Below are 110,871 nucleotides of genomic sequence, written 5' to 3'. Positions count from 1 at the left end.
GACGGTCCTCCACAGTGACCGCGCTACGTGCGCCGGTCACCGCGACGACAGTGTCCACCAACGCCGTGAGCTCCAGCCCGCCGATGTTCTCCAGCACCGCCGCGCCGGAGGGGTTGCCCACCGCAGCGTTGGCCGCGCGCGCGGACGCGCGGTCCGCGGCCCCCGATTCGGTGACCCCCAGGTTGCCGTGGCCCGGACGGCCCAGGTCCTGGACGAGGGTGAGCAATCCGGGATCGGCCACCTGCAGAACGGGGCGCGCCGGGGCGGAAAAGTCCGCAGCTGCGGACTCCGCACGGGAAAGCGTGACGTGCTCGCGCACCGCCCGGTAGTGCACGCTGTCCCCCGGAGCGATGAGCGCGGGCGGCTGCGCGGAGGAATCCCACATCGGGGTCACCGTGGTGCCGATGAGCTGCCAACCCCCCGGCGACTGCCGCGGGTACACCGCCGAAAAGTCACCGGCCAGACCCACCGCCCCCGCCGGCACCTCGGTGCGCGGGGACTCCCGACGCGGAATGTCCAGCGCCCGGGCCGGATCAGCGGGCACGCAATAAGTGAAGCCCGGGGCGAAACCGCCGAAGGCGCCCCGCCACTGCTGGGAGGTGTGCCAGTCGATGAGGGCCGCGGGCGACATCCCGGCGAGTTCGGCGGCGACGTGGAGATCCGCGCCGTCGTAGACCACGTCAATGGAGACCTCGTCGGCGGCCTGCTTATCGACGCCCGGCGGACTGAACGTCCGCAGCTCCTGCGCAGCACGCGCGGCGGCGCGCGGGGAATTCGTGGTGACCAGGATGGTCCGGGCGGCGGCGATGACATCCACCTGTCCCTGGAGCGGGGCCGTTGTCAGGGCGGCGTGCCACGCCATGACCGTGCCCAGGTCCGGCAGGTCGACGAGGACCGCCCGGGAGCCGACGCGGTGAATCACAGGGCACTCCGGATCTCGATACCTGCGGCCCGGAGCCTGTCGACGATCGACTGGGTCATCGCCACCGAGCCGGGGGAATCACCATGGACGCACACCGAGGTGGCCGGGACGTTGAGCACCGTGCCGTCGACAGCGGTGATGGTGCCGGTATCGGCCAGCTGCAGGACCCGGGCGGCGACGACCTCGGGATCCGAGATCACCGCATCGGGCCTGCTGCGGGGGACGAGGGTGCCGTCGGGAAGGTAGTTGCGGTCGGCGAAAGCCTCGGAGATCACCCGCAGACCTGCCTTCTCCGCGTGGTGCACCGCGATGCCACCCGGCAGCAGCATGACCGCCAGATCCCCGCCGAAGGCCTTGATGCCGTCGATCACGGCCTGCGACTGCTCGGCATGATGGACAATCGCGTTGTAGAGGGCGCCGTGCGGTTTGACGTAGCGGATGGTGGTGCCGTGCTTGCGGGCCAGGGCCTCGAGGGCGCCGATCTGATAGAGGACTTCATCGGCGAGCTCGTTCGGGGCGTACTCGATGAAGCGCCGACCGAACCCGGCGGCATCCCGATATCCGACGTGCGCGCCGACGGTCACTCCCCGCTGGGCCGCCGCCTCCACCGTGCGGGCGATGTCGTGGGGATCACCGGCGTGAAACCCACACGCGACGTTCGCGCTGGAGACCAGCTGAATCATCGCGGCGTCATCGGCCACCGGGTTCCCGGCGGTGGTTTCACCGAGGTCTGCGTTGAGGTCGATCTCTGCCATTGCTGTCCGCCTCCTCTAGATTGTTGAACAATCTTGAGTGTAGCGGGGAGGGGCGGAAAAGTGAAGTGGGTCATATCCCCTCCTACCCCGGGGGTCGGCTCACTCCACCTTCTGGAGCTGCACTCCCCGCCCACCCTCGAGGGTCTCACGACCGAAAGCCCACACGACGGCCGCCGCGAGCCCGATGACTCCGCAGATGAGGAACCCGGCCTCGAAGCCGTAGGACTGCGCGACCGCGCCGATGAGGATGGGGCCGATGATGGCGCCGAGGTCCTGGGACATCTGGAAGTTCGCCAGCACCTTGCCGCCCGAGCGCTGATTGCCGATGACATCCGCCAGCACCGCCTGCTGCGCCGGATTGAGCAGACCGGCACCCGCACCGGAGAGCGCGGAGACGATGAGGAGCGGCCAGAAGCTGTCCGCGAAACCGATGGCGCCGGTGAAGACCGCGTTGATGACCAGCCCCCAGATCACCAGCGGCTTCCGTCCGATACTGTCCGCCAGGCGCCCGGAGACCTGGAGGACCAGGGCGTTGCCGAAGGCGAAGGCAGCCATCGCCAGGCCGGCAATGGCCCCGCCGTGCTCGAAGATCGCGGCCGCGAACAGGGGAAGCGTGGCCACCCGGACACCGAAGTTCACCCAGCCGAAGGCGAAACCGGAGAAGAGCGCCGAGCGGTAGGCGCTGTCGCGCACGGCTTCACCGAACTCCATGGGCGGCTGCGCGCCCTTCTTCTGCCCGGCATCGTCGCCGATGCGGCGCGGCATGCGCCACCAGACCACGAAGGCGGCGAGCGCCACGGTGGCTCCGTAGATGACGAAGGGGGCCCGCATACCGATCATGGCCAAGGCCGCCCCGACCACCGGGCCGATGACGTTACCGACCAGGAAGGCCGTGCCGTAGACAGCCGAGGCCCGCCCGCGGATCTCCGGCGGGGCGAGGCGCACGATGAGACCCATCGCGGAGACGGTGAACATCGTCGATCCAATGCCGGCGATGCCGCGCAGCAGCAGGATGTGCCAGTACTCCTGCGCCGCGGCGACGAGCGCGGTCGTCACCGCCACCGTCATGAGCCCGGTGAGATAGACCTTGCGGGACCCGATGGCGTCGATAAGCCGGCCGGACAGCGGAGCGAAGAACAGTCGGGATGCCGCGAACACCGACACGACGGCGCTGGCGGCGGCCATGGAGACGTCGAAGCTGACGGCGAACTGCGGGAGGATCGGCGCGATGAGTCCGTAACCGAGGGCGATGATGAATGCGGCGGCCACGAGAACCCAGATCTCCCGGGGGATCCTGGGGCGCACTTGTTGATCTGTCATATCAGGAATGAGACTACCCCCTTGCGCCGCCGACGAGGGGTGTCGTACAGTTGTTCGAGAGTCGAACATACGTGTTGTCCCCTGCCTCTAGAGTGCGAGCCATGACGATCAACCACCTCCCCCAGACCCCCTCCTCCATCTCCGTCGACCTGCGCCGCCACCGCGCGGACACCCTCCACGACCTGCAGTCGATCCTCCACCATCCCCGTTCCCTCGCCCGCCCGCAGGCCGCCTGGCGTCCCCCGAGCCGCGCCCTGCCGGACGGCCTCACCATGACGCTCACCCGCCACCGGGTCAGCGAGCGCGTCAAGGCGCGCGTCCTCGGCTTCGGAGAGGACCGCGAACCGGCCTACCTCATCACCATCCGCATCACCGAGCCGCACGGCGCGGTCGACCCCGTCCGTGCCGAGGGGTGGGTCCGCGCGCTCGTGGAGAACTCCCTCGTCGACGCGGTCCATGAGGTCCCCTCCGGTCGGGCCGCCACCTTCGTCTGGTTGGTCGACTCGACCTTCCACCCCGTCCACTCCCCCGCCTCACTGTTCGCGGGGTTCAGCGCGGCCGCCTAGGAGGGCCGGATCAGACCGCGTCGAGGTAGCGGTAGATCACCTCGAAAGGAGGCGTTTCAATCGAGTTGATGGATCCGGCAATGTACACCGAACGCGCGGGGCAGTAGAAAGCGAAGGCGCCGTGCACACCGGTGTGCCCCAGGATGAGCGGAGCCGGCACCAGCGGTGAGAGCACCTTCGGCAGCCCCATCGCCAGCATGCCATTGCCGTAGCGCAGCGGACGATGCTGAATCCGGCGCAGGGTCGGGTTCTGGATGTGCCCGAGATCGAAGAGCTTGCCCGTATGGAAAGCGCGGATGAAGGTGAGCAGATCCAGCGACGTCGACAGAATGCCCGCCGAACCGAGAGAACTGGACAGGTAGCGCGAGGACCACACCGGGTGCTTCGAGGTGTGCACCTCCGCATAGTCGTGCACCCCTGGGCGCACGAAGGTCGTGTGCTCCAGCTCAAGGGGGGTGATCACGTACTGGAAAGCCAGCTCCTGGAACGTCTTGCCCGTGGTGTGCTGCGCCACCTGGCTGAGCAGCTCCGCATTGAGATCCGAGAAGTGCGCCCGATTGCCGTGGCCGGGGGCGAACTTCGCCCCGCTGTCTGCCGCGGTCTCCATCTGCTCGTCCACGCTGACCACGCGATCCCAGTCGACGATCTGGTCGATGACATCGCGTCCCCCCGGATCACGGGTATCCTCCCAGCTCGCCAGGCCGGAGGTCTGGTCGAGGAGGTGGCGCACCGTGATCTCGGAACCGTAGTCCTCACCCCGGATGACATGCAGCCCGTCGAGAGAGCCGGCGGGCACGCGGGAGGCGATGGCGGTGTCATAGCTGATCTTCCGCTCATCGATGAGCCGGAAGATGATGGCGTGGGTGAACAGCTTCGTCACCGATCCGGAGGCGAAACGCGAATCGGGATCCAGCGCCCCGGTGACGAACACGTGCCGGAAGGAGGAGTCCGCCCGCTCCAGAGCCAGGGAGACGTCGCCGAGCTTCGGCATCTGCTCGACCTTGCGGTCGACCGCAGCAAGACGCTCCTCCAGCGGCGGGCGCTGGCGGGCGCGAGCGATCTGCTCACGGATGAGGGACACCGGAAACTTCGAGGTCAATGCCACGAGTCATCACTCTCAGTTCACTTCGACAACAGGACTCTCACAAGGTCCGCGCACGCCACGTACCCAGGGGCATCTTAACTGCCCCGGGGACTCCGTACCGGGCGGGATCAGGCCTCGTCATGGTCATCGTCGAAATCCTCGTCGAAGTCTTCGTCATCGTCCTCATCTTCCTCGTCGTCCTCGTCGGCGCCGAAGATGTCGTAGACGTCGGGCTCATCGAACTCGTCCTCATCGAAGGGGACGAGCTGCTCCTCCCAGTCCTCGGCCTGGTCGGCGGCGAGGGAGATGACGTCGAAAAGCCGGTCGAAGTCGGTGAATACGCCGAGGTCAAGCACCTCGTCGGTGGCCAGTTCGACCTCGGCGGTGAGGTCGGCGAACATCCGCTGGCGGTCCTCCTCGGTGAGCTGGGCATCACCGTCGGACTCCCAGAGTTCATCGATGGCCTGGTCGATGAGGTCCTCGAAGGACTCCCCGATGGCCACGAACTGGACCAGTGCCGAGGGCACACCCTCGACCACCTCGACGAGCACCTGCAGCTCGGAGTTGTTGCCCACCTCGGCGCGGACCAGGTTCGCGTTGATGGCGTCCTGGTAGAACTCCAGGTCGCCGATGCGCTCATCCGTGCCCTCGAGCAGGTCACGCAGCACGGTGACCACCTGGTCGGTGGCCACGTGGCGGGCGACGGTGGCGACAGCGTCCTCCACCGAGAAGACGACGGAGACCAGCACGGCCTCGAAATCTTCGTCATCCTCGTCGACATCGGCGGCGGCGATGTAGACGTTGGCGGCAGGCATGTGGGGATCGATCTCCACGAACTGGATCTCCAGGTCCGAGGTGATCGGCACGAACATGGTGTCGTCGTGCACCCGGGACTCGATGCCCTCATTGTCCAGTGCGGCGGCAATGTCCTCGAAGAAGCTCATGGTGGTGGTTCCCTTCCCGGTTGTTCTCTCGGTGACGCGGTGACCGCCAACGGCAATCCGGAACCAGCCTAGCCGCGTGGGCGGAGTCCTGCCCAGCAATTCGGGTGAACGTGTGCGGGTGGCCGAAGTCCCTCCCCGATCGCCGACTCGACCTGCCGAAACCACCCGTTTCCGGCCGAAAGCACTCCGCCGGGGAACCTTCCTGGCCCGGCGGCAATCCAATAACACTGACGGCACGTACACCAGACGAAGGGGACCATGAAGTACCAGGGAGACAGAATCGATGAACTCATCGCCGGAGGACTCGGTCGCCTTCCGGCCCAGGACGGGATGCAGCTCAACACTGCCCCGTTTCCACTTCCCGTCCCGCTGGGCCCGGCGCGCCTGGTTCCGGTGAGTGCTCGGCACGGCATCACCCCCGACCAGGCCCGCCCCCGTGGCCTAGTTGCCCACGACGCCGCCAGCCATCCGCGGACCATGCAGTACCGGGCTGACGCGCGCACCCGCATCATCGCCCACCTGCGGGAACACCCGACGTGGATCGCCTCCCACTTCAGCGCCGCCGCCCTGCTGGGGATCACAGATTTCGCCGACGGCGCCGATGCCTTTGTTCTCAACCGGAACAAGCTGCATCTCACCGACGACCTCCGCGTCCCCTCCCAGCATCAGGTCCGCAGTTGCTTATCGACGTGGAGTATCGGCCTCGCCGAGCACACCCTCCTGGTCACCCCACCGATGCTCACCCTGGCCCACTGTCTCCGCGCCGTTTTCGGGGAGGAGCACCGCTGGCACACGCCCCCGGGCCTGGCTGTGGATGCCCCCATGGTGCGTGCGGTGCAGATCATCGATCGTTTTCGCCGGGAATTCCACCTCACCCCCGAACATCTCCGGGAAGGACTGCGCGGACTGGTCAACGGGCGGACCGTGGAACGTCTTGTGCGGCTGTCCGACGACGGTGCCGATTCCCCGCCTGAGACCCTCATCCGCCTCATCGCTCGGGACTGTGCGCCGGAGTACCAGTGGCAGTCGCAGGTGCCGGTGTACACGGACGGCACCGTGGGTGAGCCCGGGGTCGATGACACCAGCCGCACACTCCTCACCGTCCTCGATCTCGCCGATGTCGCTGCGCGCCGCTACCTCTACTACGACGGGGATCACCACCTGCTGCGCGAGCGTCGGGACCAGGATTCCACCATCACGGCGCACCTGACCTCGTGGAGTTGGACCGGGCTGCGCATCACCGCCGGGATGGTTGCCGATCCCGCTTCGCTCGCCTCCCACATCAGAGCACTGGCCTCGGCCCCGGCGCGGGCCGCCTGATTCCCTGACATAGCACCAATGCCCACCTGGGGATTTGGCCTCACCCCCACCCGGCCATGTCAGCTTTTCAGGTTCACCCCGGCGCCACCCCACCCCACCAACCCAGCCCGCCTGATTCCCTGACATAGCACCATTGCCCACCTGGGGTTTTGACCTCGCCCTCACCCGGCCATGTCAGCTTTTCAGGTTCACCCCGGCGCCACCCCACCAACCTCAAACCCCCTCACACCGGCGGCGTCCCCACCAACAACCCCAGCTGCTGGAGCAGGTCGGGGACGCCGTTGCCCCACTCGGTCATGTCGAAGTCGGCCCAGGCGCGGCGCTGGGCGGCCTTGGGGTCGTATTCCACGCGGGTCGGGTCGTCGAAGACCATGGTGGCGCGGGCCGGGGAGTCGTCGGTCGGGGGTCCGTAGGGGGGCCACTCGGAGCCGGGGCGCCCGTGGTGGATGAACTGGCCCCAGTGGTACTGCATGCGGTCGGTGAGTTCGGCCATGCCCTCCATGCCGCCGAAGCGGGTGACGCCGGAGGTGCGGGAGGCTCCCGGGTCGCCGAAGATGGCGGAGAGTTCGAGGGAGTGCATGGCTCCCAGGCCGAGCCAGCGCAGGGCGGCGGGGGCGTAATCGAAGCGGTACATCCAGGTCGGGGCGAGTGGGTTGTGGCCGGTGGCGAGGCGAACGGAGGGGGCCCAGAAGAGGGCGTCGGCAAGCAGCTCGGCGAACTCCCCGCGTTCGGAGGCGCCGGAGTAGGCCTCGAGGACACGGTGGGCTTCGACAGAGTCGAAGGCGCTGAGCAGGCGTAACGCCGCCCGGGAGCGGGCGGAGGTGCGCATGTAGAAGAGCTTGGAGAAGCTCGCCTCGTCCGAGTTCGTCCCCAGCAGCAGCGGGACCTGCGCCTGTTCCCCCGCCGCGAAGGCGGTCAGGGGGTGGGAGGGCAGGAGGGTGCCGTCGACGGTCGGGGCGTAGGTGGAGTTGAGGTGCATGAACCCCTGGCCGCGCCACATCATGGACTGCCCGGCGCGGACCAGGTCGTGGGGATGCTCGGCGCGCAGGTCCCGGAGTGTGGCCTGGCGGGGCAGGGCCATGCGGTAGACGAGTTCGCGGGCCCACAGCTCGGACTGCGCGCGGGAATGCACCATGGCCAGGGGCGGGGACTGGGCGATGGCGCGGTGGAACAGTCCGCGGGCGGAGGGGGCGGCCATGAGGGTGGCCACGGCGGAGCCGCCGGCGGATTCGCCCATGAGGGTCACGGACGTCGGGTCGCCGCCGAACTGGGCGATGTTGGACTGCACCCACTGCAGGGCCAGGAGCTGGTCGCGGAGGGCGGGGTTAGCCACACAGTCGTCGCCGATGGAGCGCAGGTCGAGGTAGCCGAGCGCGCCGAGTCGGAAGTTGACGGAGACGTAGACACAGTTGACGGCGCGGGCAAACTGGTGGCCGCGCAGCATCGGCTCGTGGGAGGAGCCCATGATGAAGGAACCGCCGTGCAGGTAGACGACGACGGGCAGCTGCTCGTCGGTATCGGGGCGGACGATGTCGAGGTGGAGGCAGTTCTCGGCACCGACGACGCGGTCGGTCCACGAGTAGGTGGGTTGCGGGGCGACGGGCCCGAAGCGGGTGGCGTCGCGCACTCCGCGCCAGGGCCGGGGGCGGCGGGGGGCGCGGAAGCGGTTGTCCCCGCCGGTGGAGGCGCCGAAGGGCACGCCGCGCCAGGTGCGGATTCCGGGGAATTCATCGACGAGCCCGCGGACCACTCCGGCGGTGGTGCGCACCTGCGGCCCCGCGGAGTGCGGGGTGTCAATGGAGGCCATGACCACTACGGTAGTGAGCATGGTGAACTACGTCGACCGCGAAACCGCGCTGTGCATTTCCCTGGCCGCCCGTCCCAGCAACCACGGGGTGCGCTTCCACAATTGGCTGTACGCGGAGCTGGGGCTCAATTACCTGTACAAGGCGGTGGCGCCGACGGACATCACGGCCGCGGTGGCCGGTATCCGGGGACTGGGGATCCGCGGGGCGGGTGTGTCGATGCCCTACAAGCAGGACGTCATCCCGCTCATCGACGCCCTCGACCCCTCCGCGGAGCGCATCAACGCGGTCAACACGATCGTCAACACCGACGGTGAACTGGTCGGGTACAACACCGACTATGTCGCGGTCGCGTCCCTGCTCAAATCCCACGGCGTCGATCCGGCGCTCACGGTGGCGGTGCGCGGTTCCGGCGGGATGGCCAACGCGGTCGTCGCGGCGCTGGCGGATCACGGGCACGCCGGCACCATCGTGGCCCGCAACGCGGACACCGGCCCGGCGCTGGCCGAGCTCTACGGCTGGGAGCACTCCACGGAGGTCCCCGCCGGTGCGCAGCTGCTGGTCAACGTCACACCCCTGGGCATGCACGGCGACGCCGCCGAGGAACAGGCCTTCTCCGACGCCGAGATCGCGGCCGCCTCCCTCGTCTTCGACGTCGTGGCGTACCCGGTGCACACCCCGCTCATCCGGGCCGCCGAGCGACTCGGGGTGCCCACCATCAACGGCGGGGAGGTCATCGCCCTGCAGGCCGCGGAGCAGTTCGCGCTCTACACGGGCGTGCGTCCCACCCCGGAACAGGTGGCGGCGGCGGAGGATTTCGCCAACACCGATTAGGGAACAAACCACCGGGAAACGCCGTTAAAGTATGTGATATTGATGCGAAACGGACAATAACAACCTAAGGAGCGTCCATGGCCCTCATGAAGTCCCGCCCCACCCACACCGAGACTCCGGAGCAGACCATCACCGACGGCCTCAGCTCGGATCCGCACACCCTCGAGGCCGGTGCCGGACCCACCGGTCGCGCGCTCATCCGGGCCCTCGACAAGGCCGTGTCCTTCCAGTCCTCCGCCATCACGGCCTACGTCGATCGCCTGCGTCGCAAGAACCCGGACGCCTCGCCGGCGGAAATCCAGGAGCTCATCGACAAGCACTTCCTGCGCATCGCCACCGGCACCGGCGCCGGGGCGGGCGCCGCCGCCGCGATCCCGGGTATCGGGTTCTTCACCGGGGCGGCCGCCATCGCCGGGGAATCCGTCGTCTTCCTCGACGCCGCCGCCTGGTACACCATCGCCAGCGCCCACCTGCGCGGGGTGGATGTGGGCAACCGGGACCGCCGCAAGGCGCTCATCCTGGTCTCCCTGCTCGGCGCCAAGGGTTCCGCCGTGGTGGATGCGTTCGTCGGGGACGTCGGCATGTCCAAGGGGCTGCCGACCCTGTCGACGGTCGCCCGTTTCTCCGCCCCGCGCCTCACCGAGGTGAACAACCGCCTCATCCGCCTGGCGCTGAAGAACTTCTCCAAGCGCCTGCGCCGCGTGTGGCTGGGCAAGCTCATGCCGCTGGGCATCGGCGCGATCGCGGGCACCATCGCCAACCGCAAGCTCACACGCGCGGTCATCGCGAACACCCGCGAATCACTCGGCATGGTCCCGGCCTCCTTCGCCTCCCCGGTCGCGGGTGATTAATTGCGGCGGCACTCCGGCATAGCGGAGCTTCTCGACGCCCTGCGGGCCCGCCGCGGCATCGTCGCCGTCACCCTCGTGGCGACGATCGCCGCCGTCCTCTTCGAGATCACCATTCCCCTGCTCACCGGCTCCGCCGTCGACGTCGCACTCGGGGCCGGTGAGTCCGCCGCGGCGGACACCTCCCTGCGGGTGATCATCCTCAGCCTCATCGGGGTGGCCCTGGCGCGCTACCTCAGCCAGTTCCTGCGCCGCTACACCGCGGGCAGGTTGTCGATAGACACCCAGCACACCCTGCGCGTGCGCATCCTCGACCGCCTGCAGCGTCTCGACGGCCCCGGGCAGGACCAACTGGTCACCGGCCAGATCGTCTCCCGCTCCATCTCGGACCTCAACGCCACGCAGGGCCTGGTCGCGATGGGTCCGATGGCCCTCGGCAACGTGGTGCAGCTGGTCATCACCGCCGGCGTCATGCTGTGGGTCTCTCCCCTGCTCACCGTCATCGCGCTGGCGTTCATGCCGCTCATCGTCGGCGTGGCGGTGCTGGCGCGGCGTTCCATGTATGCCGCGACGTGGGTCGCCCAGCAGTCCGCCGCGGACCTGGCCACCCACGTCGAGCAGACCGTCACCGGCGTGCGCGTGGTCAAGGCCTTCGCCCAGGAGGAGCGCGAGGTGGACCGCCTCGACGAACTCGGCCGCACCCTCTTCGCCGCCAAGATGCGGGCCGCGAAGCTCATGGCCCGTTTCCAGCCGCTGCTGCAGAACCTCCCGCAGCTGGCCCTGGTGGTCAACATCCTCCTCGGCGGCTGGCTGGTCATGGAGGGCCGCATCACGGTGGGCACCTTCTTCGCCTTCTCCGTCTACCTCACCACCATGACGCACCTGGTGGGGATGCTCTCCGGCATGCTCGTCACCTTCCAGATGGGCCTGGCCTCCCTCGACCGCATCGCCGAGATCCTCGACATGTCCCCCGCGCACACCGACCCGGCTGATCCGACGCCGCTGCCCGACGGCCCGCTGGGCCTGCGTTTCGACGCCGTCACCTTCGACACCGCCGGCCACCGCGTCCTCGACGACCTCTCCCTCGACGTCGCCCCCGGCGAGACCCTCGCGCTCATCGGGCCCGCCGGTTCCGGCAAGTCGATGGCCGTGCAGCTGGCCGGCGGCTTCTACCGCCCGGACGCCGGTTCCCTGGCCCTGACCTCCGGGGACCGCACCCTGCCGTATGACACCCTCGCCCGCGCGGATCTCCGCGGCGCCGTCACCGTCGTCTTCGACGAGGCCTTCCTCTATTCCTCCACCATCCGCGACAACATCGCCATGGGCGCCCCGGCCACCGACGCCGAGATCCGGCGGGCCGCGGACCTCGCGCAGGCCACCGAGTTCATCGACCGCCTCCCCGCGGGCCTGGGCACCGTCGTCGGCGAGCGCGGGCTCACGCTCTCCGGCGGCCAGCGCCAGCGCATCGCCCTGGCCCGGGCGCTGTTCGCCCGCCCGCGGATCCTCATCCTCGACGACGCCACCTCCGCCATCGACGCCGCCACCGAGGCCCGCATCCTCGCCGGCCTGCGCGCGGAGCTCCGGGATGTCACGGTGCTCGCCGTCGCCCACCGCCAGTCCACCCTCGATCTGGCGGAGCGGGTCGCCATCATCGACGCCGGTCATCTCACCGTCGCCGATTCCCTCGCCGCGCTTATCGACGACCCCCGCTACCTCCGCATCATGGACCCCACCCCGCCTCCCCTGCCGGACCGCTCCGCCGTCCCCGAGCCCACCCACGCCCAGCTGTGGCCGGCGGGCGTCACCCGGGAGCGCACCGAGCACATCTCCACCCAGGGCGGCATGGGCCGGGGAGCAGGCGTCGGCGGCCGTGGTATGGGCAACATCTCGGCGACGCCGGAGCTGCTGGCGCGCGTCGATAAGCTGCCTCCGGCCACGGAGGAGCCGCGCCTGGACGCCGGGCACCTGCGCGCCGACCGCGCGACCTTCAAGGTGCGCGAGCTCTTCGCCGCGGTCCGCGGGCTGCTCATCGGCGTCATCGCGCTGCTGGTGGTGGGCGTGGTGACCGACCTCGCCTTCCCCACCCTCATGCGCTGGGCCGTCGACCACGGCGTGGCCACCGGCGACATGGGCACGCTGTGGCGCATCGCCCTCGGCGGCCTCGGCGTGGTCGTGCTCAGCTGGGCGGCGGCGAGCCTGCTCGTCGTGCTCACCGCGCGGACCGGCGAGCGCCTGCTCTACGGGCTGCGGCTGCGCTCCTTCGCGCATCTGCAGCGGCTGAGCATGAGTTTCTACGAGTCGAACGTGTCGGGGCGGATCATGACGCGCATGACCACCGACATCGACACCCTCAGTTCCTTCCTGCAGACCGGCCTGGCGCAGGCGATCGTGTCGGTGGGCACGCTGTTCGGCATCATCGCCATGCTGGCGTGGACCGACGCCGGGCTCTCGTTGGTGGCTGTCGCCGCCATCCCGCTCATCCTCGCCGCCACCCTGGTGTTCCGGCGCATCTCCTCCCGTCTGTACACGCGGGCGCGGGAGCAGATCTCCACCGTCAACGCCTCCTTCCAGGAGAACATCAACGGCCTGCGCACCGCGCAGATGCACGGCCGAACCCCGCTGGCACTGGCCGAGTTCACGGCTGAATCGGAGCGTTACCGGCGCTTGCGCACCCGCGCGCAGACGGCCGTGGCGATCTACTTCCCGGGCGTCAACGCGATCTCGCAGATCACCACCGCCCTCGTCCTCGGCGTCGGGGCCACGCGCGTGGCCGCAGGCGATCTCAGCGCGGGCGTCCTCGTCGCCTTCGTCATGTACCTCGCCCAGCTCTACGGGCCGATCCAGCAGCTGGGGCAGATCTTCGACTCCTGGCAGCAGGCGAGCGTCGGCTTCCGCCGCATCACCGAGCTGCTCGCCGAACGCCCCTCCGTCCCCGACACCGGCACCCGACGAGACGCCGCCGGCGCCGCCCGCGGGCCCCTGGCCCTCGAGGACGTCGACTTCGCCTACTCCCCGGACGGACCGCTTGTCGCCGAGGGAATAGACCTCCACCTCACGCCCGGCACCACCGTCGCCCTCGTGGGTCCGACCGGGGCCGGCAAATCGACCGTGGTGAAACTCCTCGCCCGCTTCTACGACCCGGCCAGCGGCGAGGTACGCGCCAGCGGCACCGACATCCGCGAGTTCCCGCTGCCGCTGTGGCGGCGCGCCGTCGCGCAGGTGCCGCAGGAGGCCCACCTGTTCATCGGCACCGTGGCGGAGAACATCGCCTACGGGCGGCCGTCGGCAAGCGACGCAGAGGTCGAGGAGGCGGTCCGCCGCATCGGTGCGCTCGATATCATTGCGGGCATCCCGGGTGGCTTCCGTCACCCCATCGGCGAGCGCGGGCGCGGCCTGTCCTCCGGCCAGCGACAGCTCATCGCCCTGGCCCGCGCCGAGCTTCTGCAGCCTGACGTCATGCTTCTCGACGAAGCCACCGCCACCCTCGACCCCGCCACCGAGGCCGCCGTCCTCGACGCCTCCGACAGGGTCACCCGCGGGCGCACCTCCGTCGTCGTGGCGCACCGTCTGGCGACGGCCGCGCGGGCCGACAGAATCCTCGTCGTCGATAAGGGACGTATCATCGAGGACGGATCACACAACCACCTGTTGGACCGTGAGGGTGTGTACGCCGGACTGTGGCGGGCGCACCGATAACGGGGGTGAAGAAACGCCCCCTGCAGTGCTGGTTGAAGGGTATGCTCACGCTACCCTGTAGTGGACAATTATTGTTGGCAAGACGACTGCAACATAAAGCAATGAAATGAGGCGAGCACCTGCCGTGAGCAGCGCAAGTACTTTCGGCCCGAACGAGTGGCTGGTAGACGAGATGTTCCAGCAGTTCCAGAAGGACCCCCAGTCCGTGGACGACGAATGGCGGGAGCTGTTCGAGAAGAACGGCGCCCCGGCGACCGTTGATGCTGCAGCCCCGCAGAAGCCCACCCAGACCCGGGAGCCGATCTCCGTGCCGGACGCCGGCCCCATCGGTTCCGACAAGACCGAGGAGCGCACGACCGTCGTGACGGAACAGGCGAAGGCCGCCCAGGCCACCACCAAGAAGGAAGCGCCGGCCGCCGGCCGCCCCGCCCGGAAGAAGCCGGTCTCCCCGATCGACCGCGCCGCCAACACCCCGGCCCCCGAGGCCGGCGTCAAGCCGCTGCGCGGCCTGTTCAAGGCCATCGCCAAGAACATGGACGAGTCCCTCGAGGTCCCCACCGCGACCTCCGTGCGCGACATGCCGGTCAAGCTCATGTTCGAGAACCGCGCCATGGTCAACGACCACCTGGCCCGTACCCGCGGCGGCAAGATCTCCTTCACCCACATCATCGGCTACGCCATGGTGAAGGCGATCATGGCCCACCCGGACATGAACGTCTCCTACGAGGTCAAGGACGGCAAGCCCTCCGTCGTCACCCCGGAGCACATCAACATCGGTCTCGCCATCGACCTCCCGCAGCGGGACGGCTCCCGCGCCCTCGTCGTCGCCGCCATCAAGGAGACCGAGTCGATGGCGTTCGATGAGTTCATCGCCGCCTACGAGGACATCGTCGACCGCTCCCGCGTCGGCAAGCTCACCCTCGACGACTACCAGGGTGTCACCGTCTCGCTGACCAACCCGGGTGGCATCGGCACCCGCCACTCCGTGCCCCGCCTGACCAAGGGCCAGGGCACCATCATCGGCGTCGGCTCCATGGACTACCCGGCCGAGTTCGCCGGCGCCTCCGAGGATCGCCTCGCCGAGCTGGGCGTGGGCAAGCTGGTCACCATCACCTCCACCTACGATCACCGTGTCATCCAGGGCGCCGAGTCCGGCGAGTTCCTGCGCACCATGTCGCAGCTGCTTGTCGACGACAAGTTCTGGGACCACATCTTCGAGCGGATGAACATCCCCTACTCCCCGATGCGCTGGGGACAGGATCTGCCGGACCGCGGCATCGACAAGAACACCCGCGTCATGGCGCTCATCGAGGCCTACCGCTCCCGCGGCCACCTCATCGCCGACACCAACCCGCTCAACTGGATCCAGCCGGGCATGCCCGTGCCGGACCACCGCGACCTGGAGATCGAGACCCACGGCCTGACCATCTGGGACCTCGACCGCACCTTCCACGTCGGCGGCTTCGGCGGCAAGGAGTCCATGACCCTGCGCGAGGTGCTCTCCCGCCTGCGCGCCGCCTACACCCTCAAGGTCGGCTCCGAGTACACCCACATCCTCGACCGCGACGAGCGCGAGTGGCTGCAGGACCGCCTCGAGGCCGGCATGCCCAAGCCGACCGGCGCCGAGCAGAAGTACATCCTGCAGAAGCTCAACGCCGCCGAGGCCTTCGAGAACTTCCTGCAGACCAAGTACGTCGGCCAGAAGCGCTTCTCCCTCGAGGGCGCCGAGTCCCTCATCCCGCTCATGGACGCCGCGATCGACACCGCCGCCGGCCAGGGCCTCGACGAGGTCGTCATCGGCATGCCGCACCGTGGCCGCCTCAACGTGCTGTTCAACATCGTGGGCAAGTCGCTCGCCACGATCTTCAACGAGTTCGAGGGCAACATCACCCAGGGCCAGATCGGCGGCTCCGGTGACGTGAAGTACCACCTCGGCTCCGAGGGCACCCACCTGCAGATGTTCGGCGACGGCGAGATCAAGGTCTCCCTCACCGCCAACCCCTCCCACCTCGAGGCCGTCGACCCGGTCATGGTGGGCATCGCCCGCGCCAAGCAGGATCTGCTGGACAAGGGCGAGGACGGCTTCACCGTCATGCCGCTCATGCTGCACGGCGACGCCTCCTTCGCCGGCCTGGGCATCGTCCAGGAGACGATCAACCTCTACGGCCTGCGCGGCTACACCGTCGGCGGCACCGTCCACATCGTGGTGAACAACCAGATCGGCTTCACCACCACCCCGGACTCCTCCCGCTCCACCCACTACGCCACCGACGTGGCCAAGGGCTTCGACTGCCCCGTCTTCCACGTCAACGGCGACGACCCGGAGGCTGTCGTCTGGGTCGGCCAGCTGGCCACCGAGTACCGCCGTCGCTTCGGCAAGGACGTCTTCATCGACCTCATCTGCTACCGCCGCCGCGGCCACAACGAGGCCGACGACCCGTCGATGACCCAGCCGCTCATGTACGACCTCATCTCCGACCGCAAGTCGGTCCGTGCCCGCTACACCGACGACCTCGTCGGCCGTGGTGACCTCTCCGCCGAGGACGCCGAGATCGCGGCACGCGACTTCCACGACCAGATGGAGTCCGTCTTCAACGAGGTCAAGGAGGCCGAGAAGGCCGGCCCGCAGGAGCAGACCGGCATCACCGGCTCCCAGGAGCTCACCCGCGGCCTCAACACCTCCATCACCCGGGAGGAGCTCGTCGAGATCGGCCAGGCCTACGCCAACCCGCCGGAGGGCTTCGAGTTCCACCCGCGTGTCGCACCGGTGGCCAAGCGTCGCGCCGAGTCCGTCCTCGAAGGCGGCATCGACTGGGGCTGGGGCGAGCTCATCGCCTTCTCCTCCCTGGCCAACTCCGGTCGCCTCGTGCGCCTGGCCGGTGAGGACTCCCGCCGCGGTACCTTCACCCAGCGCCACGCCATCCCGATCGACCCGCGCAACGGCAACGAGTACAACCCGCTCAACGACCTCGCCCAGGCAGAGGGCAACGGCGGCCGCTTCCTCGTGTACAACTCCGCGCTGACCGAGTACGCCGGCATGGGCTTCGAGTACGGCTACACCGTGGGCAACCAGGACGCCGTCGTCGCGTGGGAGGCACAGTTCGGTGACTTCGCCAACGGCGCCCAGACCATCATCGACGAGTACGTCTCCTCCGGCGAGGCCAAGTGGGGCCAGACCTCCGGCCTCATCCTCCTCCTGCCGCACGGCTACGAGGGCCAGGGCCCGGACCACTCCTCCGCCCGCATCGAGCGTTTCCTGCAGCTGTGCGCCGAGGGTTCCATGACCGTCGCGCAGCCGTCGACCCCGGCGAACCACTTCCACCTGCTGCGTCGTCACGCTCTCGGAGCGATGCGCCGCCCGCTGGTCGTGTTCACCCCGAAGTCGATGCTGCGCCTCAAGGACGCCGCGTCCTCCACCGAGGACTTCACCGAGGTGACCTCCTTCGCGTCCGTCATCGACGACCCGCGTCTGGTCGACCGTGACAACAACGTCATCGGCGACGCCGACAAGGTGACCACCATCCTGCTGTGCTCCGGCAAGGTCTACTACGAGCTGGAGAAGCGCCGCAAGAAGGACAAGCGCGAGGACATCGCGATCGTGCGCATCGAGATGCTGCACCCGATCCCGTTCAACCGCCTCTCCGACGCCTTCGACAACTACCCGAACGTCGAGGAGATCCGCTTCGTCCAGGACGAGCCGGCCAACCAGGGTCCGTGGCCGTTCTACAACGAGCACCTGCGCAACCTCATCCCGGGCATGCCCCCGATGCGTCGCATCTCGCGTCGTGCGCAGTCCTCCACCTCGACCGGTGTGGCCAAGGTCCACCAGCTCGAGCAGGCCCAGCTGATCGACGAGGCTTTCGCCCAGTAAGTCAGCTCCCGGCCGAACAACGGGCCTGCCCCCATTGCGGGGGCAGGCCCGTGGTGTTTTTCCGGGTGTGCTTCCTAGATCGGCATCCACGCCTCCACCACGGAGGAGGCCGAGGACTTCTCCCGCGCCTCCTTCACGAGGGTGGCGATCTCGTCCGTGGTGAGGAAACGGGTGACATCGGTGAGAGCCTTGAGCTCGTCCCGGTCGAAGAGGTCCCGGCTGTAGGTGGGCACGATGCTCTGCGGGAGATCGGGCATGTTCTCCCGCGCCACGATCTCCGCGCAGCCCTGCGCCGAGGAGGGGTCCGGGGAGGTGAAGCCGCCGGACAGGGCACCGAGGTACTCGCGGTAGGTCTCGTCGGCGGGGTCCTCGACCTCGTCGGCCTCGATATCCGCCGCCAGCTCGGCGGCGCGGCCGGGGTCAAGGTCGGTGAGGTACATGCCGGTGCAGCCGATGACGAGGTCCGCCTGCCCCTCCTGGAGGCGTTCCAGGCGGGTGCGCTGCTCACTGTCCGCCTCGATGTCGAGGCTGACCTCCCGGTGCTGCTTCTGCAGGGTCTGCAGGTAGATCTCGCCGAGGATGAGCTGTTCCGCGGAGTTCGCGCTCACGGAGATGACCACCGGACGCGTGTGGTCCGGGTTGGCGCGGCGGGCGGGTTCGGCGTCGGCGCACCCGGCGAGGGTGACCACCCCGGCCAGGGCGAGGGCGAGGGGGCGGAGGGGAAAGCTCATGGCCCCGGATTCTACCCCTCCGGCGAGGGACGTCGGGCCAGGCCGGAGCGGGCGATGATGTCGCGGGCCTCAGTCGCCCGGGCCGGGTCGCAGAGAATGTCGTAGCGCCCGGCGACGATCTCGGTGCGGGAGGTGAAGTCGCGGCGCCCGGCGGACAGCGCATAAGGTACGGCCGCGGAGACCACACCGAAGACCAGACCCATGATGAGGCCGAGGGTGAGCGGCGCGGCGATCCCCTCCCCCAGGAAGGTGAACAGCAGGCCGAAGAAGAGGCCGATCCAGGCCCCGGACACCGCTCCCCCGGCGAGCACGCGCGGCCAGGTGAGGCGCCCGCTGACGCGCTCGACCTCCATGAGGTCGACGCCGACGATGGTCAGTTCCTTGACGGGGAACGCCAGGTCCGAGAGCTTGTCCACCGCCGCCTGCGCGTCCGCGTAGGAATCGAAACTACCGACCGGCCAGCCGGTGGGGCGGGAACGCAACTCAGGGCTCATATCCGGACAACGTCGCAGGGGCCCGTTTGGTTCCGGTCTAGAATTGGACGCATGAGTGCTGTCACCCGTGTGTACGCGGGCCGTTTGATCGGCCTGCAGGTCCGAGGCCCCGACCTCGACCCCATCGGCCGTGTCCGCGATGTGGTGGTCACCATCCGCTCCGCCGGTACCTCCCGTGCCCTGGGCGTGGTCGTCGAGCTGGTCAACCGCCGCCGCATCTTCGTGCCCATGCTGCGCATCGCCGCCATCGAGCCCGGGGACATCACCCTGGCGACCGGGTCGGTGTCGATGCGTGCCTTCCAGGTCCGTTCCGGCGAGCTCACCGTCTCCGGTGACCTCATTGGCGCGAAGGTGCACACGGACGACCCGGAGCTGCCCCACCTGCACGGCCGGGCGGTGGAGATCGCCGATGTCGAGCTGGAGCGCACCCGTTCCCGCGACTGGATCATCTCCAAGGTGGCGGTGTTCGGGGCCCGCCCGAAGTTCGGTCGCGCCCCCAGCCTGTACACCCCGTTGTTCTCCCACATCCACGGCCTGTCCGCGGGCGGGACCGGGGTGGCCGACCAGATGGCGGAGCGGCTGGCCGGTTTCGATCAGATGCGCCCGGCGGACGTGGCGAACATCCTCCACGAGATGCCCAGCGCCGAGCGCCACCAGCTGGCCAACGAGCTCGACGACGAGCGCCTCGCCGACATCCTCCAGGAGATGCCGGAGGATCACCAGGCGGAGCTGCTGGAGACCCTCGACATCGAGCGTGCCGCGGACGTCCTCGAGGAGATGGACCCGGACGACGCCGCCGACATCCTCCAGGAGCTTCCCGACGACAAGGCCGAGGTCCTCCTCGAACTCATGGACCCGGAGGAGTCCGCCCCGGTGCGCCGCCTCATGAGCTTCTCCCCCGACACGGTCGGCGCGCTCATGACCCCGGAGCCGCTCATCCTCACCCCCCAGACCACGGTGGCCGAGGCGTTGGCCCTGGCGCGCGACCCCGATCTGCCGACGTCCCTGGCGTCGATGGTGTTCGTCGTCCGCCCGCCGACCGCCACGCCGACCGGCCACTACCTGGGCTGCGTGCACCTGCAGAAACTGCTCCGCGAGCCCCCGTCCACGCTCGTGTCGGGCATCCTCGACCCGGACCTCCCGCCGCTCTACGCCGACGACGACCAGGAGACCGCCGCCCGTTACTTCGCCACCTACAACCTCGTGTGCGGGCCCGTCCTCGACGAGGCCAACCACCTCCTCGGGGCGGTCGCGGTGGATGACCTGCTCGACCATCTCCTTCCCGAGGACTGGCGTTCGGAGGGCCTGCGTCCGGGCGTCGCCAAGAAAGGCGCGGTGACCCGTGGCTGATTACCTGGACACCCCCGTCGCCGGCCGGCGCCGGACCCTGCTGCGTTTCGACGACGACGCGGTCGGCGCCGGAGCCGAGAAGGTCGCCCGTTTCTTCGGCACGGGCCAGTACCTCATGTGGCAGACGGTCATCGTCATCGTGTGGATCGCCCTCAACGCCGGCGGCTGGTTCATCTGGAAGTGGGACCCCTACCCCTTCATCCTGCTCAACCTCGCCTTCTCGACGCAGGCCGCCTACGCCGCCCCCCTCATCCTCCTGGCGCAGAACCGGCAGGAGGACCGCGACAAGGTGACCGTCTCCGCCGACCGCCGCCGCGCCGAGCAGACGAAGGCGGACACCGAGTTCCTCGCCCGCGAGCTCGCCGGCGTGCGCCTGGCTGTCGGTGACATGGTCTCCCGCGACTACCTGCGCCACGAACTCGAGGATCTCCGTGCCCTCCTCGAGCGCCTCGAGGCGAAGCTCGACGACGTCTCCGCCGATGTCGCCGACTCCCACGAGGACCTCAGCGAGCCCACCCAGGGCGACCTGGCGGCCGACCCCGAGCACTGAATCACTACGATGGACGCTGTCATGTCTGCTATCACCGAATCCGCTGTCCGCAGCGCGCTGTCCCGCGTAGAGGATCCTGAAATCGGCAAGCCCCTCACCGAGCTGGGGATGGTCAAGTCGATCGCCATCAACGACGATGCGGTCGACGTCGTCCTGTACCTCACCATCGCCGGGTGCCCGATGAAATCCACGATCACCTCCAACGCGCAGGCCGCGGTCGAGGAGATCACCGGCGTCGGCCCCGTCACCGTCACCACCGACGTCATGAGCGATGAGCAGCGCCGTGAACTGCGCATGTCGCTGCGCGGCGGCGTCGAGGAACCGACGATCCCCTTCGCCCAGCCCGATTCCACCACCCGCGTCTACGCCGTCGCCTCCGGCAAGGGCGGGGTGGGCAAGTCCTCGATGACCGTCAACCTGGCCGTGGCGCTGGCCGCGCGCGGCTTCAAGGTCGGGGTGCTCGACGCCGACATCTACGGCCATTCCGTGCCCGGACTGCTCGGCTCCGAGCAGCGCCCCACCGCCGTCGACGACATGATCATGCCGCCGATCGCCCACGGCGTGAAGCTCATCTCCATCGGCCACTTCGTCGACGGCAACGCCCCCGTCGTGTGGCGCGGGCCCATGCTGCACCGCGCGATCCAGCAGTTCCTCGCCGACGTCTTCTGGGGCGACCTGGACTTCCTCTTCCTCGACCTGCCCCCGGGCACCGGTGACGTGGCCATCTCCGTGGCGCAGCTGGTGCCCAACGCCGAGCTGCTCATCATCACCACCCCGCAGGCGGCGGCCGCCGAGGTCGCCGAGCGCGCCGGCTCCATCACGCAGCAGACCCGCCAGCGCGTCGCCGGGGTCATCGAGAACATGGCCGCCATGGTGCTTCCCGACGGCTCGACCCTCGACGTCTTCGGCTCCGGCGGCGGCCAGCACGTGGCAGAGCGCCTCTCCGTGCTCACCGGCGGCGCGGTGCCGCTGCTGGGCCAGATCCCGCTGGATCCCGCCCTCCGCGCCCACGGCGACGCCGGCACCCCCATCGCCATCTCGGACCCGGACTCCCCCGCCGCGCAGGCCATCGGGGAGATCGCCGAGAAGTTGCTCACCCGCCGCGATTCCCTCGCCGGGAAGTCCCTCGGGCTGGGTGTCACCCGCGCCTAAGGGAAGAACGCACCGCAACCGCCTCTCATCTGCACGGTGAGAGGCGGTTGCGGTGTCTTTGTCCCGCCGGACCTAGGTGATGTCCGCCCAGGAGAAGCCCCCGCCCCCAGTCGGCTCCGCCGGCGGCTCCCGGCGAGCCTGCTGCTGCGAGGGCTGCGGCTGCGGGGTGCGCTGGCGCGCGTCGGGAGTGTCGCGCGGGTCGTCCTGCATGATCTTCTTCGGGTCGAAGGCGTCGAGGGTGGAGCTGTCGCCGTCGAAAAGCGCCTTCGTGATGGCCCCCCGGGGGCCGAGGCGCGTGTACTCGGCGACCTGCTCGAGGGGTTTGCGCAGTTCGTCGAACTCGGCGCCGAAGTCGCCGTTGAGTTCCTGCTTGGCGTTGTTGATCGCGCGGCGGGCGGCGAAGATCGCGGCCCGCACATCCTCGATCAGCCCGGGCAGACGCTCCGGGCCGACGACGATGAGCGCCACGATGAGCAGCGTGCCGATCTCGAGCCAACCGATACTGGAAAACACATGTCCACCTTAGCCATAGCGCGCCCGGCTGGCGCGGCTACTGCCCCTGATTGCGCTTCACGGCGCGCAGCAGCATCTCCATCTTGTCCATGATCCCCTCCGGCTGGCACGTCGGGGTGGATTCGGCGTCCGGGCCCGAGCGCTGGGGGCCACTGGCGATGCCCGCGAGGCGGGTGAGCAGGTCACGGGGGGCGCGGACCTCTTCGCCGATGTTGGAGCCGCGGAGCCATTCGGAGGCGCCGCGCTGCCGCTCGATCTCCGCTCGGCACTCGGCGCAGTGCACGAGGTGGACGCGGGCGCGGTGGCAGGCGGTGTCGGAGAGTTCGCCGTCGACGAAAGCGGCCACGGCCTCGAGGCTGAGGTGTTCGACCGACGCGAATTCCCGCCGCCGCCGGGGACGGCGCTGCGGGATACGCGGCAAGTTGGGGCGGATCATGGGTGCGGACGTCCTCCTCTCGCGATGCCTGCCGCCAGAATACCTGCGACGGGGCTAGCGGGTCCGCAGGAGAAGCTGCGCGCCCTCGTCCTTCTGTGCGGCGGCCTCGAGGCTCGCGCGCAGCTGGGTGCGGCCGCGGTGGATGCGGGAGCGGACGGTGCCCATCTTCACGCCGAGGGTGTCGGCGATCTCGTCGTAGGACATGCCGACGACGTCACAGAGGACGACGGCGACACGGAAGTCGGGGCCCAGCTGGTCGAGGGCGTCCTGCAGGGCCGGGTCGAGGTTGGCCACGCTGTATGCCTGCTCCGGGGTCATGTCGGTGCCGGGGACCCGCTCGTAGTCCTCGGGCAGCGCCTCCATGCGGATCTTGTTGCGGTGGCGGACCATGTCGAGGAAGAGGTTGGTGGTGATGCGGTGCAGCCAGCCCTCGAAGGTGCCCGGCTGGTAGTGCCGGAGGGAGCGGAACACGCGCATGAAGGTCTCCTGGGTGAGATCCTCGGCGTCGTGCGGGTTGCCGGAGAGGCGGAAGGCCAGGCGGTACACACTGTCGGCGTGTTCGGCCACGAGTTCCCCCCAGCTGGGCATGTCGCCCTGGCCGGCGTCGAAGGCGGCGGTACCGGTGAGGTCCTCCGGCGCGGGGTGGGCGGCGTCCTGGGTGTGGGCGTCGTCGTGTGTGCGCGTCATGCAGACAATTGTGCCGTATCCCACTGTTCATCTCTACACAGAGGTCTGGCAAATTTCTGTGAAGACCTCCCGCGCGCACCATCGGCCACATCAGTCACAAGGTGGGCGTGCCCGGCCACGACCCCGCCGCGCCGTCCTAGACTGGGCCTTGTGACTGACACGGCTTATGACGCTCTGCGTTCCTACATCGAATCCACCACGGACATCCCCGAGGCGCTCACCCACGCCCGCCGTGACGCCGAGGAGTTCGGCCTCACCGTGCCCGACGAGATGACCGGCCAGCTGCTGGCCACCCTCGCCGCCGGTTCCGGGTCGGACAAGTCCACCGGGGCGGTCGCCGTGACCCCGGCCGCCGGCGTCGTCGGCCTCTACATCCTCCAGGGTCTCGGCGACAAGGGCACGCTGACCTGCGTCGACCCCGAGGTCGAGCACCAGACCCAGGCCCGGGCCACCTTCCGCGCCGCCGGTTACGCCCCCTCCCGCGTGCGCTTTTTGCCCTCCCGTCCCCTCGACGTCATGGGCCGCCTCGCCGCCGGTTCCTACCAGCTCGTCTACGCCGAGGTCCCCCCGGTGGAGCTGCCCGCGGTCGTGGAGGCCGGATGGCCGCTGCTCACCTCCGGCGGCACGTTGGTGCTCGCCGATGCGCTTCTCGACGCCACCCTCGCCGACGAGTCCCGCCGCGACCGCGCCACACTCGCCGCCCGGGAGGCCGATGAGCTGGCCCGTTCCCTGGAGGGAGCGCTGGTCACCCGCCTGCCGTTGGGCGCGGGGCTCACCCTCATCACCCGACGCTGACGATACTGAAGCCGCGGGCAGTCACTCAGCTGACTGCCCGCGGCCCCGGCGAAGGGTTAGACGACCTCGTTCTTGCCCACCACGACGACGCCGCCCGCGGAGATCTTGAAGCGTGCCTCGTCGCGGGCCCGGTCGACGCCGATGATCTCGCCCTCGCGGACGTAGACGTTCTTGTCCAGGATCGCGTGGCGCACGACGGCGCCGCGGCCGATGCGGACACCCGGCATGAGCACGGAACCCTCGACGGTCGCACCCTCCGCCACGTGCACGTCACCGGAGAGCACGGAGTTGCGCACCGTGCCGCCGGAGATGATCGAACCCGGGGCCACCATGGAGGACTGGGCGATGCCGCCCTGGGTGAACTTCGCCGGCGGGAAGTTCGCGTCCTCGGTGGAGTGGATCGGCCACAGCATGTTGTACAGGTTGAACACCGGGTGGACGGAGATGAGGTCCATGTGGGCCTCGTAGAAGGCGTCGACGGTACCGACGTCACGCCAGTAGCCCTTGTCGCGCTCAGTGGCACCCGGGACGGCATTGCCCATGAAGTCGTAGACGTGGGCGTCACCGCGCTCGACGAAGTAGGGGATGATGTCTCCGCCCATGTCGTGCTCGGAATCCTCGTTCTTCTCGTCGTCGAGAAGCGCCTTGATGAGGGCGTCCGTGGTGAACACGTAGTTGCCCATGGAGGCGTAGGTGACGTCCGGGTCGTCCGGGGTGGACGGCGGGTCGGCCGGCTTCTCCAGGAACTCGGTGATGTTGCCCTCTTCGTCGGACTGGATGCAGCCGAAGGCGGTGGCCTCGTGGCGGGGCACGCGGATGCCGGCGACGGAGCAGCCCTTGCCGGAGGCGATGTGCTCCTCGACCATCTGCGAGGGGTCCATACGGTAGACGTGGTCGGCGCCGAAGACGATGACGTAGTCGGGCTTCTCGTCGTAAATGAGGTTGATCGACTGGACAATCGCATCGGCGGATCCGGTGAACCAGCGCTTACCGCGGCGCTGCTGCGCGGGCACGGAGGCGATGTACTGGGAGACCGGTCCGTGCAGCGACCAGGCCTGGGAGATGTGCCGGTCGAGGGAGTGCGACTTGTACTGGGTCAGTACCGCGATCTTGAGGTACCCGGCGTTGACCAGGTTCGACAGGACGAAGTCGATGAGACGGTAGCTGCCGCCGAAGGGCACCGCGGGCTTGGCGCGGTCTTCGGTGAGCGGGAAAAGGCGCTTGCCTTCACCGCCGGCAAGGACAATGGCGAGAACGTTCGGCTGAGTCTTCACAACCCCCAATCTAGGTGCTCGAGAACAGTTTCGCCGGGGAAGATGACATTCACTCCCCATTCACTCCCCCCTGTGGGTCTGACTACCCCCGATGCCCCCTGCACGGGCAGCGGGGCGTCGCTACGCTGGGGACGTATGAGAGTCGGAATGATGACCAGAGAGTATCCGCCGGAGATCTACGGCGGCGCCGGAGTCCATGTCACGGAGCTGACCCGGTTCATGCGCGAGATCACCGAGGTGGACGTCCACTGCATGGGCGCCCCCCGCGACCTGCCCGGCGTCTACGTCCACGGCGTCGATCCGGCCCTCGAGGACGCCAACGCCGCGATCCGGACGCTGTCCACGGGACTGCGGATGGCCGAGGCCGCGAACAACGTCGACGTCGTCCACTCCCACACCTGGTACGCCGGCCTCGGCGGCCACCTCGCAGGCAAGTTGCACGGCATCCCGCACGTCGCCACCGCGCACTCCCTCGAGCCGCACCGCCCGTGGAAGCGCGAGCAGCTGGCCGGCGGCTACGAGGTCTCCTCCTGGTCGGAGAAGAACGCCATGGAGTACGCCGACGCCGTCATCGCCGTCTCCGCCCGCATGAAGGACTCCATCCTCGAGGCCTACCCGCGCATCGCCCCCGAGCGGGTGCACGTGGTGCTCAACGGCATCGACACCGAACTGTGGGCCCCGCGCCCGACCTTCGCCGAGGCGGAGGACTCCATCCTCACCGAGCTGGGCATCGACCCGGATCGCCCGATCGTCGCCTTCGTCGGTCGCATCACGCGGCAGAAGGGTGTGGAGCACCTCATCAAGGCCGCCGCCCACTTCGATGAGGGTGTGCAGCTGGTGCTGTGCGCCGGCGCCCCGGACACCCCGGAGATCGCCGCCCGCACCACCGCGCTCGTCGAGGAGCTGCAGGCGCAGCGCGAGGGGATCCACTGGGTGCAGAACATGCTCGAGCGGGACAAGATCCAGGAGATCCTCACCGCCGCCGACACCTTCGTGTGCCCGTCGATCTACGAGCCGCTGGGTATCGTCAACCTCGAGGCCATGGCGTGCGGCACCGCCGTCGTCGCCTCCGATGTGGGCGGTATCCCCGAGGTGGTCGTCGACGGTGTGACCGGCACGCTGGTCCACTACGACGAGGACGATGTCGAGACCTTTGAGCGCGAGATCGCCGCGCAGGTCAACGCCATGGTCGCCGACAAGGCGCGGGCCGCGGCCTTCGGCGCCGCCGGCCGCGAGCGCGCCGTCAACGATTTCTCCTGGGCCACCATCGCCCAGCAGACCGTCGACATCTACGAGTCTCTCCGTTAGGAATCCTGTGAGTTCATACCGACCCGAACTGCACGTCGCGCCGGAGTCGGGGGTTCTGGACGCCCCCGCGGGAGTGCTTCTCGACGGCGACACGTGGCACCTCTTCCACCAGTACCGCCCCGCGCCGTCCGACCCGGCCCGGTGGGCGCACGCCGTCTCCCGCAGCGGCCCCTTCGACTGGGAGATCTGCGATGATCCGCTCGTCCCCGCCGGCGGGGAGACCGCCCTCCGCGCCGGCGCCGTCGTCGCCGCCGGGCGGGGGCTGGACATGTACTTCACCTCCGTCACCGCGGCCGGCACCTCGATCCAGGTCGCACACCTCGACGAGCTGGGCGAGGACTGCCCCGTCTCCGACGACGAGTTCGCCGTGGACGAGCGCGTCCGCCGCACCGGGGATGTCGTCAGCGACCGCGACGGGCACGTCCGTTTCCGCTCCCCCTGCGTCGTCCCGGACTGGGAGTCCGCCGACGACCGCCACGCCGGCCACGAGGGCTGGCTCATGCTGTGCGTCACCGGCAGCGGCGAGGCCCCGGTCCCGGTGGTGCTCACCAGCCCGGACGGCCGCTCCTGGGACTTCATCGGCGAGCTCAGCTACGCCGGCGACCCGGGATTCGACGCCTCCGCCATCGTCGTCGGCCCGCGCATCATCCGCCTGCGCGACGAGGTCGACGGCAACATCTACGACGTCCTCCTCATCACCCTGGAGGACGCCGGGGTGGACATCTCCGGCTACCTCGTGGGCACCCTCCGCGACGCCGAGTTCACCGTCCGCACCCCCTTCACCCGCCTCGATCACGGCCACGACTTCACCCGCCCGCGCAACACCAACGTCACCCCGGGGACGGTCAAGCCGGCGAAGCGCTACCTGCAGTCGGTCATCTTCGGCCTGCTCAACGGCATCGGCCGCCAGGATGACCCGGTCGAGCACCTCTCGCTGACCACCGAGGGATGGGCCAACTGCCTCTCCCTGCCGCGGGTGGTCACCCTCCAGGGGGCCCGTGTGTTCCAGACCCCGCCGGCCGGGCTGCCCGACGCCATCAGCCAGTCCGCCGCCGCGCGTTCGTGGACCGGGCTGTGCGAGATCCCGGCCGGGTCCTCCCTCACCGCGACGCTTCTCGACGCCGCGGGCCACCCCGCCGCCACCGTCACCCACACCGGCACGCAGCTGATCATCGACCGTTCGATGAACCCCCACCACCGGGGCGATCCGGTGGCTGCCGCCGACCTGGCGGAGGGCGAGTCGGATTCGCTGTCCCTCTTCGTCGACGGCTCGACGGTGGAGGTCTTCGCCGACGGCGGGGCCGTCACCATGGCCAGCCGGGTCTACATCGACGGCGGCTGCTCGGAGATCCGCGTCGAGGTCAGCGGCGCGGCCGAGGTGGGACAGTACTGGAGCCGCGGCCCGGGCTCCATGTAGGGCTTAGGCCCGGCTCATCCGCGTGAGGTGGGCCCGGGCCGTGACCTGCATGGTCTCCGGCAGCTCCGCGATGCGGCGGGCCAGCTCCTCCGGCTCGAGATGACGCGCGGAGGGGCTCATGCCGATCTGCGCGGCGATGGACTCCTTGTCCAGGGTCATGGGGAACTCGATGAGCTCCGGCTCCGCCACGGGGCGCAGGTGGCCGCTCGCCTGAGAGATGAGGCGGTCGATCTTGTTCTCCTCCACGTCGAGGATGCCCAGGGGCCCGCGCAGTTCCGCGAGGTGACCCCGGTCGGCGGTGAGGAAGATCGCCTGCCCGTCCTCGGTGAGCACGCGGGCGAACTCTGCGGCGTTGCGGGGGGCGAAGACGACCGTGACGGCGTCGATGGAGCGGTCGCGCATGGGCAGGCGCTCCCACACGTCCGCCACGACGGACCCGACGCGGGGGTGGCAGCGGGCCAGGTGCTTGGCGGCGTGGACGGAGATGTCCAGGCCCACACCGCGGGCGCCGTCGACGTCGTCGAGGGTGTGGGAGAGGTAGTAGCCCGTGCCCGCGCCGATCTCGGCGATGACGGGGCGGGCGGTGTCGGGCACCGCGGCGTCCTCGAGGGCGTCGTGCACCCCGGCGGTGACGGCCTCGACGAAGGGCGCGAAATGCCCGCGGGACAGGAATGTCTCGCGGGCGAGGACCATCTCCATGCTGTCGCCCTGGTGGCGGAGCCCGGCGCCGGCGGCGAGGGTCACGTATCCCTGCCGGGCCACGTCGAAGGAGTGGCCGGACTCGGAGACCAGGCGGGTGTAGTCGTCCGCGCCGGACAGCGGGGTGCCGTCGGCGGGGTCGGCGAGCACGTCGATGATGTCGGAGAGCATGCCCTTCAGCATACCCCCGGCGAATATCTAGCTTTCAGCCGCTGCGGTCAGCAGGGCGCCGAGCTCGGCGGCCTCCTCCTTGCTCATCTCCACGACGAGGCGTCCGCCACCGTCGGAGGGGATGCGCATCACGATCTTGCGGCTCTCCTCCACTGCCTCCATGGGTCCGTTGCCGGTACGCGGCTTCATAGCTGCCATAGTCGGTTGGCTCCTTTTCTGGATTCGTCTACCCCGACCAGTTTAGTCTTTTTTCGACTCGGGCAGGCGGGCGACGAGTGCCGCGATGACCTCGTCGACCTGTTCCGGACGGTATCCGCGGGGCACGATCTCGAACTGGACGGCGTCGATGTCCCCCTCCGCCACCGCCCGCAGGTTCGCCTCCCGGGTGTCCGCCGGGTCGAGGGGGGCGAGCAGTTCGCCGCGTCCGAAGACAGAGCCCCAGAACCACGTCCCCAGCACCGTCAACGCGAGCAGCAGGATGATGAGCAGCAGCCAGGAGATCATGGCTGCAGGATATCCGACAGGGGCGGTCGCTTCTCGACGCCCCTCCCCAGCACCGTCGCCACGACGACGTCGGCCATGGGGGCCAGCTCCTCCAGGGGGCGGTTGCGGTGGCGTCGTACGCCGAGGTCGACCTGGGTAACGGAGGCGGGTCCGTGGAGGCGGGCGACGTCGAGAAGCAGGCCGGCCTCGACGCCGTACCCGGCCGCAAACGGCAGCTGCAGGGCGGTGCTGCGGCGGATCGCGTACTCCCCGGCCAGCGGCTGACGGATATGCGCGAGCTCGGGGTGCAGTGCGCGGAGCAGCGGTTTGGCGGTGAGTTCCGTGACGCGGCCGCCGCCGGTGGGCTGGCCGCGGAAGGTGCGTCGGTAGTCGGCCTTGACCAGGTGGATCCCCGGATCGGCGAAGGGGGCGGCGAGCGCGGTGACCATGCCGGTGGCGGGCTGTTCGAGGTCGGCGTCGAGGAAGACTACGATGTCGCCGGCCGCCGCGGCCACTCCCCGCCACAGGGATTCGCCCTTGCCGGGGCGGGGGGCGAGGGCGGGGAGGATGTCGCGCCAGTTGTACACGGTGGCTCCGGCGGCGGTCGCCGCGGCGGCGGTCTCGTCGGTGGAGTCGGCGTCGATGACGAGGACCTCGAGGGGGGCGTCGGCACGCGCGGCCTGCACGACCGCGGCGACCGTGGCCTCCTCGTTGAGCGCCGGGATGACCACCGAGACCCTCACGCCAGACCCCGGATCGTGTCGATGGGCGCCGCAGTGCCCGCGATGGCGGCGGTCATGCGGATGACGTCGACGGTCTCGGCGACCTCGTGGGCGCGGAAGGCCGCGACCCCGCGGGCGGCGGCCCAGGCGGTGGCGGCGAGGGTGCCGGCGACGCGCTCCCCGACCGGGCGGCCGCAGGTCTCACCGACGAAGTCCTTGTTGCTCAGCGCCATGAGGACAGGCCAGCCGGTGGCGACGATCTCGTCGACGCGGCGCAGCAGCTCGAGGCCGTGGAAGGTGTTCTTCCCGAAGTCGTGCGTCGGGTCGAGGAAGATGCGCTCCTCGGGGACACCCAGGCTGACGGCATTCTCCGCCAGGCGGGTGGTTTCGGCGATGACGTCGGCGACGACGTCGTCGAAACGCACCCGGTGCGGGCGGGTGCGCGGCGGCACTCCCCCGGTGTGGGAGCAGACGTAGCCCACGCGGTGCTGGCCGGCGACCTCGACGAGCTCCGGGTCGTAGCCCGCCCACGTGTCGTTGACCAGCCCGGCGCCGGCCCGGATGGCGGCGTCGGCAACCTCGGCCCGCCACGTGTCCACGGAGATGAGCACGCCCGGGTGGCGGCGCGCGACGGCCGCGATGACCGGGACGACGCGGTCGATCTCCTCGGCGGCGTCGACCCGGGTCCCGGGCCCGGCCTTGACCCCGCCGATGTCGACGATGCTGGCCCCCTGGGCGATGACGTCATCGCAACGCTGCAGCGCGGCCTCGTCGGCGAAGGTCGCGCCCCGGTCGTAGAACGAGTCCGGGGTGCGGTTGACGATCGCCATGACCGCCGGAAGGTGAGTGTCCACGTGGCTCAGCGGCGCTCGGACTTCTCCATGACCTCGGAGACCGGGGTGTACTGGTCCCGGATCTCCGGCTCGGCGAGGCGCTGATCCGACATGACGCGGTGGGTCTCCACGATGTGCGCGACCGCCTCCTCCACGGAATCGGTGACCAGGAAGAGATCCATGTCGTCCGGGGAGATGAGGCCCTCCGCCAGCACGCGCTCGCGGATCCAGTCGATGAGACCTGCCCAGAACTCGGTGCCCAGCAGCACGATCGGGAAGTGGGTGACCTTGCCCGTCTGCACCATGCACAGCACCTCGAAGAGCTCGTCGAGGGTGCCGAAACCACCCGGCAGACAGACGAAGGCCTGCGAGTACTTGAGGAACATCGTCTTGCGGGCGAAGAAGTAGCGGAAGTTGAGTCCCAGGTCGACCCAGTTGTTCAGGTGCTGCTCGTGCGGGAGCTCGATGCCGAGGCCCACGGACAGGCCGTCCGCCTCGTGTGCGCCGCGGTTGGGCGCCTCCATGAGGCCGGGGCCTCCGCCGGTGACCACCGCGTAGTCGGCGGCGACCAGAGCCTTGCCCAGGTCACAGCCCTGCTGGTACCAGGGGTGGCCCTCCGGGATGCGGGCGGAGCCGAAGACGGTGACGGCCTTGGGCATGGAGGCCAGGGCGTCGAAACCGGCGACGAACTCCCCCTGGATGCGCAGGATGCGCCACGGGTCGGCGTGCAGCCAGTCATGGTCGGACCCCAGTTCCAGCAGGCGCTGGTCATAGGTCGAGGTCTTCTCCCCGTCGGTGCGCAGCAGCATGGGGCCGCGCAGCATCCGGGCCTTGTTGGGATCGGGAGTGATGTTCGGAGCCATAGTTATAGAACCTATCTGTTTCTCCCGGTCCGTGCCGGAGCGGGCGGATCAGCGGGTGAGAAAACTGCGCAGCTGGGCGGCCACCCGGGTGATGTCCCCCACCGGCACCTGCTCCTCCTGCCGGTGGGCGTAGGACGGGTCGCCGGGGCCGAAGTTGACGGCGGGGATGCCCAGCGCCGCGAAACGCGCCACGTCGGTCCAGCCGTACTTCGCCCGCACCTCCCCCACCTGCGCGATGAGCGCGGCCGCGGCCGGCTGCTCCAGCCCGGGCAGGGCCCCGTCGACCGAGTCCTCGAGGGTGACCTCGTAGCCCGCGAGATGCTCCCGCACGCGTGCCAGCGCCTCCTCCCCCGTGATGTCCGGCGCGAAACGGTAGTTCACCAGCGCGTGGGCCTCATCGGGGATGATGTTGGTGGCCAGGTAGCTCTCCAGCTTCACCACGTTGAGGCCCTCGCGGTAGACGCATCCGTCGATGTCGACCTCCCGCGGCTGCCACTCCGCGATCCGCTGGATGACCGGCCCCAGGCGGTGGGCGGCGTTGTCGCCGAGCCAGCCCCGGGCGGAATGGGCGCGCCGGCCGCGGGTGGTCACCCGCACCCGGAGCGTGCCCTGGCAGCCGGCCTCGACGATGGCGCCGGAGGGCTCCCCGAGCAGGGCCAGATCGCCGCGGAGCCACTCCGGGTCGCTCTCAGCGAGGTGGCGGAGGCCGTTGTAGATGCTGTCGACCTCCTCGCATTCATAGGCGATGAGCGTGAGGTCGAAGGCGAGCTCCGGGGCGGCGGCCAGGGTGGCGAAGAGGTGCAGGTACACCGCGAGCCCTGACTTCATGTCGACGGCGCCGCAGCCGTAAAGGCGGTCGTCGATAAGCTGGTGCGGGACGTTGTCGGCGATGGGCACCGTGTCCAGGTGACCGGCCAGAATGACGCGCTCCGGCAGACCGCGGGCGGTGCGCGCGGCGAGGGTGTTGCCCCGCCGGATGACCTCCACGCCGGGAATGTCGAGCAGCGCCTGCTCGACCAGATCCGCAAGGTGTTTCTCCTGGTGGGAGGGGCTGGGGATGTCCACCAGCGCGGCGGTGAGAGCGACAGGGTCCGAGGTCAGGTGGAGGGGATGCACCGCACCCAGGGTACCCGCCCGCGCTCAAGGTGTATCGCCGTGGAGGGCACCGTAGACTCTGCAGATATGACACCTCAGGGAGCAACCGCGGTCGGAATCGCCAACATCGCCATGGATGGCACCATTCTGGACACCTGGTACCCCGAACCCGAACTCGTCGACGGCCAGGGCCTGGTCTCCGGCACGGAGCGGCTCGGCGCCGCCGACATCCCCGACAGCATGCTCAAGCTCGTGCTTCTCGACGAAGACCGGATGGTCGAACAGGTCGCCGTCCGCACCACCATCGCCGACCTGCAGGCCCTGCCCATCGACGCGCACGACGTCTACCTGCGCCTCCACCTGCTCTCCCACCGGCTGGTGCGCCCCCTCGAGCTCAACATGGACGGCTCCCTGCGCCGCCTGTCCACCGTCGTGTGGACCAACAAGGGCCCCTGCACCCCCGACAACTTCGAGTTCGTCCGCACCGCGCTGCGCTCTAGGGGCCTCATCCACGTCTACGGCATCGAGAAGCTGCCGCGGATGGTCGACTACGTCGTTCCCTCCGGGGTGAACATCGCCGAGGCCGAGCGCGTCCGCCTGGGCGCCTACCTTGCGCCGGGCACCCGCGTACTCCGCGAGGGCTACGTCTCCTTCAATTCCGGCTCCCTCGGCGCCGCCCGCATCGAGGGCCGGCTCTCCTCCTCCACCGTCATCGGCGAGGGCACCGACGTCGGGCTGTCCTCGACGATCATGGCGCGCCGCCGCTCCGACGGCCTACGCGACCCCATCACCATCGGCGCGAACTGCGTGTTCGGGGTGTCCTCCGGCATCATCGGCCTCACCATCGGGGACAACTGCACCCTCGGCTCGAACATCGTCCTCGAGGCCGACACCCAGGTGTGGGACGCCGACGGCAATCACCATGTCTCCGCCTCCTCCCTCAACGGCCAGTCGAACTGGTCCGTGCGCCGCGAGGTCGGCCACGCCGAGCCGGTTCTGCGCCGCGTGTGGCAGTAGTCCGGGGCTGAAGGCCGGGCGCCGGGGGCCCGGGATTATCCTCGGTAAATATGACCACAAGTCAGCACACCCCGACGGCGGACCGGACCCAGCTGGGTACCGGGTTGAAAACCCGCCACCTCACCATGATGGGCCTCGGCTCGGCGATCGGCGCCGGGCTCTTCCTGGGCACCGGCGTCGGCATCCGGGCCGCCGGTCCCGCGGTCCTGCTCGCCTACCTGGCGGCCGGCCTCATCGTGGTGCTCGTCATGGAGATGCTCGGCGAGATGGCGGCCGCCCGCCCCTCCTCCGGATCCTTCTCCACCTACAGCAAGCAGGCCTTCGGCCACTGGGCGGGGTTCACGCTCGGCTGGCTGTACTGGTTCATGCTCATCATGGTGATGGGCGCGGAGATGACCGGCGCGGCCGCGATCATGAGCACCTGGTTCGGGGTCGACCCGTGGATCCCGGCGCTCGTGTGCGTGGTGTTCTTCGCGGTGGTGAACTTCGCGCAGGTGCGTGGTTTCGGTGAATTCGAGTTCTGGTTCGCGTTCATCAAGGTGGCCGTCATCATCGGCTTCCTGGCCATCGGCGTCGCGCTCGTCTTCGGCTGGCTGCCGGGTGTCGAGCCCGCCGGACTCTCCACCATGCTCGGCCCCGACGGCTTCCTGCCCAACGGCTGGCCGGGCCTGGCCGCGGGCCTGCTGGCGGTGGCCTTTGCCTTCGGCGGCATCGAGCTCGTGACCATCGCCGCCGCCGAATCCGAGAATCCCTCCGCCGCCATCGCCGTGGCCGTGCGCTCCGTCATCTGGCGCATCGCGCTGTTCTACATCGGTTCCGTGCTGGTGATCACCCTGCTGCTGCCCTACGACCAGCTCGGCGCGGCCCAGACCGCCGCGGAATCCCCCTTCACCGCGGTCCTCGGGATGGCGCACATCCCGGGTGTGGTCGGCTTCATGGAGGCCGTCATCGTCCTCGCGCTGCTCTCGGCGTTCAACGCCCAGATCTACGGCACCTCCCGCCTCGTGCACTCCCTGGCTCTCGACCGTGATGCTCCTCGCATTTTCGCGGTGACCAACCGGGAGTCCGTCCCCGTCAACGCCGTGGTCCTGTCGATGGTCTTCGCCTTCGCCTCGGTGGGGCTGCAGTACTGGAACCCGGAGGGGCTGCTCACCTTCCTGCTCAACGCGGTCGGCGGCTGCCTCATCGTCATCTGGATCATGATCACCGCCTCCTATCTGCGCCTGCACCCCGTCCTCGAGCGCGGGGGCGAGATCTCCACGGTCCGCATGTGGGGCTGGCCGTGGCTCGGATGGGCGACCATGGCCGCCCTGTGGGGGCTCGTCGTCCTCATGCTTTTCGACGCCGCCGCCCGCTCCCAGGTCCTCGCCGTCGTCATCGTCGTGGCGGTGCTCGTCGGCCTCGCCAATCTCACGAGATGGGCGCGCGGTCGGGTATCGTCTCGCCCATGACTTCAGCCACCGCGCGCGGACTTGCGACCATCACGCACGACGGAACCGTTCTCGACGTCTGGTTCCCTGCCCCCCGGTTGACGGATGACCCCCTCGAGGCCGGCACCCAGCGCCTCGAGGAGACCCCGCAGCAGTTCTCCGCCCTCGTCGGACCCGACGAGGACCGCGGCGTGGCCCGCGTCCCGGTGCTCACCTCCCTCGCCTCCCTCGACGACGCCCCCGTCGACGCCTATGACGTCTACCTCCGGCTGCACCTCCTCTCCCACCGCCTGGTCGAGCCGAACCAGCTCAACCTCCAGGGGGTGTACGAGCTGCTGGCCAACGTCGTGTGGACCAACTACGGCCCCTGCGCCGTCGCCGATTTCCAGATGGTCCGCGGCCGCCTCACCGCACGCGGCCCCGTGACCGTCTTCTCCGTGGACAAGTTCCCGCGCATGGTCGACTACGTCGTCCCCTCCGGCGTCCGCATCGCCGACGCCGACCGCGTCCGCCTGGGCGCCCACCTCGCGGAGGGCACCACGGTCATGCACGAGGGCTTCGTCAACTTCAACGCCGGCACCCTCGGCACCTCCATGGTCGAGGGTCGCCTCTCCGCAGGGGTCGTCATCGGCGACGGCACCGACATCGGCGGCGGCGCCTCCGTCATGGGCACCCTCTCCGGCGGCGGCAAGGAGGTCATCTCCGTCGGCGAGCGCTGCCTGCTGGGCGCGAACTCCGGCATTGGCATCTCACTGGGCGACGACTGCGTCGTCGAGGCCGGCCTCTACGTCACCTCGGGCACGAAGGTCACCGTCTGGGGCGAGGTCGCCCGCCGCGCCGGCACCGACAACGGCCACCGCATCAAGGCCTCCGAGCTCTCCGGCCACAGCGGTGTGCTCTACCGCCGCAACTCCCTGTCCGGCGCCGTCGAAGCCACCCCGAGCGACTCGCGCCCGGTGGACCTCAACACGGCGCTGCACGAGAACTGATCCGACGCCTGCCGATCGCGGGGAGTTGTCCACGGACGGCGGTCGATGCTTATCGACGTCGCGGGTGGTGCGTGGCGGTAATTCCCGCCCTGGCGAGCGAACCTAGGCAGGCGGCATTTCCGCGACGATGCGGGTCCCCTGGCGCGGCTTCCGGAAGGCCCAGAGCTTGTTTACCAGGAAGTTGACGGGCATGGCGACGATGATGGAGATCGCGGTCGCCCAGTAGAACTTGGTCCGCAGCCCCGTGGAGTCGTCGAAGATCTCCGGCGAGAGGGCGAGGGGGGAGGTGGGGTTCATGAGCAGCGTCGCCACGATCTGGCTGACGAGGAAGGCTCCGATCCCGGTGAGCAGGAAGGGGAAGAAGCCCCGCCACCAGGTCCGCTGCGGCAGTCCCCGGAAAGTCCAGCTGCGGTTGAGCTGGTAGTTCCAGGTGTTGGCGACGAGGAAGGCGATGGTCATGAAGATGTTGAACCAGCGGATGTTGAAGTCCGTGCCCAGGAGCGGGAGGAAGACGTCGTGCTCGGAGATGCCGGCGGTCCACCCGGCGATCTTCTTCGACGCCACGCTCACGATGAGATTGACGATCGTGCCCGACCCGCCGACCAGGCCGAACATGAGGAACTGCCGGGCGGTGTTCTGGATCCGGGCGAGTGATCGCGCCCTCTCCGACGAGCTGCCCCGTGTGCCTTCGGAACTCACGGAACCTCTTTCTCCGATAACCATGACTGTCGTCCCAGTTTAGCCCCACCCCGGGTCGGCGACGTGAAAGGCCCGTCGTCGTCGGCTGTGAGGATCTGCAAAGGATACGGCCACCGCGCGCAGGTGCAGCGGTGTGGAGTAGTCGTGGAGCCGGAGCCCGCGGTCGAGAGGGTAGGTGTCATCGCCCTCAACGGGCATGCCCAGGTGGTTGAGCAGGGCGCGGATCTGGTGGGTGTGGCCGGTGACGGGGCGCGCCTCCACCTCGCGGTCCCCTATCCGGCGCAGCCACGTCAGCGTCGGGCGACCGCCCTCCCCCACGCTCACCTGCCGCACGCCCGGGGTCTTGAGCATCGTCACGTCGTACGCCTCCCACTCCTCCGACACCCCGACAGTGCCGACCACCCGCGCCCGGTAGAGCTTGTCCACCGCGCGCTCCTGGAAGAGGCGCTGGTAGGCGCCGCGCGTCGCCGCCCGGCGCGAGCAGACCACCAGACCGGAGGTGAGCCGGTCGAGGCGGTGCAGGGGGACGATCTCGTCCTCGCCGAACTCCACCCGCAGGCGGGTCTGCACCGTCTCTCGGACGAGGCGGCCGTTGCTCGTCGTCGGCAGGAAGCCCGGCTTGTCCACGACGATGAGGTCGGCGTCGGCGAAGACCACCGAGTAGTCGAAGGGGATCGGTTCCTCCGCCGGCACCTCGGGGTGGAACCACGCCGGCTGCGGACGGTCCAGGACCGCCCCGGGAGGCAGGAGGGTCCCCCGCGCGAAGGGGGCGTCCCCGGCCTCCCCCGCCCAGTACGCGCGGTCGGCGGGGACCACCCCGCGGAGGATGACCCGGCGGGGGGAGATTCCCTCGCGGGCCGGGAGGGGGGCGTCAGGCACGGGTGGTGAGGCGGGCGGCGGCGGCGTCGATACGCTCGTCGGTGCCGGTGAGCGCCATGCGGATGTACTGCGTGCCGCGGGGGCCGTAGAAGTCCCCGGGGGCGACGAGGATGCCGCGGGCGGCCAGCCAGTCGACCGTGTCGCGGCCGTTCTCGCCGCGGGTGGCCCAGAGGTAGAGGCCGGCCTCGGAGTCGTCGACGGTGAACCCGGCGTCGATAAGCGCGCGGAGGAGGACGGCCCGACGGCGGGCGTAGACGAGTCGTTGCGCGGCCTCCTGCCCGTCATCCTCCAGGGCGGCGATCATGGCCTGCTGGATGGGACCGGGCACCATGAGGCCGAGGTGCTTGCGCACCTCGAGGAGCTCGGCGATGAGCGCCGGGTCACCCGCAAAGAAGCCCGCCCGGTAGGAGGCGAGGTTGGAGGTCTTCGACAGGGAGTGGATGGCGATGAGGCCGGTGTGGTCGCCGTCGCACACGCGCGGGTCGAGGATGGACACCGGCGGCTGTGCATCGTCCCAGCCCAGCCCGAGATAGCACTCGTCGGAGGCGACGATGACCCCGCGCGAGCGCGCCCAGTCGACGACCTTGCGCAGGTGCTCGACGCCGAGCACCTTGCCCGTCGGGTTGGACGGCGAGTTGAGGAAGAGCAGGTCCGGGGTCTCGGGGCCGATCTTGAGCAGGGAATCCGCCCGCAGGATGCGGCTCTCGCTGAGCAGGCCCGCGACCTCGTAGGTGGGGTAGGCGACCTCGGGGATGACGACGAATCCGCCGCGGATACCCAGCAGCGTGGGCAGCAGCGCGATGGCCTCCTTCGTGCCCACGACGGGCAGCACGGCGTCGGGGCGCACGCCCTCCATGGAGTAGCGGCGCACCAGGGCGGCCGCGATCGCCTCCCGCAGTTCCGGCGTCCCGGCGGTCAGCGGGTAGCCGGGGGCGGCGGCCGCCTCGGCGAGCGCCAGCTGGATGCCGGGGGCCACCGGGTCAACCGGGGTGCCCACGGAGAGATCGACGATGCCGTCGGGGTGGGCCGCGGCGCTCGCCTTCGCGGCGGCCAGCGTGTCCCACGGAAACTCCGGCAGCCGGGCGCCCCACGGCGTGCGGACCACGGACTACTCCTGGTTCTGCGGGGGCAGCGCGGCGACGAAGGGGTGGTCCTTGTCCACGGGACCCGTCTTGGCGGCGCCGCCCGGGGAACCCAGGTCGTCGAAGAAGGCGACGTTGGCGTTGTAGTACTGGTCCCACTCCTCGGGGACGTCATCCTCGTAGAAGATGGCCTCCACGGGGCAGGCGGGTTCGCAGGCACCGCAGTCGACGCACTCGTCGGGGTGGATGTAGAGCATCCGCTTGCCCTCGTAGATGCAGTCGACCGGGCACTCCTCGACGCAGGAGCGGTCGAGGACGTCCACACACGGCTGGGCGATGATGTAGGTCATGGGTGTCGGGCACTCCTAGTAGAACCACAATGAGAACTGGTTGATCGGAAACAGTATGTCACTTACCCCGCACGAGCGGCCAGACGCCTCCGGCGACACCTGCGAAAAGCAGCAGCACGGCACGAATATTACTGCCCAGCAGTTGATCCCCGGTCACCACGACCCCCATCATGAGCGCCCCGTAGCCCGCCAGCCACACGTAGAGCGGGATCGCCGCGACGAGCGGCTCCGGGTTCCACAGGCGGGCGGTGCGGGTGAGCACCATGTTGAACAGGAAGGCCAGGGGGATGGTGTAGGGCACGGCCAGGCGCGCCCCGCCGGGCAGCGTGACCCACGTCCCCAGGTACACCACCTGCAGGAGCACGGCGATGAGGGCGGCCACCGACAACCAGACCAGCCCGCCGACGGCCTCGCCGCGGCTGAAATCCGTGCGCACGAACCCCCCGCTCACGCCAGGAACTCCGGGAGGGATCCGGCGCCGAGCTGGTAGTACTCGGCCGCCAGCAGCGGCTGGGCATGGAGGTTGGACAGCGCCCACACGGGGTCCGCGCCCTGCCCCCATGCCGCCCGCGGGTTGGTGGCCGAGACGGAGCCGTCGGCGAACCAGATCTGCGTGGCATGGGCGCGCATGGCCTCCCGCTTGGCCGCCAGTGCGGCCGCGTCGAGCGGCACCACCACATCGTGCTTATCGACGCCCTGGTTCTCCAGGTACTCCTCCGAGGGCAGGGTCCAACCCTCCGGCACCCGGGAGATCGCCGCGACGCCGGCCCGCATCTCGGCCAGCGGCGAGACGGTCCACAGGATGGTCCCCGGCGCGGCGGCGTGGGTGATCTCGTGGGCGCGGATGTGGTCGGGGTGCCCGTAACCGCCGTCGGGGCCGTAGGTGATGACGAGGTCCGGGCGCTCTGCCGCGAACAGCTCCGCCAGCAGCTCGACGGCCGCCTCCCCGGAGTTGACGAAGGCCCGCGGGTTGGTGTGGGCGGGGCTGCCCGCCATGCCGGAATCCCGGAAGCGGCCGGCCCCGCCGAGGAAGGTGCCGCGCACCCCGAGGATGTCCAGGGCGCGGGCGAGTTCACCGATGCGGAAGCCGCCGAGCTGATCGGCGTGGTCGTTGCTCAGGTGCGCGTAGGGCTCCCCGATGACCTCCCCCTCCTCCCCGAGGGTGCAGGTGACCACGAGGACGTCGGCGCCGCGGCGGGCCAGGTCGTAGAGGGTGCCGCCGGTGGTGATGGCCTCGTCGTCGGGGTGGGCGTGGACGGCCACCACGCGGCGGCCGACGAGATCACGGGTGGTCATTGCTTCCTCCAGCTCGCGACCGTCGACAAGCCGGCGGTCCAGTTCTCCAGATTCGGATCCGGTCCCACGATACCTTCGCCCAGCACGAGCATCCGCCGTTCCCCGAGCAGGGGCACGCTCACGTGCTCGCGGGCGGTGGTCTCCGCGAAGTAGGCCTCCCCCTCGTCGAGGGGGACGGACCCGGCGATGAGGCCCTCGGCCATGCCCTGGGTGTCGGCGGCGCAGTAACCGGAGAGGTTGCCGGCGCGCGGGGCGTCGGGGGTGGCCGGGCACAGCCACCGGCCGGCCAGCTCCAGCGGCCCGCTCTCGGCGCGCTGCCACGCGATGACCGCGTCCACTTCGCCGCCGGGCAGCTGCGCCCCGGTGAGGTCGGCGAGATCGGAGGTGACCATCTCCGCGGCGACCTCGAAGTGGGAGAGCCGGTCGACGATGGTGCGGGCCGCGGCCAGGGAGGTCTCGTCGGCGGGGTCGACGCCGATGCGCAGCGGGCGTTCCAGGCCGGGCAGCAGCTCCGGCGGGCCCTGCTCGAGGGCGCGGGCGGGCAGGTGGGCGGGGACGGCGAGGTCGGCGCTCCGGCCGGCGGCGAGGCGGGCGGTGAGGGGGACGTCGATAAGCGAGTGCAGTTCGGCGCGCACCGCATGCTCCGCGAGCAGCGGCGAGGACACGGACATGGTGAGCGTGAGCTCTCGCGGTTGGTCGATGAGGCGGACCTGGGTGTCGCGCATGAGGCGGTAGGAGTCGACACTGGTCTCCCCGGGGATGGTGTCCAGGAAGTGGAGCTGGCCGCTGCGCAGCTGCTCGACGCCCTGCGTGACGGTGCGCACCTCCTGGAAGGTGACGCGGTCGGTGGCGGCGGGGTCCGCCCCCCAGAAGCGGTCGTTGCGGTTGAGGGTGACCATGCCGCGGGAACGGTCCACCCGCTCGATGGAGTAGCGCCCGCCGGAGGCCGGCACGCCCTCGGCGAAGCCGCTGCCGAAGCGCGCGCGGTCGCCCTGCATCACGTGGCTGGGCAGGAGGTAATCGAACATCTCCCGCCAGTCGGCCACCGGGGTGGCGAAGTCCACGTCGACGGTGCGGCCGTCGGCGCTGGTACGGATGGCGTCGATGGCGCGGTACCCGGCGGGGTCGATGACCCCGGGGGTCTCCGTCATGCCCTGCCACAGGTAGCGGAAGTCCGCCCCGGTGATGGGGGTGCCGTCCGACCACTGCGCCGCCGGGGAGATGACGTAGCGCACGGTCTGCGCGACGGTGCCCGGCAGCGGCTCTACCTCCCCGGCGGAGGTGAGCAGGTTGGTGTCCATGACGTCCTCCCGGAAGGTGCTCGGCAGGACGAGCGCCGCCAAAGACCGGGTGAAGGTGGAGTCGTGGGACTGCAGGTGCGGGTTGAAACCGGCCGGCAGCGGATCGATGCCCACGGAGATGACCTGGTCGCGGCGGGAGGGCGCCTGCGTGCTGGTGGGTGCCGCCGAAGAGGTGACCGGGGTGGGCTCCGCTTCCTCGACCGGGGGCGGGCCGGGGTTCGCGGCGCAGGCGCCCAACGTGGCGGCGAACAGGAGGACGGGGAGCAGGCGGGCTTTCACACTGTCGATTATGTACCAGCGTTCTCGCGCAGCGCGGACGCCAGGGCGAGGACCACCGCACCGGACAGGACGAGCAGGCCGAGGGCCCAGCGCAGATCGGTGGCCGTCGACAGCGCCCCCAGCACGGGGCTGGTGGCGAGGAATCCGACGCGCATGAGCCAGCCGACGGCCGTGACCCCGGCCCCCTCGGAGATCCCGGGCAGGCGGGCGGCGGCGGCGAAGGCGCTGGGGACGATGGTGGCGCAGCCGAAACCGGCCAGGGCGAAGCCGACGTAGAGCAGCGGGGGCGCGGTGGCGGCCATGACGAGCGCGCCGCCGACCGCGATGCACAGCCCCCCGACCCGGGCGACGGCCGCGCGCCCGAAGGCGTCGATGAACCGGTCGCCGGTGAAACGGCCGACGGTCTGGGCGGCGAGGACGACGGTGAAGGCCACTCCCGCTTGTCCGAGCTCGACCCCGGCCAGTTCCACGGAGGCGAGTCCGGCCCAGTTGTTGGCGATGTCCTCGGTCATGATGCCGGCGGTGGCCACCACGGAGACCGGCAGGGTGATCCACATGATGCGGCCCATGCCGACCCGCCTTCCGGCACCCCCGGACGCCGTCTGCGGCGTTGCCGCCGGCACCCGGCCCGTCAGCCACACGCCGAGCGCGACGGCGAGGATGAGTACCGCCGCCACGGCCGTGAGGTGCACCCGGATGTCGAGTCCGCGGCTGGCGGCCAGGGTGCCGCCGAGGCCGCCGGCCACCGCCCCCAGGGACCAGCAGGCGTGCATGGAGGAGAGAATGGAGCGGCCGAAGGCCGATTCGACGCGCACGCCGGCGACGTTCTGGGAGACGTCGATGACGGCGTCGAGAAGCCCGATACCGCCGATGAGCAGCGCCAGCACCACGGCGGAGGGCGCCCACCCGACGGCGGCGAGGAGCAGGGCGACGGCTACGGTGCCCCAGAAGACGACCGGCCGGGGGCCGAAGCGGGTGACCGCCAGGGAGGGCAGCACCGTCGACGCCAGGGAACCGACCGCGACGGCGGCCACCATGAGGCCGAAGCTGAAGTCATCGAGCCCCCACTGCGCCTTGATGGTCGGGTACCAGGGCAGGACGGACGCCAACGCAGCCCCGTTGGTGGCGAACATGAGCGCGACACCCGCGGGGCTGCGGAAAGAGGTAGAACGAGCCAATTACTTGTTGAGGGCCTTCTCACGGGAGCGGGCGCGGGCGCGCTCCGTGGCGTTGAGGACGACCTTGCGCACGCGCAGGATGTCCGGGGTGACCTCGACGCACTCGTCCTGGCCACAGAACTCCATGGCCTCGTCGAGGGAGAGGACATGCGCCTTGGCGAGGGTGACGGTGGTGTCCGCGGAGGCGGCACGCATGTTCGTCAGCTTCTTCTCGCGGGTGATGTTGATGTCCATGTCCTCGTCGCGGTTGTTCGCGCCGACGACCATGCCCTCGTAAGCCTCGGTGCCCGGCTCGACGAAGAAGTTGCCGCGGTCCGCCAGCTGCTGCAGGGCGTAGGAGGTGATCTGGCCGGAACGGTCGGCGACGAGGGAACCGGTCGCGCGGTCCTTGATCTCGCCAGCCCACGGGCGCTGCTCGATGGCGTAGGAGTTGGCGATACCGGTACCGCGGGTCTCGGTCATGAAGGTGGTGCGGAAACCGATGAGGCCACGGGCCGGGACGTCGAACTCCATGCGGACCCAGTCGCCGGAGCCGGTGTCCATGGACACCATCTGGCCCTTGCGGGCGGCCATGAGCTGCGTGACCGCGCCCTGGTGCTCGGAGGGGACGTCGATCACCATGCGCTCGAAGGGCTCGTGCACGGTGCCGTCGATGACCTGGGTGACCACCTGCGGCTTGCCGACGGTCAGCTCGAAGCCTTCGCGACGCATCGTCTCGACGAGGACGGACAGGGCCATCTCGCCACGGCCCTGGACCTCCCAGGCGTCGGGACGCTCGGTGGGCAGGACGCGGATGGAGACGTTACCGATGAGCTCCTGGTCGAGGCGGGTCTTGACCATGCGGGCGGTGAGCTTGTCGCCGCCGCCGCGACCGGCCATCGGGGAGGTGTTGACGCCGATGGTCATGGAGATGGCGGGCTCGTCGACGGTGATGCGCGGCAGGGCCACCGGGTTCTCCGGGTCGGCGAGGGTGTCGCCGATCATGATCTCGTCGATGCCGGAGATCGCGGCGATGTCACCGGCGATCACCTCGCCCTCGGCGGGGACGCGGGTGGTGCCGACGGTGCGCAGCAGCTCCGCGATGCGGACGTTCTTGGTGTGCGGGTTGCCCTCGTCGTCGTAGTGGATCCAGGCGACCTGCTGGCCCTTCTTCAGGCTGCCCGCGTGGACGCGGACCAGGCCGATACGGCCCAGGAAGGAGGAGGAGTCGAGGTTGGTCACGTGCGCCTGCAGCGGGGCGTCGACGTCGGCGGATGGCTCCGGGAGGACGTCGTAGATGACGTCGAAGAGGGCCTGCAGGTCCTCGGCGTCGGGGGCGACACCGTTGCCCGGGTTCTCGGTGGAGGCCTTGCCCTCACGGCCGGAGGCGTAGAGCACCGGCAGGTCGAGCAGGGTCTCGGCGGCGGCGGCCGCCTCCTCGTCCTCGAGGCCGGAGGCGAGCTCGAGGAGCAGGTCCTGGGCGTCCTCGACGACTTCGTCGATGCGTGCGTCGGCGCGGTCGGTCTTGTTCACCAGGATGATCACGGGCATCTTGGCGGCCAGGGCCTTGCCCAGCACGAAGCGGGTCTGCGGGAGCGGGCCCTCGGAGGCGTCGACGAGGAGAACGACACCGTCGACCATGGACAGGGCACGCTCGACCTCGCCACCGAAGTCGGCGTGGCCGGGGGTGTCGATGACGTTGATGATGAGGTCGCGGCCGTCCTTGCCGGCACCCTTGCGGCGCACGGCGGTGTTCTTGGCCAGGATGGTGATGCCCTTCTCGCGTTCGAGGTCGCCGGAGTCCATCACGCGGTCAGTGACGCCACCGTGGTCGTCGAACACGCCAGACTGCTCCAGCATGGAGTTGACGAGGGTGGTCTTGCCGTGGTCGACGTGAGCGACGATGGCGACGTTGCGGAACTCAGGATGAGACACGAGTGGGCTGCTCCTACAAAAAAGGGGTCGCGGCCACGGGCTCCTTACAGCACACGGGGACGCGATACATGAACAGCCCTTGACGATACTCGTCCAGGCCCGTTCGCGCACCATCGAGTGGCCCGGGCCACGCGGCTATGCGGGGCACTCCGGGTGGAAGTCAGCAAGACGGACGACTTCATTCACCACTGGTTCCTCCGTGGGCCCCGCATCTTTATTCCACACGTTGATGATGGCCTCGCCGGGCGACAGCGACTCCAGGACCGTGCGGGAGGCCGACTCCTGCTTGATCACCTCCATTTTCCGGGAGGTGGTGCCGTCGGTCTCCGGGCTGATGATCATGATGTGAGCGGGGTTCGGCGGCTCCGAGAGGGGCTGCTCCGCCCGCCACGGCGCCTGCGGCCTGCTGAGATTGACCTCGAACCTCCCGGTCTGCGGCTGATCGGTGACGATGCGTCCGAGAGTGGGATTCGGCTCTCCCCCGAGCAGTTCCCGCCCCTGGACGATCTGGACGGCCGTGACCCGGTACTGACAGGCCTCGATGTGGGCGATCACATCGCCGGCGTCATTCATTCCCACGGCGAAGCCGCCGCGATAGTCAAAGTCATTCATGTTGATGTAGTTGCCGCACGACACGACCGTGAGCGCCCCCACCACGAGGACGGCCGATCGGCGGAGCCAGTTCATGCCCTCCACACTACGTCGCTGTTCACCCCGCATTTCCCCGGAAATGTAACGAAAGCGTCTCGGTCCCCGACAAGAGAAGTAACCGGGATTTCTCCATTCCGGTTGATTCTGTCACGCAAGTGAATATTGTTGGGTAGCGAAACTACTGTTACTCAAGTTACGTTTGTTACTGGCGCGCCGCGGGGCGGGCCGTTTCATCCGCAACCATGCCCCCGAGATCACCCCGGAAGAGAGACCGTCAGTGGGACACACCGCACGCAGCGACCTGATGAGGAAGGCGTCCGCCACCCTTATCGCCGTCGCACTCAGCACCGTCGGCACCCTGCTCACCGTTCCCACCGCCCAGGCCGCTCCCCTCCCCGATCTCTCCAGCCACAACCCCCTCGACGAGCTCGGTCGCCCCACCGCGCGCACGCAGGCGGAGATCCGCAACCTGGCCGCCCAGCCGTGGATGCCCGCCGACGTGCGCAACATGCTCCTCTCCGCGCTGGCCTTCACCGCCGGCGAGAACGGCGAGGGGGGCCCGCAGCTGCCGGAGAACGGCCCGGCCTTCACGCAGTTCTACTGGCCGACCGTCTCGGGATCCTGCATCGGGGGCAACCTCGACGCCGTCGGCACCGCCATCGCGGTCCCCGGCCCCGCGGAGATCCCCGCCCCCGGCGCCGCCGCCGGGCAGACCGCCTTCGTCTTCACCGCCCTGGGTACCGCGCCGGCCGCGGCCACGCAGGGCGGCATGCACGTCAACTGGGTCAACATCAACACGCTGCAGCACGGCGCCGTCCCGCTGGGCAACCACGGCATCAACCCCGAGGGCCCGGCCACCCTGTCCGGCACCGCCGACACCGGCCACGGCACCGTCGTGGCCATGGTCTCCGGACGGGTGCACACCGCGGACGGACCCTGCGATTTCATTCCCACAGCCGCCATCATCGATGCGAGGTAACAGTCATGTCTGCTGATCTGCACCCGGTCAAGGAAGAGACCTTCAACACCACCGACCGGATCAACATCGATCCGAAGGGCCACCTCCGTGAGGTGGACACCTTCCGGGTCACCGATTTCGGCCTCTACATGGCCCGCGGCGCCAACCACCCGCGCTTCGGCTACCTCGAATCGTGGCTGCTGCCGAAGCTGGGGCTGCGCGCCAACATCTTCCACTTCCGGGAGGGCGTGGAGGAGCGGCAGGACTTCTACTTCGACGTCGCCGACATCCAGGTCCGCGACGGCGTGTGGTCCACCCGCGACCTCTACGTCGACCTCATCTCCGTCACCGGGGAACCCATCGACGTCCAGGACATCGACGAGCTCGCCGCCGCCACCTCCGCCGGGCTCATCTCCGCCGAGGACGCCGAGCGGGCGATCGACACCACCCTCACCGCCGTGGAGGGCATCACCCGCCACCGGGACAACGCCATGGACTGGCTGCGCACCCTCGGCATCGAGCTGACCTGGGCCAAGAACGTCACCCTCGTCCCCGCTGAGCAGGGAAAATAGTTACCACATTGTTGTGATGCGCACCACTTTCCCGGGTAGATTAGGAAGCATCAACCCGAGAGGAAAGGACGCACCATGAGCGACGAGAAGCACACCTGGGAGTTCCCGGAGGACAAGCCTTTCAAGCACAACCATCCGGAGAACGTGGGCAAGGAGACCCCCGAGCAGCTCGAGGAGCTGCCCGAGGAGTGGGGTCAGCAGTCCTTCCCCGCCAGTGACCCGCCCGCCAACTACTGATGCCGGCGACGATCTACCACAATCCCCGCTGCTCGAAGTCCCGCCAGGCGCTGGAGCTCCTGCGCGAGCGGGGCGTCGAGCCGCGGATTGTCTGTTACCTGGAGGAGACGCCGGACGTCGAGAAGCTCCGGGAGCTTATCGACGCCGCGGGGATCACCGTCCACGACGCCATCCGCACCCGGGAGGCGGAGTACCAGGAGCTCGGGCTCACGCCCGAGACCCCCGAGGAAGAACTGCTCGCGGCCATGGTGGCCCACCCCCGCCTCATCGAGCGGCCTTTCGTGGTCACCGACAAGGGCGTGCGAATCGCCCGCCCCACCGAGGCGATCCTCGACATTCTTTGAGTCGGCAGGCCCGCTACCAGCCCAAACCCATCACATGCTTGAAATGTGATGGGTTTTGACGTTTCCTCGGAAATACACCCCCACCGACAGGAGACAGACCATGAAGATCGCCATCGTCGGCGCCACCGGCAACCACGGCACCGCCCTGCTCCGCGCCCTCCACGACACCCCGGAGATCACCGGGATCGTCGGCATCGCCCGCCGCCTACCTGAGGAGGAGCCTCCCTACGCGGGAGTGGAGTGGCACTCCATCGACATCGCCGGCGCCACCCCGGAAGAGGAGGCCGTCGCCGCCCTCAGCGCCGCCTTCGCGGGTGCCGACGCCGTCGTCCACCTCGCCTGGCTCATCCAGCCCAACGAGCGCCGCGAGCTGCTGCGGCGCGTCAACGTCGAGGGCACCGCGCGCGTCGCCCGGGCCGTCGCCCAGGCGGGGGTCCCGCACCTGCTGGTCGCCTCCAGCGTGGGCGCCTACTCCCCCGACGCCGCCCGCTCCGGCGCTGCGGAGCCCCCGCTGCGCGACGAATCCTGGGCCACCGGCGGGGTCGAGTCCTCGCACTACAGCGTGGACAAGGCCGCGCAGGAGGAGGTGCTGGACGCATTTGCGGCGGCACACCCGGACATCCTGCTCACCCGCCTCCGCCCGGGCCTGACCTTCCAGGCCGACGCTGGTTCGGAGATCCACGGCTACTTCCTCGGCCCCCTCGTCCCGGTGCGCGCCCTGCGCGCGGGCCGCCCGCCCATCCTGCCCGTGCCCAAGGGGATCCGCCTGCAGGCCGTTCACGCCGATGACCTGGCGCGGGCCTACGTGGCGGCGATCCTGCGGAAGGTCGGCGGGGCCTTCAACATCTGCGCCGACGATGTCCTCGGCCCCCAGGAGCTGGCCGACGTCATCGATCACGGCCGCTTCGTCGAGCTCTCCCCCGCCCTCGTCCGCGCCGGACTGCTCGCCGCCCACAAGGCGGGCACCGTACCGGCCGACGCCGGGTGGCTCGACATGGGCCTCGAGGTCCCCCTCATGGACAACTCCCGGGCCGCCGCCGAGCTGGGCTGGCGCCCCACCGTCTCTGCCGCCGACGCGCTCAGCGAGCTTCTCGACGGCATGATCGCGGGCCGCGGGCTGCCCTCTCCCCCGCTGCGCCCGCGGGACAAGGACGAGCGCCTCCACCCGGCCACCGGGGCGCGCACCGGGCACGGCGCGGCCGCCGGCGGGGAGACCGTCCCCGAGCACTACACCAAGGATCTGCTCGAGCTCTACCTCTCCGACCACCTCACCGGGGCGACGGCCGGGGTCAACCGCATCGAGAAGATGGCCGCCGACTACATCGACACCCCCATGTTCGCCGAGCTCTCGGGCGTCGCCGCCGAGATCCGCTCGGACCGCGAGCTGCTGCGCACCGTCATCGCCGATCTCGGCCTGGCCCGCAAGCCCTACCGACAGGCCGTGGCCTGGGTCGGCGAACGGGTCGCCCGCCTCAAGTCCGACGGCCGCGTGCTCGAGCGCTCCCCCATGACAATGCTGCTCGAGGCCGAGCTCATGCGCTCCGCCGTCAACGGCAAGCTGGGCGGCTGGGAGACCCTCCGGGAGCACGCCGAGGGGCTGGGCCTCGACCCGCAGGTCTTCGAGGACCTCATCGATTCCTCCCACCGCCAGCTGCGGACCCTGGAGAAGGTCCACGCCTATGCGCGCGAGCGCGCCCTGCGCGACAACCGTGACACGTTCTGGGACTGATGAGTAGACTCGCATACAGGAAGTGACGCCCGTCACTTAGAGCGAAAGGAAAAGTCATGAGCAACGACCCCCAGAACCCCGACCTCGACGACACCCGCTTCGCCGAGGAGACCGACCCGGGCAACCCCGGCAAGCGTGACGGAGCCAGCGAGGAGGACCTCGTCGAGGAGTTCGAGAAGGAGTCCTTCCCGGCCTCCGACCCGCCGGCCAACTACTGATGAATGCCCGGCTCGTCGCCGACCTCGCCACCGCCCACGGGTACACCGTGGCGGTGGCGGAGTCATTGACGGGCGGCACCCTCTCCGCCGAGCTGGCCGCCGTCGAGGGTTCCTCGGACTGGTTCGCCGGCGGCCTCGTCGCCTACCAGACGGCCACCAAGGTGGCGGTGCTCGGTGTTCCGGCCGGGTGCCCGGTCATCTCCGCGCAGTGCGTATCGACGATGGCCTCCTCCCTCGCCGACCTCCTGTCCGCCGATGCCGTGGTGAGCGTGTCCGGGGCGGGCGGCCCTGCAGGCCAGGACGGCGAGCCGCCGGGCACGACGTGGTTCGCCACGCTCGTGCGCGGGCGGGCCCGTGCGGAGCGGCGGCACTTCCCCGGCACACCCGAGGAGGTCCTGGCCGCCGCCCGGGCCTGCGCCCTGCGGCTACTCGCTGAGGAGATGGCCTAATCCTCGGAGACGGACTCCAGGAATTCGCCGACGGTGGCATCCGACATGGCGCGGGCGATGTCGGCCTGGGCCAGCATGCCGACGAGCTGGGTGCCGTCGAGCACCGGCACACGCCTGATCTGGTGCTCCTTCATCACGGCGAGGACCTCCTCGGCGGAGTCCTCGGGGGCGACGGTGATGAGGGTGGCGTCGATAAGCTCCCCGACGGTGACCGCCGTGGGATCGCGGCCCTCGGCGAGGGCGGTGACGACGATGTCGCGGTCGGTGATGATGCCGACGACGCGGCCCTCCCCGTCGATGACGGGGAGGGATCCGACGTCGGCGTCACGCATGTGCCGGGCGGCCACCTCGAGGGTGTCGGCGGAGTCGACGGCGACGACGTCGGTGCTCATGAGGTCTCGGGCGGTGGTCATGACAGCTCCTTCGGGGTGAGTGGATGGTACATGCAGAATCCTACCTGTAATCCACGTCACACCGTCAGTGCTCGACGAGCCCCAGATTCTCTCCCGTGCCCAGCTCGATGTTGAGGCCCGGCACCGAGTTGATGAGGTCGCGGGTGTACTCCTCCTGCGGATCCGCGAAGATCTCGTCGGAGGTGCCCTGCTCGACGACGGCCCCCTGCTTCATCACGACGATGTCGTCGGCGGTCTGCCGGACCACCGCGAGGTCATGGGTGATGAACAGGTAGGACAGGTCCAGCTCATCCTGCAGATCGGCCAGCAGGCGGATGATCTGGTTCTGCACGAGCACGTCGAGGGCGGAGACCGCCTCGTCGAGCACGAGCACCTCGGGGCGCAGCGCCAGGGCACGCGCGATGGCGATGCGCTGGCGCTGGCCGCCGGAGAGCTCGTTGGGGAAACGGCGCATCGCGGAGCGCGGCATGGCCACCATGTCGAGCAGCTCGGCGACGCGCGCCTCCCGCTCCTTCCGGCTGCCCACCTTGTGCAGCGCCAGAGGCTCCTCGATGCAGCGGTAGATGGAGAACATCGGGTCGAGGGAGCCGTAGGGGTTCTGGAACACCACCTGCATCTTGCGGCGCATGTTGAACAGTTCGCGGTTGCTCAGCGTCGACAGGTCGGTGCTCTTGTAGTACACCTTGCCGCTGGTGGGGTCGAGCAGGTTGAGCACCATGTTGGCCACGGTGGACTTGCCCGAGCCAGACTCGCCCACCAGCGCCAGGGTGGTGCCCTTGCGCAGGGTGAAGGAGACATCGTCGACGGCGGTGTTCTCGCCGAAGACCTTGGTCAGGTTCTCGACGCGGATGACCTCCTCCGTCTTCTCCTCCCGCCCCTGGGCCACCAGCTCCGTGGATTCGACGCCGGCGGCCAGCGCCGACTGGATACGGGCCGAGGCCAGCGAGGGCGCGGCCTTGACCAGGCGGCGGGTGTAGGGGTGCTGCGGGTCGCGGAGAATCTGCAGGGAGGGACCGGATTCGACGATGCGCCCGCGGTGCATGACCACGAGGTGCTCGGCACGCTCGGCGGCCAGGCCCAGGTCGTGCGTGATGAACAGCACGGCCGTGCCCAGTTCCTCCGTCAGGCCCTGGAGGTGGTCGAGGATGCGCTTCTGCACCGTCACGTCGAGGGCCGAGGTGGGCTCGTCGGCGATGAGCAGCTTGGGGCGCGCCGCCAGGCCCATGGCGATGAGCGCACGCTGGCGCATGCCGCCGGAGAACTCGTGCGGGTACTGCCGGGCGCGGCGCTCCGCGTCGGGCAGACCGGCCTCCCCGAGCAGCTCGGCGACGCGGGGCTTCACCTCCGAGCCCTTGACCACGTCATTCGCCTTGAGGGACTCGCCGATCTGCGTCCCGATGCGCCACACCGGATTGAGATTCGACATCGGATCCTGCGGGACCAGGCCGATCTGGGAGCCGCGGAACTTCTGCATCTCCTTGTCGCTCAGGCCGGTGATGTCCTGGCCGTCGAAAAGGATCTGCCCGCCGGTGACGCGGCCGGTGCCCGGCAGGAGGCCGAGGATCGACATCGCCGCGGTCGACTTGCCGGAGCCGGACTCGCCGACGATGGCGACGGACTGGCCCGGGTAGATCGTCATGTTGATGCCGCGGACGGCCTCGACGACGCCGGTGGAGGAGGTGAAGGAGATCTTGACGTCCTTCATCTCGAGAAGAGGGGTGCTCATCGCTTCCTCGCCTTCGGATCGAGGGCGTCACGGACGACGTCGCCGAGCATGATGAAGCTCAGGACGGTGAGCGCGAGCGCCATGGCCGGATAGAACAGGACCATCGGTTTGGTGCGCAGGGAGGCCTGCGCGGCGGAAATGTCCCCGCCCCAGGACACGATGGTCGGCGGGAGACCGATGCCCAGGAAGGACAGGGTGGCCTCCGCCACGATGAAGGTGCCCAGCGCCACGGTGGCGTAGACGATGATCGGGGCGGCCGCGTTGGGCATGATGTGGCTCGACAGGATCTTCATTCTCGACGCCCCGAGCGCCCGGGCCGCCGTCACGTACTCCTCGTTCTTCACGCTCATCACCGCGCCGCGGGTGATGCGGGCGATGTTCGTCCAGCCGAAGAGGCCGAGGACGAGCACCACGGTGATGATCGTGCGGTAGTCCTTGAACATCTGCATGACGACGATCGCGGCCAGCACCAGCGGGATGGCGAAGAAGACGTCCGTCAGGCGGGAGAGCAGGGTGTCGAGGATACCGCCGAAGAACCCGGCGAGCGCCCCGATGGCGGTGCCGATGAGCACCACGAGTGCGGTGGTGAGGATGCCCACGGCCACGGAGGCGCGGGCCCCGTAGATGGTGCGGGCGAAGATGTCGCAGCCCTGACGGTCGAAACCGAAGGGGTGCCCCGACTGCGGATCGCCGAGGGAGTTGGCCAGGGTGCAGGAGCGCGGGTCCACCGAGGTGAACAGCTGCGGGAACAGCGACATGAGCACCGCGACGAGGATGAGCGCCGCGGAGACCCAGAACAGCGGACGGCGGCGCAGGCTGCGCCACGCCTCGCCCCACATGGAGGCGGGCGCGGATTCGTCGGCGACGGCGTCGACGGCACCCAGGCCGGTCTCATCGGTCTCGGCGATGTAGTGGTCCTGGCCCGGGCGGGAGTGCAGGCGGTTCCCGGCGAGGATCTCGTCCTCGCCGGCCGGGTTGGCGACGTTTCTGTTGATGTCAGGCATAGCGGATCCTCGGGTCGAGAACGGCGTAGATCAGGTCCACGATGAGGTTGGCGACGATGTAGACGATGACGAGCACGGTGGTGAAGGACACCACGGTGGTCGGTTCGCCCTTGATGATCGCCTGGTAGATGGTGCCACCGACGCCGTTGATGGCGAAGATGCCCTCGGTGACGATGGCGCCACCCATGAGCGCGCCCAGGTCGGCACCGAGGAAGGTGGCCACCGGGATGAGCGAGTTACGCAGGACGTGGCGTCCCATGACCTGCCCGTTGCCCAGGCCCTTGGCGCGGGCGGTGCGGACGTAGTCGGCCCGCAGGTTCTCGCTGACGGACTGGCGGGTCAGCCGCAGCACGTAGGCGAAGGAGACGGCGCCGAGCACCACGGCGGGCATAAGCAGGGAGGTGAATGTCTCCCGCGAGCCCACCGTGACGGGGAGTATCCCCCATTTCACGCCGACGACGAACTGCAGCACGAAACCGATGACGAAGCTGGGGACGGCGATGACGATGAGCGAGAGGACGAGGACGGTGGAGTCGAAGATTCCGCCGCGGCGGACTCCGGCGATGACGCCGAAGATGATGCCGAACACGGCCTCGAAGGCCAGGGCCATGAGGGCGAGCTTGATGGTCACCGGGAAGGCCCGGGCCATGACGTCGGCGACCGGCTGTCCCGAGAAGGTGGTGCCGAAGTCGAGGGTGAGAATGCCCTTGAGGTAGAGCAGGTACTGGACGAGGAAGGGCTTGTCCAGGTTGTATTCCGCCTCGATGCGGGCGCGGGCGGCCTCGGAGAGGCCCCGGTCACCGCCGAGGGCCTGCACGGGGTCGCCGGGCATGAGGAAGACGAGTGCGTAGATGAGCAGGGTGGCGCCGAAGAACACCGGGATCATCTGGAGCAGTCGTCGCCCGATATAGCGCAACATAACTAGTCCTTGTGGGTGGTGAGTAGGCAGACAGGCGGATACCCGTGTGACGCGCTGGGCGTCACACGGGTATCAGTCATCACAGTGAGTCAGCGTAGCGCTAGTTCTTGGTGACGTTGTAGTAGACCGGGACAGACTTCCAGGAGAAGACGACGTTGTCGACGTTGCCGGAGGAGCCGCCCGCCACGTTGGAGTACCACAGCGGGATGGCCGGGAGATCGACGAAGAGCATCTCCTGCGCCTCGTTGTACAGGCCGGCTGCGGTCTCCGGGGAGTCGGAGGCGGCAGCCTCGGTCAGCTTGGCGTCGAACTCCGGGTTGGAGTAGTCGCCGTCGTTGGAGCCGGCGCCGGTGCCGTAGAGCGGGCCGAGGAAGTTACCCGCGGACGGGTAGTCGGCCTGCCAGCCGGTACGGAAGGCACCCTGGATGGTGCGGCCGGTGACGTCGTCACGCAGGGACTTGAAGTCCGGGTAGGGGTTGCCCACGGCCTCGATGCCCAGGGTGTTGCGGATGGAGTTGGTCACCGCATCGACCCAGGCCTGGTGGCCGCCGTCGGAGTTGTAGGAGAGGGTGAACTCGCCGGACCACGGGGCGATGGCGTCGGCCTGGGCCCACAGGTCCTTGGCCTTCTCCGGGTCGTAGTCGAGGACGTCGTTGCCCACGATCTCACCGTCGTAGCCCGGGAGGACCGGGGAGGTGAAGTCGGTGGCCGGGGTGCGGGTGCCCTGGAAGATCGCCTGGGTGATCTCCTCGCGGTTGATGGCGTGGGACAGGGCCTGGCGGCGCAGCTGGCCCTCCTCGCCACCCCAGTGCTCGAGGCTCTCGGGGATGGTGAAGGACTGGAAGACGGCGGAGGGCTGGTTGACGGCGCGGTCGCCGAGCTCGCTCTCGAAGGTGGAGAAGGCGGTGTCCGGGATGGCGTCGAGAAGATCGAGGTTGTCGGCCAGGAGGTCGTTGTAGGCCGCGTCGAAGTTGGCGTAGAAGACGAACTTGATGCCGTCGTTCTGGGGGGCCCGGTCGCCGGTGTACTCCTCGTTGGGGACGACGGTGGCGTCCTGGTTGTGGTTCCACTCGAGCAGCCTGTACGGGCCGTTGCCGTTGGGGTTCTCCCCGAAGGCGGCCTCGTCCTCGAGGGCCTCGGCCGGCAGCGGGTAGAAGGCGGAGTAGCCCAGGCGCATCGGGAAGTCGGCCTCGGGCTGGTTGAGCTCGATGGTGAAGGTCTTGTCGTCGATGACCTGCAGGCCCTCCATCGACTCCGCGCCCTCTTCGTAGCCGAGGATGGGCTCGAAGAAGTAGGAGGACAGGTGGGCGTTCTTCACGGCGTGGTTCCACGCGTTGACGAAGTTCTCGGCCTTGACCGGGGTGCCGTCGGCGAAGGTCTGGCCGTCCTTGAGCGTGACGCGGTAGCCCTTCTCACCCTCCGGCTCGATGGACTCGGCGACTTCGTTGTGGATCTCGCCGTCGGCGTCGTAGTAGACGAGGCCGGAGTAGATGAGATCGACGAGTCGCCCGCCGCCCACCTCGTTGGTGTTCGAGGGGATGAGCGGGTTCTGCGGCTCGGTGCCGTTGGCGGTGACGTAGTTGTCGCCGCCGGAGCTGGCGCTGCCGCTGCCGGACGAGCCGTTGCCGTTGTCGCCGGAATCGGTGCAGGCGACCAGTCCGAACCCGAGCGTGGTGGCTGCGAGCAGGGCCAGAGTCTTCTTGGTGAGTGCCATGTGGCGGACCTCCAGGGTGGAATAACAGGGTCAGAAGTTAATCTGTCGTTCACGTTACCGCGTGACCGCCATCACCCTGCAGTTGTAATGAGACCGTTACCACCATGTTGCGTAGACAAAAGTAGTTAGTGTCACCTTTTATGCTGCTCAGTTGACTTTCATTCGCCGGGAGATATCTGTGAATATCACCCCCGCTACCCCCGAGCCACCCCCGCGCGCTTCCACTCCACCTCGGCGCCCAGATCCCCGAAACCCCGGGCGACGGCCTCCTCCCACTGCGCGACATCCGCGGCCGCGCACTCCAGATGGAGCAGCAGCACCCCGTCCCCGGCGATCATGTCCACCTCCGCCCCACTGGACCAGGAGATGTGGCCGCGCCCCTCGGCGGCGATCCACTCCGTCACCGCCACGGCGGCGAAACGGGACATCAGGGACGTGGCCAGACGCTGGGGGCGCTCGCAGCGCACGCGGGCGGTCGACGATGTGGTCATGGCCCTGACCCTACCTCAGCAGGGCATATAGCAGTTCATGCACGCGGACGTCGACGCCGTGCCGCGCGGCCACCCGACACACGGCCCCCACCTGGGCGTCGAGCTCATGCGGTCGCCCGGCCACCAGATCACGGTGCATCGAGCTCGTCGCCTCCGCTGGCATGCGATCGGCGAACGCCAGGGTGCGGGCGACGGCATCCTCCGACAGCGGCACCCCGTGGGCACGCCCCGCCGCATAAATCTCCGCCATGAGCGCCTCCAGGCTGGGCCGCAGCCGGGTCCGCAGCTCCCCCAACGGCGCCCGCGCCACGGCCCCCAGCGCCCCCGTCGTGGTGACGTACATCGCCTTCTCCCAGACGTCGACGTCGATGTCGCCGCGCGCCCGGGCGTCAATACCCGCCGCGCACAACGCCTCCACGAACGTATCGACGCCCCCCTCCCCCACGTCATAGGACATCGGCCCGCCGTGGAACTCCACCCGGCCCGGGCCGGTGTGGTGGAAGTAGCCGCGCACGACACCGGGGCGCACCCGCTCGGGGCCCACCACCGCGCCGACGAGGTCAGGCACCTCGACGGAATTCTGCGTGACGGCGACGAGGGCGGTGGCGGGCAGGGCGTCGAGAAGCACGGCGAGGTCGGTCTCGGCGGTGACCTTGACGGCCAACAGCAGGATGTCGATGTCGCCGGCCGCGGCCAGCGTCTCGACGACCTCCACCGCCAGCGGCGGCTCCTCGTTGAGGCGCAGGCCCTCCTCCCGCAGCACCCGCAACGTCTCCCCGCGGGCGATGAACACGACGTCGTGTCCCGCCTTGACGAGGGAACCCCCGAACCAGCCACCGACCGCCCCGACACCCAGCACCGCTATTCTCATGCGGCCATCCTAACGGGAGTAGGATTTGCCCATACTTCTCAGGAAAGGTGTGGACCCATGGCCGGAGGCCTCCTAGCCCTGCTCGACGACGTCGCCCTCATCGCCCGGGCCGCGGCCGCCAGCGTCGATGACGTCGCCGCCGCAGCCGGCAAGACCTCGATGAAGGCGGCGGGCGTCGTCGTCGACGATGCCGCCGTCACCCCCCGCTTCGTCACCGGCATCCAGCCCGCGCGGGAGCTGCCGATGATCTGGCGCATCACCAAGGGCTCGCTGTTCAACAAGCTGGTCATCATCCTGCCCATCGCACTGTTCCTCTCCTGGATCGCGCCGTGGGCGCTCACGCCGATCCTCATGATCGGCGGCACCTACCTGTGCTTCGAGGGCGCCCACAAGATCCTCCACAAGATCCGCGGGCACAAGGGCGACGCGGACAGCAACGCCCAGGGCCCGGACAAGACCCCCGCTGACGAGGACAAACTGGTCAAGGGTGCCATCACCACCGACCTCATCCTCTCCGCGGAGATCATGGTCATCTCCCTCAACGAGGTCGCCGACCAGCCCATCTCCTTCCGCGCCGCCGTCCTCGTCGTCGTGGCCATCGGCATCACCGCCCTCGTCTACGGCGCGGTGGGCCTGCTGGTGAAGATGGACGACATCGGCCTGCACATGGCCGAGCGCGGCGGACCCGGCGCCCGCTTCGGCCGCGGCCTGGTCACCGCGATGCCGAAGGTGCTCTCCGTCATCGCCGTCGTGGGCACCTTCGCCATGCTGTGGGTGGGCGGCCACATCATCGTCGTCGGGCTCGAGGAGTTCGGTTTCACCTGGCCCTATGAGACCATCCACGGCCTGGAGACCGCCGTCGGCGGCGGCTTCCTCGGCTGGGTGGTCAACACCTTCTGCTCGCTGCTCGTCGGCCTGGCCTGGGGCCTGGTCGTGGCGCTGGCCGTCGACGCGGTCAAGGGGCTGAGCGGATCGAAGGAGAAGGCGGCCCACTAGGCGACGGGGCGGCCCGCCTCCCGCCACTCCGGATAGCCCTCCTCCAGACGCCACGCCTCGTGACCCGCCTCCCGCAGGCGGGTCACGGCGTCTGCGGCGAAGACGCAGAAGGGCCCGCGACAGTAGGCGACGATCCGCGCCTCGGCGGGCACCTCCTCCACCCATGCCTCCACCTCCGCCGGGGGGACGTTGAGTGCTCCCTCGGCGTGCCCGGCGGCGAACTCCTCGGCGGGGCGGACGTCGATGAGCAGGATGTCCCCCGTCGCGGCCAGGCGGTCGAATTCGGCGAAGGTGAGGGGACGGGCCCCGGCGAAGAAGCCCTCACTGAGGGTGGTGATCTCCGCGAGGTGCGTGCGCGCCAGGCCCGCAACAGCCAGGTAGGTCGAGGCGACCTCGTCGTCGGCGATGCGGTAGACCCGCGAGGTGCCCTCCGCGCGGCGTTCCACCAGGCCCGCCGCCGCCAGGATCTGCAGGTGCCGCGAGGTGTTGGCCACCGAGGCCGCCACCTGCCGGGCGAGCGCCTCGACGCTGCGTTCCCCCTGGAGCAGGATGTCCATGATCTCGATGCGCTTGGCGTTGCCCAGGGCGGCGCCGACGCGGGCGATGTGGCCGAAGGCGGAGTCCTTGAAGTCGCGGGCGGGTTGCGGTGCCATGCCCCCCATCGTACTGTTCAACTACTTCGTTGAATAGTTGAGGATACTGACATGGCTCCCCCACCCCGCCTCGGACTCCGCCCCAATGCCGCCCAATTCACCCTGCTCGTCGTGATCAACGCGCTGGTCGGCGGCATGGTCGGACAACAGCAGACCACCCTTCCCCTGCTCGCCGAGCAGGTCTTCTCCCTCCGCGGCTACTCCTGGGTCTTCGCCTACGTCGCCGCCTTCGGAGTGTCCAAGGCCGCCTCCAACTACCTCGCCGGGCTGCTCTCCGACCGCTACGGGCGCAAACCCGTCCTCCTCACCGGCTGGCTGTTCGGGCTGCCCGTACCCCTGCTCATCATGTGGGCCCCGAGCTGGGAATGGATCATCGCCGCCAACATCCTCCTCGGCCTCAACCAGGGCCTGGCCTGGACCACCACCGTCACCATGAAGATCGACCTCGTCGGCCCCCGGCAGCGCGGACTGGCCATGGGCCTCAACGAGGCCGCCGGCTACCTCGCCGTCTCGCTCACCTCCCTCACCGCCGGCTGGATCGCTGCCCAGCACGGCCTGCGGCCCGCCCCCTTCCTCCTCGGGGTGGCCTACGCCGTCCTCGCCCTGGTGCTCGTCGCCTTCTTCGTCCGTGAGACCCGCGGCTTCGTCGCGCTCGAGGCCCCCGCCCCCGCCCCGGCGCGGAGCAACGCCGGGATCATCGCCGACGTCACCTGGCGCCACCCTGCCCTCTCCTCCGCGAGCGTGGCGGGGATGGCCAACAACCTCAACTTCGGCCTGTCCTGGGGTGTGTTCCCGCTGCTCTTCGCCGGTGCCGGACTGGGTCTGCGGGAGATCGGCCTCCTCGTCGCCCTCTACCCCCTGGTGTGGGGCTGCGGGCAGCTGGCCACCGGCTGGATCTCCGACCACGTCGGCCGCCGCCCCCTGGTGGTCGGCGGCATGGCCCTGCAGGCGCTGGCGCTGGCCGTCCTCGCCTGGTCGACGGTGATGCCGGGCTGGGTCGCGGGCACCATGCTCCTGGGCCTCGGCTCGGCGATGGTGTACCCGGCCCTCCTCGCCGTCATCGGCGACGTCGCCGCCCCCGCCTGGCGCGGCCGCGCCGTCGGCGTCTACCGGGTGTGGCGCGACCTCGGCTACACCGCCGGGGCTCTCCTCGGCGGCGTCACCGCCGACACCCTCGGCCTGCACAGCGCGGTGTGGGCCGCGGCCGGGCTCTCCGCCCTCGTCGCGCTCCTCGTCGCCCGGCGTCTCCCCGAGACCCACCCCGGGTTACCCTGAACCCATGGTCCGCAGCGTGGCAGCCCTCCTCCTGGTGACACTCACCGGCGGAGTGGCCGCCGGCCTCATCGGCGGGGCGATGGCGTGGCTCATCGGGCGCATCCACGCCTTCGCCGCCGGTGGCCCCCTCCACCCCGTCGCCGCGGCCGCCCTCGGCGGTAGTCTCGCCGGCCTCGGCTGGTGGTGGTTGCGCCGCCGGGGTCCGGTGCGCGGCGTGGAGGAATCCGTCACCACCGACACCCCGCTGCCGCCGGGCCGCACGCTTATCGACGCCCTCCTCCAGCTCCTCGCCGTCGGCTCCGGCATCTCCCTCGGCCGGGAGCAGGCGCCACGCCAGGCGGCGGCGGCCGTGCTCGACCGCCTCTCCCGGGTGATGCGGATCGCCGAGGACCAGCGCCGCGTGCTCGTCGCCGCCGCCGCGGGGGCCGGCCTGGCCGCGGTGTACAACGTGCCGCTGGCCGGCGTGCTCTTCACCCTCGAGGCGCTGCCGGTGAAGCGCGACGCGCGGGCCCTGGTCGTCACCGCCGTGATGTCGGGCGTGGCGACGGTGACGGCCTGGCCCATCGTGGGCAACCGCCCCGTCTACCGGGTCCCGGACTCCCCCTTCGACGCGCTTGTCCTGTGGCTGGCGCCGCCCCTGCTGCTCGCCGCGGTGCTCGGCGGCCGACTCTTCCTGATGCTCATGCGCTCCGCCTACTCCTGGAAGGTCCTCGACCCCCGCTGGCTGCCCCTCAGCGTCGGCGCGACGACCGCCGGCGTGGTCACCGTCTCCCAGTTCCTGCCCGGGGTCACCGGCAATGGCGAGGGGATCGTCCGCGCCGCGCTCGACCCCGTCACCGCCCTCCCGCTCCTGCTCACGCTCGTGCTGGTGAAACCCCTGCTCACCGCCGCCTCCCTGGGGTCGGGTGCCGTCGGGGGCACGCTCACCCCGGCACTGGCGGTGGGTGCGGCGCTGGGAGCGGTCGGCGGCGCGCTCATGGGCGCCGACCCGGCCACCGTCCCTGTCCTGGCCATCCTCGGCGCCGCGATGGTGCTGGCCGTCATGCAGCGGGCCCCGCTCTTTGCCGGGGTCATCGCCTGGGAGCTGACGTGGGCTCCTCTGTGGACCCTCCCGCTTCTGCTGTCCGGAGCCGTGGGCGCCTACCTGCTCGCCCACCGCCCCGGGCGCTCAGGGCGCGGTGAGTAGCCCCATGGCGGACAGCGCCCGCTGGGGATGACGGTTCACCCGGGGTGGGCCACCGTCGGGAGGGTGGAAGACGACTCCGCCGGGTTCTCTTTCCAGGCGGCCGTTGCGGGGTGGGGCGTGGGGGTCATCGTCGTTTCGCCCGTTGTGCACCCGGCAGGCGGCGGTCATGTTCGCCAGGTTCGTCTCCCCCGCGAATTCCCAGGCGGTGAGGTGGTGGAATTCGCACTCGTCGGCCGGGGTGGTGCACTCCGGGAAGGGGCACATGAGGGTCTCGGCCTTGAGCAGCATCCGTTGTTTGTCGTTGGCGAAGCGTGACTCCCGGTACAGGTCGATCCCGCCCTCCACGAGGTCGAAGATCCCGACATAGCCGAGTTCAGCGAAGCCCTTCTCCACCCACTCCCGGCCCGTGATGGTCGTGCCGTCGCTGAGGCCGAAGACGGTGTCGCCACCCTCGCCCCGGGCGTAGGCGACGTAGTCGGGCGCCCGCATGACGCCGAAGGGCACGGGGGGCGGCGGGTTGCCGACCTGGCCGCCGCCGACGCCGTGCTGATAGGCGGCGTCGGCCATCGCCTTCTTCCAGTCGAGCGAGGGGTCCGCCCTCCGCAGTGCGTCGGCGGTGACCTGCAGGTGTGCCTTGTACCGGGCCATGTCACCGGCCGGGAGCGTCAGCGTCGCGGTGGACATGCCCTGGGCGTCGACATTCTTGCCGCCGCGGAAGGCGCGCAGGCCGCAGTTGTCGGAACCGGGGGCCTGCCGGTTGTGGGCGTAGACGCGGGCAGCCGCCTCCCGGTCGATCTCGTCGACGGTGCCGCGCAGGCCGCACAGCTCGACGCGCAGTTCCCACTCCGACACCGCGGCCTTCCGGGACAGCTTGCGCAGGTGCTTCTCGATCCTCTCGATCGCCGCCACCGGCAGCCCGCGCCCCGCCGCCACCGCGGCGGCCTGCAGCTTCTTCTGCCTGGTCGGGCCGAAGTAGACCCCGGCCACGCGCTCCCAGGCGCCGACCGTCGAGGAGGACTGGCCGAGATCCGCGCGCGGGAGGGCACCGGAGGCGATGTCCTCCAGCAACTCCATGCCCCGGGTGGCCAGGGCGCGCATCATCTCGGCAGGTCTCATGCCCCGGACGATAAACGGGATTCACGGGGGCGTCGAGAAGCAGCGGACCGCGTCTGTGGATAACCCTCAGCCATCCACAGAAACCGGCATTTCTGCCCCTCGACCGGTTGACAGTCACATCATGAGCAGCAAAGATGCCGCCATCACCGCCATGCCGAGGATGAGCCCGTAGATCGCGGTGTGGTGGCGCCCGGTGGCCACGGCGGTGGGCAGCAGCTCGTCGAGGCAGATGAACACCATGATCCCCGCGATCGCCGCGAAGGACAGCCCCAGGGTGGCGGGCCCGAGGAACGGCATGAGCAGAGCGAAGCCGATGAGGGCGCCGGCGGGCTCCGCGAGGCCCGACAGCGTCGACCAGGTCAACGCCCGCGCCCGGGAGCCCGTGGCCTGCCGGATGGGCACGGCGACGGCCACGCCCTCGGGGATGTTGTGGATGGCGATGGCCACCGCCACCGGCACCGCCACCGTGAGATCCTCCAGCCCGGCGATGAAGGTGGCGAAACCCTCGGGGAAGTTGTGGATCGCGATGGCTCCCGCGGTGAACATGCCCATCTTCATCATCCGCCGCCGCTGCGCGGCCTTCTGCGGATTCTCCCCGATCCCGCGCTCGTGCGGGTTGATGGGCTCCGGGACGAGCCGGTCGATGAGCGCGATCACCGCGATGCCGCCGAAGAAGGCCCCCACCGCCGCCCACGCCCCCAGGCGCTCGCCCCAGGCCGTGCCCAACTCCTCGAAGGCCTTGGGCAGGATCTCCAGGAAGGAGACGTAGAGCATGACGCCCGTCGAGAAGCCCAGGGCCCCGGCCATGAAACGCCGGCCGGGATTGTTCTTCATCACCCCGATGACGCCCCCGATGCCGGTCGCCAGACCCGCGAAGAGGGTGAGGCCGAAGGCCGTGAGGACGGTGGGGAGGTCGTACATGCCGGTTGACTTTACGCGACTCTCCCCGCCGCCTCCGGCTACCCTGGGGCGGTATGCACCAGCACTTCGAGATCAAGGTCCCCGGCGGCAAGCTCGTCGTCGCGGACGTGGAGACCGACGACGGCCACATCACCGCAGCGCAGATATCCGGCGACTTCTTCCTCGAGCCGGACGAGGCCTACGAGGCGCTCGGCCCGGCGCTGGAGGGGGCGTCGATAAGCGAGACGACCGAGGAGCTGCAGGCGCGCCTCGACGCCGCCCTCGTCGGCTGCGAGGGCCTCGCCCTGCACGGCTTCACGACGCGGGATGTCGCCGTCGCCGTCAAGCGCGCGGTCTCCGGCGGCACCGACTTCACCGACCACATCTGGCAGATCATCCACCCCGGGCCGCTGCCCACGCGGGTCAACGTCGCCCTCGACGAGGTGATGCTCAACCAGGTCGCCGCCGGGGAGCGCGGGCCGACGCTGCGGTTCTGGGAGTGGGAGGACAAGGCGACGGTCATCGGCTCCTACCAGTCCTATGTCAACGAGGTGGATCAGGAGGGTGTCGATAGGCACGGCATCGAGGTGGTGCGCCGCATCTCCGGCGGCGGGGCGATGTTCATGGAGGGCGGCAACTGCATCACCTACTCCCTCTACGTGCCCGACTCCCTCGTCGCGGGCCTGTCCTACGAGGATTCCTACGCCTACCTCGATCAGTGGGTGCTCGCGGCGCTGGCCCGGCACGGCGTCCACGCCTGGTACGAGCCCATCAACGACATCACCTCCGACGGCGGCAAGATCGGCGGCGCCGCCCAGAAACGCCGCCGCGGGGCCGTCCTCCACCACGCGACGATGAGCTACGACATCGACGCCGACAAGATGATGGAGGTGCTGCGCATCGGCAAGGTGAAACTGGCGTCGAAGGGCCTGCGCTCGGCGAAGAAGCGCGTCGACCCGCTGCGCCGCCAGACCGGCGCCCCGCGGGAGGAGATCATCCAGACGATGATCACCGAGTTCAGCAACCGCTACGGCGCGGAGCCCGCCACCCTCACCGACGGCGACCTCGCGGCCGCCGAGACTCTTGTCGCGGACAAGTTCGGCACGGAAGCGTGGAATCATCACGTACCGTGAGCGCATGAACCATGACGTCATCCGCGTGACCGGCGCCCACGTGAACAACCTCCGCGGGGTGTCCGTGGAGATCCCCAAGCGCCGGCTCACGGTGTTCACCGGCGTGTCCGGCTCCGGCAAGTCCTCCCTGGTCTTCGGCACCATCGCCGCCGAATCCCAGCGCCTCATCAACGAGACCTACTCCACCTTCGTGCAGGGTTTCATGCCCTCCCTGGCTCGCCCCGACGTCGACCGGCTGGAGGGCATCACCACCGCCATCATCGTCGACCAGGAACCGATGGGCGCGAACTCGCGCTCCACCGTCGGCACCGCCACCGACGCCACCGCCATGCTGCGCATCCTCTTCTCCCGCCTGGCGCAGCCCCCCGCCGGCGGCCCCGGCGCGTACTCCTTCAACGTGCCCTCCGTCTCCGCCTCCGGCGCGATCTCCGTGCAGGGCGGGAAGAAGGAACGCGTCAACTACTCGCGCACCGGCGGCATGTGCCCCACGTGCGAGGGCAGCGGCCGGATCTCCCACCTCCTGCTCAGCGAGCTTGTCGACGACTCCCTGTCACTGCGCGAGGGCGCGATCCTCGTCCCCGGCTACAAGGTCGACGGCTGGGCGTGGAAGTCCTTCGCCGAGACCGGCCTGGTGCCCGCCGACGTGCCGGTCGGGGAGTTCACGCCCGAGCAGCGCGAGCTCCTGCTGCACGCCGAGCCACGGAAGATAAAGTTCAACGGCTTCAACTACACCTACGAGGGCCTGGTGCCGCGGGTGGAGAAGTCGATCCTCAGCAAGGACCGCGATTCCATGCAGAAGGCCATGGGCGAGTTCGTCGACCGCGCGGCCACCTTCGTCGACTGCCCCGCCTGCGGCGGCACGCGCCTGGCCCAGCACGCCCTGGAATCCCGGATCAACGGGGCCAACATCGCCGAACTCTGCGCCATGGAGATCCGCGACCTCGCCGCGTGGATGGAGGGGGTGTCCGACCCGTCGGTGGCCCCGCTCATCGACGCCCTGCGCGAGACCCTGGCCAACTTCGTGTCCATCGGCCTGGGATACCTCACCCTCGACCGCCCCGCGGGCACGCTCTCCGGCGGCGAGGCCCAGCGCACCAAGATGATCCGGCACCTCGGCTCCGCTCTCACCGACGTCACCTACGTCTTCGACGAGCCCACCGCCGGCCTGCACCCCCACGACATCCAGCGCATGAACTCGCTGCTCCTGGAGCTGCGAGACAAGGGCAACACCGTCCTCGTCGTCGAGCACAAGCCGGAGACCATCGCCATCGCCGACCACGTCATCGACATCGGCCCCCATGCCGGGCGCGACGGCGGCCTCATCCAGTTCGAGGGCACCGTCGCCGGGCTACGCGCCTCCAACACCCTCACCGGGCGGCATCTCGACGACCGGGTCGCGGTGAAAGCGGAGACGCGCGCGGCGACGGGGGCCATCGAGGTGCGCGGGGCCAGCCGCAACAACCTGCGCGACGTCGACGTCGACATCCCGCTCGGCGTGCTCACCGCAATTACGGGCGTGGCCGGCTCCGGCAAGTCCTCCCTCATCGCGGAGCTCCCCCGCTCGGAGTCGACCGTGTTCGTCGACCAGTCCCCCATCCGCGGCTCCCGGCGCTCCAACCCGGCCACCTACACCGGTGCCCTCGAGCCGATCCGCAAGGCCTTCGCCAAGGCGCACGGGGTGAGCCCGGCGCTGTTCTCCCCCAACTCCGAGGGTGCCTGCCCCAACTGCAAGGGCGCGGGCGTGGTCTACGTCGACCTGGGCATCATGGCCGGCGTCGACGTCCCCTGCGAGGTGTGCGAGGGGCGCCGTTTCGACGAGGCCGTCCTCGACTACCACCTCGGGGGGAAGGACATCTCCCAGGTGCTGCAGATGCCGGCCGCCGAGGCCGCCGACTTCTTCTCCGCGGGGGAAGCGAAGGTCCCGGCGGCCGCGAAGATCTGTCGGCGCCTCGTCGACGTCGGCCTCGGCTACATCACGCTCGGCCAGCCCCTGACCACCCTGTCGGGCGGCGAACGCCAGCGCCTCAAGCTGGCCTCCCACCTGGCGGAGAAGGCCACCGTGTTCATTCTCGACGAACCCACCACCGGCCTGCACCTGGCCGATGTGGACATGCTGCTGGGACTGCTCGACCGCATGGTGGACTCCGGCAAGACCGTGGTGTGCATCGAGCACCACCTGGCCGTGGTCGCCCACGCCGACCACGTCATCGACCTGGGCCCGGGAGCGGGTTCCGACGGCGGCGAGATCAGCTTCACCGGCTCCCCCGCCGAGATGATCGCCGACGGGTCGACCCTGACCGGGCGCTACCTGGCGGAGTACGTGGCCTCCTAGCCGGCCGACCACCCGGCGTCGACCGGCAGGATGGCGCCGTTGACATTGGAGGCGGCGTCGGAAAGCAGGAACACGATGGTGGCGGCCAGCTCCTCCGGGCGCGCGTTGCGGATCGCGCCCTGGTGGATCGGGGTGATGGCGGCCAGGCCGTGCGAGGGGTCGATCTCGCCCTCGTTGACCGCCGCGGAGGTGGTCATGATGTTGGTCTCCACCCCGCCCGGGGCGATGAGATTGCAGCGGATGTTCTCCCGGCCGTAGGTGTAGGCGGTGTTCCTCGTCAGGCCGGCCAGCCCGTGCTTGGAGGCGGTGTAGGCCGCGCCGGCGGCGGCACCCCGCAGGGAGGCGGCGGAGCCGGTGTTGACGATCGCTCCCCCACCCGCGGCCCGCATGTGCGGCAGCACCGCGCGCGTGAGCAGGAAGGGGGCGGTGAGGTTGATGCGCAGGCAGCGCTCCCACACGGCGTCCTCGGTCTCGGCGGCACCGTCGAACTTGTCCATGATGCCGGCGTTGTTGACCAGGCCGAGGCGGTGGCCGGTGGCCACCGCGGCGTCGACAAGCTTATCGACGACCCCCTGCTCCGAGATATCCCCGACGGCGGCCGTGGCCTGCCCGCCGGCCCCGGTGATCTCCTCGACGACGCCGTGCGCGGTCTCGGAGATGTCGGCGACGATGACGTGGGCGCCGCGCTCCGCGAGCTGGAGGGCGGTGGCGCGGCCGATACCGGATCCGGCGCCGGTGACGATGATGGTCTGTCCTGTGAAGTCGTTCATGTCCCGATCCTAGTCGTACTGACCGGCGAGGACCGGGGGCCTTAGTGCCGGGCCTCCGGCTCCGTCTCCTCGATGATGGTCACCTCGTAGCCCTCTCCGTCGTGCTGCCGCGAGTACTCCTCGAGCACCGCACCGACGACGGCGGGGTTGATGGGCTCCTCGTCGTCGGGGATGTGGTGGATCGGGCCGATGGGCTCCGGGGAGGGGGCCTGCTCGAGCTCCTCCCACTCCTCGGGGGTCTCGGCGCGCGACCACTGGCGGGTGACGATGGGCACCGGGGCGCCGAGGTCGTTCTTCAGTGCCACGCCGAGGCTGAACATCATGATGAATCCCATGACGAAAAACGGCAGGCCGATGACGATGATGATCTGCTGCAGCGCGGAGAGCCCGCCCTCACCGGTCGCGGCGAGCAGCACCGCGGCGACCGCCCCCATGAGCACCGCCCACGTGACCTTCTGGTGGGTGGGCGCGAAGGCGGGTTCCTTGCCGGAGGCGATCATGTCGGTGACCATCGCCGCGGAGTCGACGGAGGTGGTGAAGAAGATGATGACGATGAGGATGCCGAAGCCCGACATGAACGTCGCGGCCGGGTAGTGGGAGAGGAACTCGAAGAGCGCGCCCGGGATGTCGCCGTCGACGGCGACGCGTTCGACGAGTCCCCCGGCCCCATCCTCCGATTCGATGAGGAAGGAGGAGGTGCCGAAGACACCGAACCAGATGAGGGAGAACGCGACGGGCAGGCCGAGGACCCCGGCGACGAATTCACGGACGGTGCGCCCGCGGCTGATGCGCGCGATGAAGATGCCGACGAAGGGCGACCACGTGATCGTCCACGCCCAGTAGAAGACGGTCCACGTGTTCTGCCACGTGGCGTTGTCGGCGCTGTTGGGCGTGGCATTGTTCCAGAACGCCAGCTCCGGCAGGCGGGAGAAGTAGATGCCGAAGGATTCGATGGTGCCCTTGAGCACCATGACCGTCGGACCCGCGAGGATGACGAAGATGAGCAGCGCGATGGCCATCCAGATGTTGATGTTGGACAGCATCTTGATGCCCCGGTCGAGCCCTGCGGCGACGGAGATGCAGGCGACGGTGGTGACAATGCCGATGATGATCACCTGGATGAGCGGCGAGACCTCGAGTCCGAAGAGTTCCGCCAGGCCGGCGTTGATCTGCAGCGTGCCCAGCCCGACGGAGGTGGCCACGCCGAAGATGGTGCCGATGAGCGCGATGACGTCGATGGTCTTGCCGATCGGCCCGTACACCCGGGAGCCGAGCAGCGGCGAGAAAATCGAGCTCACCCGCGGGGGCATCTTCCGCTTGTAGATGAAGTACGCGAAGCACAGCGCGGGCAGCGCGAAGATCGTCCACGTGTGCAGGCCGAAGTGGTAGTGGGTGAGCGCGATGGCCTGGCGCGCCGCCTCGGTCGACTCCGGTGCGACGTCGCCCATCGGCGGGTTGGCGTAGTGGGAGATCGGCTCGGCCACACCCCAGAACATGAGGATCGTGCCGATACCGGCGGCAAAGAGCATGGCGAACCACACCAGCGTGGGATATTCGGGGCGATCCTCATCGGCCCCGAGGCGCACATGCCCGTAGCGGCTGATGGCGACGATGAACAGGAAGATGAGGAACACCGTCACGCCGAGGATGTAGAACCAGCCGAGATTCGACAGGATCCAGGTGGTCGCGGCGCCGAAGACGGCCCCGACCCAGTCCCCGGCGACGATGGTGAGCACGACGAAGGCGAGGACGGCACCCACGGTGGCGAAGTACACCGGTGGGTCGGTCTTCAGGCGGAGAGAGGTGGCCAAGCGGGTGAGCACGTCGATGATCCCGTCACAGTAGGAAACACTTATCCTTTCCAACCTAGGCACGACCCCGGCGCCCCCGACACCGGAAGGTGTGCGGACAATTCGCTTCGCGACGCCCCCTTTCCCCCACTCACCAGCGCCTCCGCCGGACCATAACAATCCCCTAACTAATCGCGCAGCGCCGCCCGGTACGCCGCCTCCGCGGTCTCCCCGAAGGGGACGAAGATGATCTCCTCGACCCCGCCCACCTCCCGGCACGTGGTGACGGCGTGGCGGGCGGCGTCGTCGATCGGCCAGCCGTAGACCCCGGCGGAGATCGCGGGGAAGGCGACACTGCGCGCCCCCAGCTCCCGCGCCAGGCGCAGGGACTCCCGGTAGCAGGACACCAGAACCTCCGAGCGGTCCGCCGTGGCGGACCACACCGGCCCCACGGTGTGGATCACCCAGCGCGCCGGGAGCTCCCCCGCGCCGGTGGCCACCGCCTGCCCGGCGGGCAGTCCGTCCGGGTACGTCGTGGCGCGGAGCTCCCGGCACTCGGCGAGGATGCCCGGCCCGCCGACCCGGTGGATGGCGCCGTCGACTCCCCCGCCGCCGAGCAGGCCGGAGTTCGCGGCGTTGACGAGGGCGTCGGCGCGCACGGTGGTGATGTCGCCGGGTGCGATACGTAGTTCCATGGGGCCAGGGTAGGTGGTGGGCGTCGAGAAGCACGCCGCACCGCCCGATTCCCGGCCCCGAAACGGGCCTGTGCGGTGCGTTCCTCACTCCGCGGGCGCGGCTAGGCTGTACCCATGGCTGTTCCGAGTTGCCCCCTGCCCCGCCCGCCGGCGGGTGCGGACGTCCATTCCCTCCCCCTGGACCGGGTCAACCAGGCGATTCTCTTCTCCCACCTGCGCACCGCGGAACTCATGGAGCCCGCCGGGACGCTCATCCCGGTGATCCTCGTGCCGGATTTCCTCACCCGCGGATGGCGCGTGCGGTGGGAGTTCGGCGTCATCGGCTCGCTGTCGGAGGGGATGCGCGCGCAGTTCCCGGAGGTCGAGCGCTTCCACGCGGCCCAGATCGAGCCGCAGGTGTGGGCGCGGGTGTGCATCGACAAGGAACGCGGGCTTCTCGACGTCGCCGTCGAACTCCCCTCCCCCGAGCTGCTGGTCCCCCGCACCTCCCTCCCGGAGGGCGCGCGCGTCCTCCCGCAGGGCTACCGCCTGCCCGCCACCCTCGACGGCGAGAACCGCCAGGTCCTCGGCCGGGTCGAGGGGCTTGATGTCCTCGTGGACGGGGTCGCGGTCGCGCAGCTCGAGTATGTCCCGCTTATCGACGGCCCCCTCGGCGTCCGCCTCTTCGTCATCGACGGCGAGAGCTTCGTGGACCTCGGCATCGGCGAGCCCCGCGACATGCCGGTTCTGCCGGAATGGGAACCCCCGGCCCCGCCCGTCGATCCGGCCGCCCCGTGGGAGATCACCGTGGACGCGGTCGAGGTCATGGACCCGAACCCGACGGGGTCGCGGGAGTTCTCCCTCCCGGCGACGGAGGGACCATAGGGGACGTTGCTACGATCACCGGCATGCGTATGAACGTCGAATCCTTCAACCTTGACCACCGCACCGTCGCCGCCCCCTACATCCGGGTGGCCGACCGCAAGACCCTCCCTGCAGGCGATGTCATCACCAAGTACGACATCCGCTTCTGCCAGCCCAACCAGGACCACCTCGACATGCCCGGCATCCACTCGCTGGAGCACTCGATGGCGGAGACCATCCGCAATCACGCGGACTTTGTCCTCGATTTCTCCCCCATGGGCTGCCAGACCGGTTTCTACCTCATGGTCGTCGGCGATCACCCGCAGGAGGAGATCGAAGAGCTCATCGCCGTGTCGCTTGCCGACGTCCTCGAGCTCACCGAGGTGCCCGCCGCCAACGAGGTCCAGTGCGGCTGGGGCGAGAGCCATTCCCTGGAGGATGCGCAGGCGGCCGCCCGCGCCTTCCTCGACCGTCGCGCGGAGTGGTCTCAGGTCACTGCTTAACCCGGCGGTGCCCGGCGTCGAGACGCACCGTCTGACCGGTGGCGTCGAGGTGCTCGAGCAGCGGGATGGCCACCCGCCGGGTGGTGTCCAGCGCGCGGCGCGCCTGTGAGGTGGTGAAAGGCTGCTCGAGCGCCCGCAGACGGGCGAGTGCGACGTCGGGGGCGTCGGGCAGGAGAATGACGCCGGAATCGAGACGCAGCAGCCGCCCGGCACGCTCGGCGGCGGCCAGCTCCTTCGGCCCGAGGCCGAGTTCCTGCAGGTCGTGGGCCTCGGGGGCGTGGAAGGGGGCGTCGGCAAGCCGCTTTTCGACGCTGGCCACCCCCGCCTCCGCCGCGCCGAGGTCGACGCGCGCCCCGGGCAGGCGCAGCAGGCCGTCGGCCTGCTCGAGCTTGGCCGCGGCGATGACCAGGCCGAGCAGGGATTCATCGGGCAGCGACAGCACGCTGAGCGCCGCCCCGCGGCTGAGGCCGGCGGCCAGGGGGCGTGCTGCGGCATGGCGGGTGACAGCCGCGAGAAGGGTGTCGCGCCAGCGGCCGAGCTGGGGGACGTCAATCCACCAGTCCCGCAGGGCGACGGCCCCCTGTGGCGGCCCGTCAGGCACCGCGAAGCCCATGATCTCCAGGTCGGCGCGGCGCAGGGCCCCGCGGCGGGCGATCTCGGCGGAAATGTCGCCGCCGACGGGCGTGGCCAGGAGGGAGGCGGTGCGGCGGTGGCCGTCGCCGCGGCGCCGCAGGGCGGGCGGGTCGACATCCATGACCTGCACCCCTGCCAGCACCGAGCGCGCCCCGGAGGAGCGCAGGACCAGCCGGTCGCCGAGGACCAGCGGCAGCGGGCGGGCCAGGGTGAGCCGGGCGTGGCCCTCGCCGAAGGGGCGCAGGCCGGCCTCGACCGCTGCGGTGCCGACGTGGACTATGACCTCGGCGGGGGCGTCGGCCAGCGGGACGCCCATGGTGCGGCGGACGTCGAGGGTGCTCACCTGCGGCCAGACGCCCGGGGTGAGCAGGACGTCTCCGCGGTGGATGTCCTCCGCGCTCTCCCCGCGGAGGTTGACGGCAACGCGGCTGACGGGCCCGATGCTGCGGTGCGGTTCGTTCTCGCTGTGCAGTCCGCGGACGGTGACCTCGCGGGAGCCGTTGAGCGCGAGGCGGTCGTCCTCGCTAAGGGTGCCGGCGGGCAGGGTTCCGGTGACCACCGTGCCGGCGCCCGTGACGGTGAAGGAACGGTCGATCCACAGGCGGACGCGGGTGTCCGGGTCCGGGGTGGGGGCGGCTGCGAGGACCTCGTCGAGGGCGGCCCGGAGGTGGTTGAGCCCCTCGCCGGTGCGGGCGGAGACGGTGACGATGGGGGCGTCGCCCAGCCCGGTGTCGGCGAACTCGTGCCGGACGCGGGCGGCGACCTCGGCGCGGCGGGCCTCATCCGCCCGGTCGGCGCGGGTGAGCGCGATGACCCCGTGCCGGATCCCCAGCGCATGGAGGGCGTCGCGGTGATCGGCGGACTGGGCCTGCCAGCCCTCGTCGGCGGCGACGACGAAGCAGACGACCGGGGCGGGTCCGACGCCGGCGAGCATGTTGCCCATGAAGCGTTCATGCCCGGGGACGTCGACGAAGGCGACGTCGCGCCCGGAGGGCAGGCGGGTCCACACAAAACCAAGGTCGATGGTCAGGCCGCGGCGCTGCTCCTCCTCCCAGCGATCCGGTTCCATGCCGGTGAGGGCCTTGACCAGGGTGGATTTGCCGTGGTCGACGTGCCCGGCGGTGGCGATGACGTCCATGTCTACTCCTCCACCGCACGCCGGATCGCATCCACGACCGTGTCGTCGGCGGCGGGGGGCACACAGCGCAGGTCGATGAGGCAGGCGCCCTGATGGACGCGCGGCAGTACGACGGGGTCGCCGGTGCGCAGGGGGGCGGCCAGGGATTCCGGCAGCTCCACCGCCCAGCCGGACAACGGCACCCCGGGGGCGCCGCCCCCGCCGACGCGACCGTCGTGGGGGACGACGCGGCACTCCACATGGCCGTGCAGGCGCTCGGCCAGCGCCTCGGCCCGGCGGCGCAGGTCCGCGGGGTCGGCGTGCAGGGCCTCCACGACGGGGACCTCCCCGCCGCGCAGGGTCGCCTCGAGGGCGGCGAGGCGGAGCTTGTCGATGCGCACCGCGCGCGCCAGGGGATGTGTCCGGAGGCGGGCGATGATGTCCGCGCGTCCCAGGAGGATGCCGGCCTGCGGGCCGCCGAGGAGCTTGTCACCGGAGGCGATGACCACGTCGGCGCCCGCCTCCAGCTGGGCGGCGACATCCGGCTCCGTCGGCAGCGCCGGATCGTGGGCGAGCAGGCCGGAGCCGAGATCGACGATGAGCGCCAGCCCGTGCTCGTCGGCGATCTCACGTAGCTGTGCGACGCCCGCCTCGGCGGTGAAACCCTCGATGCGGAAGTTGGAGGGGTGGACCTTGAGGATCGCCCGGGTGCGCTCCCCCACCGCGCGGGTGTAGTCCTCCGGGTGCGTCCGGTTCGTCGCGCCGACCTCGCGCAGGCGTACGTCGGCGGTCTCGATAAGTTCCGGCAGGCGGAAACCGGCGCCGATCTCGATGAGTTCCCCGCGGCTGATGATGAGCTCCCCGCCCGCGGCCAACGCGGTGGTGGCCAAAAGCAGGGCGGCGGCGCCGTTGTTGACCACGAGCGCGTCTTCCGCGGCCGAGCAGGCGGCGCGGAGCGCGGCGACGGCGCCGGCCCCGCGCTCGCGCGAGCGCAGCCCGGTGACCAGGTCCATCTCGACGTCGACGTAGCCGGCGGCGTCGATGAGCGCCTGCGTCGCGGCCGCCGAGAGCGGCGCGCGGCCGATGTTGGTGTGGACGACGACGCCGGTGGCGTTGAGAACCGGGGTGAGGGAGGAGACGGGGGCGTCGATAAGCAGGGTGGCCAGGTGCTTCTCGACGTCCTCGGGCGCGAGGTCCCCGCGGCGCGCGGCCTCCTGGGCCTCCGCGATGTGGCTGCGAATGCTCTGCTCCGAGAGTCGCCCGCGGGCCTGATCGACGGCGGCGGACCGCAGCAGGTCATCGGTGCGCGGGATGCGTCGGCGCGGGTCCACCCGGGGTCCTTTCGCAGAAGAAGACTGGCGGAGGCGGACGAGAATCGAACTCGCCAGACCGAGATACTCGGCCTCACCGGTTTTGAAGACCGGGGCGCCCACCAGGACACGTACGCCTCCGTCGACGAGACTACCGCGTCGAACTTGTATAGCTACAGTCGGATGCATGTCTTTTGATCCCAGCACTCCCCTCACCGGATTCGCCGCGGGCGGCGGCTGCGCGTGCAAGATCCCGCCCGGGGAGCTCGAGGAGGCCGTCCGCGGTCTCACCGGTGTCACCGACCCGAATGTTCTCGTCGGGCTCGACGACGGTGACGACGCCGCGGCCGTCCGCATCGCCGACGACCTCGCCGTCATCTCCACCGCCGACTTCTTCACCCCCGTGGTCAACTCCGCCTACGACTGGGGGCGCATCGCCGCCGCCAACGCGCTTTCGGACGTCTACGCCATGGGCGGGCGGCCTGTCACCACCATCAACCTCGTCGCGTGGCCGCGGGAGATCCTCCCGTTGGAGCTGCTCACCGAGGTGCTGCGCGGCGGCATGGACGTGGCCACCGCGGCCGGTGCGCCCGTGACCGGCGGGCACTCCATCGACGGGCCGGAGCCCGTGTACGGCATGGCCGCGACCGGCATCGCCGATCCGCAGAAGCTCATGCGCAACGACGCCGCGCAGGCCGGTCTCCCCCTCACCCTGACGAAGCCCATCGGCGTGGGCCTGCTCAACAACCGGCACAAGGCGACCGGCGAGGTGTTCCCGGCGGCGATCGAGACCATGACCACCCTCAACCGCGACGCCTCCCGCGCGGCGGTGGCCGCCGGGGTGAAGGCCGCGACCGACGTCACCGGCTTCGGCCTGCTGGGTCATCTGTACAAGATGGCCCGCGCGTCCGGCGTCGCGGCCGTCCTCGACCACACCGCGGTCCCCCACGTCGAGGGCGCCGACGAGGCGCTGCGCGACGGTTTCGTCTCCGGCGGCTCCCGCCGCAACCTCGACTGGGTCCGCCCGCACCTGCGGGCCGAGGGCATGAGCGAGGAGGCCCTCATCATGCTGGCCGACGCCCAGACCTCCGGCGGTCTGCTCGTCGTCGGTGAGGTCCCGGGCTACCCGATCATCGGTGAGATCACCGCGGGCCCCCCGGGGCAGATCACCGTCCGGTAGTGATGTTGTCCGCGCCCGCCCGCCGGGCGAGGCGCTCCTTCTGCGGCTCGACGACGTAGCGCGGGTCCGTCACCGAGTGCAGGCCGGCCTCGAGCACGCCGAAACGGGTGAGCGCGGAACCGGCGAGCAGCGCCGCCCCGGACAGGGCCGCTCCGACGCGGTGCCGACCGGCGAGCAGCGTGCCCACGCCACCGGCGATGACGAGGCGCTCCGCCCAGGTGAGCAGCCGCCCGGCGGTGCCGTGGTGATAGGGCTCGACGGAAACGTCGTCCAGCTGAGAGTGCATCACCTTCGTCGCCGTGATGTCACACACCGCGCCGACGGCGGCGAGCACGCGGGCGGGGCCGGCCTCCTCGACCGGGGTGGTGATCATCGCCAGGCCCCCGGAGGCGGCCGACGCGGAGCTGACGAAGAGGAACGGCAGATGGTACTTCGCCGCGTTCCACGCCGGGTTCGCCGTGTCGCCGAAGAGCACCGCGGTGTAGACCGCCAGGGGTGCGCCGAGCGTGGCGGCCAGCGCCCCCGCCGCCGGGGCGGCCGCCTGGTGCGTGACCGTACGCAGCGCATCCGGCAGCGGCAGGCGCCGCCCCGTGAGATCGTCGGCCTCGGCGGCGGCGGCGAGGGCGGCGGCCGTCGAGAAGCTGGCGAGCAGCCACGATCCGACGTTCATCGGCGAGGAGAGCTTGAACACGCGGAACATGTTGAGCAGCCGCTCCGGGCGCCCGAGGTCGACGATGAGCGCCGCGGAACCGGCACCGGCCGCCGTGATGGCGGCCAGCCGCGCGTTGCGACGCAACCTCGGCCGCCCCGTCAGCTGCGCGCCGAAGCCGAGCAGCGAGGAACCGCCCGCCACCCCGCCGAGGAAGAGGTAGGCGCCGATCGGCCACTCCCACGGCGGGGCCTTGACCACCGGCTTGCCGTAATAGGACTCGAACTGCATGTCCGGGACCATGCGCTCCTCGCGGGAGCCGTCCATGGCCCCCGCCCCGGCGCGGCGGCGCTTCTTCTTGCCTCCCCCGCCCCGGCGACGGGGCTCGACCGGATCGCGGTAGTTGTCGAACTGGTTGCTCATGCGCGCGCTCCGATCAGGAAGGAACCGACGACGGCGGCGACCATGCCCGCGGCCGCCAGGGCCGCCTTCTTCGCCATCTGCGGCAGGTCGGCGGTGGGCACCCGCGGGTCCGGGGGCAGGCCGTAGACCTCGGGGGCGTCGAGAAGCAGGAAGATGGAGCCGGTACCACCGACGCCGTCAAGGTCGTTGGCGCCGTAGAGGCGGGCCTCGGTACGGCCCTGGGCGTGGAGGGTGGCCAGGCGCTCGTGGGCGCGACGCAGCATCTCCTCCCGGTCGCCGAACTGGATCGACTCCGTCGGGCACGCCTTCTGACACGCCGGGGCCAGGCCGTCCTTGAGGCGGTCGTAACACAGGGTGCACTTCTGGGCGACGCCGACGTTGCGGGTCGGGGCGTGGACACCTTCGGTGAAGTCCGCGCCCTCGCGGCTGTTGAGCTTCTGCACGCCGCCGTCCGCGCGGCGCTCGATGACGCCGAAGGGACAGCCCGCGACGCACGTGCCGCACCCGTTGCACACGTCATCCTGTACGACGACCGTGCCGAACTCCGTGCGGAACAGCGCGCCCGTCGGGCACACGTCCAGACATCCGGCGTTCGTGCAGTGCTTGCACACGTCCGAGGACATGAGCCAACGGAAGTCCGGGGTGTCCGGGTGCTCCACCTCCTGCTGCGCCGGGTCCCCGATTTTCGGCATACCCAACCCGGTGAGCTGGCGACCGGAGGCGCGGGCCTGCTCGATGCGCTCGTGGTCCTGCTCGATGAACGCCACATGGCGCCACGTGTCCGCGCCGAGGGAACCGGTGTTGTCGTAGGAGTTGCCCGAGAGCTCATAGCCCTCCACCGGGTTGCGGTTCCACTCCTTGCACGCCACCTCGCAGGCCTTGCAGCCGATACACACGGAGGTGTCGGTGAAGAAGGCCTTGCGGCTTTCCGGCGCGTAGCCGACGTGGTCCGGGTATTCGGTCACCTGGTTAGTGTTCACGCTCATCACTCTCCTTCTCCAGCTCGCGCAGTTCCTCCGGGTCGGAGACCTTCGTGTTGCCCGACGCCGCGGTCAGACCCGCCCGCACCTGGTAGAGGCGGGTGAGATCGTCGCGCTCCGGGCCTCGCGGGCGACGGCCCGCCCGGATGTCACACGCGCCGACCTTGGAGGCCTGGATGGCCACGTTCGGGTCGAGCGTGATGCCCAGCAGATCATTCGGCCCGTCGCCGGTGACCGGCGCGTAGGGGCCGTTGCCGAAGTGGAACGGCAGTCCGATGTTGTGGTACTCCTGCCCGTTGATCGTCATCGCCGGCATGCGGTCGGTGACCAGCACGCGCGCCTCGATGACACCGCGCGGCGAGATGAGCGTGGCCCAGCCGCCGTTGACCAGCCCGCGCAGCTCGGCGAGCTCCGGGGAGACCTCGCAGAACAGCTCCGGCTGCAGCTCCGCGAGGAACGGCAGCGCGCGCGTCATCGCGCCGGAGGTGTAGTGCTCGGTGAGGCGGTAGGTGGAGAACACGAAGGGGTAGACCTCCGCGCCGAACTCGCCCGGCGCCGGGCGCGAAAGGTTGTCCGCTCCCGGGAACGTCAGGCGGGCCGGCGACTGCTGCTGCCCGTAGAGCGCGTTGCCCACCGGGGACTCATGCGGCTCGTAGTGCGTGGGCAGCGGGCCGTCGACCATGCCCTTGGGCACGTAAAGCCAGCCCTTGCCGTCCGCCTGCATGATGAAGGCATCGGTGCCGGAGAGGGCGGCCGGGCCGACATCGTCCGGGGAGGGCACATGGTCCGGGCGCAGTCCGAGGGGGAAGTCGGGGACGTCGTCGCCGACCCACTTCTGCAGGGACTCGTCCCACCAGACGTACTTCTTGCGCTCCGACCAGGGTTTACCCTCCGGGTCCGCGGACGCACGGTTGTAGAGCATGCGGCGGTTCAGTGGCCACACCCAGCCCCAGTCCATGGCGAGTTCGTTCTGCTCGGAACCGGGGCGCTTCTTCGCCGAGTGGTTGACGCCATCGGCGAAGACACCGGTGTAGATCCAGCAGCCGCCGGAGGTGGAGCCGTCTGCCTTCATCTCGGTGAAGTTGCTCAGCAGCTCGCCGGCCTTCTCCCCGGTGACGTGGTAGCCGTTGATCTCGCGGAGCACGGCCTCGGCATCCGGGTCACCGTGCTCGTCCACGGGGTAATCCCACGTGATGTTCTGCAGCGGCTGGTCCCGCGGATCATCGGAGTCGGCGATCTTCTCGCGGATGCGCACGCCGAGGTCGTAGAAGAACTTTAGCTCGCTGGTCGCCTCGTTCGGCGGTTGCTTCGCCTGGAAGCGCCACTGCAGCATGCGCTGCGTCTGGGTGAAGGTGCCGGACTTCTCCACGTGGTTGGCGGCCGGCAGGTAGAAGACCTCGGTCTCGATGTCCTCGGTCCGCAGCTCACCCGAAAGCACCTCCGGGGAGTCCTTCCAGAAGGACGCGGTCTCCATGACCTGGAAGTCACGGACCACCAGCCACTTGAGGCGGGACAGCCCGAGGCGCTGCAGGCGCCCGTGCGACTGGGCGACCGCCGGGTTCTGGCCGAAGACCAGGTAGCCCTCCACCTCGTCGCGGAGCATGGCCTGCAGGGTGTGGTACGTCGAGTGCGCGCCGGTGAGCTTGGGGATCCAGTTGAAGCCCCAGTCATTCTCCGCCGTTGCGTGCTCGCCGAAGTAGGCCTTGAGCAGGCTGACGGCGTAGGTGTCGCCCCGTTGCCAGAAGCCGGCCTGGTTGGGGTTGGTCACCGTCCACAGGTAGTCGTCGAAGGTCTGCTCATCGACGGTCGGCATGGGCAGGTAGCCCGGCAGCAGGTTGAACAGCGTCGGGATGTCGGTGCAGCCCTGGATCGACGCATGCCCGCGCAGGGCCATGATGCCGCCGCCGGGGCGACCCATGTTGCCCAGCAGCAGCTGGAGGATCGCCGACGTGCGGATGAACTGCGCGCCCAGCGTGTGCTGGGTCCAGCCCAGCGCGTAGGCGAAGCAGGTCGTGCGCTCGCGGCCGGAGTTCTGCGTGATGGCGTCGGCGAGGTAGTGGAAATCCTCGACGGAGATGCCGCAGGTCTCCTCCACCATTTCCGGGGTGTAGCGGGAGTAGTGGCGGCGCAGGATCTGGAACACCGTGTGCGGATCCTGGAGCGTCTCGTCCTTCTTGAACTGCCACGTGTCCAGCGGCTGGCCGCCGGAACCGGTGGACTGCGCCCACCCGGCGCGCTGGTGCTCCTTCTCCTGGCTGTCGTCCTCCCCCTGCGGGTTGCGGTGGGAGCCGTCGGCACGCTGGTAAGCCCACGTGTCGATGTCGTACTGCCCGGTCTCCGGGTCGAAGCCGGAGAACAGACCGTCGAGGTCCTCGGTGTCGAGGAAATCCTCGTGGACGAGCGTCGAGGCGTTGGTGTAGTGCAGGACGTAGTCCTTGAACCACAGATCGTTCTCGATGACATGGCGGATGAGCGCACCGAGCAGCACCACGTCGCTACCAGCGCGGATGCCGATGTGGCGGTCCGCCACGGCGGACGTGCGCGTGTAACGCGGGTCGACGTGGATGAGCTTCGCGCCCCGCTTCTTCGCCTCCATCACCCACTGGAATCCCACCGGGTGAGCCTCAGCCATGTTTGACCCCTGGATGACGATGCAGTCCGCATTCGCCATATCCTGCAGCGGCTGGGTCGCGCCGCCGCGGCCGAACGAGGTTCCTAGACTAGGAACCGTGGCGGAGTGTCATATGCGCGCCTGGTTCTCGAGCTGGATCGCGCCGGCGGCGGTGAACAGCTTCTTGATGAGGTAGTTCTCCTCATTATCCAGCGTCGCGCCGCCGAGCCCGGCCAGGCCCATGGTGCGGTTGACCGGGCGGCCCTGCGCGTCGGTGTCCTGCCAGCCGTTGCGGCGGGCCTCGAGGAAGCGGTCGGCGATCATGTCCATCGCCTGCTCCGGGTCGAGCTTCTGCCACTCCTTCGCCTTCGGGGCGCGGTAGAGCACCTCGGTCACGCGGGTGGAGGAGTTGACCAGCTGCTCGGAGGCCGAACCCTTCGGGCACAGACGGCCGCGGGAGATCGGCGAGTCCGGGTCTCCCTCGATCTGGATGACCTTCTCGTCCTTGACGTAGACGAGCTGGCCACAGCCGACGGCGCAGTAGGGGCACACGCTCTTGACCACTCGGTCGGCCTCGGCGATGCGGGGACGCAGGTCAGCGCTCTTCCGTGACTCTGCATTGCGGTCGCGGCCGAAGGGGTCGGCGTCCCGCAGCTGCCGGAGGACCGGCCAATTCAGGGGGCTGATTCTGGACATGTCACCACATTACCAAGTGACGCATGCAACAGACCGGATATCAGGAGAGTCCGCAGCTGCGGACACGTGCCACGGCACGCGTACCGTGGAGGCATGAGTTCCCCGCTGCATGTCACAGTCACGGGGGCCGGAGGTTTCCTCGGTACCCATGTCGTCGATCAACTACGGGCCCGCGGCGACCAGGTGAGCGCGCTGGCGGACCCGGCGGCCTGCGATGTGCGCGACGCCGCCCAGGTCACGGAGGCGATCGGCCCGTGCGACGTCATCGTCCACTGCGCGGCGGTGGTCACCATCGACGACATCGTCCGCCCGGAGGTCCGCGCCGTCAACGTCGGCGGGACGAAAAACATTATCGACGCCGCCCGCCGGGTCGGCGCCCGCCTGGTCTATGTCTCCTCCGTCCATGCGCTCACGGAATCCCCGCCCGGGGTGGTCATGCAGGAGGCCGAAAATTTCGACCCCGACACGGTGGTCGGTGGCTACGCCAAGACGAAGGCCGAGGCCGCAGCGCTCGTGCTGGCGGCCGATGACCTCGAGCGCGTCATCATCCACCCCTCCGGCCTGCTGGGGCCGGGCGATCCGGGGGCGACGAACCTCACGAACCTGGTGCGCCGCCTTATGAGCGGCGAACTCGGCGTGGTGGTCGACGGCGGCTACGACATGGTCGACGTCCGCGACGTGGCGGCGGCGATCGTCACCGCCTGCCGCACCGGGGACGGCTGTTACCTCACCACCGGTGACTACGTCACGCTCCGGCAGATCGGGCGGATCGTCACCGAACTGGTCGGCCGACGCCGCCCGACGATCCTGCCGACGTGGATCGCCCGGGTCGGAGCCATCCCTGCGGAGTGGATCGGAAAGATCTGCGGGCGCCCTCCCCTGTTCACCCGTTACTCGCTGTACACGCTCGGTTCCGGCAACCGTTTCGACAGCTCCCGGGCGCGGCGGGAACTGCACTTCCGACCGCGCCCGGTGCGCGAGAGCCTCGTCGACATGGTGGCCGACCTGCAGGATCACTGACCCCTGGGCAGCGTCGGCCGCAGCAGGAGCATCGCGATGGCGATGACCAGCAGCACCGAGGCCTCGTGGACGAGCATGCCGATGGACATGGTCACCCCGCCCAGCAGCACCCCGGCGAGCAATGCCGCGACGGTCACCAGCGCGATGGCGATGGTGACCCGCATCGTGCGTACGGTGCGGCGCGCCAATCCGAGGGCGTAGGGCAGACGCGGCAGGCGGTCGGCCATGAGCGCGATGTCCGCCGTCTCAATGGCAGCCGGCGAACCGGCGGCGCCCATCGCCACGCCGATGTCGGCCCGGGCGAGCGCCGGGGTGTCGTTGACCCCGTCACCGACCATCGCCACCACCCGGCCCGCGGCCTGCAGTTCGGCCACGATGTCGAGCTTGTCCTCCGGCATGAGCTCGGCGCGGACCTCGTCGACGCCGAGCTGGGCGGCGACATTGTCCGCCACGCGGGAGGCGTCCCCGGTGGCCATGACCACCCGGATGCCGCGCCGGTGCAGCCTCGCAACGGCCGCGGCGGCGTCGGCACGCACCGTATCGGCCACGGCGACCACCCCCACCGCGACGCCGTCGACACCGACCCACATGGCGGTGCGCCCCCGCTCGTTGAGCGCCAGGACGGGCGCGGGGTCCGGCGTCTCCCGCAGCAGCGCGGCCGTGCCGACGGTAACCTCATGCCCGTCGATCCAGGCCCGGATGCCGTGGCCGGTGACGGGCTCGGCTGTGTCGATGAGCGGGACCTCGAGGCCCCGGGATTCCGCACCGCGGATGAGCGCCGCGGCGAGCGGATGCTCCGACGCCGTTTCGGCGCGGGCCGCCAGCCGCAGCACCTCGTCCTCCGACCAGGAGCCTAAGGCGATGACGTCGGTGAGCTCCGGGCGGCCGTTGGTCAGGGTCCCCGTCTTATCGACGACCACCGTATCCACCCGCGCCGCCGTCTCCAGGTACTCGCCGCCCTTGATGAGCACGCCGTCCTTCGCGGCCCGCCCGATGCCCGCCACGATGGACACCGGGATGGCGATGACCAGCGCGCCGGGGCAGCCGATGACCAGGAGCGTGAGCGCCAGCTCGACGTCGCGGGTGAGCAGCCCGGCGAGCAGCGCCGCGAGCATGACCCCGGGCGTGTACCAGGTGGAGAAGCGTTCGAGGAAGGTCTGCGTGCGGGCCTTGTCGTCCTGGGCGTCCTCGACGCGGTGGATGATCTTCGCCAGGGTGGAGTCGGCGCCGATGCCCACGGCCTCCACCTGGAGCACGCCGGAGCGCAGCCACGTGCCGGCGAAGACCGCGGAACCCGCCGCCTTCTCCGCGGGGACCGATTCGCCGGTGATGGTGGCCTCGTCGACCCCGCCGTGCCCGTTGCGGACCCGGCCGTCGACGGGCACCTGCTCGCCGTTGCGCACGAGCACCACATCCCCCGGGCTCAGTTCCCAGATCTCGACGGTCTCCGGTTCCCCGTCGCGCAGGCGCGTGGCGGTGTCGGGAGCGGCGGCGACGAGCTCGCCGAGGGCCCCGCGCGTGCGCTGGAGGGTGGCCTTCTCCAGCGCGGTGCCGAGGGCGAAGAGGAAGGTGACGGCCGCGGACTCCCAGTAGTTGTGGATGAACAGCGCACCGACGGCGGCCACGACGACAAGCAGATCGATCGAGATGAGCCGGATCCGCAGTGCCTGCCACGCCGAGACAGCGATGCGCCAGCCGGCGACGACGGCGGCAGCGATCATGAGCAGATCGGAGCCGGTGACCAGCGCCGCGATGATGAGCAGTCCGGAGACTGCCACGGTTCCCCAAGTTTTCATGGTGACGTCCTTTCTGTGGTGTCACCTGTGACGCTATGGCCCGGGGCGGGAACTGTCCTTGACGGGGATCAATGAGCGGCGAGACAGGTACCTCCACGCAGGAATGCTCGTTTCTGGCGAATTGGCTCGCGCAATTCGCCAGAAACGAGCATTCGTGCCGGGAGGTCCTACACGCTCGACGGCCTCGCCGTGTAGCCGACGGCCGCGACGGCGTCGACAAGCTCGCGCACGGAGACCTTCTCCGGGTCGTGCTCGACGAGGATGCGGCCCGAGGAGAACTTCACCTCGGCGTCGCGCACTCCGTCGAGCCCGGTGAGCTTCGTTTCGATCTTGTTCACGCAGGAGGGGCAGGAGAATTCCTCGGAGCGCAGGGTCGTGGTCTTCATGGTGGGGTCCTTTCTGCGGTGGCTGACACCCCTGACGTTAGGAGCGCCGCGGCGGGAGTTCCTTGACGTGGATCAAAGATCGCTTCCGAGACCAAGATTTGACCCGATCTTCACCGTGGAAACCCTTGTTTCGGCAAGCTAATCGGCATAGGGTCAGAACATGAACCTCCCCGCCTCCAACCCTGCCCTGACCACCGTCTTCCGCATCCGTGACGCCATCAACAGCGGCCGCTTCGAGGGCCTCGAGGATCTGTTCACCGAGGACTTCCTCGACCTCACACACCCCTCGGGTAGCCCCAGCGGCATCAATGGTTATCTCGAGTCCCTCGCCTACCGCTCCCGGGTGCTGCGCGTCCACGTCAATGAGAACGCCATCATCGAGACCCCGGACCGGATCGTCGCCCGCGTCTCCAACCACGGCAAAGGCATCGCCGAGGTGCACGGGGCGGCCGCCGCCGGGCGCCCCTACCGGATCGACGCGGTCCACATCTTCCACACCCGGGGCCCGCTCATCTCCGCCCATTGGGGGCTGCGCGATGAGCTCGACCTGCTCGTCCAACTCGGCCTCGCCTCCCCGCCGCCGTGAGTGCCCGCGTCACCCGCGCCATGCACCGTGTCCGGCGCGCGGATTTCCTGCCTCCCGGTGTGCGGCACCATGCCCCCGTCGACGTCCCCCTCACCATCGGGCACGGGCAGACGAACTCGCAGCCGTGGACGGTCGCGTTCATGCTCGGCCTGCTCGATGTGCGCCCCGGCCATCGCGTCCTCGACGTCGGGGCCGGTTCCGGGTGGTCGACCGCTCTGCTCCACGAGCTTCTCGACGCCCGCGGCTCCCTCGCCGCCGTCGAGATCGTCCCCGAACTCGTGAAGTTCGGGCAGGCCAACCTCGATGCCGCCGGAGTGGACGTGAAAGTGTCCCAGGCCCGCGCGGGCGTCCTCGGGCTACCCGAGCAGGCCCCTTTCGACCGGATCCTCGTCTCCGCCGAATCCGCCGACCTGCCCGCGGAGCTGGTGGCGCAACTCGCCCCCGGCGGGATCATGGTCATCCCGGTGGCGGGGGCGATGTGGCGCGTCGAGAAGCGTGCCGACGGCGACCTGGAGGTGAGCCGGCACGGGGGATTCCGCTTCGTGCCGCTGCGGCGACGGCTTTAGATGGGATCGAAGACGCGGAAGTTGACGCCCTTTTCGCCGTCGGGCTGCTGGAGCATCATGGGAATGAAGTCCTCCGGCTTGGGGTGATCGGGCAGCGCCTCGAAGTAAACCTTGTGGCAGGCGAGGGACTCGATGCCGCGCTGCTCGGCCTTCTCATCGACGAGGACGCGGTGCGTCGGGTCACCGGCGTTGGCCACCAGCAGGCGCTTGACCTTGTGGGCGGGCAGGTCGAGGTCGCGGTGGATCCAGGGGTTGTCGGCGTCGCGGACGGCGTCGACGGTCATGAGGCCGGCGACGCGGTGATCGGCCTGGTTGAAGGAGCCGTAGGCCTCCAGCTCGAAGTTGGCGGTGATGACGGTGTCCGGCTGGAATTCGCGGATGTGCTTGGCGATGTCGCGGCGCAGCTCACGGGAATCCATGAGCTGGCCGTCCGGGTGCTCGAGCAGGGTGAGGTCGGTGACGCCGACGGCCGCGCAGGCCAGGCGCTGTTCCTCGGCGCGCAGCGGGGCGACCTCGGCGGGATCGAGGTGGCGGATCCCAGCCTCGCCGTGGGTGAGCAGGAGGTAACCGACCTCCACCCCGGCGTCGGTCCACATGGACACGGCGCAGGAGAGTCCGTACTCGGCGTCGTCGGGGTGGGCGACGACGATGAGGACGCGGCGGAATTCGGACCAGTCGAACGTGGGAAGCGTAGTTGTTGTCATGACACCACTCTATACTGGAATCCATGGAACCGCTCGTGCTCGACCCCGGCCCCGGGATCCCCCAGGGTCTTCGCATTCCCGCGGCCGACCTGCACGAACAGTTCGCCCGCTCCTCCGGACCCGGCGGCCAGGGCGTCAACACCACCGACAGCAAGGTGCAGCTCTCCCTCGATCTGGCCACCACCACGGCCCTCGACGAACACCTCCGCCGCCGGGCGCTGCGCCAGCTCGACCACCGACTCGCCGGGACCGTGCTGCGGGTGGAGGTGTCCACCCAGCGCTCCCAGCTACGCAACCGCGCGGAGGCCCGCCGCCGCCTCGCCGAGATCCTGCGCCAGGCGCTGGCCCCGCCGCCCCCGCCGCGCCGGGCGACGAAGCCGACGCGGGGATCGGTGCGGCGTCGATTAGCGGCGAAGCACCGCCGCTCCGACCTCAAGGCCACGCGCAGGAAACCCGGGCCTGCTGGGGAGTGACTGCGGAGTCCCGCACAGGCTGCGGGGAAGGCGTCCACGGCGGCGGTGCCGCGCTTAATCTGGGGCCATGGCACAGAAATACGAACTCAACTACGACTGGTCCCGCCTCGGCCCGATCAAGTGGACGGAGTACTCCGAGGTGACCCTCCAGGTGGATGTCGACAGCCGCGCGGCCGCCCCGGCCCTCCACCGCTACTGGGCGGAGCTGCCGCGGGAGGGCGACCTCGGTTACGCCGGCGGCTGCCGCTTCCCGGAGCCCGTCCGCATGTCCGGGGAACACTCCACGGGGTGGATCGTCTCCCGCGGCGAGGACGCCTTCGACTCCATCGCCCACTACGCCGAGGAGCTGCGCCAGACCCTCGAGGCGGCCGACCCGGACGTGGTGATCACCTGGACGGAACTGCCCTTTACCTCCTGATTAAAGCGTGAGATCATGGACGTAGAGAGGAGGTGGAGCACCATGAGGAAGCACGGAAAACTGCTCAAGTCCCAGGCGACCTTCACCCGCGAAGAGCTCGCTGAGCTGCTCGAGGGCCTCGCCGCCCGCGTCCGGGAGGGCACCCTCACCCTCGGGGAGAACTCCGGGAAGGTGGAGATGGACCTGCCACAGACCTTCACGGTCGAGATGGAGGTGCAGAACACCGGCAAGCGCGTGCTCAAACGCGAGCTCGAGATGGAGATCGTATGGCCCATTGAGCCAGACGGCACCCCGCTCCCCGGCCGCGACCCGCGGTCCGGATTCGTGGTCACCTGACCCCCACCCGCCCCGCGACGGCCCCCGTCGCGGGGCTACCTCTTCCTGTTGCCGGGTCCGGCGGGCTCAGTGATACTGAGCCCCATGACTCTGCGCCCCGCGCCCCTCCAGACAGTCGCCGCTGACCTCCGGGTTCTCTTTGCCTCCGATCCCGCCGCCCGCAGCGCCACGCTGCGCTGCAGTTTCTCCCCGACCTCCCAGTCCCGGCAGCTGGTCACCTACGACAGCGAGGGCCGGCGGGACTTTCCCGATTACGACCCCGAAGATGCCCCGCAGCTGCTGCGCGAGGCCGCCGCGGCGCTCGGCGAGACCGCCCTCGTCGAATTCGTGATCCACCGCGACGGCACCTGGCAGGCTTCCGCCGTCGCCGGCGACCCGGGCGAGATCCTCCTGCATCCGCTCACCTTCCCAGAGACGCCCGCCCCGCTGCCGCCTCTCGACCCGGCAGCCACCGCCGCGCTGGAGGCCGCGTGGCGCACCCACAGCGCCGCGCACCAGGTCGCTCCCCCGGCCACCGAAGCCCAGCTCAGCGACCTCGCCGTGGCGCTCGGCCAGCCGGTGCCTCCCGAACTGCGGGCCCTGCTGCTGCAGTCCAACGGCTCGGAGAGCACCGACCTGTGGTCCTGGCTCAGCGCCGCCGACATCGCGCGGGAGCACGAGACGTGGAACCACCTCGCCGCCACGGGAGAGTACGGAGACGTCGCCTACGACCTCGGACGCGCGGGCGTCACGGTACCCCGGCTCGTCCACCCCGGATGGATCCCCATCGCCCACGACCACGGCGGGAACCACCTCGCCATCGACACCGTCCCCGGCCCCAACGGCACCCCCGGGCAGATCATCGAGTTCGGCGCCGACCTCGTCGACGGCCCCTTCCTCCACGCCGACTCCCTCCTCGACTACCTTTCCGACCGCCGCTACCCCTGGCCCGAGGACGCGGAGATCGACCACCAGGTCCGCCCCGACTCCCCGCGCCCGCTTCTCGACGACGACGTCCCCGCCCCCATCCAGTCCCTGCGGCTGTTCGGCCTCTCCGTCGTCGACGGGGCGACCGTCAGCCGCGCGGCCGGGCTCAAGATGCTCCTCATCAACGGCGTCCCCGCGGTCGACCTCGCCGGCCTGCAGGAACTCCCGCTGCAGGAACTGCGCCTGCTCAACATCCCCCGCCTCGACCTCGGCCCGCTCGCCGGCCATCCCACCCTGCGCGGCTTGAGCCTCAGCGGGTGCGGGGACGTGGAGGGTACTGCAGCGCTCGCCGCGCTCCCGAGCCTGGAACACGTCGAACTGGACCGCGGCGACACGATCCTCGACGCCCTGGCCACGCATCCCCGCCTCCACCGCGTCACGCTGGCGGGCACGCAGCCCCTGGCCGAGAAGGTGGCCTCAGCCAACCGGCTGCTTCACGCCACTCCCCTCGCCCTGCACACCCTCTCCGGCCGGGCGTAGCTCGAGCAGACGCCCGGCGGGACCGTCCTCGAGGACCCACAGCGCCCCGTCCGGGGCCTCGGCGAGCGCCCGGATCCGGGCACCCATCTCCCACTCGTCGACCACCCGGGCGGGTTCCCCGAGTTCCACCCGGACGATCTTCTCCCCCGACAGGCCCCCGAGCAGCGCGGTGTCCTCCCACCCCGCGAACAGGGACCCGGAGTAGATGAGGAGGCTGCCGGGGGAGATCGACGGCACCCACCACGCCGCCGGGCCGTGGAATCCGTCGCCCGGCGCGTGATCGGGGATGGGGTCACCGTTGTAGTGCACCCCCATGGAGGCCTCCGGCCATCCGTAGTTGTCGCCCTCGACGATGAGGTTGAGCTCGTCGCCGCCCTGCGGTCCCATTTCGGAGGCCCAGATCCGCCCCTGCCGGTCCGTGGCGATGCCCAGCGGATTGCGATGCCCCATCGTCCACTGCTCCGTGCCCCAGGGGTTGCCCGGGGCGGGCCGCCCGTCGAGTGTGAGTCGCAGGATCGAACCGAGGTTGGTCTCATTCTCCTGCGCCGGGGTCATCTCCTGGCGGTCCCCCGACGTGACGTAGAGGTACCCCTCGTGGACGAGCAGACGCAGGGAGAGGTGCCCGTTGCCGGCGGCCGGGGTCTGTGCCCAGATCTCCTGGAGTCCGGTGAGCCGGTGATTCGCGGTGTCCAGATAGGCGCGCCCGACCACTCCCTGGGCGCCGTTGGTGTGCGGGCGCACCCAGCTGAGGTAGATCATCCCGTCCTGCTCGAAGGTCGGGCCGGGGATGATGTCATGCAGGCCGGCCTGGCCGTGCGCATGCACCTGGGGCAGGCCGGTGATCTCCGTGACCTGACCGGTGGACTGGTCCCGCAGTTGCAGGGCTCCGCGCCGCTCGGAGATGAGCAGCTGATCGGTGCCGGGCAGGAAGGCCAGGGCCCAGCCGGTGGCGAAGGTGCCGTGCTCCGCGACGCTGAACTCCCGGGTCACGCCACTGTCCGCAGCTGCGGACTCCCCCACGGTGGAGGAGACGGTCGCCCCGTTCCCGGGTGGGGCCGTCTCCGCCGGCTCCGCGCCGCACCCGGCCAGCAGGAACGCGGTCACGGGCAGGGCGAGGAGTCGACGCATGCCACCACAATAATCACAGGGTGCGCTGCCACGCCCCGATGGCCGAGGTCGGCGCGAAACCGAGGGTGCGGTTGATGTCGAGCATCCACTCGTTCTCCCCGGCGTTCCACGTGTGGACGCGCCGCACCTGCGGACGCAGCGCGGCCAGCTGCTCCAGGTTGGCGGTCTTCAACGACCGGCCGAGTCCGTGCCCGCGATCCTCGGCCCGTACGAACGTGTCCAGCTGGTAGACGATCTCCGGCTGCCCCTCCGGGCATTCCATTTTGGTGTAACCGACCGGTTCCCCGGCGGAGTTGAGCGCCACCGCCCACAGCACGGTGCGTCGTGCCTGCCGTGTCAGTTCCTCCTCGCGCCGCATCCGGGCGTCGTCCCACCGCGCCTCCTCCACCTCGCGGCTGCCGGTGGGGGCGTCCGTGACAATGCGCGAGCGCAGGCGTGCCATACCCGCGAGCAGATGCTCGGGCATGTTCCCCTGCCATGTCAGCAGCTCGTAGTCTGTGTGCGGCTGCACCTTTTCCAGGTCAACCGGCAGCCACAGGGTGCTGGCCACCTCCACCTGATCGAGGGCGAAGCCCTGCTCCTCCAACCATGCCGTGACCGGCGTGGCCTCCACCATCCCCGTGCCCGTGGCCGCCGCCAGCGTGGGGTCGTCCTGGCGGGAGGATTCCCACCACGTGCAGGCGGTGCGGCCTTCCTCCCGGCACAGGTCCCGGAAGACCGGCCACAGGGCATCGAGCAACGGACGCGGATCCCGCTCGGGGTCCAGAGTCGCCTCGACGTGGACGGCATGGGTGTTGTCGCTCCGCGGCAGGAAGACGTGGAGAAAGCCCACCACCTCAGCGTCATCGTGGAGGAGGATGAGCAACTGCGATTCATCCTCATCGCGGGCGAAGGCGGCGAGCGTGTCGGCGCGGTAGTGGAAATCAGCATGACCCAACCTGGCTTGCTCGGCCCGCTCCGCGAGGGCGGCGGCGTCTCGTGCCGCTTGTGCCGGAGCGGCTGCTTCTCCGAGGTCATGATGAATGCTCACGTTCACCGTCCCGAGTGTAGGCACCTATCCTCGGGTCATGCGTATCGAACGGATCGTCCCTCACCTGCGTGTACCTGACCTGTGGCAGGCGCTCCACGAGCACGGCGAAGTACTCGGTATGCGGCCGATCATGGACCACGGATGGATCGCCACCCTGGGGGATGATGACGGTCACCAGCTCAGCGTCATCACAGCGGATGAGACGGCCCCGGTCACCGCCGATGTATCCGTCTTCGTCGATGACATCCACGAGGCCCATCTGCGTGTCCTGCGTTCCGGGCTGGAGATCGTCCACCCGCTCACCGAGGAGGCCTGGGGTGTCACCCGATTCTTCTTCCGGGACTCCGCAGAACGGGTGATCAATGTCGGGATGCACTCTGAGCCCGCGGGGTGGGATTCGCTGCGCGCCGAGTTGGAGGCGGAGCTGGAGGCGACGCTGCAGTCCGCAGCTGCGGACTCGTTTGTCACCCTTGGCGCGGCCATCAGGCTGTCAGAGGCCTGGCTGTTCTTCCCCGACTGCGTCGTGGACACCGAGGGGTGGATAGAGGATCCGACACCGTTGCCGGTGCCGCTCCACGTGGACGTCCCGGCCGTGGTGCGCGACGTGCTCACCCACCTCAAGGAGGAGCCTTCGCCGCGTGATCAGCTGTGGCTGGCGCTGGAGAGCTGGCTGGAGATGCTGCATATCCGCGCCGGGAACGAGTTGAGCATGGCGCAGGTGCATCGCCGCACACCGCCGACCCCGTGGTTCAGCTGTCTGCTTCACGCGCCGAGTGTCTCTCCGGAGCTGCGCTTCCGCCGCGGCGGCGGGTAGTAACCGTTCGTGCGAGTCCTCCGGGCCGGAAAACTGACCTGGGGAAATGCGGCGGGGCAACCTGGTGACACGAACCGTTACTCCCCCGCCGCTTAGCCGAAGCTGAACTCCACCTGCGCCTGGTCGTCCACCGCCTGCACGATGCCGGTGTAGAAGGCACGGGCCTGCGCCTCGAGGAGGTTGCGGTGCGAATCAATGTGCGCCCGCTTCTCGTGATCCCCGAGGATCTCGGTGATGATCGCGGCGGTGTCGATGTCCGGGGAGACGAAGCTGAGGATCTGCCCGTCCTCGAGAACCGTCTCGAAGGTCGGTTCCGTGTAACCGAGGAACACGAAGTCCGGGATCGTGATGCGGAAGCGGTGCTCCCCCATCTCGCGGATGCGCACGTCGCGCCCCTCGAGTCCCAGTTTCGCCTGGTAGCTGTACTGCAGGAAGTTGGTCCGCGCCGTACCGGGGACATTCCAGCCCAGGGCGGTCAGCCGCGACTGTGTTTTGTGCAGGCCCTGCGTGGCGGTGCTGAGCAGGACGATCTGCTCCTCTCGCTGCACGGCGGTGATCACTTCCGTGCCCTCCGACTCCACCTCCACCGAGACTGGGTCCTTGAGAACTCCGACCGCGCTGCCTCCCACGAAGGCGAAGAGCAGCGCTGCTACCAGCGCGATCACCGCCAGAACGGCGAGCAGTACGCGGCCCATCACCGCCTCCCGGCCACGGCCCGACGGACGATAACGATGAGCGCGCCCACCATGAGGATGAGCCCGATACCGCCCAGCCCCGGGGAATCATCCATCTCCCCGAGATAGAGGAGTCCCGCGCCAATCAGCACCACCAGCAACGCCAGAACTTCGGGCCAGATCTTCATGGTATTGACAATACTCGTGGCGCGGCCGACGTTCCGCGAGGAAGATGGACCCATGACCTCGATCCTGCACGTGGTGACCACTGCCCCCGATTTCAACGATCCCTCCGAGCCCACCGGCCTGTGGCTCTCCGAACTGACCCATGCGTGGGAGATCTTCGCCGAGCGCGGCTTCGAGCAGCGCATCATCAGCCCGGCCGGCGGTTTCGTCCCCCTCGACGAGCGTGCCCTGCGCTTTCCCGCCCGGGACGCCTCCGCCGACGCGTGGCTGAAGGACCCGGAGAAGATGGCCCTGCTGGGTAACACCACCCCGGCCTCCGAGGTCTCGGCCGAGGGCGTCGACGCCATCTGGTTCGCCGGTGGCCACGGCGCGATGTTCGATTTCCCGGACGACGCCGACCTCCAGCGTCTCGCGCGGGAGATCTTCGAGGCCGGCGGTATCGTCTCCGCGGTCTGCCACGGCTATTGCGGGCTGCTCAACACCCGCCTGTCGGACGGCTCGTATCTCTTCGACTCCCGCGAGATCACCGGCTTCACCTGGGCGGAGGAGAAGCTGGCACGCGTGGACAAGCTGGTCCCCTTCGACGTGGAGGCGGAGGCGAAGGCCCGCGGCGCGCGATTCCGCAAGGCGAAGCTCCCCTTCGTGCCGCACGCCGTCCGCGACGGCAATCTCATCACCGGCCAGAACCCGGCGTCGGCCAAGGTCACGGCCAAGCTCGTGGCGGAGGCCCTGTCCTGACGCCTCCTGAGCTGCCCGAGGAATTCGAGGTCGTCGACTCCCCGCAGCTCGATCCGGAGGCCCTCCTACTCTGCGGCCTCATGTGGGCGGGCAGGACGCACCCGGCCAGCGACGCGGTCTGCCGCCTCCTGCAGCCAGGCGATTTCCATGACCCGCACTACAGCCTCCTCTTCGGGTTCATCGCCTCCCGCCGCAGCGCTGACAGGCCCGTTGACCCGGCCAGTCTGGGCTCGGCGCTGCAGGAGATGGGCGAGGAGGCTCCGCTGCCCCGCCATACCGCCCGTCGCCTCCTCCTCGAGTTGACCACCCTCAGTGTCCTTCCCGAGCTGGTCACGGACTACGCCGACCAGGTCCTGGGACTCTCCTACCGGCGGCAGTACCTGGCGATGGCCGCCGCCCTTCTCCACGCGGGCGAAACCCGTCCCGAGGGCGAGCTCTTCGCGCTCCTGCTCGAGCACGGGCGCGCGCAACGGGCCGCGTGGGAACGCAGGCAGGCGTTGCGGCCCCGCGAGGGCTGAACCTGTGTTTCACTGGCGCCATGACACCGCTTGCCCGCTACCGTTCCACCGGCGCTGACCTGCCTTTCGGGGAGCCCGTCCGCGCGCACCGCGGGGTGGCCATGGAGGGCTACTTCTGGCGCCTCACGGACCCCGCCTCGGGCCGCGTCCTCATCGCGCTGTGCGGGGCGAACCAGGGCCCTGCCGGGCCGTGGGCGACCATCGGCCTGGCGGGCTCCAACGGGTTCATCCGTACCGCTGCTCTCACCGGATCCTGGACGGACCCGGCGCGTCTCGGGGTGCGCGGCGGCGACCACGCCGCCCCCGCCTTCAGCGGGGACGAGGAGCACCTGCGGGTCGATCTGGGCCCCGACGCCCGCCTCGACCTCCGTTTCCACGACTTACACCCCTGGCCGCACCGCGCCTTCGGCGGTTCCAGCGTCTTCCAGGTCATCCCGGGCCTCAACCAGTACTGGCACCCGTGGTTGCTGGGCGGGCGCGCCAGCGGCACCGCCACGCTCGGGGAGCAGACCTGGACGTTCGACGGCGCCCACGTCTACGGCGAGAAGAACTGGGGCCGCGAGGGCTTCCCGGAATCGTGGTGGTGGGGGCAGGCGCAGGGCTTCGCCGAGCCGGAGGCGTGTGTCGCCTTCGCCGGCGGGCTGGTCACCGCCGGGCCGGCGCAGGTCGAGGTGACGGGGCTGGTGGTCCGGCTGCCGGATGCCCGCGTGCTCCGCCTGGGCAACCCGGTCGTCAGCCCGGTGCGTACCACCACTACCGACGACACCTGGAGCGTGAGCGGCCGTGGTTACGGGTGGCGTGTGGAGATCCACGCGTCTGCCCCGTTGGAGAACTCCTTCGTGCTCCCCGTTCCCCTGCCCGGCGAGCACCGCAACGTGCCCGGCGATCTCGAGCACCTCACCGGCGATCTGGAGATCTCGGTGTCGCGCTTCGGTCGCCCCGTGTGGAACGGTCGGACCCGGTTGGCCGCGCTCGAACACGGCGGGCTGGAGCGGGCGGCCGCCGAGCTGCGCCGCCGGGGCCTCGATCCGCATCTCCCCGACGCTCCCCCGGCGGGCTGAGAGCGTTAATTTGACCCAGCATACCCCCCGGGGTATCTTTCGGGGGACCTCGTCCCCGACAGGAAAGACGTCCCCATGACGACCTCCGTTCTCACGCAGCTGACCACGCCGACGGCCCCCGTCGAGAAGCCCCGCCCCTTGGCCAACATCCTCATCTGGACCTTCTTCGGGGTGGCCGTCCTCGGCTGGACCGCCAGCGCCATCCTCTCCGCCATCCACTTCTGGGTCCTGCCCATCCCCGAGGGCGTGCCCACCCGCGGACCCATGGCCGTCATGATGAGCGACTGGTCCTACGTCGGCCCCATCCCGCTGGCCACGATCGGCGCGGTTTACTACATCGGCATGATGGCGGCCGCGGCGCTGTGGCTGTTCACCAAGAGCCAGCTGCTGGAGAAACTGCTGCTTCCGGTCACCGCCATCGGCGTCGCCATGTCCGCCTGGTTCGTCTACCTGCAGCTGTTCGTCATCGGGGAAATCTGCCCCTTTTGCATGGTCTCCGCCGCGGCCACGACCCTGCTGTTCCTCATCGAGCTGGCCACGAAGAAGCTTGGCGGAGCCCGCACCGCCCCGGCGGTCAACCCTGCCATCGCCGCCCCGATCATGATCGCCATCCCGCTGCTCATGGCCATCGTCGCGATGTTCTCCCTCACCGTCCTGCCCCTGCCGCAGTTCTAAGCCCCACCGACCGCGCCCACAACGCAGCCGGCCGACCCCGTTCCGGTGGAGCACTCACAGTGCCGCGACAACCCTGCACGACAAGATCATCGCGGTTCACAATCCCACTAAGGCAGGTCGACGACCTTCGCCCCGGTGTCATCATCGTCGCCGGAGCGCCCGAGGACGGAACGGATCGTCGACACCACCGTGCCGACGAGGCTCTCGCCTCCCCAGTACTCGGCAGTGTCGCCGTGCACCTTGAGCACCACGTTGTCCGGGTTGTCGGGGCCGCCCTCCATGAAGGCGTCAGCGCCCTTGCTCCACAGCTTCTCCACCAGGGCACGGTCTGTGATGATCTCGGCCTCACCCGCCAGCGACACCCAAGCCTTCATGGAGGAGTAGGCGACGTTGACCTGCGGGTTGGCGGCCACGTCGGCGGCCACGGCGCTGGAGGCGCGGACCAGGAAGAGGACGTCGCCGTCCTCTTCGTGCACCTGCGTGGACAAAGGCCGGCTGGTAAGACGCCCGACCTCTGAACTCGAGTCGACGGTGGTGAGCATGGCGATGTCCATGCCGGACATGATCTCGTGGACTTTCTGGACGTCTGTCTGCTCGCTCATGGTTTCCCTCTTTCCGTATTGCCGGATGTGTGATGTACATCTCAGCATACGGACAACCATGCGTCACCGCTGATACGCCACCGCCCCGGCAGCCAGAACTAAGCCTGGGACTTCTCCAGGGCCTGCGCGATGTCGGCGATGATGTCGTCGACGTTTTCCAGGCCTACGGAGATGCGCACCAGACCCGGGGTGATGCCGACGGACGGCAGCTGCTCGTCCGACACCTGGCGGTGGGTGGTGGACGCCGGGTGGAGGACGCAGGAGCGGGCGTCGGCGACATGGACCTGGCGGGTGACCAGCTCGAGGGCGTCCATGAACTTCACGCCCGCCTCGCGGCCGCCCTTGATGTCGATGCACAGCACGCCGGAGTTGCCGGACAGGTACTTCGCGGCCAGCTCGCGGTAGGGGGAGGACTCGAGGCCGGGGTAGCGGACGTCGATAAGCACGTCGTCGCGGCCCGCGAGGTACTCGGCGACCTGCTGCGCGTTCTCGCAGTGGCGCTGCATGCGCACGTCCAGGCTCTCCAGGGAGAGGTTGAGCATGAACGCGGAGTGGGCGGACGGGTAGGCGCCGAAGTCGCGCTGCAGCTGCATGCGGGCCTTGATGATGAACGGCGCGACGGCGTAGTCCTTGGTGTAGACCACACCGTGGTAGGACTCGTCCGACTCGGTGAAGCCGGGGAACTTGCCGTTGGTGTAGTCGAACGTGCCGGCGTCGACGATCATGCCGCCGACCTGCACGGCGTGGCCGTCCATGTACTTGGAGGTGGAGTGGATGACCACGTCGGCGCCGTGCTCGATGGGGCGGCACAGCATGGGGGTGGCGAAGGTGGAGTCGATGATGAGCGGCACGCCCTGGTCGTGGGCGATGCGCGCGAACTTCTCGATGTCGAGCACGCTCATCGACGGGTTGCCGATGGTCTCCCCGAACAGCGCCTTCGTGTTCGGCTGGAACGCGGCGGCGATCTCCTCCTCGGAGGCGTTCTGGTCGACGTAGATGACCTCGATGCCGAAGCGCTTGAGCGTGGTGTGGAAGAGGTTGAGGGTGCCGCCGTAGATCTGGGAGGACGCCACGAAGGAGTCACCTGCGGAGCAGACGTTCATGATCGACAGCGCGGTGGCCGCCTGCCCGGAGGAGGTCGCCATCGCGGCGACACCGCCCTCGAGTTCGGCGATCTTCGCCTCCACGGCCATGACGGTCGGGTTGGCGAAACGCGAGTAGATCAGCGCGTGGGTCGGCTCATCGAAGACCGCCGCGATGTCCTCGGAGGAGTCGAAGGTGTAGGTCGTGGACTGCACGATCGGCACCTGGCGGGGGTCCTTGTTGCCCGGGACGTAGCCGGCGTGGATGAGTTTGGTCTGGTTGTGCATGGTGGTACTGACACCTTTCGGGGCGACGGAATGCCTGAATGTAAATGTACCCCGGGCTTATCGGCACCCCACCCCCGACTCACGGCTCGACGACCTCCCGCGGCACCCCGTCCGGCCAGCGGCCGTGGCGGGCCAGGTAGCGCTTCGCGTAGGCGCGGACGGCGGTGGGCAGCGTCTCGAAGATGAACTCCGGGCCGACGTGCTCGATGAAACCGGTGGGCTCGAGGCGTCGATAAAGATCGCGCTTGACGCGCGCCATGGCGAACTTGATGCCGCGGCGCTGCAGCTGGGCGCGCAGCTCGTCGAGGGCGTCGACGGCGGTGAGGTCGATCTCGGTGTTGGCCTCGGCGTTGAGCAGGAACCACTGGACCGGGGTGTCGGCCTCCGCGACCGCCTCCAGGGCGTGCTGCACGAAGTCGTCGGCATTGGCGAAGAAGATGGGCGCGTCATAGCGGAAGACCAGCAGCCCGTCGACCGCACGGGCGTCGGCGTAATCGTCGAGGCTGTGCATGCCGGGCACACCCGGCACGTAGCCGAGCACGTCGGCATAGGGGCGGGTGATGCGGCGCAGCAGGTCGAGGATGGACAGCACGATGGCGAAGCCGATGCCGGCGAGGACGCCGAAGATGACCACGGCCGCGGCGGTCGCCAGGGTGATGATGAGTTCGCTCTTGCGGAAGCGGGCGATGCGGATGATCTCGGGGACGTCGATAAGCCGCGTGGCGGCGTAGATGACCAGGGCGCCGAGGGCCGCGTTGGGGAAGGATTCCAGGACCGGGCCCGCGAACATGAGGACCATGACGACCAGCGCGATGACCACCAGGGCGTGGACCTGGGTGCGGGCGCCCGCGGCGTCGCCCAGCACGGTGCGCGACCCGGAGGAGGAGACGGGGAAACCCTGGAAGAATCCGTTGGCCACGTTGGCGGCGCCGAGCGCGAGGAGCTCCTGGTTGGAGTCGATGACCTCTCCCCGGCCGGACGCGAAGGCGCGGGCGGTGAGGATGTTGTCGGAGAAGCCGACGATGGCGATGCCCGCCGCATACGGCAGGATCGCCCACACGTCGACGGTGCTGAAATCCGGGATCCGGAACGCGGGCAGCCCCTGCGGCACCTCGCCGATGACGGCCAACCCGTGGTCCCGGAGGCCGAAGAGGGAGACGACGGCCGCCGCCCCGAGCAGCACCAGCAGCGAGCCGGGCACTTTGGGGGCGATCCACGCCGCCAGGTAGAGCGCCGCGAGAACCCCGGCGGCCAGCAGCGCCGTCGGGAGATGGGTCTGCTCGATTTTGCCGAGGAAATCCACCACCTCCCGCCACGTGCTCTCCCCCTCGACGTTCAGCTTGGTCACCTTGCCCAGCTGGCTGACGATCATGAGCACCGCGATGCCGATGAGGTAACCGATGAGCACGGGCCGCGACAGCAGCGTGGTGAGAAATCCCAGACGGGCCGCGAAACCCACCAGGCAGACCACGCCCACCGCGATCGCCAGCAGCGCCGCCACCTCGGCGTAGTGTTCCGGCCCGCCGGCTGCGCTGAGGAGCGCGCCGACGCCGGCGGCGGTCATGAGGGCGGTGGTCGACTCCGGCCCGATCGACAGCTTCCGGGAGGTGCCCAGGAAGAAATAGAGGAACATCGGGGCCAGCACCGCCCACAGGCCGACGACCGCCGGCAGCCCGGCGATGACGGCATAGGCCATGACCTGCGGCACCAGGTACGCCGCGACGGTGACTCCCGCGACGACATCCCCGCTCAGCCAGTCTCGTTGATAGCGTTTCAGCGCGCCCATGCCGGGGAGGAAGCGCTCCCACAGCGGCCTCTCACTGGTCATGACCTCGACGGTACTCTGTGCGGGGCTCGAAGGGGATGGCTGTCCACATCGCCCGGCTAAGCTGCCCTCCATGAGGTTGTCCGCCACCCACGACGCCTTCCTGGCCGCCCGCCCGCCCGGCGCGGAGGAGGACGTGCACATGCTCCCCGCGATCGTCGACGACATCATCACGCGCTACAGCGCCCCGGGCGAGGTGGTCCTCGACCCTTTCGCCGGTTTCGGCACCACACTGATCCGCGCGCTCGGCCTCGGCCGCCGCGCCGTCGGGGTGGAACTGCTCCCCGAGCGCGTCGCACACATCCGCCGCCACGCCCCCGCCGCGTCGATTCTCGAGGGCGACGCCCGCGCCCTGTCGCTGCTTATCGACGCCCCCGTCCACCTCATCCTCTCCTCCCCGCCGTACATGACCGTCACCCACCATGACGCCGATCCGCTCACCGCCTATGAGCGCGAGGGCGGTGATTATAGGCGCTACCTGCGGGAACTTGGCTTCGTGGCGGCACAGTGCGCGGCGTTGCTCACCCCGGGCGGCCACCTGGTGTGGAATGTCGCCGACATCCTCCACGAAGGGGATCTCACCCCGCTCATCGACGACTGCGTGAGCGTCCTTGACGCCCATCTCGAGCAGGTCGCGGTGGTGGAGATCGAGTGGGATCGGCTGCCGCACGATCTCACGCGCGATGCCCTACTGGTGTTCCGGCTCCCCCCGGAGCCACTGTTACGCTAAGATTGCGGACATGACATCAATCAATCTGAGCAAGCAGCACCCCAAGGTCTACCAGGCCGTCATGGCCCTCGACGCCGAGGTCCGCGAGGCCCTGTCCGCCGCGGGGATCGACCCCAAGCTGGGCGAACTCATCCGTATCCGCGTCTCCCAGCTGAACGGATGCGCCTTCTGCCTCCGCATGCACACCCGCGACGCCCTCGCCCTCGGCGAATCCACCGACCGCCTCGCGGTCCTGCCGGCCTGGCGCGAGTCCCAGTACTTCGACGAGGTCGAGCAGGCCGCCCTCGAACTGGCCGAGGACGTCACCCTCCTCGAGGACGAGGCCGACCAGGACAAGGAGCGCGGCCCGCTCAGCGACGAGCAGGTCTCGGCCCTCAGCTGGCTGACCATCACCATGAACGCGTGGAACCGCATCGCGGTGCGCAGCCACTACCCGGTGCGCCCCTAAATCCCGGCGGCCTTCTCCACCGCGTATCGACGTTCCATCCCCACCGTCACCCGCCCCCACTCACTGTCCGCCGCCCGCCGCTGGTGCGCCCCGAAGGCCGCGCCGTCGGCGAAGCGCTCCCGCACTGTCCACACCCGACCCCCGGGCGTGGGCAGCACCTCGAAGTGCAGGCAGCCCGGCTCCGCGCGGCTGAGTTCGATGTGGCGGGGCAGGTGACGTTCCACGATCTGCGCCTCCTCCGCCGAAGCGCAGATCAGCTCCCCTGAGAGGCTCACCTCCGGACTGTCGGCGCCGATGCCGGCGAGGATCGTCGTCTCCCGGAGACGCGGGCGCCACAGCGCGGCGCGTGCCGCCGTGAGCTCCTGCAGCTCCGGCGGGGTCACCTCGTCGAGTGCCCGGAGGTAGTCCGGGACCGTCTCCCGCGGCAGGCGCAGACCCATGGTCAGGTGCGGGATCCACCGCGGACCCCGCCCCTCGGGATTCGCGGTGCTGATGTGGCGGGCGGCGATCTCCAGCTCATCGGTGGTCTCCAGGAGCCAGGCCACCGTCTGCTTCCTCCGGGTGCCGAATACCACGGTGCCCACCCGCTGACACGGGGCAGGCAGGAGTCCCGGGAGCAGTTCCGCAGCACAGTCGACCGCGGCGGCGGCTATCCGGGGCGCGAACGTGACGGTGATGTGCGGGGTCTGCTGCTGCGCGGGGAAGCCCCGCGCCGCCAGGTCGGCGTAGATCCCGCGGACCAGCTCCTCCTCCGCTTCTGGGAGGTGGAGCAGAATGTTCTCGGGAGAGGCCACTTAGGCCTTGAGCACGTAGCGCAGGATCTCCACGACCTGGTCGGTGGTGGTGCACCACGCCTGCGACGCGGCGTCGACCTCCTTGAGGGGGTGGACGATGTCGGCGTCGTGCAGCGTGACATAAGGCTTGGCCAGCGCGGCGCAGTAGCCGGCGTCGAAGGCGGCGTTCCACTGCTTGTACTCGCTGCCGAAACGCACGACCACCAGGTCGGCTGCCTCGATGAGGGTGCGGGTGCGGATGGAGTTGACCTTGGAGGACTGGTGGTCGCGCCAGAACGGGCTGCCCGTCTCGCCCAGGTGGTCACCGGCGGCGTCGCTGGCCGGGTGATCGGTCACCGGGGCGGTGAACTCCACGTCCAGGCCCGCGGCCTCGGCGCCCCGCTGAATCTCCGCGCGCCAGTCGGTGTGGATCTCGCCGGACAGGTAGACGTTGAAAGTCATGGTGTTCTCCCGTGGGTTGATTGATCTCTACACCGCTGCACCCTACCTAAGGAAGTCACCTGCTTGGGGTGAGGCAGAATCCAACGGCGTGATTCCATCTCCACCTCCAGGCCGTAGTGCGACTGCAGGTTGATCCAGAAGTGCGGATCCATGGAGAAGTACCGCTCCAGACGAAGCGCTGTATCGGCGGCACTCCACTGGAGACGGCCAGCTTGTGGTGGGTCATCCCGGATCCGTTTCGGACATCCTCCATGAGGCTCTCACTTCTCAGTGATAGTCGACGAGTTCGGCCTCTTCGGCACCTCCCCGAGCACCAGGTCCAGATCGTCGGCTCCCGGCAGCTGATCGGCCGATCCCCTGCCGGCGACTCACTCCCTTAAAGAGCGGCACTTGGGTCCATTCTCGACATGAGGCCTCCGGGGTTTGGCTCGCTGCGTCGATGTCCTAGCGGATCAGATCCATCGCGCGGGCCTGATCCAGCGCCGCCAAGTGCGGCAGCGGATCAATGCCCATATCGGCGACGTAGGAGGTGAGCAGATCACGGACCGTCGCCTCCAAGTCGGTGCGATCCCAGGGCTTGGCGATGTAGTGGTCGAGATCCGCCTCGTTGACCGCGACGATGGTGTCCTCCAGCTGTGCCTGCCCGGTCACCAGAACCTTGCGGGTGGCGGCGGTGCGGTCGTCGTCCATCATGTCGACGAGGAACTCGACGCCGGTGGTGCCGGGCATGCGGTGATCGCACAGGGCGAGGGCGAGGACGTCCCCGTCGGCGCTGATTTCGTCGATGACCTCCCAGGCGTCGTCGACGTCGGAAGCCGGTTCGAGACGCACCGTGGGAGCGAAGACCTGCAGGTCCCGCTCCACGGCAGTGCGGACCTCCGGTTCGTCTTCGAGGATGAGGATGGTCAGCTTCATGATTCAGCTCTCCTGTAGTGACAGCGGCCCGGCGACTGGCAGGCCGACAATGACGCGGGTTCCCGCGGTAGACGTCTCGATGTTGATGGTCCCGTTGTGTTTGCTCACGATGGTGCGGCAGACCCCCAGGCCGATTCCCATGCCGAAGCGGACCTGGCCCTGCTTCGTGGTGAAGCGGGGTTCGAAGAGCCGGTCCAAGAGCTCCCCCGGGATCCCGGGGCCGTCGTCGATGACCTCGACCTGCACCCAGTCCGGCCTCAGCCGACTGGTGCGGACGGTGATGGTGGAGCCCTTGCCGGATTCGGCGAACGCTTCGGCGGAGTTGGTGATGAGGTTGGTCCACACCTGCGCCAACTGGCCCGGGGTACAGGTGATCAGGGGAAGTTCGGCGTAGTCGCGGCGGACGGTGACGCCCCGGAGCTTGTAGGAGGTCAGGCGGATAGTGTCGTCGATGCCCTGGTGAATGTCGACATCCGTGACGGGGTCGCCGTCGGGGCGGGCGTAGGAACGCAGACTCGCCACGAGATCGGTGATACGGGTGGCCGCATTTTCCACGTTGCGCAGGGCGGTACCGATGGAGGCGGCGTACTCCACCATGTCGAAGTCCAGTTTCCGGGACTTCTGTACCTGGCGGACGAAATCCAGGTCGTGGACCCCGGCCAGCACCAAACGCGACGCTAAGTCACGGTCTCCGGTGATCTCGGCAATCTCCCTGCGGATCTCGCGGGCCCTTTTCGTGCTGACCGCGGGGGACGAGCTGGCCGCCTCGATCGCGGCGAGAGCTCCGTCCGACCAGCGCTTGGACTTGCCGGTGTTCAGCAGGGCCTCGATGTCGTCGGCGAGGTGTTCGGCGGTGCGCTTGATCGCGGCCATCGGGTTGTTGAGTTCGTGGGCGACGCCTGCGGCCAGCTCACCGAGAGAGGCGAAGCGCGCCTGGCTCATCAACTCCTTGCGGGCTCCCTCCAGGTTCTTCAATGCCAGGGCGAGGGCGGCGCGTTCCTGTTCCAGCAACGATCGAGTTTCGTGCCGCTTCACATGGATGTCCTCGGCGCGTCGAAGCCGCCTGTCGTAGGTGCGGACGAACAGCGCGGTGATGAGCCGGTTGAGCCGCGGTTCCACGGAAAGGAGGTAATTGAGCTGCTCATAGGAGAGCTGGACTGCGACGACCTCGGTGGTGGTGCGCGCGGTGAAGAAGCCGACCCGGGCATTGGCCAGAGCGAGCAGTCCGATCACCTTGCCGGTGGAGGCGTGGTGCATGGTGATGTCGCCGGCGTCAGTGAAGCGCCTGAGCAGCACCTTGCCGCTCAGGGCGAAGATCATCTCCTCGACCACGTGCCCCTCCTTGGTGAGGTACACCCCTGGCGGGAACACCAGGCGGGGCTGGTAACCGAGATGGTGGTCGGCGGCGTCGATAAGCGCTGTGATGATCTCGATGTCGCTCATCGTGCTGTCGAGCACGAATTGCTCGGGGAGCTCGTCGTGGAAGCCCACGGTGGGGTCCTCGTCGCTCCGGTGGTGCCAGTAGCGGCGCAACTGCTGGAGGAGCGTGCGGATGAACGTGTCCTCCTTGATCTCCGGGATATAAGCGAGCATGTCCAGTCGCCCCAGGTCGGTGAGCAGGTCCAGCCCGCTAATCGACGGCGCGGTGGACAACACCAGGATGCGCGTGTGCCTGAACTTCGGATCGGCAACGAAAGAGACGAGGGGATGGTCGGCCGGGAGGCCGTCGTCGTGCAGCGTGACCGTGATCAGACCCAGATTGTCATCGTCGTCAATCTGCTCGAGCAGGGACGGCAGATCGGGCCCGTTGACCACCCGGTACTGCTCCCCCAACGTCCGGCTGACGAGCGAATAGAGGTACTGGGTGGCCTCGGAGCGGCCGACGATGGCGATCGTCGAGTGCGGCAATCGGTCGCGCAGGAGCATCTAACCCACCAGCCCCAGGGCCGCCCACAGCGGCGGGGCGGCGAAGACGAGCAGGGCGGTCGCCACACCGCCGACGACCATACCGATGAAGGCCATTTGGCCGATCTTGATTTCGCCGGTGGCATAGGCGATCGCGTTCGGTGGCGTGGAGATCGGCATCGACATGCCGACCGAACAGGCGATGGCGACGACGACCGCCACCAGGAGCGGGTTGACGTTGTCCAGGGAGACCGCCAGCGACACCGCCAGGGGAACCAGCAGGTTGGCCGCGGCGGAGTGCGAGATGACGTTGGCCAGGCCGAAACCGATGAGGCCCAGCGTGGCCACGATCGCGAGGCCGCCCAGGGACGTCCAGTCCACCGAGCCGACGAGCCACGCATCCAACCCGGTGGCACCCACACCGGTGCCAAGCGCGATGCCTCCGGAGACCAACCACAGCACCGGCCAATCCAGGGCCTGGATGTCCTTGCCCTTCATGACCTGCAAGGCGAGGAGCGCCACCACCGGGAAGAAGCCGACGATGTTGGAGGAGACGCCGTGCAGCGGCTCCGAGACCCACAGGAGGATGGTCAAGCCCGCGACGGCGTAGAACACTTTCGCGTCGAGGGCCGTGTTCCAGCGGGATTCCATGTCGATCTCGATGCGCGCGTCTTTCGGAATGAATGTCAGGCACAGCAGAACCCACGCGAAGGCCAGCACGACGAGCATGTACGGCACGGCCAGCGCCATCCACTGGGTAAACGAGATGGAAATGCCGTGCTCCTGCAGCACGCCGATGGCGATCGCATTCGGCGGTGTGCCCACCGGGGTGCCGATGCCTCCGACGTTCGCCGCCAGGGGAATCGCCAGCGCGACGCCGGCCCGTGCCTTGCCCGCGGGGAGCGATTTAAGGATGGGGATGACCACCGCGAACATCGTCGCAGTGGTGGCGGTATTCGACATGAACATGCTGAGCAGTGCGGTGATCAGCATCAGGCCCAGCAACGTCATCCGTGCGTTGCTGGGGAAGGGCTTGAGCATGACGGATGCGAGGTTGCGGTCCATTCCGTACTTCTCCGCACCGTGCGCGATCATGAATCCGCCCAGGAACAGGATGATCACGGGGTTGGCCAGGGCCGCGAAATAGTCGGCGGCGGGAAGAACGGTGTCCGCCAGTGCGGCGTCCCCTCCGGTGGGATCGACAATCGCCCCCTTCGAGACCAGCAGCACCTCCAGGAGGATGACCAGCACCGCCGTCGCCGTCAGCGGAATGGGCTCGAGCACCCAGAACACGATCGCCAACAGGAAAATCGCGAGCATGCGCTCGCCCGGCTCCGCGAGCCCGGGGACGTCCACGATGAAAGGCACGAGAAACAGGACGAGGCCGAGGACAAACCCCACGATCTGCTTGGGGCTCAGCGTCTTCGCGGCCTGCTGGAGGACCGGTGGCTTGGGCGCGTTCGTCGACCGCCGCCTTCTCACCTGGCGCGGGGTGGTGGCGGTTGTGACGGTTGTGGCTGGGGTACCGGCGGTGGCGGAAGAGGGGTTCCCGGCGGAATCGGCGGCGTCAGCACTCATGTGTTCCATGATAGGACGCACCATCGAACTCGCACTGTTCACCGGGTGGAGCGGGTCGAGAGCGAAGCCGCTCACGTGCCGTCAACCTTGCTCTGAGTGTCTGCGAACGAGGTGGCCTGCAACTCTCCGAACAGCGGTGTGTGGCAGATCTCGGCCACCAGGTCGTAGGTGGCCGTAACCACCGATCCGGCGACGCCGGACCACGTGCTGGCAATGTTCGTATGCTGCGCGGCTTCCAGTCCCGCATCCACCTCGGCGATTGATGGTGGGAAAAACGTGCCGTCGTCCTCACGCGATCGCCCCGCACGCTTGATCCCCGTGGCTTGTGACCCCGTGCAGCCATCGCGCTCGAGAGCAGGATACTCGCTCGCCTTCCGGACAATCTCCGACGTTTTTCAGGCGCGTCAACTCGATGTCTGCCAGCAATTCTGCGGCAGCCCGGAGCACGTCGTCTTGTCACCCCATGGGACAAGACGAGCACACGTTTCCTACGCCGAGAACATCACACGTTGAACTTGAACTCCACCACGTCGCCGTCGACCATGACGTAGTCCTTGCCCTCCTGGCGGACCTTGCCCTGGGCCTTGGCCTCGGCCATGGATCCGGCGGCGTCGAGATCCGCGAAGGAGACGATCTCGGCCTTGATGAAGCCGCGCTCGAAGTCGGTGTGGATGACGCCGGCGGCCTGCGGGGCGGTGTCGCCCTTGCGGATGGTCCAGGCGCGGGATTCCTTCGGGCCGGCGGTGAGGTAGGTCTGCAGGCCGAGGGTCTCGAAGCCGGCGCGCGCCAGGGAGTGCAGGCCGGGCTCGGTCTGGCCGACGGACTCGAGGAGCTCGGCGGCCTCCTCCTCGTCGAGCTCGAGGAGCTCGGTCTCGGTCTGGGCATCGAGGAAGACGCAGTCGGCGGGCGCCACCAGGGCGGCGAGCTCGGCCTTGCGGGCGTCGTCGGTAAGCACGTCCTCGTCGGAGTTGAAGACGTAGAGGAAGGGCTTGGCGGTCATGAGGTGGAGCTCGCGAATGAGCTCGAGGTCGATCTCGCCGGCCTTGGCGGCGGAGAAGAGCGTGCGGTCGTCGGAAAGCACGGCCAAGGCCTTCTGGGTCTCGGCGAGGGTCTCGGCGAGGGACTTGTCCTTGCGGGCCTCCTTCTCCAGGCGCGGCAGGGCCTTCTCCACGGTCTGCAGGTCGGCGAGGATGAGCTCGGTGTTGATGACCGAGATGTCGTCGGAGGGGTTGACCTCACCGTCGACATGGATGACGTTCTCGTCGGAGAAGGCGCGGACGACCTGGCAGACGGCGTCGGCCTCGCGGATGTTGGCCAGGAAGGCGTTGCCCATGCCCTCACCCTCGGAGGCACCCTTGACGATGCCCGCGATGTCGACGAAGGACACCGTCGCCGGCAGGATCCGCTCGGAGCCGAAGATCTCGGCGAGGCGGGTGAGGCGGGCGTCGGGAAGCTCGACGAGGCCGATGTTCGGCTCGATGGTGGCGAACGGGTAGTTCGCGGCCAGCACGTCGTTGCGGGTCAGGGCGTTGAAGAGGGTGGACTTGCCCACGTTGGGCAGGCCGACAATTCCAAGAGTAAGGCTCACGGGCGTTGATCCTAGCAGCCTGCACTTTTACCCCGACAGTGAGCAGAGCGGCCGGGTTGCGCCGCAATCGCTCCTGCGTTATATGATCGGACCACATTTGTAGTTATACACGTCACACCCTGGACGTTTTCGGCCCGCACCCCGGGCCCGCCCTGCACAACCACTACCCAGACAGGCACTGACATGTCTTCAACCACCACGCAGCCCGACGCGGGCTCCGGACAGGGTGAGCGGCGCGAGATCTTCTCCTCCCGCTGGGCATTCCTGCTCGCCGCGATCGGCTCCGCCGTCGGTCTCGGCAACATCTGGCGCTTCCCCTATGTCGCCTACGACAACGGCGGCGGCGCCTTCCTCATCCCCTACCTCATCGCGCTGCTGACCGCGGGTATCCCGCTGCTCTTCCTCGACTACGCGCTGGGCCACCGCTACCGCGGCTCCGCGCCGCTGACCTTCCGCCGCATCAAGTCCTGGGCGGAGCCGGTCGGTTGGATCCAGGTCGGTGTCTCCTTCTTCATCACCATCTACTACGCCGCGATCATCGGCTGGGCCGCCCTCTACGCCGTGAAGTCCTTCACCAAGGCGTGGGGCGACGACCCGGACACCTACTTCTTCGGCGAGTTCCTGCAGTTCGACGACACGGCGACCTTCTCCACCGACTTCGTCCCGCAGATCGCCCTGGCCCTGGCCGTGGTGTGGATCGCCGCGATCGTCGTCCTGGCGATCGGTGTGGACAAGGGCATCGGCAAGGTCTCGAAGTTCTTCATCCCGCTGCTGGCCGTGCTCTTCCTCATCGTGGTCGTCCAGGCGCTCATGCTGCCGGGCGCCGCCACGGGCCTCGACGCCCTGTTCACCCCGGACTGGGGCGCCCTGGCCAACGGTTCCGTGTGGATCGCCGCCTACGGCCAGATCTTCTTCTCCCTGTCCGTGAGCTTCGGCATCATGCTCACCTACTCCTCCTACCTGCGTCCCCGCACCAACCTCACGGGCACCGGCCTGACCACCGCCTTCGCGAACTCCTCCTTCGAGGTCCTCGCCGGCGTCGGTGTCTTCGCGGCCCTGGGCTTCATGGCCGTGCAGCAGTCGGTGGCCGTCGACGAGGTCGCCACCTCGGGCATCGGCCTGGCCTTCGTGGCCTTCCCGACGATCATCAACCAGATGGCCTTCGGCCCGATCTTCGGCTTCCTCTTCTTCGCCTCGCTCACCATCGCGGGCTTCACGTCCCTTTTCTCCCTGCTGGAGGTCGTGGTCTCGGCGGTCAAGGACAAGCTCAACCTGCCGCGTAAGGTCGTGGCCATCGGTATCGGCACCTTCATGGCGCTCATCTCCCTGGCCATGTTCTCCACCACGTCCGGCCTCATGGCGCTGGACATCATGGACAAGTTCACCAACAACATCGGCATCGTCGCCATCGCGCTCATCGCGGTGATCATCCTCGACTGGATCCTGCGCCGTATCGACGAGTTCTCCCTGCACATCAACGCCGTCTCCTCCTTCAAGGTGGGCACGATCTGGCGTATCTGCGTGGTCAACCTCACCACCCTGGTCCTCGGCTTCACCCTCGCCCAGGAGCTGATCTCGCTGGTCAAGGAGCCCTACGGCGGGTACACCACCGCCCAGGTGGCCATCTACGGCTGGGCGGTGCTGGCGCTCATCGCCATCAACGCCTTCGCCTTCTCGCTGATGCCCTGGCGCGGCAACCTGCGTCTCGACGGCCCGCCCGGCTCCGACTTCGGCGTCGACCCGGAGCTCCGCCGCGAGCTGCGCACCCCCCGCAAGTACGGCACGGCGGTCGTCGATACGCCTGTCAATGACGAAGGAGCGACGCGATGAGCGGTATCGCAATCATGATGATGGTCCTGTTCATGGTGGTCATCTGGGGCGGCTTCATCGCCAGCGCCCTGCACCTGCGCAACCACCCGGACGATTCCTCCGGTGCCCTGGGCACCGCCGACCACTCCCGCGACGAGCGCCTCGCCGCGCAGGAGCTGTCCTAATACCACCCGGCGGGGTGTTGAGGCACTATGGAGGCTGTGACCGAGCAGCCCCCTCTCCACCCCGATCCGGAGCTCCCCGACGACTCC

General features: G+C 69.3%; 111 protein-coding genes, 1 tRNA gene and 1 pseudogene (2 of these 113 only partly in view). 47 read left to right on the top strand and 66 right to left on the bottom strand.

Features of this window, described 5'->3' with window-relative positions; all coding sequences use genetic code 11:
* From ACFPUZ_RS06185 to ACFPUZ_RS06175, 3 genes are all read right to left on the bottom strand, one after another.
* On the bottom strand, positions 1-922 hold the 5' portion of the coding sequence (locus ACFPUZ_RS06185; RefSeq protein ID WP_377000899.1) for a 5-oxoprolinase subunit B/C family protein. Its footprint begins 626 nt before the window's first position; 922 of the gene's 1,548 nt are visible here — the first part of the coding sequence; it begins with the start codon at positions 920-922; its stop codon lies beyond the left edge, outside the window.
* Positions 919-1,677: a LamB/YcsF family protein gene (locus ACFPUZ_RS06180; RefSeq protein ID WP_377000898.1), complete on the bottom strand. Its 759-nt coding sequence runs from the start codon at positions 1,675-1,677 to the stop codon at positions 919-921. The genes ACFPUZ_RS06185 and ACFPUZ_RS06180 overlap by 4 nt, the downstream gene beginning before the upstream one ends.
* 99 nt (positions 1,678-1,776) lie before the next feature.
* Positions 1,777-2,997, bottom strand: a complete 1,221-nt coding sequence (locus ACFPUZ_RS06175) for an MFS transporter (RefSeq protein ID WP_377000897.1) — start codon at positions 2,995-2,997, stop codon at positions 1,777-1,779.
* Between the two features lie 101 nt (positions 2,998-3,098).
* On the opposite strand from ACFPUZ_RS06175, the gene ACFPUZ_RS06170 reads away from it, so the two are divergent.
* The gene (locus ACFPUZ_RS06170; RefSeq protein WP_377000896.1) at positions 3,099-3,563 is read left to right on the top strand and encodes a hypothetical protein; all 465 of its coding nucleotides are present in this window, start codon (positions 3,099-3,101) and stop codon (positions 3,561-3,563) included.
* A 10-nt stretch (positions 3,564-3,573) separates the two neighbouring features.
* Here the strand turns inward: ACFPUZ_RS06170 and ACFPUZ_RS06165 are convergent, their stop codons facing one another.
* Both ACFPUZ_RS06165 and ACFPUZ_RS06160 read right to left on the bottom strand, forming a co-directional pair.
* On the bottom strand, positions 3,574-4,668 hold the full coding sequence (locus ACFPUZ_RS06165) for a serine hydrolase domain-containing protein (protein ID WP_377000895.1): 1,095 nt from the start codon (positions 4,666-4,668) through the stop codon (positions 3,574-3,576).
* 107 nt (positions 4,669-4,775) lie between these two features.
* Entirely contained in the window at positions 4,776-5,591 is an 816-nt protein-coding gene (locus ACFPUZ_RS06160) for a hypothetical protein (RefSeq protein WP_377000894.1), read from the bottom strand.
* A gap of 258 nt (positions 5,592-5,849) precedes the next feature.
* On the opposite strand from ACFPUZ_RS06160, the gene ACFPUZ_RS06155 reads away from it, so the two are divergent.
* On the top strand, positions 5,850-6,911 hold the full coding sequence (locus ACFPUZ_RS06155; RefSeq protein ID WP_377000893.1) for a hypothetical protein: 1,062 nt from the start codon (positions 5,850-5,852) through the stop codon (positions 6,909-6,911).
* Positions 6,912-7,134: 223 nt separating this feature from the next.
* Here the strand turns inward: ACFPUZ_RS06155 and ACFPUZ_RS06150 are convergent, their stop codons facing one another.
* Complete coding sequence (locus tag ACFPUZ_RS06150) at positions 7,135-8,718, bottom strand: carboxylesterase/lipase family protein (RefSeq protein WP_377000892.1); 1,584 nt, start codon at positions 8,716-8,718, stop codon at positions 7,135-7,137.
* 19 nt (positions 8,719-8,737) lie between these two features.
* Between ACFPUZ_RS06150 and ACFPUZ_RS06145 the strand changes: the two genes are divergently transcribed.
* From ACFPUZ_RS06145 to ACFPUZ_RS06130, 4 genes are all read left to right on the top strand, one after another.
* Positions 8,738-9,550: a shikimate 5-dehydrogenase gene (locus ACFPUZ_RS06145; RefSeq protein ID WP_377000956.1), complete on the top strand. Its 813-nt coding sequence runs from the start codon at positions 8,738-8,740 to the stop codon at positions 9,548-9,550.
* 77 nt (positions 9,551-9,627) lie between these two features.
* Positions 9,628-10,401, top strand: coding sequence for a hypothetical protein (locus tag ACFPUZ_RS06140; protein ID WP_377000891.1), 774 nt, complete (start codon positions 9,628-9,630; stop codon positions 10,399-10,401).
* Positions 10,402-14,094 (top strand): ABC transporter ATP-binding protein, encoded by a 3,693-nt coding sequence (locus ACFPUZ_RS06135; protein WP_377000890.1) that lies wholly within the window; start codon positions 10,402-10,404, stop codon positions 14,092-14,094. It begins immediately after the preceding gene.
* 124 nt (positions 14,095-14,218) lie between these two features.
* On the top strand, positions 14,219-17,965 hold the full coding sequence (locus ACFPUZ_RS06130) for a multifunctional oxoglutarate decarboxylase/oxoglutarate dehydrogenase thiamine pyrophosphate-binding subunit/dihydrolipoyllysine-residue succinyltransferase subunit (RefSeq protein ID WP_377000955.1): 3,747 nt from the start codon (positions 14,219-14,221) through the stop codon (positions 17,963-17,965).
* A gap of 74 nt (positions 17,966-18,039) precedes the next feature.
* Here the strand turns inward: ACFPUZ_RS06130 and ACFPUZ_RS06125 are convergent, their stop codons facing one another.
* Both ACFPUZ_RS06125 and ACFPUZ_RS06120 read right to left on the bottom strand, forming a co-directional pair.
* Entirely contained in the window at positions 18,040-18,696 is a 657-nt protein-coding gene (locus ACFPUZ_RS06125) for a hypothetical protein (protein ID WP_377000889.1), read from the bottom strand.
* An 11-nt stretch (positions 18,697-18,707) separates the two neighbouring features.
* On the bottom strand, positions 18,708-19,190 hold the full coding sequence (locus tag ACFPUZ_RS06120; RefSeq protein ID WP_377000888.1) for a YflT domain-containing protein: 483 nt from the start codon (positions 19,188-19,190) through the stop codon (positions 18,708-18,710).
* A 51-nt stretch (positions 19,191-19,241) separates the two neighbouring features.
* Here ACFPUZ_RS06120 and ACFPUZ_RS06115 point away from each other — a divergent pair, with 51 nt between their 5' ends.
* From ACFPUZ_RS06115 to ACFPUZ_RS06105, 3 genes are read left to right on the top strand one after another with little or no spacing between them, the layout of a single operon-like run.
* Positions 19,242-20,540 (top strand): magnesium transporter MgtE N-terminal domain-containing protein, encoded by a 1,299-nt coding sequence (locus ACFPUZ_RS06115; protein ID WP_377000887.1) that lies wholly within the window; start codon positions 19,242-19,244, stop codon positions 20,538-20,540.
* Positions 20,533-21,090, top strand: a complete 558-nt coding sequence (locus ACFPUZ_RS06110; RefSeq protein WP_377000886.1) for a DUF1003 domain-containing protein — start codon at positions 20,533-20,535, stop codon at positions 21,088-21,090. The genes ACFPUZ_RS06115 and ACFPUZ_RS06110 overlap by 8 nt, the downstream gene beginning before the upstream one ends.
* A gap of 21 nt (positions 21,091-21,111) precedes the next feature.
* Positions 21,112-22,242, top strand: coding sequence for an Mrp/NBP35 family ATP-binding protein (locus ACFPUZ_RS06105; protein ID WP_377000885.1), 1,131 nt, complete (start codon positions 21,112-21,114; stop codon positions 22,240-22,242).
* A 72-nt stretch (positions 22,243-22,314) separates the two neighbouring features.
* Here ACFPUZ_RS06105 and ACFPUZ_RS06100 read toward each other — a convergent pair whose 3' ends face one another.
* Genes ACFPUZ_RS06100 through sigE form a run of 3 tightly spaced genes read right to left on the bottom strand, consistent with a single transcriptional unit; the run spans position 22,315 to position 23,878 of the window.
* Complete coding sequence (locus ACFPUZ_RS06100) at positions 22,315-22,755, bottom strand: twin-arginine translocase TatA/TatE family subunit (protein ID WP_377000884.1); 441 nt, start codon at positions 22,753-22,755, stop codon at positions 22,315-22,317.
* A 37-nt stretch (positions 22,756-22,792) separates the two neighbouring features.
* Positions 22,793-23,191, bottom strand: coding sequence for an anti-sigma factor family protein (locus ACFPUZ_RS06095; protein WP_377000883.1), 399 nt, complete (start codon positions 23,189-23,191; stop codon positions 22,793-22,795).
* A gap of 54 nt (positions 23,192-23,245) precedes the next feature.
* The gene (sigE, locus tag ACFPUZ_RS06090; RefSeq protein ID WP_377000881.1) at positions 23,246-23,878 is read right to left on the bottom strand and encodes an RNA polymerase sigma factor SigE; all 633 of its coding nucleotides are present in this window, start codon (positions 23,876-23,878) and stop codon (positions 23,246-23,248) included.
* A gap of 150 nt (positions 23,879-24,028) precedes the next feature.
* Here sigE and ACFPUZ_RS06085 point away from each other — a divergent pair, with 150 nt between their 5' ends.
* Entirely contained in the window at positions 24,029-24,673 is a 645-nt protein-coding gene (locus ACFPUZ_RS06085; RefSeq protein WP_377000879.1) for an O-methyltransferase, read from the top strand.
* 56 nt (positions 24,674-24,729) lie between these two features.
* On the opposite strand, the gene glgC is transcribed toward ACFPUZ_RS06085, so the two are convergent.
* A complete protein-coding gene (glgC, locus tag ACFPUZ_RS06080; RefSeq protein WP_377000877.1) occupies positions 24,730-25,947 on the bottom strand; it encodes a glucose-1-phosphate adenylyltransferase in 1,218 nt (405 codons plus the stop codon).
* A 135-nt stretch (positions 25,948-26,082) separates the two neighbouring features.
* Between glgC and glgA the strand changes: the two genes are divergently transcribed.
* Both glgA and ACFPUZ_RS06070 read left to right on the top strand, forming a co-directional pair.
* Positions 26,083-27,255, top strand: coding sequence for a glycogen synthase (gene glgA, locus ACFPUZ_RS06075; RefSeq protein WP_377000876.1), 1,173 nt, complete (start codon positions 26,083-26,085; stop codon positions 27,253-27,255).
* Positions 27,256-27,262: 7 nt separating this feature from the next.
* Complete coding sequence (locus tag ACFPUZ_RS06070) at positions 27,263-28,672, top strand: GH32 C-terminal domain-containing protein (protein WP_377000874.1); 1,410 nt, start codon at positions 27,263-27,265, stop codon at positions 28,670-28,672.
* 3 nt (positions 28,673-28,675) lie between these two features.
* Here the strand turns inward: ACFPUZ_RS06070 and ACFPUZ_RS06065 are convergent, their stop codons facing one another.
* Genes ACFPUZ_RS06065 through dapE form a run of 7 tightly spaced genes read right to left on the bottom strand, consistent with a single transcriptional unit; the run spans position 28,676 to position 33,559 of the window.
* Entirely contained in the window at positions 28,676-29,542 is an 867-nt protein-coding gene (locus tag ACFPUZ_RS06065) for a methyltransferase domain-containing protein (RefSeq protein ID WP_377000872.1), read from the bottom strand.
* A 27-nt stretch (positions 29,543-29,569) separates the two neighbouring features.
* Positions 29,570-29,740 (bottom strand): DUF3117 domain-containing protein, encoded by a 171-nt coding sequence (locus ACFPUZ_RS06060; RefSeq protein WP_377000870.1) that lies wholly within the window; start codon positions 29,738-29,740, stop codon positions 29,570-29,572.
* 42 nt (positions 29,741-29,782) lie between these two features.
* The gene (locus tag ACFPUZ_RS06055) at positions 29,783-30,046 is read right to left on the bottom strand and encodes a DivIVA domain-containing protein (RefSeq protein ID WP_377000869.1); all 264 of its coding nucleotides are present in this window, start codon (positions 30,044-30,046) and stop codon (positions 29,783-29,785) included.
* Positions 30,043-30,768, bottom strand: coding sequence for a glucosyl-3-phosphoglycerate synthase (locus tag ACFPUZ_RS06050; protein WP_377000867.1), 726 nt, complete (start codon positions 30,766-30,768; stop codon positions 30,043-30,045). Before ACFPUZ_RS06050 ends, ACFPUZ_RS06055 begins: the two co-directional genes overlap by 4 nt.
* Complete coding sequence (folP, locus tag ACFPUZ_RS06045) at positions 30,765-31,577, bottom strand: dihydropteroate synthase (protein WP_377000954.1); 813 nt, start codon at positions 31,575-31,577, stop codon at positions 30,765-30,767. The genes ACFPUZ_RS06050 and folP overlap by 4 nt, the downstream gene beginning before the upstream one ends.
* Positions 31,578-31,606: 29 nt before the next feature.
* Positions 31,607-32,443 carry an LOG family protein gene (locus ACFPUZ_RS06040; protein ID WP_377000865.1) on the bottom strand — a complete coding sequence of 279 codons (837 nt, stop codon included), beginning with the start codon at positions 32,441-32,443 and terminating at the stop codon, positions 31,607-31,609.
* A 48-nt stretch (positions 32,444-32,491) separates the two neighbouring features.
* Positions 32,492-33,559, bottom strand: a complete 1,068-nt coding sequence (gene dapE, locus ACFPUZ_RS06035) for a succinyl-diaminopimelate desuccinylase (RefSeq protein WP_377000863.1) — start codon at positions 33,557-33,559, stop codon at positions 32,492-32,494.
* Between the two features lie 66 nt (positions 33,560-33,625).
* Between dapE and ACFPUZ_RS06030 the strand changes: the two genes are divergently transcribed.
* From ACFPUZ_RS06030 to dapD, 3 genes are read left to right on the top strand one after another with little or no spacing between them, the layout of a single operon-like run.
* Positions 33,626-34,555, top strand: coding sequence for a DapH/DapD/GlmU-related protein (locus ACFPUZ_RS06030; protein WP_377000862.1), 930 nt, complete (start codon positions 33,626-33,628; stop codon positions 34,553-34,555).
* Positions 34,556-34,605: 50 nt separating this feature from the next.
* On the top strand, positions 34,606-36,006 hold the full coding sequence (locus ACFPUZ_RS06025; RefSeq protein WP_377000860.1) for an amino acid permease: 1,401 nt from the start codon (positions 34,606-34,608) through the stop codon (positions 36,004-36,006).
* The gene (gene dapD, locus ACFPUZ_RS06020) at positions 36,003-36,974 is read left to right on the top strand and encodes a 2,3,4,5-tetrahydropyridine-2,6-dicarboxylate N-succinyltransferase (RefSeq protein ID WP_377000858.1); all 972 of its coding nucleotides are present in this window, start codon (positions 36,003-36,005) and stop codon (positions 36,972-36,974) included. The genes ACFPUZ_RS06025 and dapD overlap by 4 nt, the downstream gene beginning before the upstream one ends.
* Before the next feature lie 102 nt (positions 36,975-37,076).
* Here dapD and ACFPUZ_RS06015 read toward each other — a convergent pair whose 3' ends face one another.
* The 10 genes from ACFPUZ_RS06015 to ACFPUZ_RS05970 all read right to left on the bottom strand — a co-directional run bounded on the left by ACFPUZ_RS06015 (position 37,077) and on the right by ACFPUZ_RS05970 (position 46,639).
* Positions 37,077-37,589: a GtrA family protein gene (locus tag ACFPUZ_RS06015; RefSeq protein ID WP_377000953.1), complete on the bottom strand. Its 513-nt coding sequence runs from the start codon at positions 37,587-37,589 to the stop codon at positions 37,077-37,079.
* A gap of 123 nt (positions 37,590-37,712) precedes the next feature.
* The gene (locus ACFPUZ_RS06010; protein ID WP_377000856.1) at positions 37,713-38,552 is read right to left on the bottom strand and encodes a pseudouridine synthase; all 840 of its coding nucleotides are present in this window, start codon (positions 38,550-38,552) and stop codon (positions 37,713-37,715) included.
* A complete protein-coding gene (gene dapC / locus ACFPUZ_RS06005; RefSeq protein ID WP_377000854.1) occupies positions 38,545-39,657 on the bottom strand; it encodes a succinyldiaminopimelate transaminase in 1,113 nt (370 codons plus the stop codon). Before dapC ends, ACFPUZ_RS06010 begins: the two co-directional genes overlap by 8 nt.
* A gap of 3 nt (positions 39,658-39,660) precedes the next feature.
* Positions 39,661-39,984: a ferredoxin gene (gene fdxA / locus ACFPUZ_RS06000; protein ID WP_303359237.1), complete on the bottom strand. Its 324-nt coding sequence runs from the start codon at positions 39,982-39,984 to the stop codon at positions 39,661-39,663.
* A 58-nt stretch (positions 39,985-40,042) separates the two neighbouring features.
* A complete protein-coding gene (locus tag ACFPUZ_RS05995) occupies positions 40,043-40,420 on the bottom strand; it encodes a hypothetical protein (protein WP_377000852.1) in 378 nt (125 codons plus the stop codon).
* Positions 40,421-40,431: 11 nt separating this feature from the next.
* Positions 40,432-41,280, bottom strand: coding sequence for an N-acetyl-1-D-myo-inositol-2-amino-2-deoxy-alpha-D-glucopyranoside deacetylase (gene mshB / locus ACFPUZ_RS05990; RefSeq protein WP_377000850.1), 849 nt, complete (start codon positions 41,278-41,280; stop codon positions 40,432-40,434).
* Entirely contained in the window at positions 41,277-42,860 is a 1,584-nt protein-coding gene (locus tag ACFPUZ_RS05985; RefSeq protein ID WP_377000848.1) for an ABC transporter family substrate-binding protein, read from the bottom strand. Before ACFPUZ_RS05985 ends, mshB begins: the two co-directional genes overlap by 4 nt.
* Before the next feature lie 8 nt (positions 42,861-42,868).
* On the bottom strand, positions 42,869-43,993 hold the full coding sequence (locus tag ACFPUZ_RS05980) for an MFS transporter (protein ID WP_377000846.1): 1,125 nt from the start codon (positions 43,991-43,993) through the stop codon (positions 42,869-42,871).
* A gap of 45 nt (positions 43,994-44,038) precedes the next feature.
* Positions 44,039-45,952 (bottom strand): translational GTPase TypA, encoded by a 1,914-nt coding sequence (typA, locus tag ACFPUZ_RS05975; protein ID WP_377000844.1) that lies wholly within the window; start codon positions 45,950-45,952, stop codon positions 44,039-44,041.
* Positions 45,953-46,087: 135 nt separating this feature from the next.
* A complete protein-coding gene (locus ACFPUZ_RS05970; RefSeq protein WP_377000842.1) occupies positions 46,088-46,639 on the bottom strand; it encodes a hypothetical protein in 552 nt (183 codons plus the stop codon).
* 268 nt (positions 46,640-46,907) lie between these two features.
* Between ACFPUZ_RS05970 and ACFPUZ_RS05965 the strand changes: the two genes are divergently transcribed.
* The 7 genes from ACFPUZ_RS05965 to ACFPUZ_RS05935 all read left to right on the top strand — a co-directional run bounded on the left by ACFPUZ_RS05965 (position 46,908) and on the right by ACFPUZ_RS05935 (position 51,110).
* Entirely contained in the window at positions 46,908-47,582 is a 675-nt protein-coding gene (locus tag ACFPUZ_RS05965) for an Rv1157c family protein (protein ID WP_377000840.1), read from the top strand.
* 5 nt (positions 47,583-47,587) lie between these two features.
* A complete protein-coding gene (locus ACFPUZ_RS05960) occupies positions 47,588-48,133 on the top strand; it encodes a ribonuclease FAU-1 family protein (RefSeq protein WP_377000838.1) in 546 nt (181 codons plus the stop codon).
* A 75-nt stretch (positions 48,134-48,208) separates the two neighbouring features.
* Positions 48,209-48,370 carry a hypothetical protein gene (locus tag ACFPUZ_RS05955; RefSeq protein ID WP_377000836.1) on the top strand — a complete coding sequence of 54 codons (162 nt, stop codon included), beginning with the start codon at positions 48,209-48,211 and terminating at the stop codon, positions 48,368-48,370.
* A complete protein-coding gene (gene arsC / locus ACFPUZ_RS05950) occupies positions 48,370-48,714 on the top strand; it encodes an arsenate reductase (glutaredoxin) (protein WP_377000834.1) in 345 nt (114 codons plus the stop codon). The genes ACFPUZ_RS05955 and arsC overlap by 1 nt, the downstream gene beginning before the upstream one ends.
* Before the next feature lie 100 nt (positions 48,715-48,814).
* Positions 48,815-50,443: an NAD-dependent epimerase/dehydratase family protein gene (locus ACFPUZ_RS05945; RefSeq protein ID WP_377000832.1), complete on the top strand. Its 1,629-nt coding sequence runs from the start codon at positions 48,815-48,817 to the stop codon at positions 50,441-50,443.
* Positions 50,444-50,499: 56 nt separating this feature from the next.
* On the top strand, positions 50,500-50,661 hold the full coding sequence (locus ACFPUZ_RS05940) for a hypothetical protein (RefSeq protein WP_377000830.1): 162 nt from the start codon (positions 50,500-50,502) through the stop codon (positions 50,659-50,661).
* A complete protein-coding gene (locus tag ACFPUZ_RS05935; RefSeq protein WP_377000828.1) occupies positions 50,661-51,110 on the top strand; it encodes a CinA family protein in 450 nt (149 codons plus the stop codon). The genes ACFPUZ_RS05940 and ACFPUZ_RS05935 overlap by 1 nt, the downstream gene beginning before the upstream one ends.
* Here ACFPUZ_RS05935 and ACFPUZ_RS05930 read toward each other — a convergent pair.
* From ACFPUZ_RS05930 to ACFPUZ_RS05900, 7 genes are all read right to left on the bottom strand, one after another.
* A complete protein-coding gene (locus ACFPUZ_RS05930) occupies positions 51,107-51,523 on the bottom strand; it encodes a CBS domain-containing protein (RefSeq protein WP_377000826.1) in 417 nt (138 codons plus the stop codon). The genes ACFPUZ_RS05935 and ACFPUZ_RS05930 overlap by 4 nt on opposite strands.
* Positions 51,524-51,587: 64 nt before the next feature.
* Positions 51,588-53,249, bottom strand: coding sequence for a dipeptide ABC transporter ATP-binding protein (locus tag ACFPUZ_RS05925; RefSeq protein WP_377000824.1), 1,662 nt, complete (start codon positions 53,247-53,249; stop codon positions 51,588-51,590).
* Positions 53,246-54,253 (bottom strand): ABC transporter permease, encoded by a 1,008-nt coding sequence (locus ACFPUZ_RS05920; protein WP_377000822.1) that lies wholly within the window; start codon positions 54,251-54,253, stop codon positions 53,246-53,248. The genes ACFPUZ_RS05925 and ACFPUZ_RS05920 overlap by 4 nt, the downstream gene beginning before the upstream one ends.
* Positions 54,246-55,172 (bottom strand): ABC transporter permease, encoded by a 927-nt coding sequence (locus ACFPUZ_RS05915; protein ID WP_377000820.1) that lies wholly within the window; start codon positions 55,170-55,172, stop codon positions 54,246-54,248. Before ACFPUZ_RS05915 ends, ACFPUZ_RS05920 begins: the two co-directional genes overlap by 8 nt.
* A 100-nt stretch (positions 55,173-55,272) precedes the next feature.
* Complete coding sequence (locus tag ACFPUZ_RS05910) at positions 55,273-56,886, bottom strand: peptide ABC transporter substrate-binding protein (RefSeq protein ID WP_377000818.1); 1,614 nt, start codon at positions 56,884-56,886, stop codon at positions 55,273-55,275.
* Between the two features lie 194 nt (positions 56,887-57,080).
* A complete protein-coding gene (locus tag ACFPUZ_RS05905; RefSeq protein WP_377000817.1) occupies positions 57,081-57,377 on the bottom strand; it encodes a DUF2218 domain-containing protein in 297 nt (98 codons plus the stop codon).
* 10 nt (positions 57,378-57,387) lie between these two features.
* The gene (locus ACFPUZ_RS05900; protein ID WP_377000815.1) at positions 57,388-58,248 is read right to left on the bottom strand and encodes a 2-dehydropantoate 2-reductase; all 861 of its coding nucleotides are present in this window, start codon (positions 58,246-58,248) and stop codon (positions 57,388-57,390) included.
* Between the two features lie 57 nt (positions 58,249-58,305).
* On the opposite strand from ACFPUZ_RS05900, the gene ACFPUZ_RS05895 reads away from it, so the two are divergent.
* On the top strand, positions 58,306-59,244 hold the full coding sequence (locus tag ACFPUZ_RS05895) for a DUF808 domain-containing protein (protein ID WP_377000813.1): 939 nt from the start codon (positions 58,306-58,308) through the stop codon (positions 59,242-59,244).
* On the opposite strand, the gene ACFPUZ_RS05890 is transcribed toward ACFPUZ_RS05895, so the two are convergent.
* Entirely contained in the window at positions 59,241-59,897 is a 657-nt protein-coding gene (locus ACFPUZ_RS05890) for a metalloregulator ArsR/SmtB family transcription factor (RefSeq protein ID WP_377000811.1), read from the bottom strand. The genes ACFPUZ_RS05895 and ACFPUZ_RS05890 overlap by 4 nt on opposite strands.
* A 51-nt stretch (positions 59,898-59,948) precedes the next feature.
* Between ACFPUZ_RS05890 and ACFPUZ_RS05885 the strand changes: the two genes are divergently transcribed.
* Both ACFPUZ_RS05885 and ACFPUZ_RS05880 read left to right on the top strand, forming a co-directional pair.
* On the top strand, positions 59,949-61,172 hold the full coding sequence (locus ACFPUZ_RS05885) for an MFS transporter (RefSeq protein ID WP_377000809.1): 1,224 nt from the start codon (positions 59,949-59,951) through the stop codon (positions 61,170-61,172).
* A gap of 4 nt (positions 61,173-61,176) precedes the next feature.
* A complete protein-coding gene (locus ACFPUZ_RS05880) occupies positions 61,177-62,358 on the top strand; it encodes a chloride channel protein (protein WP_377000807.1) in 1,182 nt (393 codons plus the stop codon).
* On the opposite strand, the gene ACFPUZ_RS05875 is transcribed toward ACFPUZ_RS05880, so the two are convergent.
* Positions 62,341-63,474 carry an HNH endonuclease signature motif containing protein gene (locus tag ACFPUZ_RS05875; protein WP_377000805.1) on the bottom strand — a complete coding sequence of 378 codons (1,134 nt, stop codon included), beginning with the start codon at positions 63,472-63,474 and terminating at the stop codon, positions 62,341-62,343. The two genes, ACFPUZ_RS05880 and ACFPUZ_RS05875, sit on opposite strands and share 18 nt — an antisense overlap.
* A 114-nt stretch (positions 63,475-63,588) precedes the next feature.
* Positions 63,589-64,395 carry a zinc transporter ZupT gene (gene zupT, locus ACFPUZ_RS05870; RefSeq protein WP_377000803.1) on the bottom strand — a complete coding sequence of 269 codons (807 nt, stop codon included), beginning with the start codon at positions 64,393-64,395 and terminating at the stop codon, positions 63,589-63,591.
* A gap of 53 nt (positions 64,396-64,448) precedes the next feature.
* Between zupT and ACFPUZ_RS05865 the strand changes: the two genes are divergently transcribed.
* Together ACFPUZ_RS05865 and ACFPUZ_RS05860 are read left to right on the top strand one after the other, a co-directional pair.
* Positions 64,449-65,507, top strand: a complete 1,059-nt coding sequence (locus ACFPUZ_RS05865; protein ID WP_377000801.1) for a lipoate--protein ligase family protein — start codon at positions 64,449-64,451, stop codon at positions 65,505-65,507.
* 4 nt (positions 65,508-65,511) lie between these two features.
* Positions 65,512-67,839: an ATP-binding cassette domain-containing protein gene (locus ACFPUZ_RS05860; RefSeq protein ID WP_377000799.1), complete on the top strand. Its 2,328-nt coding sequence runs from the start codon at positions 65,512-65,514 to the stop codon at positions 67,837-67,839.
* Here ACFPUZ_RS05860 and ACFPUZ_RS05855 read toward each other — a convergent pair.
* The 3 genes from ACFPUZ_RS05855 to ACFPUZ_RS05845 form a co-directional block, all read right to left on the bottom strand.
* Positions 67,836-68,609: an SDR family NAD(P)-dependent oxidoreductase gene (locus tag ACFPUZ_RS05855; protein ID WP_377000797.1), complete on the bottom strand. Its 774-nt coding sequence runs from the start codon at positions 68,607-68,609 to the stop codon at positions 67,836-67,838. The two genes, ACFPUZ_RS05860 and ACFPUZ_RS05855, sit on opposite strands and share 4 nt — an antisense overlap.
* A 41-nt stretch (positions 68,610-68,650) precedes the next feature.
* Positions 68,651-70,432 (bottom strand): BCCT family transporter, encoded by a 1,782-nt coding sequence (locus ACFPUZ_RS05850; RefSeq protein ID WP_377000795.1) that lies wholly within the window; start codon positions 70,430-70,432, stop codon positions 68,651-68,653.
* A gap of 155 nt (positions 70,433-70,587) precedes the next feature.
* Entirely contained in the window at positions 70,588-71,094 is a 507-nt protein-coding gene (locus ACFPUZ_RS05845; protein ID WP_377000793.1) for an O-acetyl-ADP-ribose deacetylase, read from the bottom strand.
* A 114-nt stretch (positions 71,095-71,208) separates the two neighbouring features.
* On the opposite strand from ACFPUZ_RS05845, the gene ACFPUZ_RS05840 reads away from it, so the two are divergent.
* Together ACFPUZ_RS05840 and ACFPUZ_RS05835 are read left to right on the top strand one after the other, a co-directional pair.
* A complete protein-coding gene (locus ACFPUZ_RS05840) occupies positions 71,209-71,958 on the top strand; it encodes a hypothetical protein (RefSeq protein ID WP_377000791.1) in 750 nt (249 codons plus the stop codon).
* A gap of 23 nt (positions 71,959-71,981) precedes the next feature.
* A complete protein-coding gene (locus tag ACFPUZ_RS05835) occupies positions 71,982-72,440 on the top strand; it encodes an S-ribosylhomocysteine lyase (protein WP_377000789.1) in 459 nt (152 codons plus the stop codon).
* Here the strand turns inward: ACFPUZ_RS05835 and selB are convergent.
* The 3 genes from selB to ACFPUZ_RS05820 all read right to left on the bottom strand — a co-directional run bounded on the left by selB (position 72,430) and on the right by ACFPUZ_RS05820 (position 75,641).
* Positions 72,430-74,211 (bottom strand): selenocysteine-specific translation elongation factor, encoded by a 1,782-nt coding sequence (gene selB / locus ACFPUZ_RS05830; protein WP_377000787.1) that lies wholly within the window; start codon positions 74,209-74,211, stop codon positions 72,430-72,432. The two genes, ACFPUZ_RS05835 and selB, sit on opposite strands and share 11 nt — an antisense overlap.
* A 2-nt stretch (positions 74,212-74,213) precedes the next feature.
* Positions 74,214-75,521, bottom strand: coding sequence for an L-seryl-tRNA(Sec) selenium transferase (gene selA / locus ACFPUZ_RS05825; protein ID WP_377000785.1), 1,308 nt, complete (start codon positions 75,519-75,521; stop codon positions 74,214-74,216).
* A gap of 25 nt (positions 75,522-75,546) precedes the next feature.
* Positions 75,547-75,641, bottom strand: a tRNA-Sec gene (locus tag ACFPUZ_RS05820).
* Positions 75,642-75,687: 46 nt separating this feature from the next.
* Between ACFPUZ_RS05820 and selD the strand changes: the two genes are divergently transcribed.
* Entirely contained in the window at positions 75,688-76,680 is a 993-nt protein-coding gene (gene selD / locus ACFPUZ_RS05815) for a selenide, water dikinase SelD (RefSeq protein WP_377000783.1), read from the top strand.
* Here the strand turns inward: selD and nrfD are convergent.
* The 3 genes from nrfD to fdh are packed head-to-tail and all read right to left on the bottom strand — an operon-like array spanning position 76,667 to position 82,039.
* On the bottom strand, positions 76,667-77,752 hold the full coding sequence (gene nrfD, locus ACFPUZ_RS05810) for an NrfD/PsrC family molybdoenzyme membrane anchor subunit (RefSeq protein WP_377000781.1): 1,086 nt from the start codon (positions 77,750-77,752) through the stop codon (positions 76,667-76,669). The two genes, selD and nrfD, sit on opposite strands and share 14 nt — an antisense overlap.
* Complete coding sequence (locus ACFPUZ_RS05805; protein ID WP_377000779.1) at positions 77,749-78,738, bottom strand: 4Fe-4S dicluster domain-containing protein; 990 nt, start codon at positions 78,736-78,738, stop codon at positions 77,749-77,751. Before ACFPUZ_RS05805 ends, nrfD begins: the two co-directional genes overlap by 4 nt.
* A complete protein-coding gene (gene fdh / locus ACFPUZ_RS05800; RefSeq protein ID WP_377000777.1) occupies positions 78,722-82,039 on the bottom strand; it encodes a formate dehydrogenase in 3,318 nt (1,105 codons plus the stop codon). Before fdh ends, ACFPUZ_RS05805 begins: the two co-directional genes overlap by 17 nt.
* A 93-nt stretch (positions 82,040-82,132) precedes the next feature.
* Here fdh and ACFPUZ_RS05795 point away from each other — a divergent pair, with 93 nt between their 5' ends.
* Positions 82,133-83,059, top strand: a complete 927-nt coding sequence (locus ACFPUZ_RS05795; RefSeq protein ID WP_377000775.1) for an NAD-dependent epimerase/dehydratase family protein — start codon at positions 82,133-82,135, stop codon at positions 83,057-83,059.
* Here ACFPUZ_RS05795 and ACFPUZ_RS05790 read toward each other — a convergent pair.
* Complete coding sequence (locus ACFPUZ_RS05790) at positions 83,053-84,855, bottom strand: heavy metal translocating P-type ATPase (RefSeq protein WP_377000773.1); 1,803 nt, start codon at positions 84,853-84,855, stop codon at positions 83,053-83,055. The two genes, ACFPUZ_RS05795 and ACFPUZ_RS05790, sit on opposite strands and share 7 nt — an antisense overlap.
* 167 nt (positions 84,856-85,022) lie before the next feature.
* Entirely contained in the window at positions 85,023-85,241 is a 219-nt protein-coding gene (locus tag ACFPUZ_RS05785; RefSeq protein WP_377000771.1) for a heavy-metal-associated domain-containing protein, read from the bottom strand.
* 160 nt (positions 85,242-85,401) lie between these two features.
* On the opposite strand from ACFPUZ_RS05785, the gene ACFPUZ_RS05780 reads away from it, so the two are divergent.
* Both ACFPUZ_RS05780 and ACFPUZ_RS05775 read left to right on the top strand, forming a co-directional pair.
* Positions 85,402-85,827, top strand: coding sequence for an ester cyclase (locus ACFPUZ_RS05780; RefSeq protein WP_377000769.1), 426 nt, complete (start codon positions 85,402-85,404; stop codon positions 85,825-85,827).
* Positions 85,824-86,393 carry a protein-L-isoaspartate O-methyltransferase family protein gene (locus ACFPUZ_RS05775; RefSeq protein ID WP_377000767.1) on the top strand — a complete coding sequence of 190 codons (570 nt, stop codon included), beginning with the start codon at positions 85,824-85,826 and terminating at the stop codon, positions 86,391-86,393. Before ACFPUZ_RS05780 ends, ACFPUZ_RS05775 begins: the two co-directional genes overlap by 4 nt.
* Here ACFPUZ_RS05775 and ACFPUZ_RS05770 read toward each other — a convergent pair.
* Positions 86,390-87,097: a PIG-L deacetylase family protein gene (locus ACFPUZ_RS05770; RefSeq protein ID WP_377000765.1), complete on the bottom strand. Its 708-nt coding sequence runs from the start codon at positions 87,095-87,097 to the stop codon at positions 86,390-86,392. The genes ACFPUZ_RS05775 and ACFPUZ_RS05770 overlap by 4 nt on opposite strands.
* Before the next feature lie 23 nt (positions 87,098-87,120).
* Here ACFPUZ_RS05770 and arfB point away from each other — a divergent pair, with 23 nt between their 5' ends.
* The 4 genes from arfB to ACFPUZ_RS05750 all read left to right on the top strand — a co-directional run bounded on the left by arfB (position 87,121) and on the right by ACFPUZ_RS05750 (position 89,770).
* Positions 87,121-87,570: an alternative ribosome rescue aminoacyl-tRNA hydrolase ArfB gene (arfB, locus tag ACFPUZ_RS05765; RefSeq protein WP_377000763.1), complete on the top strand. Its 450-nt coding sequence runs from the start codon at positions 87,121-87,123 to the stop codon at positions 87,568-87,570.
* 67 nt (positions 87,571-87,637) lie between these two features.
* On the top strand, positions 87,638-87,988 hold the full coding sequence (locus ACFPUZ_RS05760; RefSeq protein ID WP_377000761.1) for a hypothetical protein: 351 nt from the start codon (positions 87,638-87,640) through the stop codon (positions 87,986-87,988).
* Positions 87,989-88,030: 42 nt separating this feature from the next.
* The gene (locus ACFPUZ_RS05755; RefSeq protein ID WP_377000759.1) at positions 88,031-88,324 is read left to right on the top strand and encodes an amphi-Trp domain-containing protein; all 294 of its coding nucleotides are present in this window, start codon (positions 88,031-88,033) and stop codon (positions 88,322-88,324) included.
* Positions 88,325-88,408: 84 nt separating this feature from the next.
* Positions 88,409-89,770: an SMI1/KNR4 family protein gene (locus ACFPUZ_RS05750; RefSeq protein ID WP_377000757.1), complete on the top strand. Its 1,362-nt coding sequence runs from the start codon at positions 88,409-88,411 to the stop codon at positions 89,768-89,770.
* Here ACFPUZ_RS05750 and ACFPUZ_RS05745 read toward each other — a convergent pair.
* Both ACFPUZ_RS05745 and ACFPUZ_RS05740 read right to left on the bottom strand, forming a co-directional pair.
* Positions 89,708-90,898, bottom strand: a complete 1,191-nt coding sequence (locus tag ACFPUZ_RS05745) for a PQQ-dependent sugar dehydrogenase (protein ID WP_377000755.1) — start codon at positions 90,896-90,898, stop codon at positions 89,708-89,710. The two genes, ACFPUZ_RS05750 and ACFPUZ_RS05745, sit on opposite strands and share 63 nt — an antisense overlap.
* A 13-nt stretch (positions 90,899-90,911) precedes the next feature.
* Positions 90,912-91,934: a hypothetical protein gene (locus tag ACFPUZ_RS05740; protein ID WP_377000753.1), complete on the bottom strand. Its 1,023-nt coding sequence runs from the start codon at positions 91,932-91,934 to the stop codon at positions 90,912-90,914.
* Between the two features lie 31 nt (positions 91,935-91,965).
* Here ACFPUZ_RS05740 and ACFPUZ_RS05735 point away from each other — a divergent pair, with 31 nt between their 5' ends.
* Complete coding sequence (locus ACFPUZ_RS05735; RefSeq protein WP_377000751.1) at positions 91,966-92,742, top strand: VOC family protein; 777 nt, start codon at positions 91,966-91,968, stop codon at positions 92,740-92,742.
* 92 nt (positions 92,743-92,834) lie between these two features.
* On the opposite strand, the gene ACFPUZ_RS05730 is transcribed toward ACFPUZ_RS05735, so the two are convergent.
* Together ACFPUZ_RS05730 and ACFPUZ_RS05725 are read right to left on the bottom strand one after the other, a co-directional pair.
* Positions 92,835-93,437 (bottom strand): hypothetical protein, encoded by a 603-nt coding sequence (locus ACFPUZ_RS05730; RefSeq protein WP_377000749.1) that lies wholly within the window; start codon positions 93,435-93,437, stop codon positions 92,835-92,837.
* Positions 93,437-93,604, bottom strand: coding sequence for a hypothetical protein (locus ACFPUZ_RS05725; protein WP_377000747.1), 168 nt, complete (start codon positions 93,602-93,604; stop codon positions 93,437-93,439). Before ACFPUZ_RS05725 ends, ACFPUZ_RS05730 begins: the two co-directional genes overlap by 1 nt.
* A 52-nt stretch (positions 93,605-93,656) precedes the next feature.
* Between ACFPUZ_RS05725 and ACFPUZ_RS05720 the strand changes: the two genes are divergently transcribed.
* From ACFPUZ_RS05720 to ACFPUZ_RS05705, 4 genes are all read left to right on the top strand, one after another.
* Complete coding sequence (locus tag ACFPUZ_RS05720; RefSeq protein ID WP_377000745.1) at positions 93,657-94,340, top strand: type 1 glutamine amidotransferase domain-containing protein; 684 nt, start codon at positions 93,657-93,659, stop codon at positions 94,338-94,340.
* Positions 94,337-94,858 (top strand): DnaB-like helicase N-terminal domain-containing protein, encoded by a 522-nt coding sequence (locus tag ACFPUZ_RS05715; protein WP_377000952.1) that lies wholly within the window; start codon positions 94,337-94,339, stop codon positions 94,856-94,858. The genes ACFPUZ_RS05720 and ACFPUZ_RS05715 overlap by 4 nt, the downstream gene beginning before the upstream one ends.
* 20 nt (positions 94,859-94,878) lie before the next feature.
* Positions 94,879-95,919 carry a tocopherol cyclase family protein gene (locus tag ACFPUZ_RS05710; protein ID WP_377000743.1) on the top strand — a complete coding sequence of 347 codons (1,041 nt, stop codon included), beginning with the start codon at positions 94,879-94,881 and terminating at the stop codon, positions 95,917-95,919.
* Positions 95,920-95,994: 75 nt separating this feature from the next.
* A complete protein-coding gene (locus ACFPUZ_RS05705; RefSeq protein ID WP_377000741.1) occupies positions 95,995-96,594 on the top strand; it encodes a vitamin K epoxide reductase family protein in 600 nt (199 codons plus the stop codon).
* Between the two features lie 107 nt (positions 96,595-96,701).
* Here the strand turns inward: ACFPUZ_RS05705 and ACFPUZ_RS05700 are convergent, their stop codons facing one another.
* The 3 genes from ACFPUZ_RS05700 to ACFPUZ_RS05690 form a co-directional block, all read right to left on the bottom strand.
* The gene (locus ACFPUZ_RS05700; protein WP_377000739.1) at positions 96,702-97,196 is read right to left on the bottom strand and encodes a pyridoxamine 5'-phosphate oxidase family protein; all 495 of its coding nucleotides are present in this window, start codon (positions 97,194-97,196) and stop codon (positions 96,702-96,704) included.
* A gap of 98 nt (positions 97,197-97,294) precedes the next feature.
* Positions 97,295-98,566 (bottom strand): O-acetylhomoserine aminocarboxypropyltransferase/cysteine synthase family protein, encoded by a 1,272-nt coding sequence (locus tag ACFPUZ_RS05695; protein WP_377000737.1) that lies wholly within the window; start codon positions 98,564-98,566, stop codon positions 97,295-97,297.
* A gap of 79 nt (positions 98,567-98,645) precedes the next feature.
* Positions 98,646-100,394, bottom strand: a complete 1,749-nt coding sequence (locus ACFPUZ_RS05690; protein WP_377000735.1) for a SulP family inorganic anion transporter — start codon at positions 100,392-100,394, stop codon at positions 98,646-98,648.
* Between the two features lie 70 nt (positions 100,395-100,464).
* On the opposite strand from ACFPUZ_RS05690, the gene ACFPUZ_RS05685 reads away from it, so the two are divergent.
* Complete coding sequence (locus ACFPUZ_RS05685; protein ID WP_377000733.1) at positions 100,465-101,121, top strand: DNA methyltransferase; 657 nt, start codon at positions 100,465-100,467, stop codon at positions 101,119-101,121.
* A gap of 10 nt (positions 101,122-101,131) precedes the next feature.
* The gene (locus tag ACFPUZ_RS05680; RefSeq protein WP_377000731.1) at positions 101,132-101,569 is read left to right on the top strand and encodes a carboxymuconolactone decarboxylase family protein; all 438 of its coding nucleotides are present in this window, start codon (positions 101,132-101,134) and stop codon (positions 101,567-101,569) included.
* On the opposite strand, the gene ACFPUZ_RS05675 is transcribed toward ACFPUZ_RS05680, so the two are convergent.
* The 8 genes and pseudogenes from ACFPUZ_RS05675 to ychF all read right to left on the bottom strand — a co-directional run bounded on the left by ACFPUZ_RS05675 (position 101,566) and on the right by ychF (position 108,790).
* Complete coding sequence (locus ACFPUZ_RS05675) at positions 101,566-101,844, bottom strand: putative quinol monooxygenase (protein WP_377000951.1); 279 nt, start codon at positions 101,842-101,844, stop codon at positions 101,566-101,568. The two genes, ACFPUZ_RS05680 and ACFPUZ_RS05675, sit on opposite strands and share 4 nt — an antisense overlap.
* A gap of 30 nt (positions 101,845-101,874) precedes the next feature.
* Positions 101,875-102,363: pseudogene (locus ACFPUZ_RS05670) on the bottom strand (2'-5' RNA ligase); the annotation flags it as partial.
* Complete coding sequence (locus tag ACFPUZ_RS05665) at positions 102,364-102,804, bottom strand: YtoQ family protein (RefSeq protein WP_377000730.1); 441 nt, start codon at positions 102,802-102,804, stop codon at positions 102,364-102,366.
* Between the two features lie 444 nt (positions 102,805-103,248).
* Entirely contained in the window at positions 103,249-103,719 is a 471-nt protein-coding gene (locus ACFPUZ_RS05660) for a response regulator (protein WP_377000728.1), read from the bottom strand.
* Between the two features lie 3 nt (positions 103,720-103,722).
* Positions 103,723-105,645, bottom strand: a complete 1,923-nt coding sequence (locus ACFPUZ_RS05655; RefSeq protein WP_377000726.1) for an ATP-binding protein — start codon at positions 105,643-105,645, stop codon at positions 103,723-103,725.
* A complete protein-coding gene (locus tag ACFPUZ_RS05650; RefSeq protein WP_377000724.1) occupies positions 105,646-107,202 on the bottom strand; it encodes an SLC13 family permease in 1,557 nt (518 codons plus the stop codon). It abuts the gene before it with no gap.
* Positions 107,203-107,273: 71 nt separating this feature from the next.
* The gene (locus tag ACFPUZ_RS05645; protein ID WP_377000722.1) at positions 107,274-107,453 is read right to left on the bottom strand and encodes a hypothetical protein; all 180 of its coding nucleotides are present in this window, start codon (positions 107,451-107,453) and stop codon (positions 107,274-107,276) included.
* A 251-nt stretch (positions 107,454-107,704) separates the two neighbouring features.
* On the bottom strand, positions 107,705-108,790 hold the full coding sequence (gene ychF / locus ACFPUZ_RS05640; RefSeq protein WP_377000720.1) for a redox-regulated ATPase YchF: 1,086 nt from the start codon (positions 108,788-108,790) through the stop codon (positions 107,705-107,707).
* Positions 108,791-108,973: 183 nt separating this feature from the next.
* Here ychF and ACFPUZ_RS05635 point away from each other — a divergent pair, with 183 nt between their 5' ends.
* The 3 genes in view from ACFPUZ_RS05635 to ACFPUZ_RS05625 are tightly spaced (at most 27 nt apart) and all read left to right on the top strand, a layout consistent with a single transcriptional unit that may run on beyond the window.
* Entirely contained in the window at positions 108,974-110,620 is a 1,647-nt protein-coding gene (locus tag ACFPUZ_RS05635) for a sodium-dependent transporter (RefSeq protein WP_377000718.1), read from the top strand.
* Positions 110,617-110,784 (top strand): methionine/alanine import NSS transporter subunit MetS, encoded by a 168-nt coding sequence (gene metS, locus ACFPUZ_RS05630; protein WP_377000716.1) that lies wholly within the window; start codon positions 110,617-110,619, stop codon positions 110,782-110,784. The genes ACFPUZ_RS05635 and metS overlap by 4 nt, the downstream gene beginning before the upstream one ends.
* A 27-nt stretch (positions 110,785-110,811) precedes the next feature.
* Positions 110,812-110,871: the start of an AI-2E family transporter gene (locus ACFPUZ_RS05625; RefSeq protein ID WP_377000714.1), read on the top strand. Its footprint extends 1,383 nt past the window's final position; the window shows 60 of its 1,443 coding nt (coding positions 1-60); the start codon lies at positions 110,812-110,814; the stop codon falls past the right edge of the window.

Origin of the sequence: Corynebacterium nasicanis, from assembly GCF_042658165.1 — a bacterium.
GTDB classification, from domain to species: domain Bacteria; phylum Actinomycetota; class Actinomycetes; order Mycobacteriales; family Mycobacteriaceae; genus Corynebacterium; species Corynebacterium nasicanis.
Note: the sequence above shows the minus strand (reverse complement) of the source record. Positions and strands in the feature narration are given on the sequence as shown.

Coding starts and splice junctions, on each gene's coding strand:
- ACFPUZ_RS06180 (WP_377000898.1), bottom strand. CDS start 1,677: ATGGCAGAGATCGACCTCAACGCAGACCTCGGTGAAACCACCGCCGGG.
- ACFPUZ_RS06175 (WP_377000897.1), bottom strand. CDS start 2,997: ATGACAGATCAACAAGTGCGCCCCAGGATCCCCCGGGAGATCTGGGTT.
- ACFPUZ_RS06170 (WP_377000896.1), top strand. CDS start 3,099: ATGACGATCAACCACCTCCCCCAGACCCCCTCCTCCATCTCCGTCGAC.
- ACFPUZ_RS06160 (WP_377000894.1), bottom strand. CDS start 5,591: ATGAGCTTCTTCGAGGACATTGCCGCCGCACTGGACAATGAGGGCATC.
- ACFPUZ_RS06155 (WP_377000893.1), top strand. CDS start 5,850: ATGAAGTACCAGGGAGACAGAATCGATGAACTCATCGCCGGAGGACTC.
- ACFPUZ_RS06150 (WP_377000892.1), bottom strand. CDS start 8,718: ATGGCCTCCATTGACACCCCGCACTCCGCGGGGCCGCAGGTGCGCACC.
- ACFPUZ_RS06145 (WP_377000956.1), top strand. CDS start 8,738: ATGGTGAACTACGTCGACCGCGAAACCGCGCTGTGCATTTCCCTGGCC.
- ACFPUZ_RS06140 (WP_377000891.1), top strand. CDS start 9,628: ATGGCCCTCATGAAGTCCCGCCCCACCCACACCGAGACTCCGGAGCAG.
- ACFPUZ_RS06125 (WP_377000889.1), bottom strand. CDS start 18,696: ATGAGCTTTCCCCTCCGCCCCCTCGCCCTCGCCCTGGCCGGGGTGGTC.
- ACFPUZ_RS06120 (WP_377000888.1), bottom strand. CDS start 19,190: ATGAGCCCTGAGTTGCGTTCCCGCCCCACCGGCTGGCCGGTCGGTAGT.
- ACFPUZ_RS06115 (WP_377000887.1), top strand. CDS start 19,242: ATGAGTGCTGTCACCCGTGTGTACGCGGGCCGTTTGATCGGCCTGCAG.
- ACFPUZ_RS06105 (WP_377000885.1), top strand. CDS start 21,112: ATGTCTGCTATCACCGAATCCGCTGTCCGCAGCGCGCTGTCCCGCGTA.
- ACFPUZ_RS06095 (WP_377000883.1), bottom strand. CDS start 23,191: ATGATCCGCCCCAACTTGCCGCGTATCCCGCAGCGCCGTCCCCGGCGG.
- sigE (WP_377000881.1), bottom strand. CDS start 23,878: ATGACGCGCACACACGACGACGCCCACACCCAGGACGCCGCCCACCCC.
- glgA (WP_377000876.1), top strand. CDS start 26,083: ATGAGAGTCGGAATGATGACCAGAGAGTATCCGCCGGAGATCTACGGC.
- ACFPUZ_RS06065 (WP_377000872.1), bottom strand. CDS start 29,542: ATGCTCTCCGACATCATCGACGTGCTCGCCGACCCCGCCGACGGCACC.
- ACFPUZ_RS06060 (WP_377000870.1), bottom strand. CDS start 29,740: ATGGCAGCTATGAAGCCGCGTACCGGCAACGGACCCATGGAGGCAGTG.
- ACFPUZ_RS06055 (WP_377000869.1), bottom strand. CDS start 30,046: ATGATCTCCTGGCTGCTGCTCATCATCCTGCTGCTCGCGTTGACGGTG.
- folP (WP_377000954.1), bottom strand. CDS start 31,577: ATGGCGATCGTCAACCGCACCCCGGACTCGTTCTACGACCGGGGCGCG.
- ACFPUZ_RS06040 (WP_377000865.1), bottom strand. CDS start 32,443: ATGGCTCCGAACATCACTCCCGATCCCAACAAGGCCCGGATGCTGCGC.
- ACFPUZ_RS06030 (WP_377000862.1), top strand. CDS start 33,626: ATGACACCTCAGGGAGCAACCGCGGTCGGAATCGCCAACATCGCCATG.
- ACFPUZ_RS06025 (WP_377000860.1), top strand. CDS start 34,606: ATGACCACAAGTCAGCACACCCCGACGGCGGACCGGACCCAGCTGGGT.
- dapD (WP_377000858.1), top strand. CDS start 36,003: ATGACTTCAGCCACCGCGCGCGGACTTGCGACCATCACGCACGACGGA.
- ACFPUZ_RS06015 (WP_377000953.1), bottom strand. CDS start 37,589: ATGTTCGGCCTGGTCGGCGGGTCGGGCACGATCGTCAATCTCATCGTG.
- fdxA (WP_303359237.1), bottom strand. CDS start 39,984: ATGACCTACATCATCGCCCAGCCGTGTGTGGACGTCCTCGACCGCTCC.
- mshB (WP_377000850.1), bottom strand. CDS start 41,280: ATGACCACCCGTGATCTCGTCGGCCGCCGCGTGGTGGCCGTCCACGCC.
- ACFPUZ_RS05980 (WP_377000846.1), bottom strand. CDS start 43,993: ATGTTCGCCACCAACGGGGCTGCGTTGGCGTCCGTCCTGCCCTGGTAC.
- ACFPUZ_RS05970 (WP_377000842.1), bottom strand. CDS start 46,639: ATGAACTGGCTCCGCCGATCGGCCGTCCTCGTGGTGGGGGCGCTCACG.
- ACFPUZ_RS05965 (WP_377000840.1), top strand. CDS start 46,908: ATGAGGAAGGCGTCCGCCACCCTTATCGCCGTCGCACTCAGCACCGTC.
- ACFPUZ_RS05960 (WP_377000838.1), top strand. CDS start 47,588: ATGTCTGCTGATCTGCACCCGGTCAAGGAAGAGACCTTCAACACCACC.
- ACFPUZ_RS05955 (WP_377000836.1), top strand. CDS start 48,209: ATGAGCGACGAGAAGCACACCTGGGAGTTCCCGGAGGACAAGCCTTTC.
- arsC (WP_377000834.1), top strand. CDS start 48,370: ATGCCGGCGACGATCTACCACAATCCCCGCTGCTCGAAGTCCCGCCAG.
- ACFPUZ_RS05945 (WP_377000832.1), top strand. CDS start 48,815: ATGAAGATCGCCATCGTCGGCGCCACCGGCAACCACGGCACCGCCCTG.
- ACFPUZ_RS05940 (WP_377000830.1), top strand. CDS start 50,500: ATGAGCAACGACCCCCAGAACCCCGACCTCGACGACACCCGCTTCGCC.
- ACFPUZ_RS05935 (WP_377000828.1), top strand. CDS start 50,661: ATGAATGCCCGGCTCGTCGCCGACCTCGCCACCGCCCACGGGTACACC.
- ACFPUZ_RS05930 (WP_377000826.1), bottom strand. CDS start 51,523: ATGACCACCGCCCGAGACCTCATGAGCACCGACGTCGTCGCCGTCGAC.
- ACFPUZ_RS05925 (WP_377000824.1), bottom strand. CDS start 53,249: ATGAGCACCCCTCTTCTCGAGATGAAGGACGTCAAGATCTCCTTCACC.
- ACFPUZ_RS05920 (WP_377000822.1), bottom strand. CDS start 54,253: ATGCCTGACATCAACAGAAACGTCGCCAACCCGGCCGGCGAGGACGAG.
- ACFPUZ_RS05915 (WP_377000820.1), bottom strand. CDS start 55,172: ATGTTGCGCTATATCGGGCGACGACTGCTCCAGATGATCCCGGTGTTC.
- ACFPUZ_RS05910 (WP_377000818.1), bottom strand. CDS start 56,886: ATGGCACTCACCAAGAAGACTCTGGCCCTGCTCGCAGCCACCACGCTC.
- ACFPUZ_RS05905 (WP_377000817.1), bottom strand. CDS start 57,377: ATGACCACATCGTCGACCGCCCGCGTGCGCTGCGAGCGCCCCCAGCGT.
- ACFPUZ_RS05900 (WP_377000815.1), bottom strand. CDS start 58,248: ATGAGAATAGCGGTGCTGGGTGTCGGGGCGGTCGGTGGCTGGTTCGGG.
- ACFPUZ_RS05895 (WP_377000813.1), top strand. CDS start 58,306: ATGGCCGGAGGCCTCCTAGCCCTGCTCGACGACGTCGCCCTCATCGCC.
- ACFPUZ_RS05890 (WP_377000811.1), bottom strand. CDS start 59,897: ATGGCACCGCAACCCGCCCGCGACTTCAAGGACTCCGCCTTCGGCCAC.
- ACFPUZ_RS05885 (WP_377000809.1), top strand. CDS start 59,949: ATGGCTCCCCCACCCCGCCTCGGACTCCGCCCCAATGCCGCCCAATTC.
- ACFPUZ_RS05880 (WP_377000807.1), top strand. CDS start 61,177: ATGGTCCGCAGCGTGGCAGCCCTCCTCCTGGTGACACTCACCGGCGGA.
- ACFPUZ_RS05875 (WP_377000805.1), bottom strand. CDS start 63,474: ATGAGACCTGCCGAGATGATGCGCGCCCTGGCCACCCGGGGCATGGAG.
- zupT (WP_377000803.1), bottom strand. CDS start 64,395: ATGTACGACCTCCCCACCGTCCTCACGGCCTTCGGCCTCACCCTCTTC.
- ACFPUZ_RS05865 (WP_377000801.1), top strand. CDS start 64,449: ATGCACCAGCACTTCGAGATCAAGGTCCCCGGCGGCAAGCTCGTCGTC.
- ACFPUZ_RS05860 (WP_377000799.1), top strand. CDS start 65,512: ATGAACCATGACGTCATCCGCGTGACCGGCGCCCACGTGAACAACCTC.
- ACFPUZ_RS05855 (WP_377000797.1), bottom strand. CDS start 68,609: ATGAACGACTTCACAGGACAGACCATCATCGTCACCGGCGCCGGATCC.
- ACFPUZ_RS05845 (WP_377000793.1), bottom strand. CDS start 71,094: ATGGAACTACGTATCGCACCCGGCGACATCACCACCGTGCGCGCCGAC.
- ACFPUZ_RS05840 (WP_377000791.1), top strand. CDS start 71,209: ATGGCTGTTCCGAGTTGCCCCCTGCCCCGCCCGCCGGCGGGTGCGGAC.
- ACFPUZ_RS05835 (WP_377000789.1), top strand. CDS start 71,982: ATGCGTATGAACGTCGAATCCTTCAACCTTGACCACCGCACCGTCGCC.
- selB (WP_377000787.1), bottom strand. CDS start 74,211: ATGGACGTCATCGCCACCGCCGGGCACGTCGACCACGGCAAATCCACC.
- selD (WP_377000783.1), top strand. CDS start 75,688: ATGTCTTTTGATCCCAGCACTCCCCTCACCGGATTCGCCGCGGGCGGC.
- nrfD (WP_377000781.1), bottom strand. CDS start 77,752: ATGAGCAACCAGTTCGACAACTACCGCGATCCGGTCGAGCCCCGTCGC.
- ACFPUZ_RS05805 (WP_377000779.1), bottom strand. CDS start 78,738: ATGAGCGTGAACACTAACCAGGTGACCGAATACCCGGACCACGTCGGC.
- ACFPUZ_RS05795 (WP_377000775.1), top strand. CDS start 82,133: ATGAGTTCCCCGCTGCATGTCACAGTCACGGGGGCCGGAGGTTTCCTC.
- ACFPUZ_RS05790 (WP_377000773.1), bottom strand. CDS start 84,855: ATGAAAACTTGGGGAACCGTGGCAGTCTCCGGACTGCTCATCATCGCG.
- ACFPUZ_RS05785 (WP_377000771.1), bottom strand. CDS start 85,241: ATGAAGACCACGACCCTGCGCTCCGAGGAATTCTCCTGCCCCTCCTGC.
- ACFPUZ_RS05780 (WP_377000769.1), top strand. CDS start 85,402: ATGAACCTCCCCGCCTCCAACCCTGCCCTGACCACCGTCTTCCGCATC.
- ACFPUZ_RS05770 (WP_377000765.1), bottom strand. CDS start 87,097: ATGACAACAACTACGCTTCCCACGTTCGACTGGTCCGAATTCCGCCGC.
- arfB (WP_377000763.1), top strand. CDS start 87,121: ATGGAACCGCTCGTGCTCGACCCCGGCCCCGGGATCCCCCAGGGTCTT.
- ACFPUZ_RS05760 (WP_377000761.1), top strand. CDS start 87,638: ATGGCACAGAAATACGAACTCAACTACGACTGGTCCCGCCTCGGCCCG.
- ACFPUZ_RS05755 (WP_377000759.1), top strand. CDS start 88,031: ATGAGGAAGCACGGAAAACTGCTCAAGTCCCAGGCGACCTTCACCCGC.
- ACFPUZ_RS05750 (WP_377000757.1), top strand. CDS start 88,409: ATGACTCTGCGCCCCGCGCCCCTCCAGACAGTCGCCGCTGACCTCCGG.
- ACFPUZ_RS05745 (WP_377000755.1), bottom strand. CDS start 90,898: ATGCGTCGACTCCTCGCCCTGCCCGTGACCGCGTTCCTGCTGGCCGGG.
- ACFPUZ_RS05735 (WP_377000751.1), top strand. CDS start 91,966: ATGCGTATCGAACGGATCGTCCCTCACCTGCGTGTACCTGACCTGTGG.
- ACFPUZ_RS05730 (WP_377000749.1), bottom strand. CDS start 93,437: ATGGGCCGCGTACTGCTCGCCGTTCTGGCGGTGATCGCGCTGGTAGCA.
- ACFPUZ_RS05725 (WP_377000747.1), bottom strand. CDS start 93,604: ATGAAGATCTGGCCCGAAGTTCTGGCGTTGCTGGTGGTGCTGATTGGC.
- ACFPUZ_RS05720 (WP_377000745.1), top strand. CDS start 93,657: ATGACCTCGATCCTGCACGTGGTGACCACTGCCCCCGATTTCAACGAT.
- ACFPUZ_RS05710 (WP_377000743.1), top strand. CDS start 94,879: ATGACACCGCTTGCCCGCTACCGTTCCACCGGCGCTGACCTGCCTTTC.
- ACFPUZ_RS05705 (WP_377000741.1), top strand. CDS start 95,995: ATGACGACCTCCGTTCTCACGCAGCTGACCACGCCGACGGCCCCCGTC.
- ACFPUZ_RS05700 (WP_377000739.1), bottom strand. CDS start 97,196: ATGAGCGAGCAGACAGACGTCCAGAAAGTCCACGAGATCATGTCCGGC.
- ACFPUZ_RS05695 (WP_377000737.1), bottom strand. CDS start 98,566: ATGCACAACCAGACCAAACTCATCCACGCCGGCTACGTCCCGGGCAAC.
- ACFPUZ_RS05690 (WP_377000735.1), bottom strand. CDS start 100,394: ATGACCAGTGAGAGGCCGCTGTGGGAGCGCTTCCTCCCCGGCATGGGC.
- ACFPUZ_RS05685 (WP_377000733.1), top strand. CDS start 100,465: ATGAGGTTGTCCGCCACCCACGACGCCTTCCTGGCCGCCCGCCCGCCC.
- ACFPUZ_RS05680 (WP_377000731.1), top strand. CDS start 101,132: ATGACATCAATCAATCTGAGCAAGCAGCACCCCAAGGTCTACCAGGCC.
- ACFPUZ_RS05665 (WP_377000730.1), bottom strand. CDS start 102,804: ATGACTTTCAACGTCTACCTGTCCGGCGAGATCCACACCGACTGGCGC.
- ACFPUZ_RS05660 (WP_377000728.1), bottom strand. CDS start 103,719: ATGAAGCTGACCATCCTCATCCTCGAAGACGAACCGGAGGTCCGCACT.
- ACFPUZ_RS05655 (WP_377000726.1), bottom strand. CDS start 105,645: ATGCTCCTGCGCGACCGATTGCCGCACTCGACGATCGCCATCGTCGGC.
- ACFPUZ_RS05650 (WP_377000724.1), bottom strand. CDS start 107,202: ATGAGTGCTGACGCCGCCGATTCCGCCGGGAACCCCTCTTCCGCCACC.
- ACFPUZ_RS05635 (WP_377000718.1), top strand. CDS start 108,974: ATGTCTTCAACCACCACGCAGCCCGACGCGGGCTCCGGACAGGGTGAG.
- metS (WP_377000716.1), top strand. CDS start 110,617: ATGAGCGGTATCGCAATCATGATGATGGTCCTGTTCATGGTGGTCATC.